Here is a 96,334-nt window from a genome sequence, read left to right as displayed (position 1 = left end):
GCCGACAGATCGAAACCAAGACAACCCACAGGCGTCAGCGCGAAACCGAGTCAGACGCCCCGGACGATCACCACCCACATCATCACTGCGCGAAACCGGCGCGGCCACGCGTGCCGAACGCCGGTTTCGCGCGAAAACGCCGCCGGGGACGCGCTCCTGGGTGACGCGGGGCCGACGGCGCGGCGGGGCACACCGCGCCGCCGGCGGCTCTTACTCGGTCAGGCTTCCGCCGTCGGCGACCACACGGCCGTTGTGGATCACCGTGCGGTCGCGGCCGCGGTCCATCACGGTCGAGGTCACGGTTTCGCCGTCGACGAGCAGCAGATCGCCCTGGTCGCCGACGGCGAGGCCCGGGCGGTCGGCGACCGACGCGACGCGCGGCAGCGAGCGGTCGAGGATCGACGCACCGCCGCGGGAGGCCACCGCGTAGCAGTGCTCGATGAGCTCGTCGGCGCGGAACTGGTTGGTGAACGCGAGCTGCCACGTGCGGTCGAGCATGTCGGCGTTGCCGTACGGCGACCAGTAGTCGCGCTGGCCGTCCTCGCCGAGCCCGACGCGGACACCGGCGGCGGTGAGCTCGGCCAGCGGCAGCGAGTGGTGCCGCGCGGGCGCGACGGTGGCCATCGAGATGTCGAGCTCGGCGAACTCCGCGATCAGCCGCCGGGTGGTGGCCTCGGAAACGCTGCCGAGGCCGTAGGCGTGGGAGATCGTCACCTGCCCCGCCATGCCGAGCGCGCGGGTGCGCTCCAGGATCAGGTCGGTCGAGAACACCCCGAGCTCGCCGGGCTCGTGCAGGTGGACGTCGATCGGCGCCTGGTGCTTCTCCGCCAGCCCGAACAGGACGTCCAGGTGGCGCACCGGATCCCGGTCGAGCGTGCACGGGTCGATGCCGCCGACCACGGCGGCGCCCGACGAAAGCGCCTCGTCGATCAGCGGCGGCACGCCCTCCTCCCGCAGCAGGCCGGCCTGCGGGAACGCGATGATCTCGACGTCGCAGCGGTCGCGGTGCGCTTCCTTCGCGGCCAGCACGCCCTCGAACCGCTCCAGCTTGCAGTCCGCGTCGATCTGCGCGTAGCTGCGCACGCGGGTCGTGCCCTGCTCGATCATGCGGCGGAGCGTGTAGGTGGCGCGTTCGGCGACGCTCCACTCGGCGTCGCGCCAGTTCTCGCGGTCGTTCATGACCATCGGCCAGATGCCCGGGCCGGCGGTGTGCGGGCGGAACGGCAGGCCGATCCGGGTCGAGTCGAGGTGGCAGTGCACGTCGGAGAACGACGGCAGGGCGAGCCGTCCGCGGCCGTCGACCGCGTCGGCGCGGTCGGCGGCCGCGGCGTGCGGGGTGATGGCGGTGATCCGCCCGTCCTGGATCTCGATGTCCGAGGGTTCGCCGCCCCACGGACGCACGTTGGTGATCAGCATTGGCTCTCCGTCGGTCACGTCTCGGGCAGTACGTCGGCGAGGCTGGCCAGCGAGGGCGCCCGGCCCAGCTCGATGTGCGAGAACGCGAGTGCCGCCGCCAGATCGGCGTTGCCCGCGTAGATGGCTTGGCAGATGTCCTTGTGCTCGGCGCACTGGACGCGCATGTCGCGATCCGAGGTCATGGTGAACAGCCACTGCATCAGCCCGAGCGAGGGCTTGAGCGCGTTCTCCAGCATCCGGTTCCCGGTCATCGCGACGATCTCGGCGTGCAACGCGGTGTTGGCGGCCGGGATCTCGTCGGCGTCGCCGCGTCGCGTCGCGTCCTCGGCGGCGTCCATGAGCTCCCGCAGCCGCGTTCCGCCGCCGCCCGCCGCAACGGCTTCGGCGGCCCGGCGCGCCGCCATCACCTCCAGGCTCAGCCGCAGGTCGAAGAGCTCGTCGACGTCCTTGAGCGTGAGGGCGCGGACGGTGGCGCCGCGGCGGGGCGACGCCACGACGAAGCCGTCGGCTTCGAGCCGCGCCAGCGCCTCGCGCACCGGGATGCGGGAGATGCTGAGGGCCTCGGAGAGATCGCGCTCGCGAAGCCGGTCGCCGGGCGCGTACTCACCCGCGAAGATCCGGCGGCGGATCTCGTCCGCGGCGCGGACCGCGGTGGACGGCCCGAGGTCCGGACCTTGGCGGCGATCGGTGGCAGCTGGACCGGTCATGGGCCGACCCTACGCGCGGTGACGCGGACCCGGCCCCGACACGTACCGGGGCGAAACGCCACCCCGGTGGTCGGCGGTTTCAATTGAAACCTCCGCCGGGAGCGCCAGGTGACCGCAGTTTCAATTGAAACTGTCATCCCACCGGATCCCCGGTCGGTTCGGGCGTGAACGCCGGGTACGTCGGCGGGAACAGCTCCGCGGCCGGCCGCCGCCGCACATCGCGCTCGGAGTAGGCCTCGCGCATCTTCTCGAACAGCAGTTGCGCGCGTTTCCGCAGGTCTTCGAGGTCGACGCCGGGGATGCGGGAGTCCGCCAGGACGGTCCGGCCCGCGACGACCGAGTGCGTCGCCTGCCGCGCGGTTCCGTTGAGCAGGAAGGTGCGCACCGGGTCGTCCAGCACGCCGTCGCGGATGTCGTCGATGCGGAACGCCACCACGTCGGCCTGCGCGCCCGGCTCCAGCCGGCCGAGGTCGCCGCGACCCAGCGCCCGGGCGCCGCCGAGGGTGGCGGCGTCGAGGTAGTCCTCGGCAGGCGCGGCGTCGAGCCGGTCTTCCAGGACCTTCGCCAGGTGGATGCCGACGTCCATGCCCCGGATCAGGTCCGGCGGGAAGGAGTCGGTGCCCAGGCACAGGTTGATGCCCGCGTCCCGGTACGTGCCGAAGGTGTGCAGCACCTTCCCGTAGCGCAGGGACGTCTGCGGGCAGTGCACGATCGACACGTCCGCCGCCGCGAGCTTCGCGAGGTCGCCCCGGTCTTCGCCGTGGACGTCGGGGTGCCGGTCGGTGACCAGGCCGTGCGGCACGAGCAGGTGGGTGTCGAGGAGCCCGGTGCGTTCGAGCATCTCCAGCGGCGTGACGCCGTGCTGGCGCTCGACGAGGTCGCGTTCGAGCAGGCCCTGCAGGCAGTGCAGCCGCACGATCGCGTCGCGCTGCCGGGCGGTGGCGGCGGTCTCGCGCATGAGCTCTTCGGTGATCGTTTCGATGCGGCAGGGCAGGAGCACGCCGGTCACCAGCGGGTCGGCGAGCCCGGCGGCGTGGTCGAGGAACCGCACCGCGTCCTGCAGCCCGGCGCGCCCGCGTTCCTCGTCGAACGCCACGTCTCGACCGCCCTCGGGCAGCGCGACGTTCACGCCCGAGCGGTAGGCGGGCCCGAGGTAGGCGCGCAGGCCCAGCTTGCGCGAGGTCTCGGTCATGGTGACGAGCTCGTCGTAGGGCTCGGCCCACGAGCTGTGGATCTCCGAGGCGATCGGCATGTACGTGGTGATGCCGTGCAGGGCGAGCTGCACCAGAGCGTACTCGCGGATCGTCGCGCGTTCTTCGGGGGTGAACACGTCGCGGCGGCGGTGCTGGAAGTAGTCCAGCGACCACTGGAGCCCGTCGGCCCGCTCCGGCGTCGGCCAGGCGTCGAGCACCAGGTGGTCGATGTCGGTGAGGGCGTCCAGGTCGATGAGGCCGGGCAGCACCAGCGATTCGCCGAGGTCGAGTTCGGCGTCGACGGGCCCGTCGACGCCGTGGCCGACGTGGACGATCACGTCGTCCTCCCAGACCACTTCGCCGTCGCGCAGGAGCGCGTGGTGTCCGTCCTGGTGGGCGAGGATGTGGCTGGCCCGCCAACGCGTGCGCATGGGATCTCCTCGGGCTCGGTTCTCGGTGGCCTGGAAGTGCCCCGACACTAGCATTTGGCATACCAAGTGCGAACGGTCTTTTTAGATGGAGCTGACCGAACGGGGCGGCCACGGGGCGTTCCGTAGCGATAAAGGCCTAGCTAGATCGGTTAATGTTAAGCCGAGGTAACTCTTCGCTCGTCCGATCTGGCCATTCCGGGAACAGCTCTCTACCCTCCCGTCGGTATACCAGCTAGGCCCGACCGGTCCAATTCACGGACCGTGCCCTGGAGGCAGCCATGGACCAAAGCACCGGCACGACGTCCGCGACGGAGCAACCGATCACCCGTGCGAACTGGATAACCGCGATCGTGCTGTCCACCGTGATCTCGGTGGTCTCGGTGCTGATCGGCGAGTACAAGTTCCAGGTCGGGCCGGCCGCGATCGCGCTGTTCCCGATCATCTGGGCGGTGCTGATCGGCGCGATCATCGGCGTCCAGCGCTGGCGACCGGTCTCCGGCGCCACGCGCTCGGTGGCGACCGTGATGCTGGAGATCAGCATCCTGCTGTTCCTGGCGAAGCTCGGCACCGAGATCGGCCCCTCGCTGGCGAAGTTCCAGAACCTGGGCCCGGCCATCCTGCTGCAGGAGGTCGGCCACATCTTCGGGACGGTCCTGCTCGCGCTGCCGGTCGCGGTGGCGCTGGGTCTCGGGCGGGCGGCCATCGGGGCCACCTGGTCGATCGACCGCGAGTCCTACCTGGCGTTCGCGATCGAGCGCTTCGGCGTCCGGTCGCCGGAATACCGGGGCGTGTTCTCTGTCTGGCTGATCGGATCGGTCTTCGGCGCCCTGTACGTCTCGCTGCTCTCGGGCTTCATGGGCGGCCTGGGCATCTTCCACCCGCTCGCGCTCGCCCTGGGGCTCGGCCTGGGCTCGGGCTCGATGATGCTGGGCGGCGTCGGCGCGCTGTCGCTGATCTACCCGGAGCAGGCCGCGGAGATCGCCGCCCTGGCGGCGCTGTCCAACCTGGTCACCAACATCGTCGGCTTCTACTCGGGCGTCTTCCTGGCGCTGCCGTTGTGCCGCCGGCTCTACGCCTTCTGGAGCCGCGTGTTCGGCCGCGACGACGAGGGCAACTCGCGCCGCGCCGCCGCCAAGCCGAAGAAGCAGAAGAAGCAGCAGGTGCTTGAGGTCGTGCAGGACCCCGAGGTCAAGCTCACCCCGAGCCTGACGCTGCTGTCCTACGTCGTCGTCGGGGCCGGCGGGCTGCTGGCCAGCGCGATCGGCACGCGTTCCTTCGAGATCAAGGACGCGGTGGGCATCGTCGTGCTGCTCGTCCTCACGTGGGTGTGCGTCCGGCTGGCGAAGCTGGTGCCGATGGTCCCGGCCAGCGTCTTCGTGCTCGGCATCGGCACGCTGCTGTCGGCGAACTTCCTCCCGACCGGCCCGCTGGTGGCGGACCTGATGGAGAACATGAAGGTGATGCTGATCGGCCTCCCGGGCCTGGCCCTGATCGGCCTGACACTGGGCCGCGACATCCAGGCGCTGCGCCAGCTGAGCTGGAAGGTCGTCCTGGTCGCACTGCTGACCTACTCGTCCTCGTTCCTCGCGGCGGCGGCGCTGGGCCAGACGGTCCTCCACCTCTGACCACAGAGGACAGAGCAAGTCGCCCCCGGGGTCGTGGGCGTTTTGGACTGCTATGGCGGACCAAAGCACTCACGACCCCGGCGTCTTTGTGCCGGCGGGTCCCGTATGGCGATCGGGACCGCCGGGCATCTGTCCGTGGCGACCATCCCCACTCCGGGCGACGGCGTGGACGTCATCAGCGCATTGGCCGCCGCGGTCGCGTGCGTCGGCGTGGGGACGTTGTTCGCGATGCTCGTCGTCGTCATGCGAAGCCTCCTGCGCAAGGCGACGGATCTGCAGTCGGAGATCGCCGAGGTGATCTGATGGCGATCATCGTCGACCTCGACGTCCAGCTCGCCAAGCGCGGCATGTCGGTCGGCGAATTCGCCGCCGCCGTCGGCATCACGCCCGCCAACATCGCGGTGCTGAAGAACGGCCGCGCGAAGGCGGTCCGGTTCACGACGCTCGACGCGATCTGCCGCACGCTCGAATGCCAGCCCGGCGACGTGCTCCGCTGGGTTCCCGACGGCAGCTAGAAGCGGAATCCACCGGGAATCGTAGTTCCGCCGAACCAGGCCGCCGGCCGACCGGTCGCTAGCCGCTGGTTTCGTGCCGGAGGATCGCGACGTATTCGTGCTCTTCCCGCAGCAGCGCGTGCAAGCCCGGGCTCGGCGAGAGGGGCAGCTCGCGATCCCCCGCGACGATTCCGCTCAGCGCCAGGCCGGTTCCGGTCAGCAGCAGCGCGAGATCCGCGGGCGTGTAGCAGCGCAGGTGCTGGCTGATCTTGCGGTCGGGACGGGCGGCTTCCCACCAGGTATCGGTGGCGGTGCAGGTGACCGGGTCGAAACTCGTCCGCTCGCGGAGTTCGTAGTGGTAGCCCGCCGCGGGATCGGGCATCCGGTGTTCCTCGTCGCCGTCCCAGCCGGCCCAGACGAAGGGGTTGAACACGTCGATCATCGCGGTGCCGCCCGGCCGCAGCCACTCCGACGCGATCCGCGTCAGGAGGCGGTGCTGATCGGCGTCGGAGCCGACGCCGAAGCCGTTCCAGTAGCTGATCACGTCGAACCGCTCGTCCAGCCGCACCTGGAAGAAGTCGGCCTTGTGCACGGTCAGCGAACCCGGCGCGACGTCCGCGACCAGCGCGTCGGCGGAGTCCGCGCGATCGCTGATCTCGACCGCGGTCACCGCGTACCCGGCCCGGGCGGTCGCCGCGGCCGTCGTTCCGTAGCCCGACCCGAGTTCCAGGACCCGCTCCGCCGGGCCGCCGTGGCGGCGCAGCAGGCGAACGCGGCGATGGTCCCGCTCGGTGACCTTCGCGTCGGCCTTCGCCCACCAGGATCCGGTCCTGGAATAGAACTCCCGCACCCAGTCCACGCGCTCAGCCAAGCACGGAACCCCCGGTCGGGCCAGGGACTTTGCGGCCGCCGGTCACGGCCGGGGGCGGATTTCCCTTCACCGGGCCGAAAGCAGCAGCGACATCCCGACACCGCCGGCGGCGGGGCTGGTCAGTGGTCGGTCGTTGGCTCGGTGTGGGCGGTGCGCTGGTAGGTCAGGCCGGTGATGGTCTCGCCGCTGGGTGCGCGTTGCGGGCTCGGGCCGTCGACCAGCCGGAATCCGGCTCGCGCCAGCGTGCGCTGGGAGGCGGTGTTGTCCTGTTCGGTGCGGGCGCGCAGCGTGGTGATGCCCCGGGTTGGCGCCCAGGTGGCGATGAGGCCCACCGTTCGCTGGACGACGCCGAGGCCGCGGGCGTGCGGAGCGAGCCAGAAGCCGACTTCGGCGCTCTGGCCCTGGACGTCGAACAGGGTGATCGAGCCGAGGAAGCGGTCGTCGGCGGCGTTGGCGATGGCCAGCACGGCGAGGTTCCCGCTGCTGAGGCCGTCGGCGATGACGCCGCGGATCTGCTCGCGCACCAGTTGCGGGGTGTAGTGCGGGCTGGGCAGGTGCGCGAATCGGCGCACAGCCGTGTCGGCGGTGGCGGCGGCGAAGTCCTCGGCGTCGCCGTCGGTGAGGTGCCGGACGGTCACGGTGCCGTCGGTCAGTCCGGACTCGGGAAGGGCCAGGGACACGCTTACCTCCGATTCGGGAACGATGTGCACAACTCTAGAACATTGTTCGAGTACTGGTTCGACGTACTAGTGTGGGCGGTGAGGAGCGGGGGGTGTCGATGGGCGAGCAGGTCGCCAGTGTGTGGTTCCGGGAGTCGCGCCCGGCGCGGGAGGCGCCGCTGACGCGGTCGCGGATCGTGGCCGAGGCGGTGGCGTTGCTGGATGCCGAGGGGGCCGACCGGTTGACGATGCGGCGGCTGGCGGGTCGTCTCGGCAGTGGGGCGACCACCCTGTACTGGCACGTCGACACCAAGGACGACGTGCTGGACCTGGCGTTGGACGCGGTGTTCGCCGAGGTCGACCTGGCCCCGGGCGCGGCGGGGTGGCGGGGCGAGCTGGTGCGGCTGCTCACCGACTGGCGTGCGATGCTGCTGCGCCATCCGTGGTCGGCCGTGCTGCTGGGGCGGCGACCGCTGATGGGTCCCAACGCGCTGGCCTGCACCGAATACCTGCACGCGCTGCTCGTGGACGCGGGATTGCGCGCGCCGGAGCTGATGGCTTCGGCTTATGCGCTGTCCAACTACGTCATCGGGTGCGCGACCAACCAGGTCGGCTGGCGCACGCAGGACGAGCCTGCGGTGCGACGGGCGGCCCACGAGCACCTGCGCGGCAACGCCGAGCGCTACCCCACCCTGGCAGCGCACATGGACGTGCTCGACGCGGACTGGGACAGCAGTTTCCGCCGCGGCCTGGAGTACCTGCTCGACGGGATAACAGCCCGCCTGGGGTGAGGCGCACCGGGTGGTCGAAGCACTTGCTGATGTGGTCGGTGGTGATCACCTGGTCGCCTCGGGTGCGACCCAGCGGCGCGACCGATCGCAAAGAGGTGTTTGCAAATGGTTCTTTGCGGTCGTACGTCGACGAAAGGACTTCCCCGGCCCGGGAACGGGCCAGGGAAGTCCTATGAGGACGATCAGCCGACGTAGTCCGCGAGGTGCTCGCCGGTGAGGGTGGCGCGAGCGGCGACCAGGTCGGCGGGCGTGCCCTCGAAGACGAGCCGGCCGCCGTCGTGGCCGGCACCGGGACCGAGGTCGATGATCCAGTCGGCGTGCGCCATGACCGCCTGGTGGTGCTCGATGACGATCACCGACTTGCCGGCGTCGACGAGCCGGTCGAGCAGGCCGAGCAGCTGCTCGACGTCGGCGAGGTGCAGGCCGGTGGTCGGCTCGTCGAGCACGTAGACGCCGCCCTTCTCCGCCATGTGCGTGGCCAGCTTGAGCCGCTGCCGCTCGCCGCCGGAGAGCGTGGTGAGCGGCTGGCCGAGGCGGAGGTAGCCGAGCCCGACGTCGACCAGCCGGTCGAGGATCTTGTGCGCGGCCGGGAGGCGCGCCTCGCCTTCGGCGAAGAACTCCTCGGCCTCCGCCACCGACATCGCGAGCACCTCGCTGATGTCCTTACCGCCGAAGTGGTGCTCCAGCACCGATGCCTGGAACCGCTTCCCCTCGCACTCCTCGCAGGGGGTCTCGATGCCGGCCATCATCGCCAGGTCGGTGTAGATGACACCGGCGCCGTTGCAGTTGGGGCAGGCGCCCTCGGAGTTGGCGCTGAACAGCGTCGGCTTCACGCCGTTGGCCTTCGCGAACGCCTTGCGGATCGGTTCGAGCAGCCCGGTGTAGGTCGCCGGGTTGCTCCGCCGCGAACCGCGGATCGGGGTCTGGTCGACCGCCACCACGCCGTCGCGCCCGGACACCGAGCCGTGGATCAGCGAGCTCTTGCCCGAGCCCGCGACCCCGGTGACGGCGACCAGCACGCCGAGCGGGATGTCGACGTCGATGCCCTGCAGGTTGTGGGTGCCGGCGCCGCGCACCTCGAGCGCCCCCGACGGCTTCCGGACCGACGGTTTCAGCGACGCGCGGTCGTCCAGGTGCTGCCCGGTGAGCGTGCCGCCTGCCCGTAGTCCCTCGACGGTGCCCTCGAACACCACCTCGCCGCCCTTGGTGCCCGCCCCCGGGCCGAGGTCGACGACGTGGTCGGCGATCGCGATCGCCTCCGGCTTGTGCTCCACGACCAGCACGGTGTTGCCCTTGTCGCGCAGCCGCTGCAGCAGGGTGTTCATCCGCTGGATGTCGTGGGGGTGCAGCCCGATCGTCGGCTCGTCGAAGACGTAGGTGACGTCGGTGAGCGACGACCCGAGGTGCCGGATCATCTTGGTGCGCTGCGCCTCGCCGCCCGAGAGCGTGCCGGTCGGGCGGTCGAGGCTGAGGTAGCCGAGCCCGATCTCGACGAACGAGTCGAGGGTGTCCTGGAGCGCCTTCAGCAGCGGCGCCACGGACGGCTCGGCCAGCTCCCGCACCCACTCGGTGAGGTCGCTGATCTGCATCGCGCAGGCGTCGGCGATGTTCATCCGCCCGATCTTCGACGACCGGGCCGTCTCGCTGAGCCGGGTGCCGTCGCAGTCGGGGCAGGTGGTGAAGGTGACCGCCCGCTCCACGAACGCGCGGATGTGCGGCTGCATCGACTCCTTGTCCTTGGACAGGAACGACTTCTGGATCTTCGGGATCAGCCCCTCGTAGGTGAGGTTCACGCCCTCGACCTTCACCTTGGTCGGCTCCCGGTAGAGGAAGTCCTGCATCTCCTTCTTGGTGAACTTGCGGATCGGCTTGTGCGGGTCGAGGAAGCCCGACTCGGCGTAGGTCCGCACGGTCCACCAGCTGTCCGACTTCCAGCCGGGGATGGTGAACGCGCCCTCGGCGATCGACTTGGAGTCGTCGTAGAGCTGGGTGAGGTCGATGTCGTTGATCGTGCCCCGGCCTTCGCAGCGCGGGCACATGCCGCCGGTGACGCTGAAGCTGCGGCGTTCCTTGATGGTCCGTCCGGCGCGTTCCATCGTGACCGCGCCCGCGCCGCTGATCGAGGCGACGTTGAAGGAGAACGCCTGGGGCGAGCCGATGTGCGGCTTCCCGAGCCGGCTGAAGAGGATGCGCAGCATCGCGTTGACGTCGGTGGCGGTGCCGACGGTGGAGCGCGGGTCGGAGCCCATCCGCTGCTGGTCGACGATGATCGCGGTCGTCAGGCCTTCGAGCACGTCGACCTCGGGGCGGGCCAGCGTCGGCATGAAGCCCTGCAGGAAGGCGCTGTAGGTCTCGTTGATCAGCCGCTGCGACTCGGCGGCGATCGTGTTGAACACCAGCGAGCTCTTGCCCGAGCCGGAGACGCCGGTGAACACCGTCAGCCGGCGCTTCGGGATCTCGATGCTGACGTCCTTGAGGTTGTTCACGCGCGCTCCGTGCACGCGGATCAGCTCGTGGCTGTCGGCGGCGTGCGGCGCAGGCGACTGCGCGTCCTTCCTCGTGGCCTTGCTCATCGTGTCTCCATCTCGTCGGGCGGGGGCCGCGTTCGCGGTCTCCCTCGGCGTCGCCTGGCTCGATCCGATCAGCGTCGAGTCCGGAAGTGGGTGCGGTCCGACCTGCGGTGTCGTTCGGGGTGGCGCGGCCCGGCCGCGCTCGGCGCGAGGTCCGGTGCCGGCGTCTCAGGCCGGGTGCGGCGCGGCGCCGGTGGCCACCGGGAGGTCGCCGCCGGCGCCGCGCGCGGGCTCCTCCACGGTATCGTCCGCGCAGGTCATGGCCGGAGGCTCAGCGCTGTTCCTGGATGCGGACCATGTTGCCGGCGGGGTCGCGGAAGGCGCAGTCGCGGACGCCGTAGGGCTGCTCGGTCGGCTCCTGGACGACCTCGGCGTCGCCGGCCTGCAGCCGCTCGAAGGTGCCGTCGAGGTCCTTGGTGGCCAGCACGATGATCCCGTACGTGCCCTTGGCCATCATCTCGGAGATGGTGCGGCGCTCGTCGTCGGTGATGCCGGGGCTGGCGGCCGGCGGGAACAGCACGATGGAGGTGCCGGGCTGGCCGGGAGGACCGACGGTGATCCAGTGCATCCCGCCGTATTCGACGTCGTTGCGGACCTCGAAGCCGAGGGCGTCGCGGTAGAAGGCCAGCGACGCGTTCGGGTCCTCGTGCGGGAGGAAGGTCGAGTGAATGCTGATGTCCATGCCGGTCAGGCTATGTGCGGCCAGGTGACCGCGCTTCTCGATTCCTGATCGGTCTGGTCACCTGCTTCGCCACGCACGACGGCATCCCGGCGGTGGCGCGCGCGGCCTCGTTCCGGTAGGCGCTGGGCGGCATGCCGACCAGCTCGGTGAAGCGGGTGCTGAAGGTGCCCAGCGACGAGCAGCCGACCGCGAAGCAGACCTCGGTGACGCTGAGATCGCCGCGCCGCAGCAGCGCCATGGCGCGCTCGATGCGCCGTGTCATCAGGTAGCCGTAGGGCGACTCCCCGTAGGCGAGCCGGAACTGGCGGCTGAGGTGCCCGGCGGACATGTGCGCGTCGCGGGCGAGCGCCTCGACGTCCAGCGGCTGCGCGTACTCCCGGTCGATCCGGTCGCGAACGCGACGGAGCCGGGCGAGGTCGCTCAAGCGCTGAGCCTCGGATGGTCTGCTGGTCACCTGCGGAATCGTGCCACACGCGACGCCGGGCGGAGCAACGCGAACGCGGTGCGTCAGCGGTCCTCGAACCACGGGTTGGCAGCGGTGCCCTTGGCTTCGACGAGCTTGGTGCGCCCATTGCGGCAGAAGGAGAAGTCCCTGCTCCTGAACGGGCTTCCGAACGCGGCGACCGCTTGGACGTGGACCGGGGTGTACTCGCCGACCCCCACGCCATCGGCGTCGAGAGTTCTCGCTTCCGACCGGCCGAAGTAGGACGTCCATTCGGTCGAGAACTCTTCGCTGTTCTCGGCACGAACGGTGAACGCGACGGCGAAAGCACCATCGTTGCGGACCGTGACCGACTGGTAGCACGGTTCGAGCAGAGCGCTGGGGTCATCGAGTTTCACCGCCGCCTGAGCGGAAACGCCCGTAGCCATCGGCACAGCGGCGGCCAAGGCGGTGGTGGCACCTATCAACCCGCGATGCAGAGCATGCATGACAAAGCTCCTTAAGCCTGGGGAATGCTCGGGAACACGGCGGAGTCAACTGATCCCCGAAGGCCGCGACAACGAAGACGAGGTGCTTTCACCCAATAGTCCAACGTCGTCACCTGTCCGAGCAGCCCACGAGGCCGGCACCGGCCGGATGTTCCCATGATCGTGTTGCCGGAGTCGTCGGATCGAGGTGCGAGGACGCCGCCGCCCCGAAGGACGAGCCTGCGTCGTCTACCTGGCGAACCTGAAGGCCGGCGAAGCCGAGGGGCACGTGAATCACCACAGCTCGGGCTCTCGCCCGGAATCCCACATGGCGAAGAACTCTTGCGGCCCGGCAGCTACGACGAGCTGGACGAGAACAGGCCCCTACCCGGTGAGATCCCGGGTAGGGGCCTGTTCGTTGTGCGCGGGCTTAGTGCTGCAACTGCGGTCAGCGGTGACACCAACGACGCATCAGCGATTACAAGCGCCGGGGCCGGCCACCCGCCCGCGGGGTGGTCACGGCGTTGCGCCCTCCCAACTGCGGTGCTTGTTACTCGGGGACCCGCAATTCGGTATTGCCGTTGTAGAACATGCATTCCCCGTTGGGGAAGAAGGTCGCCCTGAACACCTCGCAATTGTGGGCTTGTTCATCTCCGGTTCCGGGCCATGTCGCAACAACGGTGTAGGACGCCTGCGCGGCGGCCTTGGGCGCGACGGCCTCGGTGACCGGACTGGCCGAGGCCGGTCCCGCCATGAAAACCGCAGCGCCGAATGCGACCAGGGCAACGCCGAAACCGGCGGCACGCCTACGAAACATCAAGAGTCTCCACTAGCACCAGGGGTCAACCTTCGCTTTCACCGAAACCGTAGCAATTTCGATGCGGAACATGCCGACGGAAAGCGTTCTCGGGCAACGGGTTCGCCCGAAGTGCTCTCCCGGACGGGCTGACGACCGGCGACGACAACACCATGCTCGCCCAAGCCATTCCAAACGGCGCGACTACCCGCCCACCTGATTGCCGCGGCCGAAAACCCCGGCTGGCCAACAAAGGCGGCGCTCGTCCTCAGCCGCGCCAGACCGGACGGGCTGAATTCCGATGCGATCGCCGAGGCGGTACAGGCACTGGCCGAGGCGGAACCCGAGCGGTGCCGTGGCCTGGTGTTCTACCAGGGGACGGGTTGTCCATGGCGTGCCGTCGACCGTCCCGCCGGATGCGTACACGGCCACGTCAGTGTTTCCGTTGCCGTTACAGACCCGAGCCTCTGCCGAAGGGGCGGGAATGGGCTAGGCGATGGCGGTGCGGCGCTTGCAGGCGTCCAGGGCCCACTGCTGGGGGCCGTAGTTGTCGCGGAAGATCCGGTAGCAGCCTGTGAGGGTGTCCTCGTGGCAGGCGAACGTCGCGAGGTGTTCGTTGGCGCCATGTTCGACGGCATAGTCGATGCAGCCATCGACGCTGGCCCGGGCAGCGGGTGCGACCCCCAACGTGGTGGCCAGTACGGCCAGTGCCGGCATGAACCGGACAAGAATGCGAACCACGGTTAGTGTTCTCCCTCCTGGATCCTGTGTTCTTGCAGGAAACGAGATAACCGGCGGAGCACCGAATCGGCACCTAACAGCCACCCCTATCCCGCCGCCAGGTCGAGATATTCACCGTAGGGACGGTCACCCGGACCGCACCCCAAGACACACCGTGATCAGGCCGTGGGCGCCGCAGCCCACGTGGCTCGGCGGATCCTGCAAGGACGTGGGGACAGTGGGGTTCGAGGCGCAGGTGCTCGGCCTTGAACGCGATGTCGCGGCGGGCGACTCGGCCGTGGGGTGCTGTGTTCACGACACGACCAGAAGCGGAGACAGATTCACAATTTTGCTACCGCCTTCTCCGTTCAGACGCCCTAGTGTGTTCTACCGGGTGAACCTCGGTTCGTTGCGCTGATCCGCCGGCGTGGAACTGACCTTGATCGCATAATCTTGCCGACGTCACGCACGGAGTGGCAATTCACGCACGGCCGATAACTGGTTGCGCCAGGTTGCGGCCAGCCTTATCCGAGAAGGGGATCAAACGAAGTGAGTTCGTTCAGTCCTTTCATTTCCCGCATGGCAGTCGTCGGAACCGCCGCTGTTTCGTTGGCCGCGACGGTGGCACTGCCTGCTGTTGCTGCGACGTCCGCGGAACAGAACACTGCCACCCCGGCCCCGAACGCGATGTGCCTGGATTCCACGGGTAGCCGCACCAACGGCGTCAATCCGCACCTCTGGGGATGCCGTGACAACCACGCCAACCAGATGTTCGTGATCGACGGCGCCCAGATCAAGCTTGCCAACACCATCGGCACGAGCAACGAGCTGTGCCTGGACACCACGCACAGCCGCAGCAACGGCGCCAAGCCGCACATGTGGCGATGCGTCAACAACCACAAGAATCAGAAATGGGTCGTGCGCAACGGCCAACTCGTCGTCGAGGACACCATGGGCACGAGCAACGAGATGTGCCTGGACACCACACACGGCCGCGCCAACGGCACCAAGCCGCATCTTTGGCGATGCAACGACAATCACCCCAACCAGAAGTGGGTTGTTCAGAGCGGCCAGATCAAGGTCAAGGACACACTCTGACAAGAGGAAACTCAAGAACCGCGCCGGCGTTCACCTTGCCGGGGTTCATTAATTGAGCTCCCGGGTGGCGAGAGGATTGGTGACAGAGCGGTTCGGGTCGGAGATCGCTACCCGAGCCGAACCGCTCGTCACTGCGAGGGTGCTGGGAGTGGAGGGTAGGGCCTCCAACAGGACACGGCCCGAGATAACCCGCTCGATGAACCCCATCAAGTCATCCGCGTTGAATGCCCACAACATCTCCAACTGCGCCGAATTCTTCGTTAATTGGGCAGGTGAGACCCCGCGGATGCCCGTTGGGCACAGGTGCGGGACATCATCGGCGGCCCGGAACCGATTTCGGATGGGCTGAGTTCCGATGCGATCGCCGCGGCGGTGCGCGCACTGGCCGAGGCGGAACCCGAGCGGTGGGCGGCGGTCGCCGCAGCCCGCGACGGGGAGCATGCTCCCATTTTGCTCCCTTCGGGGGGATCCGAAGGGAGCGCCAAGATCATCGATTTGGCGTCCCGCCGCAGGTCAGCAGGCTGACCGTGCTTGCGCCCCCGGCAGGATTCGAACCTGCGACACCCGCTTTAGGAGAGCGGTGCTCTATCCCCTGAGCTACGAGGGCTTGGTCTTCGACCTCACTCGGAGCGTACCTGGCTCGCCGGGGTCGTCTGACACCCGGTTGGCGTCCCCTGCGTCCCGCCTGTCGCAGGCTTCCGTCGCGTATCGTCGGGTGATCGTTACCGTTCGGCGCCACTGGGGTGGGTATGGGCAACGAGAACAGCGGTCCGGTGCGCAACCTCGTGCAGGCCGGGGCCATCCACGGCGACGTGCACTTCCACGAGCAGCAAGCGCCGGAGGCGCCCGGGCAGCTGTTGCCGGAGCCGGTCAACTTCGTCGACCGGGAGCCGGAGCGCGAGGCGCTCGACGCGCTGCTCGCCGAGGCGCGCGGGGCTCGGGCCGGGTGCGCCGTGATCAGCGGGATCCGCGGGGTCGGCAAGAGCGCCCTGGGTACTTACTGGTCGCACCGGGTGATCGACTCGTTCGAGCACGGCCAGGTTCGGTTCGACTTCGGGCTCGGCCAGCGGTCGCTCGGTGAGGCCGCCGAGCACTGCTTGCGTTCCCTCGGCGTGGCCGGGGACCGGATTCCGCTGTCGGACGACGACAAGATCGCCCTGCTGCGCACCAAGACCAAAGGCCGGAAGCTGCTGTTCTTCTTCGACAACGTGGGCGATCTCGCGCACGTTGCGAAGCTGCTGCCCGCCTCGGCGGAGAGCGTGGTGCTCTGCACGAGCCACCACGACGCCGCAGACCTGGTGCTGGACGGCGTTCGGCCCATTCGCCTGACCGCGCTCGAACCCGGGCATGCCCTCGACTACCTGCGGCGCAGTGGTCTGGGAGAGCGGATCGACGCCGATCCGGTCGCTGCCGCGGAGCTCGTGGACCGGTGCGGCAAGCTGCCTCACGTCCTCCGCCTGGTGGCCGGGATGCTCCGGCGCCGGACGTCCTGGAGCATCGCCCGGGCGGTGCGGGAACTGTCCGACAAGCGGAGGCGGCGCGATCACCTCCACGAGGCGTTCGCGGCGCTCGACCTGGCGGTCGAGCAGCTCTCGAGGGCCGAAGCGGAGCTTTATGCGTGGCTGGGGGTGTTCCCCGGGGCGGTGTTCTCGGCGGGGGCGGTGGCGGCGTTAGCCGATCTCGCCGAGTTCGATGCCGAATCCCGTCTCGCCGAGCTGCACAGGACTTGTCTGGTGGAAGAGAACGACCAAGAGCAGTTCCTCCTTCACGATCTCGTGGGAGAACACGCCTCCGAAGCCGCTCGGGCGCTTGGCGCCGCGAAGCGCGACGACGCGTTGCGGCGCCTCGTCGGGTGGTACCGGCGGCAGGGCGCGTTCGCCGATCGGATGGTGATGGAACCCAGCCGGCTCCGCGTCGTGGACGACGAGGTCGACGGGGAGAACCCGTTCGGCACGCGGGAAGAAGCGCTGGAATGGTTGGAGCGCGAGCGCGTCAACATCCTCGGCATGGTGCGACTGGCCGGCGAAAGCGATTTGCACGTCGACGTGATCGCGCTCTGCGACGGTCCGCTGTGGGCGTTGCACAACCAGCACAAGCACTACTCCGACACGTTGCCTGCGCTGGCATCGGCCATCGAGTCCGCGGCGGCGATCGAGGACCCCGTTGCGGAAGCGCGGATGCGGAGCCTGCGCGGTCAGCTGCTGATGGAGTGCGGCGAACTCGACGAGGCGCACGAGGAGTGCGCGAAGGCGGTCGCCGCTGCCGAGCAGGCCGGGCACCGGCGAATCCTTGCCTCCGCGCTGGAGTTCCAGGGCAAGGTGCTGCATGCGCGCGACGAATTCGCCGAGGCCATCGGGAACTTCGAGCGGGCGCGGCGGCTCAACGAGGAGCTGGGGCGGCGTCGCGGCATGGCGCTGCAGGAATACCTGACGGGCAAGTCGCTGTCCGGGCTCGGTCGGCACGATGAGGCCCTGGCCTTGCTGCGGACCGCCCTGGACCGGCTCGCGGAATTCCCCGAGGACAAGCGGACTCCCGGCCGGATCGGGGTCGCGACGGCTCGGGCGCACCAGGCGCTCGGGCAGCACGAGCAGGCCGTTTCGGTGCTGCGCGAGGTCATCGCAGCGACGCGGGAACGGCAGGCCTCCTTCGACCTCGCCGAGCCGTTGGAGCTGCTCGCCGACTCGCTCGCCGCGACCGGGCAGCCGGGTTCGCGGGAATGCCTGGCGGAAGCACTGGAGATCTACGATCGGGCGGAGAGCCCGAAGGCGGAGCGGGTGGCCCACAAGCTCGGTCGTGAGTGATCGTTCCGGTTCTTGCCGGAACAGCTCACGAGTGGAACAGGTCGACCGGTGCCGGCCGGGCGGGCCACGGCGGCTCCGGGAGGTCCAGCTGCCGGTAGATCAGGCCGCGCAGCCGTTCGCAGGCGCGGTCTTGGAAGGCCAGGTCCGCGAGCTGCTGGTGGTCGGGGACCGGTCGCGCCGCGTCGATCTGCGCCCGCAAATCTCCGGTCGTGTCGAGGCGCTTCGCCCGCTCGCCCAGCAGCGCCATCGGGGAGCCGGGCACCACCTCGTCGGTGCCGAAAGCCGCTAGCAGCAGCGGTTTTCCCAGCGCTGCGGCGTAGCACGACAGCGAGCCGTGATCCGCGATCACCACGTCCGCGGCGATCAGCGCGGCCTGCCACTTGCGCAGCCTGGGCACCAGGACGAGCCCGTCGCTCAGGGCGGTCTGCAACCAGGTCCGGATCTGCAGGCCCTCGTGCCTGCTCCAAATGTTCGGGTGCAGCACCAGGGCGACCTGGTAATCGGCGGGCAACGCGGCGACCAATTCCCGGGCCAGCCCGCCCTGCCTGCCGAACAGCGAATGCGGGCCCCAGGTCGAGGCGAGGACCACGAGTTTTCGCCGGCCGGTGCCGAGGGCCGCGCGGTAGTGCTCGCGCATCGGCAGGCTGACCTGCAGCCGTGCGAAGCAGGGATCGCCGATCACCTCGGCGCGCGCGACCGCCTCCGGGCAGTCGCGCCGCAGCGCGACCAGCTGGCTCGGGTGGGAGAGGCCGACGACCGCCGGAACCACCCGGCCACCGTGCATCAGCTGCGCTGCGGACAAGCCCGAAACTTCCTCCGCCACACCGGATTCCGTGGCGCGGAGCTTGTGGTGCCCGGCGCCGTGCGGCAGCGTCAGCACCGGCATCTCCAGCTCGTGCAGCCGGCCATTGCCGCTCGGCGAGATCGCGAGGTCGAAGTCCTTGCCGACGACCTGGTCCCAATCCGCGACCCGGGCCTGCGAGCGGTGCAGCTGGTCGGTGAGGTTCGCGGCGAACTCCGAACCCGCCGCCACCGCGAAGCGCGTCTCCACCCGCATGTCGTCGGCGAGCACCGGGAGCACGTCCAGCAGGCGGTCCAGCGTCGTCAGGGTTCGCACGACGCCGAGCACTCGGCGCTCCACCGGCGCGGTGTCCCAGCGCTCCGCCCGCTGCGGCTCAGCGGGCGACATGGCCCACCACCGGGCTTCCGGGCTTCCGGGCTTCCGGGCTTCCGGGCTTCCGGGCTTCCGGGCTTCCGGGCTTCCGGGCTTCCGGTGTTGATTCTACTTTGCTGCGCAGGGGAAAACCGTCGATCGGAGATCGCAGCGCGGTGGACATGGCGATCGATCCTAATCGAGCCGGGTGCGCCTCAGCTCGTGGTCGAGCTGTCCGCGGTCGGCCGGTCCCCATCGATCTCCCACCGGTTGCGCCCGGCCCGCTTCGCCCGGTACAGCGCGATGTCGGCGGCGGCGAACAGGTGCTCCAGGTTCGCCGGGCCCGCGGCGACGCCGATGCTCACCGTCGGCGCCTTGGTGAGCCGCCCGAGCACCAGCCGCCAGTCGTGCCGTTGCACCGCGGCTCGGATCCGCTCGGCGACGATCGGCCCGGCGTCGCGGGACTCCTCCGAGGCGTCGACGAGCAGCACCACGAACTCGTCGCCCGCCCAGCGGCAGATGAGGTCGTCGCCGCGGCATTCGCGGCGCAGCAGGTTCGCGACCTCTTGGAGCACCACGTCGCCCGCGGTGTGCCCGGCGAGGTCGTTGACGTCCTTGAACCAGTCCACGTCCAGCAACAACAGCCACGGCACCCGGCCGGCGGCCGCGGTGCTCTCCAGCAGCACGGGTGCGCGCCGCTCCAGGCCGAGGCGGTTGGTGAGGCCGGTCAGCGGGTCGCGCAGCGCGGCTTCGCGGGCGGCCACCGCCATGCGCTGCGCCTGCACCGCCACCCGGCGCTGCTCCAACGCCTGCCCCAGCCCCTCCTGCAGCACGTCCACCGCCGTGCTGCTCGCGGCGACCGTTCGCCGCAGCGCGGCGGACTCGCCGACCGGGTCGGACAGCTCCTCGCAGATCGCCGCGAGGTCGAGGGAGAACTGCATCATCAGCATGGTGTCGCGGATCGTTTCGGCGCCTTCCAGGGCACGGCTGGCGAACGTGCGGGCCTCCTCCAGCCGGTTCTGCTCGCGGCGCACCGCCGCAAGCACCCAGTTCGCCAACGCCGTGGTGAACCAGTCGTCGGCGCCGCGCCCTAGCGCGAGCGCCTCCAGGGCGGTCCGCTCGGCGGCGTCCGTCTCTCCGACCCCGGCCAGCGCCCGCGCGAACCCGGCCAGCGAGGAGCGCTTCACCTGCCCTGGCTTGGCCAGCTCCTGCGACTCGTCGAACAGGTCGCGGGCCAGCTCGAACTGCGCCCTGCTGGTCTCGTCGGGGTGGGTCACGGCGCGGAACACCCGCGCGTTGCCCTCCCGGCTCAGGCAGTGCGCCAGCGCCGCCTGGTCGTCGGAGTCGCGCGCGATCTGCACCGACAGCGTCATCAGCTCCAGCGCCGGGCCGCGGTGGCCGATGGTCTCCAGCAGGTAGCCGAGCATGCTGATGGTGTGCGCGGCCGCGGGGCCTTCCGGGCGGTCGACGTCGAGATCGGTCCAGCCCTCGGCGATCAGTTCCAGGGCGAGCGGGATGCGTCCCAGCCGCCATGCCAGCGACGCCCGGTGCACCAGCACGGTCGGGCGGTTCCAGTGCTCGCCGACGTCGCTGGTCCCGGCTTTGATCAGCTCGTCGAACGCCGCATTCGCCTCGGCGAAGCGGCCGGAGTCCAGCAACAGCCGCACGTGGCGGTCGTGGGCCGGCAGGTGGCCGACCATCAGCGGATCATCCTGCAGCACCGCGTCCTCGCAGGAGCGCAACTTGTAGTGGAACCGCGTGCCGGAGCGGTTTCGTGCCGTCCAGGCTACCGGCTGCGACCTTGTCCGTACTTGTCGTAGTGCACGACCTGTTCCAGCGGCAACCGCTGTCGCCAGCCGTGCCGCTCCAGGTCCGGCGTGTCGGCCAGGGAGCGCACCGGCCCTACGCACAACCATGCCACCGGACGCACTCCCTGCGGAATGCCCAGCAGCCGGCGGAGGAACTCCTCGCGGTAGAAGCTGACCCAGCCGACGCCCAGGCCCTCGGCGGTGGCGGCCAGCCACAGGTTCTGGATGGCCAGGCACACGGAGTACAGCCCGGCGTCGGCGATCGCGTGGCGGCCGAGCACCTGCGGTGCGCCGCGGTTCGGGTCGTAGGTGACGGCGATGCCCAGCGACGATTCCACGATGCCCTCGACCTTGATCTTGCCGAAGGTCTCGGCGCGTTCCCCGTCGAGCTGGGCGGCGAAGACGCTGCGCTCGGCCAGCACGTGTTCGCGGAAGGCGCGGCGGGTGGCGTCGTCGCGGACCAGGACGAAGTCCCACGGTTGGGACAGTCCGACGCTGGGCGCGCTGTGCGCGGCGGTCAGGACGCGGCGCAGCACCGGTTCGGGGAGCTCGCCGCCGGTGAACTCCCGGCGCACGTCGCGGCGGCGGTTGATCACGTCGTAGAGGTCGGCGGCGGGGGCGGTGTCGGTCAACTTGGAAGCTCGTCCGGCGATCGTCATCGCCGACCATCCTGCCGCTGGCGCCGAGGGTCGCGGGGCGAGGGGCACCGGCGGAGGGTTTTGCCTGCTCAGGTGTCGTGAGCGTTGTGGAGCGCTCTGGCGATCCACAACGCTCACGAGCATCTACCTGGGCAAATGGTTCATTTCCGGCCGTTCGCGGGGTAAGGCAGCAGGGCCATCTCGCGGGCGTTCTTGATCGCCCGCGCCACCTCGCGCTGCTCCTGCGTGGTCAGGCCGGTGACGCGACGGGAGCGGATCTTGCCCCGGTCGGAGATGAACTTCCGCAGCAGCGCGGTGTCCTTCCAGTCCACCTGGACGACGCCTTCGCGCTGGAGCAGGTTCGGCTTGCGGCGCACGCTGCGCCGGTCGTTGTGCACCACGGCTCACCAACTCGACTTCGTCACGCCGGGCAGCTCGCCCGAGTGCGCCAGCTCGCGCAGTCGCACCCGGGAGACGCCGAACTTGCGGAAGTAGCCGCGCGGACGCCCGTCGACGGCGTCCCGGTTGCGTAGGCGAACCGGGCTCGCATCGCGCGGCTGGCGCTGCAGCTCGCGCTGAGCGGCAACGCGTTCCCCGGGGCTGCTGCCGGGCGCGATGATGATCTGCTTCAGCTCGGCCCGCCGCTGCGCGTACCGGGCGACGATCTCGCGACGCTGCTCGTTGCGCGCGATCTTGGACTTCTTGGCCATTCGGCCGTTCCTTTCACTGCTCGAAGCTCGTGAGCGGCAGTTCCGGCAAGAACCGGAACCAACGCTCACGAGCAGGTGCATGGACACGAAGATCGGCAGCGGGGCGTGCTCGACCGCGACTCTCGCCAAGCAAGCGGCGAAGCCGCTTCCCGCACCGCGACGCAAATGGAGCCTCGAAACCCGAATTCAGCGTTCTTCGCGGAATTCGACGTGCTTGCGGGCCACCGGGTCGTACTTGCGCAGGACCAGGCGGTCCGGGTTGTTCCGGCGGTTCTTGGTGGTCACGTACGTGAAGCCGGTGCCTGCGGTGGATCGCAGCTTGACCACCGGGCGGACGTCGGTGCTCTTGGCCATCAGACGCGTTCCCCTCGCGCTCGCATCGCGGCCACCACGGCCTCGATGCCCTGCTTCTCGATCGTCTTCATCCCCTTCGTCGACACCCGCAGCCGGATCCAGCGGCCTTCGGATGGCAGCCAGTAGCGCTTCCGCTGCACGTTGGGCAGCCAGCGGCGGCGGGTGCGGTGGTGGGAGTGGGAGACCTGGTTGCCGTAGCCGGGTTTCTTCCCGGTCACCTGGCAGCGGACGGACATGACCTTCCTCTCGATAATGACATCCATTTTCATTTTGCTGCCGTCGAGGGTAGCGTGTGTCCGCGTCAGATGAAAACCGTTGTCGATTGAGGTGGGGATGGGAACCGAGTCGTCCGCGAACCGGCGGACTCCGCTGATCATGGTGGCCGGTATCCGCGCGGAACAGGTCGCGGCGGCGGCCGGAGCGGCGTGGCGGGAAGACCCGGCGGGCTCCGCGCTCGTGCACCACGACCTGCGCGAAGTCACCCAGGGCGTGGTCCGGCGCCTGGTCCGGCACGGAGACGCCGAGACCACCGAGGTGCTGGAGCTGGCGCACGGCTGCGTGTCCTGCACCCTGCGCCTCGACATGCTGCCGCTGCTGCGCAGGCTGTCCGCCGCGCCTGACGTGACCCGGATCGTCGTGCGGCTCGATCCGGCGCTGGAACCCGAAACGATCTGCTGGGCGCTGCAGAACGTCCTGGTGGACGACCGCCCGCTGGTCGACGACGTCGAGGTCCGGGCCGTCGTCACCACCGTCGACCTGGCCACCTGGCTGGCCGACGCGACCGGTGAGGAGGAGCTCGTCGAGCGCGGCCTCGGCGGCAGCGCGGACGACGAGCGCACCGTCGCCCAGGTCGCGGTGGGGCAGGTCGAGTTCGCCGACGCCATCGTGCTCGCCGGCCGCTCCGGCGACCGGTGGAACCGGGTGCGCACCGAGGAGGTGATCGCCCGGCTCACGCCCAACGCCCCCGCCGCGCACCTGGACGACCTGGACGTTTCCGTGCTCCTGGCGAAGGTGCCCGCCGACGCGCGCCGTGGTGCGGTCGACGGGCCGCAGGGCCGGTTGCTGCGCGGCCAGCCGTCGCTGGACACCGACGCGGGAGTGTCGGTGGTGCTGTTCGAGGAGCGGCGGCCGTTCCACCCGGAGCGGCTGCACGAGGCGATCGACGTGCTGCTGGACGGCGTGGTGCGCACCCGCGGCCGGGTCTGGGTGGCCAGCCGGCCGGACGTCGCGCTGTGGCTGGAGTCGGCCGGCGGCGGACTCGGCGTCGCGCACGCCGGGCCGTGGCTGGCCGCGCTGGAGCCCGGCGACTGGGCGGACGTCTCGGCCGAGCGGCAGGTCAGGGCCTCGCTGACCTGGGACGACTACTACGGCGACCGGATGCAGGAGCTGGTCGTGATCGTCCACGAGGCCGATCCGCGGGACATCGTCCACGCACTGCGCCGCGCCCTGCTCACCGACGACGAGCTCGCCGCGGGAGAGCGGGCTTGGGCGAGCTACGACGACCCGTTCGGCGAGTGGCACACGGATCCGTGCGGGGACGACCCGGCGGAGACCACCGCCGACGCCACCGGCGAGACCGGCAGCCGCTAGCGGCCTCGGGAGCGAGGGCGATTTCGCGCGAAATCGCCACTCCCCACGCGGGCCGGATGTCGATTTCGCGCGAAATCGCCCGCACCCCGCATGGGGCTCGTGCCGCGGGGGACCAGTTTCGAACGACCTTGGAGGAGAAGTCGTGAAACCCGGGATCCATCCCGAATACCGGCCGGTCGTGTTCCAGGACCGCACCACCGGGGACCGCTTCCTGACCCGCTCCACCGCCACGTCCGACGTTCGGACGGAGTGGGCGGACGGCAACACGTACCCGCTGATCGTGATCGACGTGACCGCCTACTCGCACCCGTTCTGGACCGGCAACCAGCGGGTGCTCGACACCCAGGGCCGGGTCGAGAAGTTCCGCCGCCGCTACGGCGACCGAATCCGCTGATCACAGCCGTGCATGTTTTGTGTCGCCATGGCAACACAAAACATGCACGGCCCATGAGCAGTGGAAACATCAGAAACACGAGAGGACCGACATGGCCGTTCCCAAGCGGAAGATGTCCCGGAGCAACACCCGCCACCGCCGATCGCAGTGGAAGGCGACCGCGCCCGACCTGGTGCCGATCGTCGTCGACGGGGAGCGCAAGCTGGTGCCGCGCGCGCTCATCCGGCACTTCCAGCAGCGGTGACCGAACCGGCGCGCGCGATCACCCAGGGTGATGGTGCGCGCCGGAATGGCACTCGGGTGGAGATGGATGTCACGCGGTGCCGCGACGCACGGCGGGTTCTCAGCTGCTTCTCAGGGCCAGGGGTAACACTGTGGCCATGCGCATCCTCGTCGTCGACGACGATCGTGCCGTGCGGGAATCCCTGCGAAGGTCGTTGCAGTTCAACGGGTACCAGGTCGAGCTCGCTGCGGACGGTCAACAGGCACTGGACTTCCTGGCGGGCAATCGCCCGGACGCCATGGTGCTCGATGTGATGATGCCCCGCCTGGACGGCCTGGAGGTCGCGCGCCGCCTCCGCAGCGCCGGCGACGATCTGCCGATCCTGGTGCTCACCGCGCGCGACGCCGTGTCCGACCGGGTCGCCGGGCTCGACGCGGGCGCCGACGACTACCTGCCCAAGCCGTTCGCGCTCGAAGAGCTGCTGGCCCGGCTCCGCGCCCTGCTGCGTCGCGCCAGCCCGCCGGATGCGGGACTGGACGAGCTGCCGCCCGCGCTGCGCTTCGCCGACCTGGAGCTGGACCCGGGCACCCGCGAGGTCCGCCGCGGCGAGCGCCCGATCAGCCTGACCCGCACCGAGTTCGCCCTGCTGGAACTGCTGATGGCGCACCCGAAGCAGGTGCTGACCCGCAGCCGCCTGCTGGAGGACGTGTGGGGCTACGACTTCCCGACCTCGGGCAACGCCCTGGAGGTCTACATCGGGTACCTGCGTCGCAAGACCGAGGCCGAGGGTGAGCCGCGGCTGATCCACACCGTCCGCGGCGTCGGCTACGTGCTCCGCGAGACGCCGCCGTGACGGTTCCCGCACCACCCCCGCCGGACCTGGAGCCGCACGAGCGCCCGAAAGGCCGGTTCCAGCGCGTCTCGCTGCGCAACCGCGTCACCTGGCTGGCGGCGGTCTGCGTCGCCGGTGCGGTGGCGCTGGTGTCCGTCGCGGCCTTCGTCACCGTGCGGGACAGCCTCTACCAGCAGCTGGACGACAGCCTCGTCGAGCGCGCGGTGGAGGCCGCGGAGGGCCCGCTGGTGCGCACCGCCGACCTGCAGCAGGTGCCGGTGGCGTTCTTCGTCGCCCAGAACTTCAAGATCAGCGTGCTGTCCGCGGACGGCGTCGTGGTCGGCCCGGCCGACCGGCCGCCGATGAGCATCGCCGAGCTCGCGGTCGCCAAGGGCGAGACCCGGGAGTCGCTGCGCACCGATCCGCGCACCAACAGCCGGGTGGTGGCGGTGCCGACCGGGCAGAACGCCGCGCTGGTGATGTCCACGTCGATGGACCCGACGCAGCAGACGCTCGCGCAGCTGAGCGTGGTGCTGGTGGTGATGGGCGGCGCCGGGATCCTGCTCGCGGCGGCCGCCGGGACGGCGGTGGCCCGGGCCGGGCTGAGGCCGGTGCAGCGGCTCACGGCGGCCACCGAGCGCGTCGCGCTCACCGGCGACCTGCGGCCGATCCCGGTCGGCGGCGACGACGAGCTGGCCCGGTTGACCACCAGCTTCAACCGGATGCTCGGCGCCCTGGCCGAATCGCAGGAGCGGCAGCGGCGCCTGGTGGCCGACGCCGGGCACGAGCTGCGCACCCCGCTGACCTCGCTGCGCACCAACCTGGAGCTGCTGCTGATGGCCTCGGCCCGGCCGGACGCGCCGGAGCTGTCCGAGCAGGACCGGGCGGAGATGTTCGCCGACGTCCAGGCCCAGGTGATGGAGCTGTCCGCGCTGGTCGGCGACCTCGTCGAGCTGGCCAGGGAGGACACCCCGCAGGCAGTGCACGAGCCGGTGGACCTGGTCGACGTCGTGGAGCGCGCGTTGAGCCGCGCGCGGCGCCGTGCCCCGCGCATCGAGTTCGACGTCCGCCTGGAGCCGTGGGTGATGATGGGCGACGCGACGGCGCTGGAGCGCGCGGTACTGAACCTGCTGGACAACGCCGCGAAGTGGAGCCCGGACGGCGGCCGGGTGCGGGTGGACCTGCATCCCGAGCCGACCGGCGGCACCACCGTGCTGGAGGTCGCCGACAGCGGGCCCGGCATCGCGGCCGGGGACCGGCCGTACGTGTTCGAGCGCTTCTACCGGTCCTCCGACGCCCGGACCCTGCCTGGCTCCGGGCTGGGCCTGTCGATCGTCAAGCAGGTCGCGGAGCGGCACGGCGGCACGGTCTGGGCCGGCGAGGCCCCCGAGGGCGGCGCGCTGCTGCGCATGACGCTGCCGGGCAGCCCCCAGTACATCGAACAGCAATGAACAGCAACGCTCCGGGCGCTGCCAAGGAGTAAGCGCCATCCGTCGGTAGCCCGGTCGGGTAGTGTTGGTTCTTGTTTGCTTGGGCCGCGCAGGTGGGCTCTGTGTGATCGTTCCGGTCCTTGCCGGAACGATCACTCACGAGCCCCGCGCGGCCGTTCGACGGTCTGAGGGGACGGTGCTGTGCTCGCGCGGCAACGCCAGGAAGTGATCCTCGACGAGGTGCGGCGCACCGGTGCGGTGCAGGTCGGCGAGCTGGTGCTGCGGCTCGGCGTGTCGGACATGACGATCCGCCGCGATCTCGACGCGCTCGCCCGGCGCGGTCTGGTGGAGAAGGTCTACGGCGGCGCCACCTCGACGATCGGCCGCAGCACCGATGAGCCGGGCTTCGAGGCCAAGTCGGTGCGCCAGCTCGCCGAGAAGGAGGCGATCGCGCGGCTGGCCGCCGAGCAGGTCCGGCCGGGCACCGCGATCGGCCTGTCCGCGGGCACGACCACCTGGACGCTCGCGCGCCACCTCGACGACGTCGCCGACCTGACGGTGGTGACCAACTCGGTGCGGGTCGCCGACGCCCTGCAGCAGCGCGGCCGCACCGACCGCACCGTGGTGCTCACCGGCGGCGTCCGCACCCCGTCGGATGCGCTGGTCGGGCCGGTCGCCGTGCAGGCGCTGCGCTCCCTGCACCTGGACCTGGTGTTCCTCGGGGTGCACGGGATGGCGCCGCGGGCCGGCTTCACCACCCCGAACCTCAACGAGAGCGAGACCAACCGGGCGCTGGCCGAGGCGGCCGGGCGGCTGATCGTGGTCGCCGACAGCGCCAAGTGGTCGACCGTCGGGATCTCCACGATCGTCGACTTCGACGAGGTCGATCTGCTGATCAGCGACCAGGGGCTGCCGGCCGACGCGCGCGAGCTGCTGGCCGAGCACGTCGAACTCCTGCTGGCCGATCAGCGGGGTGTGGAGGAGGAGCGGTGAAGCGGACGGCGCGGCGCCTGGCCGACGGGCGGGAGATCATCTACTTCGACGCCGACCCGGCGCGGGAGCGGCTGGCCGAGGACACCAGGGCACTGCCGCCGCAGGCCCCGGCTTCGGAGATGCGGCGCGACCCGCTGACCGGCGAGTGGGTGGCGATCGCGGCGCACCGGCAGGCGCGGACCTACAAGCCGCCGGCCGAGCTCTGCCCGCTGTGCCCGAGCGTGCCCGGACGGCCCACCGAGATCCCGGAACCGGACTACGACGTCGTCGTCTTCGAGAACCAGTTCCCGTCGTTCGCGCAAGGCATTCCCGGCGACGAGTCCACTGTGGATGGCATGCCGATGGTGCCGGTCGCGCCCGCGCGGGGCCGCTGCGAGGTGGTGTGCTTCACCGCCGACCACGACTCGTCGTTCGGCGCGCTCAGCCCGGACCGGGTGCGCACCGTGGTGGACGTCTGGGCGGACCGCACCGCCGCGCTGGCCGAAACGCCCGGCGTGGAGCAGGTGTTCTGCTTCGAGAACCGCGGCGAGGAGATCGGCGTCACGCTGCACCACCCGCACGGCCAGATCTACGGCTATCCGTTCGTGACGCCCAAGACGGAGAAGATGCTGCAGGTCGCGGAGAAGTACCTGGCGCAGCACGGGCGGCACGTGCAGGGCGACGTGCTCGCCGCCGAGCGCGCCGCGGGCGACCGGGTGGTCGTCGACTCCGAGCACTGGACCGCGTTCGTGCCCGCGGCCGCGCGGTGGCCGGTCGAGGTGCACCTCGTGCCGCACCGCCAGGTGCCGGACATCACCGCGCTCTCCGACGCCGAGCGCGACGACTTCGCCGTGACGTACCTGGACATCCTGCGCCGCCTCGACGGTCTCTACGGCCGCCCGCTGCCCTACATCGCGGCCTGGCACCAGGCGCCGGTGCGCACCGGGCGGGAGCTTTCGTGGCTGCACCTGGAGGTCTTCTCGGTGCTGCGCTCGGCGGACAAGCTGAAGTACCTCGCGGGCTCGGAATCCGGCATGGGCGTGTGGATCAACGACGTCACGCCGGAGCAGATCGCCGCCCGGCTGCGGTGAGCGCGGGGCCCCCTCGATCAGTCGCAGATCACAGTTCCCCGACCGGTTTTCAGGCTGTCGCACAGCCTAGTCTCAGGCACTTCTCAGCCGTCTGGAGCAGAGTGGAGTCATGACCGATCACCCCCCGGGCTACTCCGGCGATCAGCCGGACGAACCGAAGCCGCAGGCGGACGGGCCTGTCGCAGGCACCGGCGACACGCCACCTGCCGGGGTTCCGCAGCAGCCCTACCAGCAGCCCCAGCAAGTGCACGCCCAGGCCGCGCAGCAGCCCCAGCACGCCGCGCAGCCGCCGCATGCGACGCAGCAGTTCCCGCACGCGCAGCCCTGGCCGTCCGGCGGCTACACCGCCGCCGCCCCGGTGCCGCAGCAGCGGAACCGGCACGTCGGGCTGGTCGCGGGCGCAGCGGTCCTCGCGCTGGTGGCGGGCCTCGTCGGCGGTGGCATCGGCGGGTTCGTCGGGTACCAGCTCGGCGGTGACAAGGGCGCCGTGACGTCGCTGGACCAGTCGCGTCCGGCGCGCAGCGCCAGCACCGCGCCGGCGGGCTCGGTGCAGCAGGTCGCGGAGAAGGTGCTGCCCAGCGTCGTCCAGCTGCAGCTGGTGACCGCGCGCGGCGGCGGCGAGGGCTCCGGAATCGTGATCAGCAGCGACGGCTACATCCTCACCAACAACCACGTCGTCGAGGGTGCCCAGAACGGCCGGCTCACGGCGCTGTTCCACGACAACCGCTCGGCGCCGGTGCGGATCGTCGGCACCGACCCGAAGTCGGACCTCGCGGTGGTGAAGGCCGACATCACCGGCCTCACGGCGGCCGACCTCGGCCGCAGCGACGACCTGCCGGTCGGCGCGCCGGTCGTGGCCATCGGCTCGCCGTTCGGCCTCTCCGGCACCGTGACCAGCGGAATCGTCAGCGCCAAGGACCGCCCGGTGCGGGCCGGTGGCGAGTCGGGCAGCCAGGACACCGTGCTCAACGCGCTGCAGACCGACGCCGCGATCAACCCCGGGAACTCCGGCGGCCCGCTGGTGGACATGGACGGCAACGTGGTGGGCATCAACTCCGCGATCTACAGCCCGGGGTCGAGCCAGGAGAAGGCCGGCTCGGTCGGGCTGGGCTTCGCGATCCCGATCGACCAGGCCAAGCGGATCTCCACCGAGCTGAAGGACACCGGCTCGGCCACCCAGACCACGCTGGGCGTGGTGATCACCAACTCGCCGCAGCAGCCGGGCGCGCAGGTCCGCGACGTCACGCCCGGCGGGCCTGCCGAGCAGGCCGGAATCCGGTCCGGCGACGTCATCACGAGGATCGGCGACCGGGCGGTCCTGGACACCGACTCGCTGATCGCCGCGGTCCGCTCGCACGCGCCCGGTGATCGGCTGCCGATCACCGTCACCGGCCCGGGCGGGGACCGGACCGTGGACGCCACCCTGGCCGGCCAGAAGGGATGATCCGAACGCGCGGCCGTTCGCCGGCCGCGTTCCGCGTCGACCGTGCCGGGTCCGCTCCGCCCCCTCCGAGCGGCTCGGCGCGGTCGGCGGCGCAGGCTTCGCAAAACGGTCGAAAACCGCTCGGGGGCATTGCAGAACTGGGAGGAACATGTCCGACGAAACAGGCACCGTGGTTCCGCGGCGGGCCGTGCGAATGGTCGATCTCACCGGCTCGTTGGATCTGAACGGGGCACTCCTTGGCACTACGGTTACCGGCATGGAACGCAGCGCGCAGCGGTTGGGCCGGGCCCTCGTCGTCGTGGTGGACGACCGGGTCGCCCAGGGCGAGCAGGAAGACAACATCGGTCCGCTGGTGACCGAGTTGCTGGAGGAGGCCGGTTTCATCGTCGACGGCACCGTCGCGGTGGCCGGGGAAACAGTGGACATCCGCAACGCGCTGAACACCGCGGTGATCGGCGGGGTCGACGTGGTGATCACGGTCGGCGGCACCGGGGTGTCGCCGCGGGACGTCACGCCGGATGCGACGGCGGGCGTGCTGGACCGCCCGGTCCCGGGCATCGCGGAGGCCCTGCGGGCCTCCGGCCTGGCGGCGGGCGCGGTCGAGGCGGGCGTGTCGCGCGGCCTGGTCGGGGTCTCCGGCAGCACGCTGGTGGTGAACCTGGCGGGTTCCCGGGCCTCGGTCCGGGACGGCATGGCCACCCTGACGCCCCTGGTGACCCACGTGATCGAACAACTCTCGGGCCTGGAAACGGCCTGAGCTGGGTGAGAACGGCGGTGGCGGCTCCCGTTGGGGGCCGCCACCGTCGTGTTGTCGGTGGTACCGGGCACGCTCGCGACCATGCGACGACACCAGCGCACTCGTGCGGGTCAGGGCTGATCTGTGTCGGCCTTGGAGAGGGTGCTTGCTGACGTCGATGTCGCCCTCGAGGGGATCAGCGCTGGGCAACAGGGCGTCGTGCGTGCCCAGGAATGTCTGGACGAGGCCGGCCAGCCGGACGGGTTGGGCCTGTTGCTCGGTTCCCGGGATGAAGACGCACTGCACGCCTTGGAATGTGCCGATCGGGCGGCCAACGAGCTCGTTCGGCTCGACCAGATGCTGAGCAAGATCCACGATGCAGTACTCCAGTGGCGCCAGTCGATCGCTGGTGCGGGAGGCGCTAGGCCCGGGCTCGGCCACGAGGCGACCAGTCCTTCCACTCGTCCGTCGGAGTCCGTCGGAGCCCCGGGCTCGGCCACGTTCAACACCGTCGAATGGTCGGACGCCGTACGCGACGAGATTCGGCATCTCAAGCCCACTGTCGGCCTTGCATTCGACGACGAGGGAAATCCGGCGCTGATCGACCGAGATCTGCGGAGCCAACAGGATGAAGTCTCGCGGGAGATCGACGGGTTTCTGAAGGCCAGCCTCCATTTTCCGAAGCAGCGCCGGGCCGATGTTCCGGTTGCTGCCGCGACGCATGTCGAGACCAAGGTCGCCATGGAAATGCGGAAGCAGGGCATCCGGCACCTGACCGTGGTGATCAACAACCCCCGGGGGATCTGTCGCGGCGATTGGGGATGCGGCCCAGCAGTGCGGGCTATATTGCCGCGTGGGCACTCGATCACGGTGTGGATACCCGGAGCCGCCGTACCATACGTGCTGCAAGGAGGGAGTCCGCCATCATGACGACGCTCAGCACTGATCTGCCCGCCTACGCTGATCCTGGATGGCGCCACGTCAGCTCGTGGGTGGGAATGGAGCAGGCGATCAGCGACGCGCTGGACAAGGGCGATTGCAACACCGCGGGGTGGTTGCAGTTCGGCCGGGACGTCGCGGCGGACCAGCCCGGTGATCACCAGCTTCGGGTTGTTGCGGATCCAGGTTCCGGCTACGCGGCGTTGCTGTGGTTCCTCAACGTCGATCCCGAAGATCATCTAGACGACCCACTCGCTCAGCACCTGTGGGTCACGTTCAACCCTGCGCCTCCGCTCGAGGCTCCCCGCTTGGCGAGTGACTACGACACAGACCACTACCACGACAGGTTCACGGTCATCCCGATCGAACAGGCGCGTGAAGCGCTGCGGGAGTTCTGCCGGACCGGCGGGCAGCGGCCGCCGTCGGTCCAATGGGTCGCCGGTGACTACTACGGCCGGATCATCCAGCGGCTCGCGGTGGCGGGCGCGGCCTAGCGCGCAGGTGGCAGGGGCCTGGAAACGGCCTGAGCTGGGTGAGAACGGCGGTGGCGGCTCCCGTTGGGGGCCGCCACCGTCGTGTTTCACGGGCTTTTCGTTCGGGTCAGGGGGTTTTCGGCGGTTCCGCGCCGCCTTCCGGGCCCTTCTCATCGGGGTCCTTCGGGGGCTGGCCGTCCGGGTGGTGGTCCCGCTTGATCATGCCCTCGACCTTGTGGCTGACGTTCTCGATCTTGTCGTGGTACTTCCCGCCGGTCGCCTTGTCCAGGCTCGACTTGGCCGCGTCGAGCCCCTTCGCCGCGCTCGGACCCGCCTTCTCGGCCAGTTCCTCGGCCTTGCCCTTGGCCTGGTTGGCCAGTTCCTTGGCCTTGTCCAGGAAACTCATCTCTCGCCTCCCGTGGCTTCGACACCCGGTGAGCCACGCCTGGCGCCGCTCCCGCAGCCTCGACGTCTAGCAGTCTTAACTGTAACCGACTTCACACCTGCGTCCGGAGGTCCGCACGCGCACTCGCGGCGATGGGGGACGATGGAGGCGTGACCGCGAACGATTCCGGCAAGACCTCCGATCCCGACGAGCGGGAACGGCGGCGCAAGCTCGCCGAGATCTTCGGCGACGTCCTCCCCGAGACCACCTCCGACGACCGCCCGGACCGGGCCCCCGCGGGCGACGAGGAGCGCTGGTACCGGGAGAACCGGCCGCCGCACCACGACGCGCGCTGAGCCCGGCCGCAGGCTCACTTCTGCTGGCCGTCGCCCGAGACGCTCGTCTTCTCGTTCACGGCGAGGCCCTCGATCTTCGGCAGGCCCTGTTCGCGGCGCAGCAGGTCGCGGATCTCCTGCAGCAGTTCGACGTCGGTCGGGTCGGCCGGGTCTTCCTCCTGGCCCTTCTTGCGGCGCTCCGTGAGCTTCTTCATCGGCAGCACGAACAGGAAGTACACGACGGCCGCGGTGATGAAGAACGTGATCACCGCGTTGATCACCGCGGCGAAGTCGATGATCGACGCCTCGTTGCCGACGCGCAGCTGGATGCTCAGGCCGGTGACGTTGCCGCCCCCGGTGGCGGCGATGACCGGCTTGATGATGCTGGTGGTGAACGACGTGACCAGCGCGGTGAACGCGCTACCGACGACCACGGCCACGGCCAGTTCGATCACGTTGCCGCGCATCAGGAAGTCCTTGAAGCCCTTGAGCACGCTGGGAGCTCCTCTCCAGATCATGGGTGTGTCCGGGCGAACGCCGGTTCGAGGGATGCGACGTCCGCGGCACGGATGGATGACGCGCCGAATCGATGGGGATCGGGCGCGTGACGCGTACTCAGCGGAGGGTAACGGTGACCGATTGGCTCAGGGCGGCTGCGGCGACCGTCGCAGCCGCCTGCTCCGGTAGTCCCACGAAGATGAGTCTGCCCTGGTCCCTGTCGCCCTGCGGGGCCTGCACGGCGACGACTCGGACGTCCTCTGCGAGCACCGAATCCGCACCTGATCGAGTGAGGGTTGTGACGAGGTCCACTCGTCTGCCCGGCACCAGGAAGTCCGCCACCTCGGGGTCGGCGAGGCGGATCGGCGCGGCCGCCGTCCCGCCTCCGCCGGAGGCCACCGCGGGACCGTTGAACCGGGCGTCGGTCAGCGGCTCGCCGCTGCGCACGGCGCTGCTGAGCACCCGGCCCTCGGCGGTGGTGGTGTCGCGCAACGCGCCATCCGGCACCAGGTCGGCGGGCAGCTCGCGGCGCCCCACGTCCGTCTTCGACAGGACCCGGCCGGGCGGCAGATCGCGGGCGGCGACGACAACCGCGACGCGTGACTCCGGCGGTCCGTGACGTGGCTGCACGGTCAGCCCGGCGGCGAGCAGCAGCAGGGCCACGGCGGCCGCCCTGCGCAAGGCGTGCAGGCGAAAGCCCGGTCGGCCGAGGAAAAGCGCGCCGATGCGGTGCAGCACTGTCGAGTTGAGACGGTCCTTCGGTGCCATGATCCACTCCTCGCTCTCGGCGGTCGACGAACTCCGAAGTTAGGGAGTCGCCGGCCCGGGCGGGAGGGGGAAGCGGAAATCTGTGGACAAACCAGTCCTCTGTGGACAACTCGGCTCACCCGGACGGATTGCCCTCGCGGCTGAGGGGATCACCCTGCGCGCACACGAAAATCGCCGACCGCGGTGACTGCGGTCGGCGAACCGGAGGCGGGGATCAGGAAGCGGCGGCCGTGGTGGTCGAGGAGCTGCTGCTCGAAGACGACGAGCTCGACTCGGAGGACTTGCTGCTGCTCGACGACGACGACGAGGAGGACGACGACGAGCCGTTGCTCGTGGTCGAGGACGACGAGTTCGACGACCGGTTGTCGGTGCGGTAGAAGCCCGAGCCCTTGAACACGATGCCCACGGCGTTGAACAGCTTGCGGAGCCGGCCGGTGCACTTCGGGCACTCGCTGAGGGAGTCCTCGCTGAACGACTGCACCGCCTCGAACCGGTGATCACATTCGGTGCAGGCGTACTGGTAAGTGGGCACGGCCGTGAACCTCCGACATCTCGTCCTGGCACTCGAACTGCAGGAGTGCTAATACGATAATGCGTCACGTTGGGTGCCCAGCGCAAACACTCCTATGTCACATGGGTAGCGCCACGATCCCACGACCGGGTGTCAGCACGCCCGTCATCCGCACGTCGTGCGGTTCCCCGGGCAGCTCGGCGACGAACTCCTCGTCCCGGACGACGCCGATCCGCGGCGCGTCCGGCGCGGCCAACGGCAGCGACCGGTCGTAGTGACCGGCGCCACGCCCCAGCCGAACGCCCTGGTGGTCCACGCCCAGCGCGGGCACCAGCAGCGCGTCGGCCTCGCCGATCGCGGCCGGGCCCAACCGCTCGCCTGCCGGTTCCAGCAGGCCGAAACCCGCGGGTCGCAGCGAATCCGGGCCGGTGAACTCCGCCCACTCCAGCGGCCCGTTGCGGACCACGACCGGCAGCAGGACCCGCAGCCCGGCGTCGCGCAGCGCGTCGAGCGTGCCGGGCGCCCCCGGCTCGCCGCCCACCGGGACGTACGCCGTGACGGTCCGCACCTGCTGTCCGTCCAGCCAGCGCAGCAGCGCCTCCTGCAGTGCCGTGGCCTCGGACGATCGAGCGTCCTCGGCGACGTTCCGGCGTGCTTGGAGCAACGCGCGGCGCCACTCGGACTTGGTAGTAAGCGATTCGTCCAGTGAGCTCACAAGTCCACTCTAGGGCTGCCCGATAGGCTCCCTGGCCATGAGCAGCCCGACGAGCACGCCCAAAGCGTTCCGGACCGCCATCGTGCCCGCAGCCGGCCTGGGAACCCGGTTCCTGCCGACGACGAAGGCGGTGCCGAAGGAGTTGCTCCCGGTCGTCGACACCCCCGGGATCGAGCTGGTGGCTGCCGAGGCCGCCGAAGCCGGTGCGCAACGCCTGGTCGTCGTGACCTCGCCGGAGAAGCGGGCGGTCGCCGAGTACTTCCGGCCGCAACCCGAGCTGGAGCAGACCCTCGAGGACCGCGGCAAGGACGAGTTGCTGGCGAAGGTCCGCCGCGGGCCGGCGCTGATCGCTGCGGAGACCGCGGTGCAGGAGCGGGCCCTCGGCCTCGGCCACGCCGTGGGCTGCGCGGAGCCGAACCTGACCGATGACGACGACGCGGTCGCGGTGCTGCTGCCCGACGACCTCGTGCTGCCGCGCGGCGTGCTCACGCGGATGGCCGAGGTGCGCGCCCGCTTCGGCGGCAGCGTGCTGTGCGCGTTCGACGTGCCGCGCGAGCGGATCTCCGCCTACGGCATCTTCGACGTCACCGACACCGATGACGACGATGTCAAGCAGGTCCGCGGCATGGTCGAGAAGCCGGCGCCCGACGAGGCCCCGTCCACCTTCGCCGCCGCCGGTCGCTACCTGCTGGACCGCGCGGTCTTCGACGCGCTCAAGCGCATCGAGCCAGGTGCCGGAGGTGAGCTGCAGCTCACCGATGCCGTAGCGTTGTTGATCTCCGAAGGTCACCCGGTGCACGTGGTGGTTCATCGCGGTGGGCGACACGACTTGGGAAATCCTGGCGGTTTCCTCAAAGCTGCGGTGGACTTCGCGCTGGAGGATCCCGAGTACGGGCCGGACTTGCGAGACTGGCTCGTCCAACGGATGAGCAGGAGCTAACACGCTGCGCCAGGCCACGGCTCGGGCACGCGGGAAGAGGTCAGCCATGAGGTCAGTGGACGAGCAGCTCGCACGCGTACTCACGGCGGCCGTCCGGCCCGCGCCCGTCCGGGTCGCGATCTCCGAGGCGCAGGGCCTGCTGTGCGCCGAAGAGGTCGTCGCCGAGCAGGCGCTGCCCGGATTCGACCAGGCTGCGGTCGACGGTTACGCGGTGCGCAGCGTCGACGTGCAGACGGCCGCCGACGAGTCGACCGTGCTGCCGGTCGTCGGGGAGATCCCGGTCGGGTCGCGGCAGCCGCGCCGGTTGCAGCCGGGGCAGGCGGTGCGGGTGGTCACCGGTGCGCCGCTGCCGACGCTGGCCGACGCGGTGGTGCCGCTGGAGTACACCGACGAGCACCCGGCGAAGGTCACGGTGCGGCAGGCGGTGCCATCGGCGGCGTTCGTCCGCCGCACCGGCGAGGACGTGCAGACCGGCGACGTGGCGGTGCGCCGCGGCGCACCGATCGGCGCGGCGCAGGTCGGGCTGCTGGCGGCGGTGGGCCGCAACAAGGTGCTGGTGCACCCGCGGCCGCGGGTGTCGGTGATCTCGGTCGGCGACGAGCTGGTGGACGTCGACCGCACGCCCGGGCAGGGCCAGGTCTACGACGTCAACTCCTACGCGCTGGCCGCCGCCGCGCGCGACGCCGGCGCCGAGGTGACCCGCGTCGGCATCGTCAACAGCGACCCGCGCCGGCTGCGCGAGGTCGTCGAAGGGCGGCTGCTGCTGTCCGAGATCGTGGTGATCGCCGGCGGCGCGGGCGGCGCGATGGGCAACGAGGTCCGGGCGGCCCTGGCCGACCTGGGCGAGCTCGACGCGAGCCGGGTGGCCATGCAGCCCGGCTCGGTGCAGGGCTTCGGCCGGCTCGGCCCGGACGAGATCCCGACCTTCGTGCTGCCCAGCAACCCGGTGAGCGCGCTGGTCGTCTTCGAGGTGCTCGTGCGGCCGTTGATCCGCGCCGCGCTCGGCAAGATCAACCCGCACCGCCGCACCGTGTCCGCCGAGCTGCTCACCCCGATCAGCTCCGCGAAGGGGCGCCGCGGCTTCCTCCGCGGCCAGCTGCTGCGCGACCCGAAGAACGGCTCCTACCTGGTGCAACCGCTGGGCACCTCGGGCTCGCACCTGCTGGCGTCGCTGGCCGAGGCGAACTGCCTGGTGGTGGTCGACGAGGACACCACCGAAGTCGCGGCCGGCGAAGACGTGCAGGTCCGGTTCCTCTCGCAGCGCGCGTGAGCCACCGATGCAGCCCGCCGACGCCGATGGGTTCCCGATCGGCCGCCACCCCGGCTGGCCGGCGCGCCTCGGCCCGCTGATCACCGCACGGGGCGCCGTCGCGCTGCGCCCGCCCCGGCTGCGTGACGGCTCCGCCTGGAGCCGGATCAGGCTGCAGGATCGCGCCTACCTGCAGGAATGGGAGCCGACCGCGGTCGGCGGCTGGCAGGAGCGGAACGCGCGGATGGCCTGGCCCGCGCAGTGGAGCGCGCTGCGCGGCATGGCCCGACGCGGCCAGGCGCTGCCGTTCAGCATCACCGTCGACGGCGATTTCGCCGGCCAGCTGACCGTCGGCAACATCGTCCGCGGCGCGCTGCGCTCCGGGTGGATCGGCTACTGGGTGGCCGCGCGGCTGGCCGGCGGCGGGATCGCCACGGCTGCCGTCGCGCTGGCGGTGGACCACTGCTTCGGCGCGGTCGGACTGCACCGGCTGGAGGCCACGGTGCGGCCCGAGAACCAGCCGAGCGTGCGGGTCCTGGAGAAGTCCGGTTTCCGCCGCGAAGGGCTGTTCCACCGGTACCTGGACGTGGCGGGCGCCTGGCGGGACCACTACGTGTACGCCCTGACCATCGAGGAGATCCCCGGCGGCGCGGTGCACCGGCTGATCGAGTCCGGCGGCGCGAGACGGCCCTGAACGCCGAGATCTTGATCACGCACCGTCACCGTAAAACCCGCGATCATCGGCCGAAATTGGTCCGAACGGACGCAAGATCGTAGTCATTCGGCGGTGCGGAAGCCGACACGCCGGTGTCGATGTTGCCGCTGGCTGCTCTGAACGTGCGGTTTTCTTGTCCCTGGGGAACCACTGTGACTCGGCGTGGCTCCGAGACAGAAGTGGCTGATGTGATTAGCGTGGCGATCGCAGACTTGTGTGCTGCCGGTGGCCAGGGGGAGGTGGCGAGGCATGCCCAGCTCGTTGATCTTCGCTGCACTGGCGGCGGCGTGGCTGGTGGTACTGGTTCCGATGTTCGCTCGCCGCCGCCAAGAAGTGTCCAAGACCACCGACTCCGCGCTGGCCGCACGAGTTGTGCGGCGAGGCAGCGGACGGCGACCGGCGACGCCCGGAGCCGTGATAACCGACGAGGTGGAGGAGGCTTTCGGAATGCCTGACACCGACCGGGACGAGGCCCTCGAAGAGATCGAAGAGCACGAGGCCGACGGCTCGTGGCGACGCGTGCACAGCGATGACGTCCGGGCCGGGCGCCGGTACCGCCCCGGCCGCGGTGGCTTCGATCCGGAAGCCGCCGCGCTGGCCGCGCGCGTGAAGTACGCCCGTCGGCAGCGCATCGTGCTCGTCATGCTGCTGCTGGCCGTGACGACCGCGCTGCTGGCCGCCATGGTGTGGCCGGTCCTGTGGTGGGTGCACGGCATCACCGACCTGGCGACCATGGGCTACCTCACGTACCTGCGCCGCCAGGTCCGCATCGAAGAGGACGTCCGCAGTCGGCGGCTGGCCCGGATGAGCGGCGAGCACGACGAGTACGACGACGCCGAGATCGACGACGAGCTCGTCGACGAGTACGACGAGGACGACGACCGCGAAGACGGCCGCCCCGCGGACCGCCGACCGGACTCGAGCGCCGTGCGCGTGGAGATCGACGACGAGGACCCCATGTTCGATGAGCTGGACGAACGCACCTGGGAGCCTTACCGGCGAGCGTCCGGCGAGTAGGCCGCGACCCCTTGGAGGGGGGTGCTGCGAAGGCTGATTTCGGGCCTTGCTAAGCTTTCGTCAGCACTCAACAAGGGGCTGTAGCGCAGTTGGTAGCGCGTCTCGTTCGCATCGAGAAGGTCAGGGGTTCGATTCCCCTCAGCTCCACGCAATAGAAGGCTCGTGCTCGCGGAGAGCACGAGCCTTTTGCGTTCCGCGTATCTCTGGGGGCCGAGCCTCCCAAACCCCCCACGGTGCGGTGGATTCTTTGCGTCGGCTTCTTGCGGTGGGGAGCGTTCCCGGCCTGCTCACCTACCAGCCGTCCGATGTCGGCGCCGGAACTTGCTGGACTGCGGCCGATTGCTCTTCTCTTGGTCCCGCGCCCGCAGCTGGCGACGCCCCGCCGCCTGCCCTGGTTGCAGGCGACCCAGATGCTGGGCACCGGGAACCCGGCGCTGACGAACCCGAGCCTGCAGGCCAAGTACAAGTCGGCCTACCTGCGCGCGGCGCCGCTGCCGGAGCAGGTCGCCACGATCTACCGCCATCTGACCACATCGGACTACCGCAACCCGGACGCGTTGCTGCTGGTGGCCTCCTACGGCGCGCGGATCAACGACACGCATCCGCGGACGACCGCCGTCGCCCAGCGCGATTCGGTGCTGGAGCTGCTGTTCGAGAACTTCTGGTCGGACCCGGCCGAGGACGACCACCACCTCGGCTGGATCCGCGAGTTCTACCGCGACGTCCACGCCCGGACCGGCGGCGTGCCGGTGCACGACGAGCTGACCGACGGCTGCTACGTCGACTACCCGGACATCGACCTCAACGACGGCCGGTGGAACACCTCGGGCGTGGAGTGGGCGGAGCTGTACTACGGGGCGAACCACCCGCGGTTGCGGGAGATCAAGCGCCGCTGGGATCCGCGCGACGTCTTCCGCCACGGCCAGTCCGTGCGTCCCTGAGAACGAGGCCGTCCCAGAAGGTCTCCGGTCACCGCTCATGCCGAGGACGCCCGGAGCCTGGCGGGGCGGCGGTTTCGCGCGAAACCGCCACCCCGCCCTCACGAGGAGCGCCGGTTTCGCGCGAAAACGGCGCCTTCTGCGCTCCAGGCGGTGCCCCGGAACTTCACCTCCGGAGGGCGAGCAGGCTGAGCGCGATCGCCGCGACGTATGCGGCCGCGGCGATCGTGAAGGCGAACCCGTACCCGCCGGCCGTCGCGACGGCGGCGTCGGTTCCGCCGCCGGTCAGCCGGCTGGTGTGGGCGCCGGCGATCGAGACCAGCAGGGCGAACCCGATCGTCGGCCCGCCCTCCATGGCCGTGTTGAGCACCCCGCCGGCCAGCCCGGCCTGCTCGTCGGGCACGTCGTCCATCGCGGCCGCGGTCGCCGCCGAGAAGATCAGCGCGGCGCCCACGGGGAAGATGACGAGCCCGGCCAGGAGGGTGCCGACGTACGGCGAGGCGACGTCGAGCTGCCCCAGCAGGGCCAGCCCCGCCGCGCCGACCGCGAATCCGATGGCGGTCATGCGGGGCGCCCCCGCGGTCACCGCTAGCCATCCGGCGAACAGGCCCGTGGCGAACATCGCGATCCCGTAGGGCAGGAACGCGATGCTCGTCGTCAACGGCGGGAACGCCTGCTGCTGCTGGAAGTACAGCGGCAGGAAATAGGTCGTGGTGAACGTGCCCGAGGAAGCCAGCATCACCCCGAGCAGCCCCATCAACCGCTTGCGGGAGCGGAAGAACGACAGCGGAACCAGGGGATGCTCGGCGCGCGCCGCCCACAACGCGAACGAGCCGAGCGCGACCAGACCGGCCAGCAGCGGGACGAGCACGCCCGCGGCCGCCCACCCCTGCTCCGCTGCTTCGACGAGCCCGTAGCACACGCCGCACAATCCGGCCGTGACCAGCACCGCGCCTAGTACGTCCACCCGGATTCGGCGCGTTTCCGGAGCCGGCGGCATGACCCGCGGCAGCAGCACGAGCACGAGCGCGACCACCGCCGCGGGCACGACGAAGGCCCATCGCCAGGACACCCAGTTCGCCACGACGCCGGACAGCAGGATGCCGACCGTGGCCCCCACGACGGGCAATCCGCCCCAGATCGCGATCGCCCTCGCGCGGCGCTGCGGATCCCGGAACACGATGCCGGCCAGGGCCATCGCCGCGGGAGCCGTCAGCGCCGCGCCGATGCCCTGCCCGAAGCGGGTCAGCAGCATCACCGCGAAGCTCGTCGCCGCGGCGTTGGCCACCGACGCCAGCCCGAACACGACCATGCCGACGACGAGCGCACGCCGGAGCCCGAGCAGATCGCCCAGCCGGCCGCTGAGCAGCAGCAGCCCGCAGAACGACACCGCGTAGGCGTTGTTCACCAGCGCCAGTTCGGCCCGGTCGAGCCCCAGGTCGCGCTGGATCGCGGGCAGCAGCACCGAGATCAGCGTCATCGCGGCGATGAGGGTGATCTGCACGGTGCCGAACACGGCGAAGGACACCCCGGGGCGCCGCTGCCAGAGCGGGAGGTGCGCTGCCGCGGCGATGTCCTGCTGCACCAGGTTCTCCTTCGCGCTCGGGTCAGGCTTCCTTGAGCATTCCGCCGTCCAGGACGATGTCCGAGCCGTTCATGTTGGGCACCCGGCCGGAGGCGAGCAGGACGACGAGCGTGGCGATCTCCTCGGGCTCGGCCAACCGCCCGGTGTTCAGGCCGGTCGCCTGCGGCACCTGGGCCAGGAACTCCTCGTGGCTGACGCCCATGCTCTTGGCCCAGCCTGCGGCCATCTCGTCGTCGGCAGTCCAGACCGCGGTGCGGGTCGGCCCCGGCGAGATCGTGTTCACCCGCACGCCCCGCTCGCCGAACTCCTCGGACAGGGACTTGCCGAAGTTGACCAGCGCGGCCTTGGCGGCGGCGTAGTCGATCAGGCGCGGCAGCGCGAGCCGGGCGTTGACCGATCCGATGTTGACCACCGCGCCGCGGCGCTCGATCAGGCTCGGCAGCGCCGCGCGGGTGGTGCGGACGGCGCTGAAGAAGTTCAGCTCGAATGCCTGCTGCCAGTCCTCGTCGCTGATCGACAGGAATCCGTCGGGCCGCCCGGGCGATCCGCCGACGTTGTTCACCAGCAGGTCGACGCCGCCCAGCTCGGCTATCGCCCACTCCGCGAACTCGGCGTTCTGCTCCGCTGAGGTCAGGTCGGCCCGGCGGACGAGGGGCGTGGCCTCCAGCAGTGCGTCGCTGGTGGTGCGGGCGCCCGCCGCGACCCGCACCCCCTCCGCGGTCAGGGCTTGGACGACGGCCAGTCCGATTCCCCTGCTGGCGCCCGTGACCAGCGCTGTCTTACCCGCGAGCTTGAACTCCATGCCATTCCTTCCGAACGATGAATACACCAGTGAAAGGTTACACTAGTGCACACGAATTAGGGCTGTCCATCGCACAGGTGCGCGCCGCGACGGGCGCCTCTGCGGGGGAGGCCCGGCGGCTAGGATCGACCGACCAGCGGGAATGGAGGGATGCCGTGAGCACGCATGCGTTCGAGGACTGGTCCGTCCACCGCGGCGCTCCGGCCGAGGTCGCCCTCGCGGTGGACTTCGCGAACACCGTCGACCAGCGGGACTTCGGCCGGTTCGCCCCGCAGGAGTTCCTCGGCACCGCCGGCGACCTCGCCGACTGGCTGCGGGACCGCGGCTTCGCCGTGGACGCGTGCTCCCAGAAGGACTTCGCGCGGGCTTTGGCCCTGCGCTCGGCGATCCGCGAGATCGCCGCCTCCCACCAGCCCGGCGTTGCCGTCCGGGGTGACGGGCCGGACCTGTCGGCCGCGCTCGACTTCCCGCTGCGACCCCGCCTCGACGAGACCGGCGCGGTCCGGCTGCGGGCCGCCGAGGACGGCGTGCGCGGGGCGCTGGCGGACATCGCCTCGGCGATCGTGATCGCCGAGGCCGAAGGTTCCTGGTGCCGGGTCAAGATGTGCTCGGCGCCCGACTGCCGCATCGTGTTCTACGACGGTGCCAAGGCCCGCAACAGCAGGTGGTGCGCCACGGCGGGCTGCGGGAACCGCATCAAGACCCGGACCTACCGAGCCCGCCGCCGCGCCGACGGCGCTTGAGGAGCCGTCTCGCTGCGGGGGCCGCAGCGCCTCCTCGCCGCTGGCCACCAGGTACTTGGCGTCCAGGTCCGGCGCGTGCGCTGAGCGGCCGCCCCGCCGTCGCATCCCGGGCTCGATGGCGCCGGGTGTCGTCGCGGCGGGGCTAGGATCGAGGTGCTGCTTCCGGCCGGCGGGTTCAGCCGAGGGGAGGCTTCCGTGGGGACGCGCGAACGGGTTGCGGCGGCCGTCCGGTTCGGCGTCGCCGAGCTGATCCCCGATCGCCTCCGGGCCCGCGGGTGGACCGTTTCCGTCGACGGCGTCTCCCAGTCCTATGTGGATCTCGATGATCCGGCCCACTTGAAGATGCCCTACACGGACTGGATCGCCCAGGCGATGGACCGGCACTGGCCGCCGGGTGCCGTGTCGGCGCTGTTCGTGGGCGGCGGTGGTTTCGCGTTGCCCCGCTATCTCGCCGCGACGCGGCCCGGCTCGGAGCAACTCGTGTTCGAGCTCGACGGGAAGCTGGTCGAGCTGGTGCGCGAGCACCTCGGCCTCGACGAAGTGCCGGGCCTGGAGGTCCAGGTGCGGGACGGCCGGGCCGGTGTCGAAGGTGCGCTGGACGACAGTGCCGACCTCGTGGTGCTCGACGCCTTCCAAGGCGGGGACGTCGTCACCGGGCTGGCCACCGTCGAGTTCTTCAGCGAGGTCTCCCGGGTGCTGCGGCCCGGCGGGTTGTTCGCGGCGAACTTGTGGGATGCCGCCGAACTCGGTTTCGCCCTGCGCGCGATCGCCGCGGCCTGCGAGGTGTTCCCGCACGTGCTGGTCTTCGCCCATCCCCGCGTGCTGGCGCGGCGTCAGTCCGGCAACGTCGTCGTCGTCGCTTCGACGCGCCGCCTCCCGGTGGCGGAACTGGCCGACTGGGCGGTCTCGGCGCCGGAACGGGTCTACTGCTTGACGCCGGAACGGCTGGCCGACGTGTGCGGAACCGCCGCGCCGCTGACCGAGGCCGATCCGCTGCTCGACCCGGTGCCGCCCGTTCGCGGCTGGTGGTCCGGCTCCCGCCTCGCCTGACCGTTCGAGTTCACCCAGCAGTGGTGCGCGGCCCACGCATGCCGCAGCGAAAGAAAATCTTTCTCCGAAGCGCAGTCTTTACTGAAAGATGTTGCTTATCTGCGGAATCCTGATGTAATTCTTCTTGACAAGTGATGCTCGACACCGCACCACACGGCGCCGGGAGGCCGAACATGACCGCTCAGCACGAGACCGTTCGCGACGTCGTACCGACCGAAGTCCCGAGCCAGCGAGACGCGGCGACCGACGTCGTCGCGGCGCTGAAAGCGCACGTCACCGGCGACCTGATGGACATCGTCGTGGACCTCGACGCCGGCGACGGGTGCCGGCTCCGCGACGCCCGCGACGGCACCGAGTACCTCGACATGACGATGTTCTTCAGCTCCGCGCCGCTCGGGCACGGCCACCCCGGCCTGCGCACGTCCGAGTTCGAGGCGGACCTGGTGCGCGTCGGACGCGTCAAGCCGTCCAACCCGGACTTCGCCACCGCCGAACAGGCCCGTTTCGCCGAGACCTTCCGCCGCGTGGTCGGCGTCCCCGAGCTGCCGCTGCTGTTCTTCATCGACGGCGGCACCCTCGCGGTGGAGAACGCGCTGAAGGTCGCTTTCGACTGGAAGACCAAGGTCAACGCGCGCAACGGGATCGCGGTGCGCGGCAGCCGCGTGCTGCACCTGGAGCGGGCCTTCCACGGCCGCAGCGGCTACACGCTCTCGCTGACCAACACCGATCCGTCGAAGATCCGCGACTACCCGATGTTCGACTGGCCGCGCATCCCCAGCCCCGCGATCGAGCCGGGCGAGCGGTGGGACAGCGCCGAGCTGCTGCCGGAGGAGACGATCGCGCTCGACGCCGCCCGCGCCGCGCTGCGCCGGTACGGCAACGAGATCGCGTGCTTCGTGTACGAGCCGATCCAGGGCGAGGGCGGCGACCGGCACCTGCGGCCGCAGTTCCTGCACGCGGTGCAGGAGCTCTGCCGGGAGCACGACGTCCTCACCGTCGCCGACGAGGTGCAGACCGGCGCGCTGACCGGGCGGGCCTGGGCGCACGAGGCGCTCGGGCTGGAGCCGGACCTGGTCGCGTTCGGCAAGCGCCTGCAGGTGTGCGGGGTGATGGGCGGGCGCCGCGTGCTGGAGGTCGACGACAACGCCTTCCGCGAGGCCAGCAGGATCAGCTCCACCTGGGGCGGTTCGCTGGTCGACATGGTCCGCGCGACCAGGATCCTGGAGGTCGTCGAGCGCGAGGGCCTGTTCGAGCACAGCAGGCAGATGGGCGAGCTGCTGCTGGGCGAGCTCCGCGACCTGGCGGCGGAATTCCCGTCGGTGATCCGCGACCCGCGCGGCCGCGGCCTGATGTGCGCGATCACCTTCCGCGACCCGGCCAAGCGCGACCGCGCGCTGACGATCGCCCGCGACAGCTATCGCACGCTGTTCCTGCCGTCGGGTCCGGACGCGCTGCGCTGCCGTCCGCCGCTCTCGGTCCGGCCGGAAGAGATCGTCGACGCGGTGGCCGCGCTCCGAAAGACCCTGGCCGACCTGGCCTGAGGGGGCGGGACCCGCGAGCGGTCGTTCCCGGCCGGGGGTGACCGCTCGCGGCTTCCCCTGCTCCGCGCTGCCGTGCCTGGGCATGGGCGATTTCGCGCGAAATCGCCCATGCCAACGCGTGCCGAGTGGAGATTTCGCGCGAAATCGCCGTTCCCCACGCGTGCCGGGCGCCGTTTTCGCGCGAAACCGTCACCCGCCCCTCACGCCGGGCGCCGGTTTCGCGCGAAACCGGCGTCATCCCGACCTCAGATCCAGCCTTCCTCCCAGGCGCGGCGGGCCGCTTCGTGCCGGGTGGCGACGCCGAGCTTGGTCATCGCCGCCGACAGGTAGTTGCGGACCGTGCCGGGCGCCAGGTGCACCGCCGCCGCGATGGTGGCGATCGTGCCGCCCTGCAGGGTGTGCCCGAGCAGTTCGAGTTCCCGGTCGGTGAGCGGGCAGGCGCCGCCGGTCAGCGCGCTGGCCGCGATCTCCGGGTCGATGTAGCGGGCGCCGGCGTGCACGTCGCGCAGGATCACGGCCAGCCGGGATGCGGGCGTGGTCTTGGGCACGAAGCCGCGGATGCCCGCGGCGAGCGCCCGCTTCAGCACCCCGGGGCGGGCGTGCCGGGTGACCAGCACGATCGGGAGCTGCCCGTCGAGGCGCTGCGTGGCCTGCACGCCGTCGAGCTCCGGCATCTCCAGGTCGAAGACCGCGATGTCCGGCGCGTGCTCGCGGACCGCCCGGAGCGCTTCCGCCCCGTTGCTGCACTGGGCGACTACTTGCAGGTCCGGCTCCAGGTCGAGCAGCGCGGCGAGCGCGCCCCGGATCAGGTCCTCGTCGTCGGCCAGCACCACACGGATCACGAAGTCCTCCCGGGTTCGTCGGCGGAACCGCGCAGCTCGAACCGGTCCGCCATCCGGATCGCGTCGACCCGCCCGCCCAGTGTGCCGAACCGCTGGCGCAGCCCGTCGATGCCGGACCCGGCGTCGCCGTTCGGCGGGTTCGGGCGGTCGTTGCACAGCACGACCTGCGTGCGCGGGCCGTCGACGGCGATGACGAGCTCGCAGTTCTCGGCGCGCGAATGCCGCAGGATGTTGGTGGTGCCTTCGCGCACCAACGCGCCGAAGAGCGGTTGCAGCGGCGGCGGAACCATCGCCGAGTCACCGCGCACCGTGGTCCGGACGCCGGCGGCCTCCAGGATTTCGCGCGCGTTGTCGAGTTCCGTGATCAGGTTGCTGCGCCGGTAGCCCTGCACGACCTCGCGGGTGTCCTTCAGCGCGGTCCGCGCGAGCTCGGCCACCTCGGCGGCCTGGGCGCGCGCCCGGTCGTCGTCGGCGCCGACCAGGCGCTCGGCCAGCTCCGCCTTCAAGGCGATCGCCTGCAGGTGGTGGCCCTGGATGTCGTGCAGATCGGCGGCGAACCGGAGGCGTTCCTTGGCGACGGCGAGCTCGGCGCTGACGGTGCGCGCCCGGTCCAGCTCCAGCACGATGTCCCAGAACCAGACGGCGGCGAAGACCAGCGAGATCACCGCGGCCACGGCGACCACGGCGGGGACGGCGGTGACGACGGCGAGCATCGGGTGCGGCAGTCGCGGCAGGGCCGCGAGCCCGGCGACGGTGCTGATCAGCAATGTGGCCGCGACGGCCAGCTGCCACCGGAACCGGTGCGGGCCGGCCGCGATGTGCGCCGCGGCGAGCCCGCCGACCAGCACCGACCAGATCAGCCCGCCGCCGTCCTTGCTCAGCGCGTACGCCATGGCGGCGAGGGCGAGCACGAAGATCGCGACGTGCAGGACCGGACGCGACGTGCCCTGGCCGAGACCGCGCATCAGGCTGATCGACAGGATCGTGCCGTCCACCGCGATCACGACCAGGGCCAACGCCAGGACGACGATCTCGGGCGTGCCGTAGAAGCCCTCCCGCGCGCCGGTCACGAGGTTGAGCACCGGGAACAACGCGTACATCGGCATCAGCGGTACGAGCGACCACCACGTGTAGCGGCGCAGTCGCACTATGCGGCGCGGGTCGAACTGGGCGGGGTCGGGTTCGCTCACCGGTCCAGCATCCTGCATCCGTCCCGCCCCGCTCGCCGATTCCGGCATGACATCAGTCATCAATTTCCCTGACAGGACTCGCGATCGCGGCTGACGGAACGCTCTACCGGCGCGAATGCGATCCGGCGAACCTTGATGGCATGACGACACCAGTGATCAGCGTCAACGGACTGCGTTGCCGCTACGGCGATTTCGAGGCGGTCCGCGGGATCGACTTCGACGTGCACTCCGGTGAGCTGTTCGCGCTGCTCGGCACCAACGGGGCGGGCAAGACGACGACGCTGGAGACCATCGAGGGGCACCGGGCGCCCACCGCGGGCGCGGTGCGGGTCTTCGGCCAGGACCCCCGGCGGGATCGCTCGGTGCGCCGCCGGACCGGGATCATGTTGCAGGAGGGCGGTTTCGCCGGCGATCTGACGGTCCTCGAAACCGCCCGGCTCGGCGCCGCGCTGACCTCCCGCAAGTCCGATGTGGACGAATCGCTGGCGGCGGTGGGGCTGGCGGCCCGGCGCGCGACGCGGGTGAAGCAGCTCTCCGGCGGCGAGCGCCGCCGGCTGGACCTCGCGCTCGCCCTGCTCGGCGATCCGGACCTGCTGTTCCTGGACGAGCCGACCACCGGCATGGACCCGGAATCCCGCCGCGCCACCTGGGAAATGGTGCGCGCCCGCCTCGCGCGGGGCACCACGGTGCTGCTGACCACGCACTACCTGGAGGAGGCCGAACGGCTGGCGCACCGGCTGGCGATCATGCACCAGGGCCGCATCGCGGTGTCCGGCAGGCTGGTCGACGTGCTGGCCTCCCAGCAGGCGCGGATCAGCTTCGACCCCGGCGACCGCGTCGAGCTCCCGCCGCTGGCCGGGACGGCGACGTGGACGGGCACCCGCGTGGAGGTCCGGACCCCGGCCCTGCAGCGCGACCTGCACGCGCTGCTGTCCTGGGCCGACGGACGCCTGGACCTCGCGGGCCTGCGCGCGCACCAGGCGTCGCTCGAAGACATCTTCCAATCCGTCCGCCAGGAGGTGGCCGTCCCATGAGCACAGCCGTGCTCGCATTGAGCAGCGCCGAGTGGAAGCTGCTGATGCGCAACAAGACCGTGGCGCTCAGCGCGACCCTGATGCCGCTGCTGCTCGGCCTGCTCCTGGGCACCAGCGTGCCGGACAGCGCCGACCTGCAGGTCTGGTCCGCGACGCTGACCACGCAGCTGCTGGCGGTGCAGGGCCTCACCGTCTACTTCACGGTGACCACCGCGCTGACCAGCCGCCGCGAGGACCTGTACCTGAAGCGGCTGCGCAGCAGCGAGCAGTCGGCCGCGACGATCCTGACCGGGCTGCTGAGCCCGGCGGTCCTGCTCGGGTTCGGCCAGATGATCGTGCTGTTCGGGATTTCGGTGGGCCTGGGCGCGCCGCTGCCGGCGAGCCCGGTCGCGCTGGTGCTCGCGATGATCCCGGGAGTGGCGCTCGCCGTCGCGGCTGGGGCGGCGACGAGCGGCCGGACGTCCACCGCGGAGCAGGCGCAGATCACCACGATGCCGTGGCTCATCGCGCTGCTCGGCAGCGCGGTGTGGGCGTCGCTGAGCAGCTCGCCGGCCGTGGTGCTGCTGCCCGGCGGGGCCTTCGGGGACCTGGTGCACCGCGCGATGTCCGGGGTGGACCTGCTGGGCGGGCTTCCGGCGCTGGGCGTGCTGGTGGCCTGGACCGCGGTGCTGGGCCTGCTGGCCCGCGCCTGGTTCCGCTGGGAACCGCGCGCCTGAAGGTGACGTTTCCACTGGTCGCGGGCCGTGAGTGTTTTGTGTCGCTATGGCAGCACAAAACGCTCACGGCCTGGTAGCTGCGCTCAGCGCCAGGAGGGGAGCCAGAGCTCGGCCTGCCAGTGCTCCTGGGTGATCGGCTCGCCGTTGAGGATCGGCCACAGCCACACGAAGTTCGCCACCACGAGCCCCACGTACAGCGACACCGCGAGCAGCCCCGTCTGGCGCCGCTCCAGGTGGTCGCGCGCCGTGCCCAGCACCTCGCCCAGCACCAGCACGATGCCCAGCACCAGGAACGGGGCCAGCGGCGTCGCGTAGAAGAAGTACATCTGCCGGTCCAGGTTGGTGAACCACGGCAGGTAGCCCGCCCCGTAGCCGACCAGGACCGCGGCGTAGCGCCAGTCCATCCTGCTGGTCGCCCGCCAGACCGCCCAGCCCGCGACGGGCAGCGCCAGCCACCACATCGCCGGCGTGCCGATCAGCATCGTCGCCCCGACGCAGTTGGACCGGCCGCAGCCCGTGATCCCCGACTCGTAGTAGTAGAGCATCGGGCGCATGCCCATCGGCCACGCCCACGGCTTCGACTCCCACGGGTGCGGGTTCTTCGGCGTGACCAGGTGGGTGTGGAAGTCCAGCACGTTGAGCTGGTAGTACAGCATTGACCGCAGCGCGTCGGGCAGTGACCCGAAGCCGACGTCGTCGGCGGTGATCACGGCGTGCCGGTCCGTCGCCGTCTCGCTGGCGAACCAGCCCGCCCAGGTCGCGAAGTAGACCAGCAGCGGGATCGCCACCAGCGACCACAGCGCCGGGGCGGTGTCGCGCACCAGCGCCGCCCGCCACGGCCGCCGAACCCCCGCCGCGCGCCGCGCCAGCGCATCCCAGACGACGCTGAGCAGGCCGAACGCCATGATGTAGTAGATGGCGTTCCACTTCACGCCGCAGGCCAGCCCGAGCATCAGCCCGGTGCCGAACCGCCACCAGCGGAACCCCAGCCGCGGGCCCCAGCCGCTCGGGTCCAGCCGGCCCTCGACGCACACCTGCCACATCCGGCTGCGCACCTGGTCGCGGTCGGCCAGCAGGCAGGCGAACGCGGCGAGCAGGAACATCGCCTGGAACACGTCGAGCATCCCGACCCGGGACTGCACGTGGCTGAGCCCGTCGCAGATCAGCAGCACGCCGGCCACCGCGCCGAGCAGCGTGGACCGGGTCATGCGGCGCGCGATGCGCACGACGAGCAGCACCATCACCGTGCCGCAGAGCGCGGCCATGATCCGCCAGCCCCACGGGTTGTAGCCGAACAGCCACTCGCCGATCGCGATCAGCTGCTTGCCGACCGGCGGATGCGCGACCAGCTCGTAGCCGGGGTTGTCCTCGTAACCGCCGTTGCGCAGCATCTGCCACGCCTGCGGCACGTAGTGCTTCTCGTCGAAGACCGGGGTGCCCTCGTTGGTGGCGCGCCCGAGATCCCACAGCCGCACGAGGCCCGCGACGACCGTGACCGCGATCGTCACCAGCCAGCCGCGCAGCCGGTCGGTGGGCATCGTCACGTCGAGCAGCGGACGCGGATCGGTCTCGCCCGGCTGCCGGGCCGGTGGCCTGCGGCCGACGTTGACGAGTTCGTCGGCGCTGCGGCCACCGGGATTGGGGACGAGGACGCTCACAGCCCCCGATCGTAGGAGACCAGCCGCGAAGTCGGTGGCCCGCCGCCCCGGGCGGCGTGCCCGCGGAAATACGCTGTGCGGTTATGGACTCCGGCACGCTCCTGCTCGCCGCCACTCCGCTCGGCGACGCCCGCGACGCTTCGGCGCGCCTCATCGACGCGCTCGGCTCGGCCGACGTCATCGCCGCGGAAGACACCAGGCGGGTGCGCGCGCTCGCCAGCGCGCTGGGCGTCACGCCCGGCGGCAAGGTGGTCAGCTACTACGAGGGCGTGGAAGCGGCGCGGGCGCCGATGCTGCTGGACGCCCTGCGCGAGGGCCGCACGGTGCTGCTGGTCACCGACGCCGGGATGCCCAGCGTGTCCGACCCCGGGTACCGGCTGGTGGCGGCCTGCGTCGCCGAACAACTGCCGGTGACCTGCCTGCCAGGACCGTCCGCGGTGACCACCGCGCTCGCGGTGTCCGGGCTGCCGTCGGACCGGTTCTGCTTCGAGGGGTTCCCGCCCCGCAAGCAGGGCGAACGCCGCCGCTGGCTCGGCCGGCTGCTCGCCGAGGAACGCACCTGCGTGTTCTTCGAGGCGCCGCACCGGCTCGCCGACACCCTGGCCGACGCCGTCGAGGTGCTCGGCGGGTCGCGGCGAGCGGCGGTCTGCCGCGAGCTGACCAAGACCTACGAGGAGATCCGCCGCGACAGCCTCGCGGAGCTCGCCGCCTGGGCCGCCGAAGGCGTGCGCGGCGAGATCACGGTGGTGCTCGGCGGAGCCGAGCCGCCGGCGTCCACCGACCCGGCGGAGCTGGTGGCGCAGGTGGAGGAGCGCGCCGCCGAAGGCGTGCGGCTGAAGGACGCGGTTGCGGAGGTCGCGGAGCTCGCGGGCGTGCGGAAGAAGGAGCTGTACGACGCGGTCCTCGCCGCCCGGCGGTAGAGACCCGGCCGGGTTCTCGGGCAAGATCGAATGATGCGATGTGCGGTGCTGGGCCTGCATTGGCAGGTCAACGTGATCGAGCCCGAGGGATTCTTCGGCGGGATGCTGGCCGAACCGGTGGCCCGCAGCGGCGTGGTCGAGCGCGCCGCGCGGTTCCACCGGGCGGCCGGCGAGGCCGGGGCCGAGCTGGTGTTGACCCGGTTCACGGTGCCCGTCGGGGAGGGCGGATTGGTGCGCAACACGGCGTTCATGCGCGCCGTCGGCGATGCGCAGGAGGCGTTCCGGCCGGACGCGCCGGGCTCCGGGCTGATCGCGGCGATGGCGGACTCGGGCGCCCGGGTGGTGGACAACCAGCGGCTCTCCGGCCTGGCGGGCAACGACCTCGTGCCGTGGCTGCACGAGCAGGGCATCGACACCCTGCTGATCACCGGCGTGGCCACGAACCTGACGGTCGAGCAGACGGCCCGGCACGGCACCGATCTCGGCTTCACCGTGCACGTGGTGCGCGACTGCGTGGCGGCGGCCGACGAAGCGGTGCACGCCGCGTCCCTGGCGAACCTCGACCTGGCAACGGCGGGCGGCCTGACCGCCGAAGAGGGCCTGGCCCTCCTCGGCTGACGCGCCCGGGCGCGGCTTCGTCCGGGGTTGTTCTGCGCGCCGTTTTCGCGCGAAAACGGCGCTCGCCACGCCTGCGGGGTGACGGTTTCGCGCGAAAACGGCGCCCCGCCCCGCGCGGCTTGGGCTCTCCGAAGCCAGAAGGCCGCCCGCGCCACATGCCTGACCCGTAGCGCTCAAGACGGCCTGCGGCTAGCGGTCCAGCAGGGACAGGACCGGGGCGGCCTTGGTGAGCACTTCCTGCCATTCCCGGTCCGGGTCGGAGTCCGCCGTGATCCCGCCGCCGACGCCCAGGTGCAGCACGCCGTCGGCGAATTCCAGGGTGCGGATGGCGACGTTGAGCTCCATGCCCGCGACGGGCGAGACCATGCCGACCGCGCCGCAGTAGACGTCGCGCGGCTGCGACTCCAGCTCCGCGATCAGCTCCAGCGCCCGCGCCTTCGGCGCGCCGGTCACCGACGCGGGCGGGAACGCCGCCGACAGCAGCGCCGAATTCGGCAGCTCAGCAGGGATTTCCGCCCGCACGTCCGACACCAGGTGCCACACGCCGGGGTGCGGCTGCACGTCCAGCAGCCGGGGCACCGTCACGCGCCCGACCTCGGCGACCCGCCCGAGGTCGTTGCGCGCCATGTCCACGATCATCACGTTCTCCGCAACGTCCTTTGTGGACGCGCGGAGCAGTTCGGCGTTGCGGTCGTCCTGCGGTCCCCGCCGCGGCAGCGTGCCCTTGATCGGGCTGGAGCGCACCACCCTGCCGTGCCGGGCCAGGAACAGCTCGGGCGAGAACGACGCGACCGCGCCCCACGACCCGGCCACGTAAGCCGCCCGCGCGGGCTGCAACCGCGCGCTGCCGGCGGCGAACACCTCCAGCGGATCGCCCCGGAACGGCACCGCGAACCGGCTGCAGATGTTCGCCTGGAAGATCTCGCCTCCGGCGATCTCCTCCACGCATCCGCGCACGGCTTTGCCGTGCCGGTCGGCGTCCGGTCTGCCGACCGGCCCCGCCTCCCAGGCGGCCTGCGGCGGATCGCCTCCGGCGACCACCTCGGCGAGCTCCGCGACCAGGCCCGGTTCTGGGGCGCCGAGCGCCTCGAACCACCACTGCCCGTCCGGGTCGAGCCGCAGCACGTGATCGGCCCAGCCCCACGCGGCGAGGGGCAGCCGGCGGGGTTCGGCGTGCCGGCCCGGGTCGGTGAGGCCGTAGCCGAGGTAGCCGATCCAGCCGCCGCCGACCGGGCCGGGTCGGGCCTGGCACGTCGGCGTGTCGGTGGTGGTGAAGGCCCGGTCCGGTGTGGTGGCGTCGATCCGCACCGACGGGGCGAGGACGGCGGAGCCGCCGAACCAGTCGCCGGTCAGCGCGGCCGGCGGCGGCAGCCCGCGGCGGCGAGCGCGGGCCGCGAGGCGCCGCAGCACCTGGGCTGCGCTCGCCTCGCCGTCAATCGGACGGGTGAAGACCGGCACGCCGACAGTATGACCGCGCACCGAGCCGGGACCACAGCCCCGGTTACCGCTGTTTGCACTGGTCAATCAGGTGGGCGCGGCTCGGGGAGTGGTCGAGGTCATGCCCCGGCCAGGATCCCGGGCCGCCGGGCAGCGCCGCGAGCTCACCGCGGCTACCTGCGCGAACGCCTTTCCCACGCGACGTGTCCGCCGTGCGTACGGTGTCCGCATGGTGCGTGTGATCGGTGCGACCAGGATCACGAGGATCACCGGCGAGGACTCCTGCAACAGCACGGCCAGCCGGTTCGGCATCCGCGCGACGGACCTCGGGATCATGTGGGACGACGGCCGGGGAGGCGTGCTCGCGGCGTTCGGCGACACCTACGGCGATGGTTGGGGCGGGCACGGCGCGGGCCCCAAGAGCGCCGACTGGCGGTACAACGTGATCGCGCGGTCCACCAACACCGATCTGGACGCGGGCCTGAAGTTCGACTCGGTCCTGTCGCGCGAGGACGGCATGGCCGGTCAGGCGCTGCCCGGGGACCGGACCGGGGTGCGCGAGCACACCGTGATCCCGACCGCGGGGATCGCCATCGGCGGCCGCAACTACCTGCACTACATGTCCGTGCGGCGGTGGGGGATGCCGGGCGTGTGGCACACGAACTACGGCGCGCTCGCGTACTCCGACGACGGCGGGGCGACCTGGACGAAGTCGGAGACGGCGGTGTGGCGGAACTCGCGGCAGCCCTGGCTGAGCCGGTTCCGGCGCCGCGACCCCGGCGGTCACCCGTTCCAGATGATCGGTTTCGCCGGCGTCCTGGACGGCCGCGCCCACCTGCTCGGCACCCCGAGCGGCCGGTTCGGCGCCGGGCACCTCGCTCGCGTCGGCGCCGGCGACCTGCTCGACCCGGCGGCCTACGAGTACTGGACCGGCACCGGCTGGGGCGACGACCCGCTCGCCGCCGCGCCCGTGCTGCCCGCGCCGGTCGCCGAGCTGTCGGTGCAGTACAACCGGCACTTCGACCGGTGGTTCGCGGTGCACCTCGACGAGCGGCGCGCGGCGATCGTGCTGCGCACGGCGCCGGAGCTGACCGGTCCGTGGACCGGCGGCGAGGTCGTGGTGTCCGGCGCCGACTGCCCGGGGCTCTACGGCGGCTTCCTGCACCCGTGGGCCGCGGACCGGCCGGCGATCTACTTCACCCTGACCCAGTGGGGCCCGTACAACGTCGATTTCTTCCGCGCCGACCTGGCGTGATCCGGCGCCTCATCGAGCAACGCAGAACCCGTGCGCACTTCTTGTCGCTATAGAGACTGTTGTGAACCCGTTGGCACAGTGGTGAGTCGTCGTTGGCTGGTGTGGAGTCAACGGCCTGTTCGCCTCGGTAGGTGAGGTGAACGGTCCGTTCGCTGCGGTCGTCTGGTGTTGGTGGGCGTGGGCTGGTGTGGAGTGAACGGCCTGTTCGCCTCGGTAGGTGAGGTGAACAGGCCGTTCACCTCACCGCATCGAAGCCACCAGCCGACCTACCACGACCCCGCGCCGCCACATCCAAAACAGCCTCTGTAGCAGCACAAGGTGCGCACGGGTCTTGAAGTCGCGCGTTCTCTTGGCGGCTGGGCCGTCGGGATGATGTTGCGGTCGGCCGCGTCACTTCCTGGTTCCGAGCCCGTTGTGCATCGGAAAGCCGCACGACGAGGCGAGGTTGAAGATGCGCATCAGAGGTGTCCTGGCCGCCGTCGCGGCCCTGCTCGCGGTCACCGCCGCCGCGACGCCCGCGACGGCCCAGCCCGACGCGGTCGCCGCGCCGTCCGGCGTGAACGACTGGAGCTGCCGGCCCAGCGCCGAACACCCGACGCCGGTGGTCCTGGTGCACGGCCTCGGCGGTGCCGCCACCACGAACTGGGCGTACCTGGGGCCGGTGCTGGCCGACCAGGGCTACTGCGCCTTCGCCCTGACCTACGGCCTCCCGCCCGGGGTACCGCAGATCACCGGCGGATTCGCGCCGATGGAGGAGAGCGCGCCCGAGCTCGCCGACTTCGTCGACCGGGTGCTGGCCGCCACCAGCGCCGGGAAGGTCGACCTGGTCGGCCACTCCGAGGGCACCGTGATGCCGCAGTACTACCTGAAGTTCCTGGGCGGTGCCGAGAAGGTGCAGCGCTACGTCGCGATCACGCCGCTCTACGACGGCACCACGCTGCAGAACACCTCGGAGCTGCTGGACCGGCTGGCCGAGGAGCTGCCGGTCGTCGGCCAGGTCCCGGACGTGCTGTGCGGTTCGTGCCGCCAGTTCTTCAAGGACTCCGAGTTCATGACGAAGCTCAACGCGGACGGCGCCGCAGTGCCCGGCATCGAGTACACGACGATCATGACCAAGTACGACCAGCTGGTCACCCCGTACACCAGCGGCCACCTGGACGCGCCGAACGCGACCAACATCGTGCTCCAGGACGTCTGCCCGCAGGACTTCTCCGAGCACGTCGCGGTGGCGTTCAACCCGCACGTCGGGCGCATGGTGCTCAACGCCCTCGACCCGGCCGGGGCCCAGCCCGTGCGGTGCTGAACCCGGTCGTCGGCGGCCGCTTCCTCCCTCGCCACCCTCGTCACTCGCACCGCTACCGGCACTGCTGCGCGGGACGAGCCCGGAACACCTCCATTAACGAGAACCGGTTCGAGGTCACGACCCCTCGAACCGTAGGCTGAGCACCATGAGTGCCTCTGTGTTGACCGCTGTGGCCTGGCCCTATGCGAACGGTCCACGGCACATCGGCCACGTCTCCGGTTTCGGTGTGCCCTCGGACGTCTTCTCTCGCTACCAGCGAATGGCCGGCAACCGGGTGCTCATGGTGTCCGGGACCGATGAGCACGGCACGCCGATCTCGGTGCAGGCCGAGAACGAGGGGCTGACCACCCGCCAGCTCGCCGACAAGTACAACCGGGTGATCGCCGAGGACCTGCAGGGCCTCGGCCTGTCCTACGACCTGTTCACCCGCACCACCACGGGCAACCACTACGAGGTCGTCCAGCAGATCTTCCTCGCGCTGTACCGCAACGGCTACGTGCTGCCGAAGACCACCACCGGCGCGATCAGCCCGTCCACCGGCCGCACGCTGCCTGACCGCTACATCGAGGGCACCTGCCCCATCTGCGGCTACGACGGCGCGCGCGGCGACCAGTGCGACAACTGCGGCAACCAGCTCGACCCGGCCGACCTGATCAACCCGGTGTCCCGGATCAACGGCGAGAAGCCGGAGTTCGTCGAGACCGAGCACCTGTTCCTGGACCTGCCCGCGTTCACCGAGTCGCTGGGCAAGTGGCTGTCCACGCGCACCGGCTGGCGGCCCAACGTCCTCAAGTTCGCCCAGAACCTGGTCGACGACATGCGTCCCCGGGCGATCAGCCGGGACCTGGACTGGGGCGTGCCGATCCCGCTGGACGGCTGGCGCGACCAGCCGATGAAGCGGTTCTACGTCTGGTTCGACGCGGTGATCGGCTACCTGTCGGCCAGCGTCGAGTGGGCCCGCCGCACCGGTGACGCGGACGCCTGGAAGCAGTGGTGGACCGACCCGGCCGCCCAGGGCTACTACTTCATGGGCAAGGACAACATCACCTTCCACGCCCAGATCTGGCCGACGCTGCTGATGGGCCACAACGGTCAGGGCGACCGCGGCGGCGAGGTCGGTCCGTACGGCGAGCTGAACCTGCCGGACGAGATCGTCTCCAGCGAGTTCCTCACCATGAGCGGGTCGAAGTTCTCCACCTCCCGCGGCACGGTGATCTACGTGCGGGACTTCCTGCGCGAGTTCGGCCCGGACACCCTGCGGTACTTCATCTCGGTCGCCGGGCCGGAGAACCAGGACACCGACTTCACCTGGGACGAGTTCGTCCGGCGCACCAACTTCGAGCTGGCCAACGAGTGGGGCAACCTGGTCAACCGGTCCATCTCGATGGCCGCGAAGAACAACGGCGCGGTGCCCGCGCCGACCGCGCCCCAGGCCGCCGACGAGGAGCTGAAGGCGTTGTCCCGCAATGCCTTCGACACCGTCGGCGGGCACCTGCAGCGGTCCCGTTTCAAGGCCGCCTCGCAGGAGGCCATGCGGGTCGTGTCGGCGGCGAACAAGTACCTGTCCGACCAGGAGCCGTGGAAGCTCAAGGAGGACCCGGACCGGCGGGACGCCGTGCTGCACACGGCGCTGCAGGTGGTTTCCGACGCCAACACGCTGCTCACCCCGTTCCTGCCGCACTCGGCGCAGAAGGTGCACGAGCTGCTCGGCGGCACCGGGGTCTGGTCGGCCCAGCCGGAGATCCGCGAGGTGACCGACCTGGACGACCCGGGCATCGAGTACCCGGTGCTGATGGGCGACTACGCCGGCGAGCAGGCGGCGTGGCGGTCCACCGAGATCGAGGTCGGCCGGCCGCTGCAGAAGCCGACGCCGCTGTTCGCCAAGCTGGACCCGAAGCTCGGCGAGACCGGCCCGGAATGGGCCCCGATCGAAAGCTGATCACCCGAGGCGAGGGGCACCCGTGAAACCCGCGGGTGCCCCTCACCCGTGGAACCCCGGTTTCAATTGCAACCGGGGTCCCACCCGAGGTCCGGCCCCGGTTTCAGTTGAAACCGCGGCCGACCCACCCGAGTGCTGCCTGCGTTGGAGGGGTGCGATGAGCAAGCGGGACCGGAAGCGGGAGCTGCCGCCGGTGCCGGAGGCGCTGCCCGCCTCGGCGGTGGACGCGCACACCCACCTCGACGCCTGCGGCGCGAAGACGCCCGACGAGGTGCGCGCCATGGTGGACCGCGCGCAGGCCGCCGGGGTCGGCCGGGTGGTGACCGTCGCCGACGACATCACCTCCGCCGAGTGGGCCGTCGAGGCGTCCACTTGGGACGACCGGGTGTTCGCGGCGGTGGCCCTGCACCCCACCCGGACGAAGGACTTCGACGACGCCGACCGGCAGGTGCTGGAGCGGCTCGTCGCGCACCCCCGGGTGGTCGCGGTCGGCGAGACCGGCCTCGACTACTACTGGGACTACTCGCCGCCGGAGCCGCAGCAGGCGGCCTTCCGATGGCACATCGACCTGGCCAAGCGCGTCGGCAAGCCGCTGATGATCCACGACCGCGAGGCGCACCAGGACATCCTGCGGATCCTGTCCGAAGAGGGCGCCCCCGAAACCGTGGTGTTCCACTGCTTCTCCGGGGACGCCGAGTTCGCCCGGTCCTGCGTGGACGCCGGCTACGTGCTGTCCTTCGCCGGGACGGCGACCTTCCGCAACGCCAACGCCAAGGCGCTCCGGGAGGCCGCGCAGCTGGTGCCGCTGGACCAGTTCGTGGTGGAGACCGACGCCCCGTTCCTGACCCCGCACCCGTTCCGCGGACGCCCGAACGAGCCGTACTGCGTCAATTACACCCTTCAGGATCTTGCGGAACTCCGTGGCATGACGCTTGAAGAACTCGTGGTAGCGACCACGGCCACGGCCGAGCGAGTGTTCCGGCTCGATCAGGCGTAACCCCACCCGCACTCCTTTCACTCGCAGTTTTTTGATACTGGGCGCCGGATCGCGCCCGCTTGCAGTCCGCGACGCCGTCCCTACCGTCCACTTCGGAAGCCGGGATGGGGGCCAGCACCCCGAAACTCCGCCCCGCTGGGCGGAGCACCTCCTACCCGGAGGCACGGCAGTCAGGATTGCGATGAAGTTCGGTTTGTTCGCGAAGGCGACGGTAGTGGCGAGCATCGTGGTCTGCGGTGCGGCGCCGATGGCGGCGGCGTCTCCGAGCGCGCCGCCGGCCGCGCGGAGCGTCTGGGACCGGCTCGCGAGGTGCGAGTCGGGCGGCAACTGGGCCGCCAACACGGGCAACGGGTACTACGGCGGCCTGCAGTTCAACCGCCGGACCTGGGCCGCGCACGGTGGCAACCGGTTCCACAAGTACCCGCACCGGGCGTCGCGGGAGCAGCAGATCGTCATCGCGGAGGCGCTGCGCGTGGCACGCGGCGGCTTCGGCGCCTGGCCCGCGTGCGCGCGGAAGCTGGGCCTGCCGCGATGAGGTGATCAACTCGCTGCGGGGGCACAGATCCCTCGGGTGAGGGGAGGGAGGGCTCGGCCCGAGCGCGTTGAGTGCTCGGGCCGAGCCTGGTTTCCGGCCCGGAAACCGCGTGCCGAGCATGGAAACCGCAGGTGTCGGGGGCGTGTGATATGTCACCCAAGAGCCTGGTCGCCCAGTTAACAGGGCGCCGGCGGTACCTCCGAACGGACCAAATGCGGGCGATCTCGCTTACTGATCGTGCTCGGTTGCTCGGCAAGTCAGCGTAACGCAGATCACAAGCCGGATCGGGGTCCTTGGCTGTCTGCATTGATCACGCTAGAGTCTCGGCCTCGTAACCGATGACAACCAGTCATGGGGAACGCCCGTAAGTCTCGCCGGTGTACGTCGGGGAAGCGGGCCGTGGGCAACGGAGCTCTCGGTCGGCTAGGACGGCGCTTGGCTGCGGGAGTCGGATACAGACACGAAGCACGAAGGTTGTGTGCACGCGAGGAGCGAGGGAGTTGAGCGACGACATGGGTCTCGCCCGACACCGCCTCCGCTCCGCAGCACGCGAGCGCGACTTCCGCCTTCGGGAGGTAACGACCCTGTGAACGGACGCGGCGAGCCCAGCTATCCCGGCCATGCCTACCGGTCGGACGACGGCTACTGGGCCGAATCTTTCGAGCCTGCGACGGACTGGTTCACCCCGGTCCAGGCCGAGCAGCACACCGCTGTCGGACTCCTGGAACGCCCGGAGCCGCAGCGGTACCCGGCCGAGGACCACCCGAGCTTCCCGCCGGGCTCGCTCGAGATCACCCCGGCGGACATCTACGACGTTCTCGGCCCGGACGCCGAGGACATGCTCGCCACCGCCGAGATCGACGTCGACGAGGTCATCCGGCTGATCAACGCCGAGACCACGGTGCTGCCGCCGCTGGTCATCCCGGACGCGTTGCCGGAGGCGGAGGAGGACGACACCCCGCCGCAGGAGGTCGTCGACGCGATCGCCACCTGGAAGCGGCGCTTCCTCAAGGGCGCGGTGGCCGGCGTGCTGCTCACCCTCACCGGCACCGGCGGCGCGGCCGCCGCGATGGACAAGTCGGTGACCGTCGAGGTCGACGGGCACGAGCGCACCGTCAGCACCTACGAGGGCACCGTCGCCGACGTGCTCGAGGACGAGGGCATCGCCGTCGGCCAGCACGACGCGCTGAGCCCCTCGCCGCAGGCCAAGGTCAGCCACGGCGACACCATCACCCTCGACCGCGGGCGGCTGCTGAAGCTGACCGTCGACGGTGAGCCGCGCGAGGAATGGGTCCGCTCGGTCACGGTGGACCAGGCGCTGCGCCAGCTCGGCGTCCAGGCCGATGGGGCGTGGCTTTCCGCCGACCGCACCATGGCCGTGCCCGAGCAGGGCCTGGAGCTGATCGTCAAGACCAGCAAGAACATCACCGTCTTCGACGGTGGCAACGAGCCGCGGCAGCTGACCACGACCGCCGTCAACATCGACGAGCTGGTCAAGGAGCAGAAGCTCGAGCTCGGCCCCGAGGACACGATCACGCCCGGCGGCGACCAGCGGCTGGTCACCGGCGCCGAGATCCGCATCGACCGCACCGGCAGCACGGTCATCAACGTGACGATGCCGGTCGCGCCCCCGGTGCAGGAGATCGTCGACAACACGATGTTCAAGGGCGAGGAGCGGGTCGAGTTCCCCGGCGTGCCCGGCGAGAAGATCGTGTTCACCCGGGTCACCACGCGCAACGGCGAGGAGACCGGCCGGGAAGCCGTCGGCGAGAAGATCACCAAGGAAGCGCAGCCCAAGGTCGTGCGCGTCGGCGGGAAGCAGCCGCCGAACAGCGGGGTGTGGGACAAGCTGGCGAAGTGCGAGGCCGGCGGCAACTGGGCGATCAACACCGGCAACGGCTACTACGGCGGCCTGCAGTTCAACAAGTCCACCTGGGACGCCTACGGTGGCGACCAGTACGCGCCGTACCCGCACCAGGCCAGCCGCGAGCAGCAGATCGCGGTCGCCGAGAAGGTCCGCGCGGCCCGCGGCGGCGGCTACGGAGCCTGGCCGGGCTGCTCCTCCAAGCTCGGCCTGAACTGACGTATGGCTCGTGAGCGTTTTGGGGCGCTGTGGCACCCCAAAACGCTCACCGGCATTTGCCGGGCGAAACCGGGCTTCCCACCCTCTGGTCGGGGTGCGGGGACGGTGGCTTCGGCGCGCGGGTAGTTTTTCCGTGTGGACGACCAGCAGGCGAATCTGCTCGGCCCGGCCGACGTGCGCCGGTTGGCCGAGGAGCTCGACATCCGCCCGACGAAGAAGCTCGGCCAGAACTTCGTGCACGACCCGAACACGGTGCGCCGCATCGTGGCCTCGGCGTCGGTCACGGCGGACGACGTCGTGCTGGAGGTCGGCCCCGGCCTGGGCTCCCTGACGCTCGCCCTGCTCCCGGCCGCCGGTGCCGTGACGGCCGTCGAGATCGATCCGGTGCTCGCGGCGCGGCTGCCGCGCACCGCCACCGAGTTCGCCCCGGGGCTGGCCGACCGGCTCACCGTGATCGAGGCCGACGCCCTGCGGGTGACCGCCGCGGACTTCCCGGCGCCGCCGACCGCGCTGGTCGCGAACCTGCCGTACAACGTCGCCGTGCCGGTGGTGCTGCACCTGCTGGCCGAACTGCCGAGCCTGCGGCACGGCCTGGTCATGGTGCAGTCCGAGGTCGCCGACCGGATGGCCGCCAAGCCGGGCAGCCGGGTCTACGGCGTGCCCAGCGCGAAGGCCGCGTGGTACGCCGACGTGCGGCGCGCGGGTCCGGTGCCGCGCAAGGTGTTCTGGCCGGTGCCCAATGTGGACTCCGGGCTGGTGTCTTTCGAGCGCGTCGAACCGCCGTCGACCGCGCCGCGTGCGGAGGTATTCCGAGTGGTGGACGCGGCGTTCGCCCAGCGGCGCAAGACGTTGCGCGCCGCGCTGTCCGGCTGGGCCGGGTCCGCCGCGCGCGCGGAGGAAGTTCTCCGGGCCGCCGGGGTGGATCCGTCGATTCGCGGTGAGCAGTTGGAGATCGCCGACTTCGCGCGCATCGCGGAGGCCGCGGCTACCGAGAGCGGCCGCTGAACCACCCGTCCGGGCGCTTGCCAACCGAGGTCGATCCACTACTCGGAGTCACCGAGAACACCTGGGGTGCCAGGAAAATTCCCGCTCGTCCGGGTGTGTGATTTGGCAAACGATTTCGGAAAGTGACGACTATCAACTTGCGCTGGAATCCGCCAGTGGGTTCTACTATTCGGGAAATCCATCCCGAGCGGCCGAGAGACCTGGCTCCGCGACGCCGCAGCAACCACCCGATGGGCAGGTGCTAACGCCAGGACCGATGGAGTTGTTGTGGATTCCAACGCGCTGTTAGCCAGCCCGCCCGCGGGTCAGACCCGAGCTCAGCTGGCCCGATCCCGGCAGAACCACATCCGGAGGCTGCTGACGCAGCGTCGCGTCATCGACCACGGGCGTCGTACCACCACCGCCTGTCGTCGCGAGATGTGACCCAGCCCTTCCTCCCTTTCCGAAGTTCCTTGGCCTGCCGCCCTGTCGTGCGCGCGGCCGTCGCGAGCTGATGTGGAGCCGATCGTGATCACAGTCGAGAACCTGACCAAGTCCTTCCAGCACAACAATGGAACCGTCCGCGCCCTCGACGGCGTGTCGATGGAGGTTTCGGCCGGTGCGGTGTGCGGGGTGGTCGGTCCGAGCGGGGCCGGCAAGTCGACCCTGGCCCGGTGCATCGCGCTGCTGGAGAAGCCGGACGGCGGCGCCATCCGCGTCGACGGCACCGACCTCGTTTCCCTCGGCGGCAAGGCGCTTCGCGCAGCGCGTCGCCAGATCGGCGTTGTGCCGCAAGGCGATTCGCTGCTGCGCCAGCGCACCGCCGCGGGCAACGTCGCGTTGCCGCTGGAAGCGGCCGGTGTCAGCGGCCCGCAGCGGCGCACCCGCGTCGGCGAGCTGCTGGACCTCGTGGGCCTGACCGACAAGGCCTCCGTCTACCCCGACCAGCTCTCCGGCGGGCAGCGCCAGCGGATCGCGGTGGCGCGTGCGCTGGCCGCCAAGCCGTCGGTGCTGCTGGCCGACGAGCCGACCTCGGCGCTCGACCCGAGCACCACCGACTCGGTGCTCACGGTGCTGGACCGCGCCCGCGCCGAACTGGGCGTCACCGTGCTGGTGGTCACCCACGACATGGCCGTGGTGCGCAAGATCGCCGACGACGTCGCGGTGCTGGAGGACGGCCGGGTGGTCGAGCACGGCAAGGTCATCGACCTCGTCGCCGAGCCCGGCAGCCGGGTGGGCGACACGCTGCTGCCCGGCACCGACCAGGGCGATTCGCTGCGGCCCGGCGGGCGGCACGACGTCGTCGCCGAGGTCGTGCTGGTCGGATTCGCCGCGGTCGGCGCGTTGCTGCCGGAGGCCGCCGGCCGGTTCGGGGTCGAGCTCGCGATCCTGGGCGGCGGGTTGACCAGGCTGGGTGACACGCCCGTGGCGAAGTTCAAGGTCGGCCTGACCGGCGAGCGAGCCGAGGCGGCCCTGAAGTGGATGGTCGAGCGGGACGCGCATGTGCGACGCGCCCCGGTGTGCGTTGACGGAGCTGCTGCGTGAGTGATGTGACCCCCTGGTCGGAGGTCCTTGGAATTCTTGGTGAAGCGACGATCGACACGCTCTACATGGTGTTGGTGTCGACCCTGCTGGCGGTGCTGGGAGGCCTGCCGCTCGGGGTGCTGCTGCACCTGACCTCGCCGGTCGGCCTGAACCCGAAGCCCGTGCTGTACCGGGTGCTCGGCGTGGTCGTCGACGTGGTGCGTTCGGTGCCGTTCGTCGTTCTGCTGGTGGTGCTGGCGTCGTTCACCCGGCTGCTGATCGGCACGTCGATCGGCAGCACCGCGGTGATCGTGCCGCTGACCATCGGTGCCATCCCGTTCTTCGCGCGGTTGACGCAGAACGCGTTGCGCGAGGTCAGCTTCACCGTGGTCGAGGCTGCGATCACGACCGGATCGAGCAAGCTGCGGATCGTGTGGACGGTGCTGCTCGGCGAGGCCCGGGCCGCGCTGGTCGGCGCGGTCGGCGTCACCGCCGTGGCGCTGGTCGGCTACGCCGCGATGGCCGGCGCGATCGGCGGCGGCGGGCTGGGCACGACCGCGATCCAGGACGGCTACCAGGGCTACGACGACCGGATCCTGTGGGGATCGGTGGTCGTGCTCGGCGTGCTGGCCTTCGCGATGCAGCTGATCACCGACCGGACCGCGAAGCTCGTCGACCGGCGCCGGACCGCGACGAGCTGACCTCGTGGGCGACGCCCACCCGAACCTCTTCCTGCTTGGGACGACCTCCCAACCACTGTCCAGAAAGGACGAACTCTGATGCGTTTGCGTTTTGCCGCCCTGGTGGCCGCGGCCGGCGTGGTGCTGGCCGCGTGCGGGGGTGGCGGCGGCCAGGCCTCCTCGGACCCGAACGCCCCGCTGCGGGTCGCGGTCAGCCCGACGCCGCACGGCGAGATCCTGCAGTACGTCAAGGACGACCTGGCGAAGCAGGCCGGGCTCGACATCGAGATCGTCAAGTTCGACGACTACAACCGGCCGAACGAGGCCGTCGCGAACGGCGAGCTGGAGGCGAACTACTTCCAGCACCAGCCCTACCTGGACGAGTACCGCAAGCAGCGCGGCGGCGACTTCGTCTGGATCCAGGCCGTGCACCTGGAGCCGCTCGCGGTGTACTCCAACAAGGTCAAGTCGCTGCAGGAGGTCCAGGACGGCGCGACGGTCACGCTGTCCAACGACCCGGCGAACCAGTTCCGCGGCCTGAAGCTGCTGGAGCAGGGCGGCCTGATCAAGCTCAAGCCGGACGCCGCGGTGGGCACCCGGTTGGAGTCGGCGATCGCCGAGAACCCCAAGAACATCAAGTTCAAGGACCTGTCGCCGGACCAGCTGCCGCGCTCGGTGGATGACGCCGCCGCCGCGGTGGTCAACGGCAACTACGCGATCAAGGCGAACCTGCAGAACCCGGTCCTCGTGGAGAGCCCGGAGAACAACCCGTACGCCAACGGCCTGGTGACCAGCCCGGCGCTGGAGAAGGACCCGCGGATCCAGAAGCTCGCCGAGCTGCTGCGGTCCCAGCAGGTCAAGGACTTCATCAACCAGAAGTACGGCGGCGTCGCGGTCATCCCGGCGGCCTGACCCCAGCATCAGCGCTGAAGGGCGCTTCCCTGCGAGTTGATCGCGGGGAGGCGCCCTTCACCGCATTTTCCCGCTTTGTTCTTGAAGCGGCGTAGCCGCTTAGCCCACCTGCGCAGCTCGCACCGCCGCGGGTTCTCAGGCGTCGTCTGGCGAGGACAGCCCCGATGCCGCGTATTGGGTCATACGTAAGTCGGGGATCCCGGAGTCCAGGCGGCGACCGCAATTCCCGCAGGGGGGCCGCTACCCGCACCGCTCCGAAAGGTGGGCTGGATAGGTTCTTATACGCAGGGAAGTCGGCGGCGGGGTTTCCTCTACACGTACGCTCTAAGAGTGCTCTCCGTGGTTCCTACCCCCATCACCGTTCGCGTTCCCGCCAAGGTGAACCTGCACCTGTCGGTCGGGGACCCGCGCCCGGACGGCTACCACGAGCTGGTCACCGTCTTCCAGGCGCTGTCGATGACCGACGAGGTCACCGTGCTGGTCGCCGAGGAACCCGGCATCGACGTGCACGGCGATGGTGCGGATTCGGTGCCCACCGGCCCCAGCAACCTGGCTTGGAAGGCCGTGCAGCTGCTCGCCGAGCACAGCGGGCGCGATCCGGAAGAACCCGGGGTGCGGCTGTCGATCAACAAGGGCATCCCGGTCGCCGGCGGGATGGCCGGGGGCAGTGCCGACGCGGCGGCGACGCTGCTGGCGCTGAACCACCTCTGGCGGCTGGAGCTGGGCCGCGACGACCTCAGCGAGATCGCCGCGAAGCTGGGCAGCGACGTCCCGTTCTCGCTGCAGGGCGGCACGGCGCTGGGCACCGGCCGCGGCGAGCGGCTCGTGCCGGTGCTGGCGCGGCACACCTTCCACTGGGTCATCGCGCTCGATCGCCGCGGCCTGGGCACGCCCGGCGTCTACACCGAACTCGACCGGCTGCGGGCGGAGTCGAAGCCGAACCGCGTCGGGGAGGTCGAGCCGCTGCTGGAGGCGCTGGCCTCCGGCGACCCGCGGCAGCTCGCCCTGCTGCTGGGCAACGACCTGCAGGCGGCGGCCGTGTCGCTGCGCCCCGGGCTGCGGCGCACGCTGCGCGCGGGCGTGCAGGCGGGGGCGCTCGCCGGGATCGTCTCGGGCTCGGGCCCGACCTGTGCCTTCCTCTGCACCGACGCGGATTCGGCGGTCCGGGTGGCGGCCGAGCTCTCCGGCGCCGGCGTGTGCCGCACGGTCCGCGTCGCCCACGGCCCCGTCCCCGGAGCCCGAGTGGTCTCCGAAGAGCCCGCCCACCGGCCCACCCCGCCCCAGGTCCACGCCTGAAGTGCGGTTTCAATCGAAACTGCACGCCTAGGACTCCGGTCTGCAGTTTCAATTGAAACTTGGGCCGGGGCACCAGCCCGTGATCACGCAACGCAGTTGATGGAGTAGACGAACACCCGATGGTGAACCTGGTCAATCTGGAATCGGTCAGCAAGAGCTATGGCGTGCGCCCGCTGCTGGACGGCGTCTCGCTCGGGGTCTCGGCAGGGGAGCGCATCGGGGTCGTCGGCCTCAACGGCGGCGGCAAGACCACGCTGCTGGAGGTGCTCGCCGGCCTCGCGGAGCCCGACAGCGGCCGGGCCAGCCAGAGCCGCGACCTGCGGATGGCCGTCGTCACGCAGCGAACCGAGCTGCCCGCCGACTCCACGGTGCGCAACGCGGTGCTCGACCCGCACGGCTTCAGCGCCGAGCACGAATGGGCCGCCGACCCGCAGGTGCGCTCGGTGCTCAGCGGCCTCGGCATGACCCGCCTCGGCCTGGACACCCCGGTCACCGACTTCTCCGGCGGCGAGCGCCGCCGCGTCGCGCTGGCCGCCGCGCTGGTGCGCGATCTGGACCTGCTGGTGCTGGACGAGCCGACCAACCACCTGGACGTCGAGGGCGTGCACTGGCTGGCCGATCACCTGCTGGAGCGCAAGTGCGCGCTGGTGATCGTCACCCACGACCGCTGGTTCCTGGACACCGTCTGCAACCGCACCTGGGAGGTCGTCCAGGGCCGCGTGGAGCAGTACGAAGGCGGCTACGCCGACTGGGTCTTCGCCCGCGCCGAACGCGCCCGCATCGCCCAGCAGGCGGAGGAGAAGCGGCAGAACCTCGCGCGCAAGGAACTCGCGTGGCTGCAGCGCGGCGCGAAGGCCCGCACCTCCAAGCCCCGGTACCGGATGGAGGCGGCCGAGGCGCTGATCGCCGACGTGCCGCCGCCGCGCGACACCGTCGAGCTGGTGGCTTTCGCCAAGCGCCGCCTCGGGAAGACGGTGCTGGAGCTGGAGGACGTCGACCTCCGGATCGCCGACCGCACGCTGCTGGACGGCGTCACCTGGCGCATCGGCCCCGGCGACCGGATCGGCCTGGTCGGCGTCAACGGCTCCGGCAAGACGACGCTGCTGAAACTGCTCGCCGGCGAACGCGAAGCCGACGCGGGCAAGCGCATCGAGGGCAAGACGGTGCGGCTGGCGCACCTGACCCAGGAACTGCACGACCTGCCCGGGCACTGGCGGGTTTTGGAGGCGATCGAGAACGTCGCCGAGCGGGTCACCCTCGGCAAGTACGAGCTGTCCGCCTCGCAGCTCGGCGAGCGCTTCGGCTTCGGCAAGGGGCGGCAGTGGACGCCCGTCGAAGACCTCTCCGGCGGCGAGCGCCGCCGACTGCAGCTGGCCCGGTTGCTGATGGCCGAGCCGAACGTGCTGATCCTCGACGAGCCCACCAACGACCTCGACATCGACACCCTGCAGCAGCTCGAAGACCTGCTCGACACCTGGCCGGGCACGCTGGTGGTCGTCTCCCACGACCGCTACCTGGTGGAGCGCGTGTGCGACAGCGTGCACGCGCTGTTCGGCGACGGCGGCCTCACGCACCTGCCGGGCGGCATCGACGAGTACCTGCAGCGGCGTCAGTCGCTGCTGGAAGCGGCCGAAGGCAGCGTCGGCAAGCAGGCGACCGACGCGGCGAAGCCGCGAGGGCTCTCCGGAGCGGAGGAGCACGCGGCGCGCAAGGAGCTCGCGCGCTGCGAGCGTCAGCTCGACAAGCTCGCGGAGCGCGAAGCGCGGCTGCACGAGAAGCTCGCGGAGGCCGCGACAGCGCCGGAGCGGCTGGCGGAGCTGAACGCGGAGCTGCGCGGGCTTCAGCAGGAGAAGGACGAGGTCGAAACGCGCTGGATGGAGCTCGCCGACCAGCTCGGCTGACCCGGCGGCTTTCGATTTTGCCTAAAAATGGGCGTCCTCCTCGCGTCCGGGAGGCGCGGGGTGACTCCTGATTTTGCCTAAAATCGGGATCTTCGCCCTTGCGGGGGCGCTCGATGAGTGCGCGTTGTGGCGAAACCTGTGCGCGCGATCACCGTGCTCGTAAGCTGCGTCACATGAGTCGGTTCGTGGAGACATTGGTGGCGTCCGCGCGGGACAACTCCGGTCCGCAGGCGCGGGGGCTCACGACGGGCGAGCCCGAGCAGCCGTGGTTCCGGACGTGGGCGGAGGTGCACGCCGACGCGCTGCGGATGGCCGGGTCGCTGGGCGACGACCTCGGGCCCGGGCGGGTCGTCGCGATCCTCGCCGCCGACCCCGGCCTGATCGCTCCCGCCGTGCAGGCCGTGTGGCTCGGCGGCGGCAGCGTGACGATGCTGCACCAGCCGACGCCGCGCACCGACCTCGCGCACTGGGCCGAGGACACCGTCCGGGTGCTCAAGATGATCGGCGCCCGGCTGGTGCTGCTGGGCGCCCCGTTCGAGGACTTGGCCGGCGTGCTGGAGGAGAACGCGATCGGCTACCGGAACCTGGCCGGGCTCACCGACGGCGAACCGCTCGCCGAGCCGGTCGACGTCGACGAGGACGCGACCGCGCTGCTGCAGCTGACCAGCGGCTCCACCGCCGACCCCAAGGCCGTGCGGATCACCCACGGCAACCTCTACGCCAACCTGCGGGCGATGGTCACCGCCGCCCAGCTCGATCCCGCGCACGACGTCGCGGTGTCCTGGCTGCCGCTGTTCCACGACATGGGGATGGTCGGCTGCCTGACGGTGCCGATGGCGATCGGCATGTCGGCGGTCAAGGTCACCCCGGCCGACTTCCTGACCCGGCCGCTGCTCTGGCCCGAGCTGATCAGCCGCTACCGGGGGACCGTGACCGCCGCGCCGAACTTCGCCTACGCGATCGTCGGCCGCCGGATGGCCCGCGCCGACGACGGCGACTTCGACCTGTCGAGCCTGCGGTTCACGCTCAACGGCGCCGAACCGATCGATCCGGCGGCGGCGCAGGCGTTCACCGACGCGGGAGCCAGGTTCGGGCTGAGCCCGGACTGCATGGTGTGCGCGTTCGGGATGGCAGAGGCCACGCTCGCGGTGTCGTTCGCGCCGCTGGGGCGCGGGCTCGAGGTCGACATCGTCAACGCGGATGCGCTGGAGCAGCAGCGGCGTGCCGAACCCGCATCGCCGGACGCCGAGCGGGCGCGGCGGTTCGCGTTGCTGGGAAACCCGTTGCCGGGCTTGGAGGTCGACGTCGTCGACGACTCGGGCCGGCGGCTGGAGGAGCGGCAGGTGGGGCGGCTGCGGATCCGGGGCGAAGCGGTGACGCCCGGCTACCTGACGATGGACGGCCCGCTGTCCACGCAGGACGATGACGGCTGGCTGGACACCGGGGACGAGGGCTACCTGGTCGACGGCCAGGTGGTGATCTGCGGGCGCCGCAAGGACGTGATCATCATGGGCGGCCGCAACATCTACCCGGTGGACATCGAGCGGGCCGCCTGCCAGGTCGAGGGCGTGCGCGCGGGCAACGCCGCCGCGGTCCGGCAGGACGCCGGGAGCCGGCGCGAGCGGTTCGCGGTGGTGCTGGAGTCGCGCCTGGCGGGTGACGAGTCAGCGGAGAAGGCACTGCGCAAGGAGGTCGCGGCGCGCATCGTCGACGCGGTGGGCGTGCGCCCGTCGGCGGTCGTCGTGCTGCAGCCGGGCTCGCTGCCCAAGACTCCGTCGGGGAAGCTCAAGAGGGCCGCCACGGCGTCCCTGGTCCCCAACGACTGACCAACCTGGACGATCGCGCCGATCCGGTGGCCATGTGGGGCGGCGATTTCGCGCGAAATCGCCGCCTGTGGCGTCAGTGGAAGCGGTTCTGGGCGGCTTCGAGGCCGCCGGTGACCAGGGCCTCCACCGCGTCCGCGCAGACGTCGATGAAGTACGCGAGCTCCTTGCGCTCGGCACCGGAGAAGTCCTTGAGGACGTAGTCGGCCGGGTCCATCCGGCCGGGCGGACGGCCGATGCCGAAGCGGACCCGCAGGTAGTCGCGGGTGCCGATGGACTTGCTGATCGAACGCAGCCCGTTGTGGCCGTTCTCGCCGCCGCCGCGCTTGAGCCGGATGGTGCCGAACGGCAGGTCGAGCTCGTCGTGGATCACGATCACGGATTCCGGCGGCGCCTTGTAGAACTTCACCGCGCCGGCCACCGGCCCGCCGGAGAGGTTCATGAACGAGCGCGGCTTCACCAGCACGGCGCGCGCGCCGGCCAGCCGTCCCTCGACGACGTCGGCACCGGCCTTGTGCGCCTTGAACTTCCCGCCGATCCGGTCGGCGAGCTCGTCGGCGACCAGGAAACCGATGTTGTGCCGGTTCCCCTCGTAGCGCGGCCCGGGATTGCCGAGTCCGACGATCAGAGCGACCGAGTCCGGAGTGCTCACGGGAAGAAGTCTCCTGCTCTGAGGACTGTGTCGAAGGTGGCTTGGGCGGCCCCCCTGCGGGATCGCCGACGCCGATTCACCACGTCGGGGCGAGAAAACCCCTGAGAACTCGCGGCGGTGCAAGCTGGGGCCCACACCGCAAGCGGCCGACGCCGCTTGCGGAACAGACCCTGGATGGCACGCAGCGCGCCGCCCCGATCGGATGGATCGGGACGGCGCGCGGTGCGCCCGACGTCGGAGGCTCAGGCCTCTTCGGCGGTCTCGCCTTCGGTCGAGGCGGCGGCTTCCTCGGCCATCGAAGCCGCGGCCTCGCTGACGTTGACGACCAGCGCCTCGGGGTCGGCCTGCAGCGTGCTGCCCGCGGGCAGCTGGATGTCGGAGGCGTGGAGCTGGGTGCCGATCTCGGCACCGGCGATCGACAGCTCCAGCTGCTCGGGGATGTGCAGGGCCTCGGCCTCGATCTCGACCTCGGTGATCTCCTGGCTGACCAGGCCGCCGGGGCCGGCCTCGCCGACCAGCACGACCGGCACCGCGACGGTGACCTTCTCGCCGCGCTTGACCAGCAGCAGGTCGACGTGCTCGATGTAGTTCTTGATCGGGTGCGTGGTGATGGTCTTGGTGAGGGCGAGCTCGCTGTCGCCCCCGGACACATCAAGCGTCAGCACCGCGTTGTGCCCGTTCTCGCGGATCGCGCGGGCGAACTCCACGGAGGGCAGGGACAGGTGCTTCGGGTCGGAGCCATGACCGTAGAGCACCGCGGGGATCTTGCCGGCGCGGCGGGTGCGGCGGGCCGCTCCCTTGCCGAACTCGGTGCGCTGCTCGACGGCGATACGTACCTCGGACACGGTGGTGCACTCCTCATGACGTCGGGCGGAACGTGAATTGGTCGCTGGCCTGCGGCGGTGGGGCGCGCTACTGGCGTGATTACGACGCGGTGCCGAACGGGCACCCGGGGTGTGAGCGACATCAGTGCGCCAACCAAAGTGGTCGGCGGCCACCGTGCCACCGCGCCGATCACGCCGGGCGAACGTCCCGACCTCGCCGAGGCAACCCGAATAGTCTAAACGGTGCTTGCATAGTCGTTTTCGCACGGGTGACCCCACCCGGTTCCGGTCGTGCTCGCCCAATGGTCACCCGCAGGAACTCAGCGCACGTTGAAGTCACCGGTAACCAGTGGTTAGCGTCGGTGACCAGCACAGAAGGAGGATGCGATGCGACTGGTCCTGTTCGGCGCGACCGGCTACGCCGGCGGCGCGATCCGGCGGGAGGCGAAGCGGCGCGGCCACGAGGTGATCGGCGTGGCCCGGAGCGCCGAGTCGTCGGCCGAGCCCGGGAAAGCGGGTTCGCTGCACGACGAGCAGTTCGTGCTCGACGTGGCGGCGGGCGCGGACGCGCTGCTGGTGGCCATCCCGGCCCGGCCGATGCCCGACGGCACGAAGCTGCTCGACGCGGTGCCCACGCTGTTCGCGGCGGCAGAGCGGCACGGCCTGCGGATCGGCGTGGTCGGTGGCGCGGGAAGCCTCCGCGTGTCCGAGGACGGTCCGCGGGTGATCGACACGCCCGGGTTCCCGGACGAGTTCAAGCCGGAGGCCGGCGCGCACGCCGAGGTGCTCGCGGCGCTCCAGCAGGCGCCCGCCGGGGTGGACTGGTTCTACCTCAGCCCGGCGGGGACGTTCGGCGCCTACGCTCCGGGCGCGCGGACCGGCTCCTACCGGCTCGGCGGCGACCTGCTGGTGACCGACGCCGACGGCAACTCCGCGATCGGCGGCGAGGACTACGCGATCGCGTTCGTCGACGAGCTGGAGAAGCCCGCGCACCGGCGGCGGCGCTTCACGGTCGGCTACTGAGATCGAACGGGTGCGGAGACGACACGGTCCGGTCGCGGCGATCGATGAACCCCGGCGCGCCGGGTTAGCTTCCCAGTATGGCCGCAGACGCGAACAACCCGGACGCCGCCGTACCCAAGCCGACCTGGCGGGCCAGATTCAGGCAGGTCGGGCCCGGCATCATGGCCGCCGCGACCGGTGTGGGGGCCGGTGACCTGGTCGCCACCCTCGTTGCCGGTTCCCGCTACGGGTACGCGCTGTTCTGGGCGGTCGTGCTGGGAAGCGTCTTCAAGCTGTCGCTCGGCGAGGCAGTGGGCCGCTGGCACTTGGCTTCCAACCGCACGATGCTTTCCGGTTGGCGAACCCTGGGTCGTTGGGCGACCGGATACTTCGGCGTCTACGCCGTCATTTGGGGATTCATCTACGGCGCGACTGCGATGTCGGCTTCGGCGCTGCCGCTGAACGCACTGCTCCCGGCGCTGCCGGTGAGCGGCTGGGCGATCATCTGCGGGCTGCTCGGGCTGGTGCTGGTGTGGTTCGGCCGCTACGGGTTGCTGGAGAAGATCATGACCGCGCTCGTCGGGGTCATGTTCGTGACCGTGGTGGGCACCGCGGTCCTGGTCGGACCGAACCTGCCGGAGCTGGCCAAGGGCCTGGTGCCGACGCTGCCCGAGGGCTCGGTCGCCTACGTCCTCGGCCTGATGGGCGGCGTCGGTGGCACGATCACCATGGCCGCCTACGGCTATTGGACCTTCGCCAAGGGCTGGCGGGCGCCGCGCTGGATCCCGTTCATGCGCACCGACAATGCGGTCGGCTACATCACCACCGGAATCTTCGTGGTCGCGATGCTGGTGGTGGGTGCGGAGATCCTGCTCGGCCATGACCTGACCGAGGACGACAAGGGCTTGCTGACGCTCGGCGACACGCTGGCCGCCGACTACGGGCATTGGGCGCGGATCCCGTTCCTGATCGGCTTCTTCGCGGTCGCGTTCAGCTCGGTGATCGGGGTGTGGAACGGCGTGAGCCTGCTGTTCGCGGACTGGTGGCGGACCTGGCGGATGCCGAAGGAAGCGCCGCCGGAGACCTCGGTCGACTACGACCACAAGGCCGGGATGCACAGCACGCCATACCGGGTGTACCTGCTGTGGTTGACCTTCCCGCCGATGCTGCTGTTGTTCCTGGGCAAGCCGTTCCAGTTGACCGTCGTGTACGGGGTGCTGGGGGCGTTGTTCATGCCGTTCCTGGCGGGCACCCTGCTGGTGCTGCTGAATTCCAAGACGATGATGCCCGCGGCGTACCGTTCGCGGTGGCTTTCCAACTCGCTGTTGGTGCTGTGCCTGCTGCTGTTCGTCGGGGTCGCGGTCAACGAGTTGATCGGGATCTTCGAGTAGGCCGATCGCGTCGGGCCGCATGGCCGGGAGTGGTGCGGGTAACACTTTGCCGACTCGGGAATGCTTGAAGGTTCAATAATGTTGGGATGGGGGGGAGGATCGCCCGGCCCGGCGCGAGGGCGGTCGGACTCAGCGCACCGAACCCGATTCCAGGAGTGAGATCATGACCGCGATCGACCAGGCCGAGCAGCTGGTGCTCGGCGCGGACGCCCAGAACCTGCTGTTCCGCGAGGCCCGCACCGCCAACAGCTTCAGCGACGAGCCGGTCACCGACGAGCAGATCCAGGCCGTCTACGACCTGGTCAAGTGGGCCCCGACGTCGATGAACCAGCAGCCGCTGCGCATCGTGCTGGTGCGCTCCGACGAGGGCAGGCAGCGCCTGCTGCCGCACCTGATGGAGGGCAACCGGGCCAAGACCGAGAAGGCCCCGCTGGTGGCGATCCTGGCCGCCGACACCGACTTCCACGAGAACCTGCCGCGGGTGTTCCCGCACGCGGAGGGCGTCCGGGAGATGTTCGCCGGCAACGACGACCTCCGGCTGACCAACGCGAAGCTCAACGCGAGCCTGCAGGTCGCGTACTTCATCCTCGGCGTGCGCGCCGCCGGGCTGGTGGCCGGTCCGATGACCGGCTTCGACAAGGCGGGCCTCGACGCGGAGTTCTTCCCGGGCGGCAAGCAGCAGGCGCTGGTCGTGGTCAACATCGGCAAGCCGGGCGAGAACCCCTGGTTCGACCGCCTGCCCCGTCTCGACTACGACGAGGTCGTCACCACCGTCTGATCCCCCACCCAGTCCCCACGAGTGGTCCGCAATTTCCATTGAAATCGAAGATCCAATTTCAATGGAAATTGCGGACCATCGGCGTGTCGCACCCCGACACGCCGATGCCTGTGGACAACTTCCGCAATTTCAATGGAAATCAGAGGTTCGATTTCCATTGAAATTGCGGAACCTCGAACCTCGGGCCTCGAACCTCGAACCTCGAACCTCGGGCCTCGAACCTCGAACCTCGGGCCTCGAACCTCGAACCTCGGGCCTCGAACCTCGAACCTCGGGCCTCGAACCTCGAACGGCCCCGGTCCGAAGTGGACCGGGGCCGTTCGAGGTTCTTCGCCGCTGGACCGCGGGCGCCTCGGGAGGCGCCGCCGGATCAGGCGCGGCCGTCGAAGAGGCTGGTGACCGAGCCGTCCTCGAAGACCTGGTGGATCGCCTCCGCGACCAGCGGGGCGATCGACAGGACCGTCAGGTTCGGGAACCGGCGCTCTTCCGGGATCGGCAGCGTGTTGGTCAGCACGACCTCCTTCGCGCCGCAGGACGACAGCCGCTCCACCGCCGGGCCGGACAGCACCGCGTGGGTGGCCGCGATGATGACGTCCTTCGCGCCCGCCGCCAGCAGCTGCTCGGTGGCCTTGGTGATCGTGCCGCCGGTGTCGATCATGTCGTCGACCAGCACGCACAGCCGGCCCTCGACGTCACCGACGACGCGGTTGGCGACCACCTGGTTGGGCTTGCTGGGGTCGCGGGTCTTGTGGATGAACGCCAGCGGCGTGCCGCCGAGGTCGTCGGCCCACTTCTCCGCCACCCGGACCCGGCCCGAGTCGGGGGAGACCACGGTGATCTGCTCGCCCGCGTAGGTGTCGCGCATGTAGCTGGCCAGCAGCTTCTGGGCCATCAGGTGGTCCACCGGGCCGTCGAAGAAGCCCTGGATCTGGTCGGTGTGCAGGTCCACCGCCATGATCCGGTCCGCGCCGGCGGTCTTGAACAGGTCCGCCATCAGCCGCGCCGAGATCGGCTCGCGGCCCTTGTGCTTCTTGTCCTGGCGGGCGTAGCCGTAGAACGGCATGACCACGGTGATGCGCTTGGCGCTGGCGCGCTTGAGCGCGTCCACCATGATCAGCTGTTCCATGATCGCGTCGTTGAGCGGGTTGCAGTGCGACTGGATGACGAAGGCGTCGCACCCGCGAACCGACTCGTCGTAGCGCACGAAGATCTCGCCGTTGGCGAACTTGTAGGCAGCCTGGGGCGTGACCGTTACGTCGAGCTGCTTGGCCACCTCCTCGGCAAGTTCCGGGTGACTGCTGCCGGAGAAGAGCTTCAGGCTCTTCTTCGGAGTCGCAGACATCGCACTCACGGTCATCGTCCCTCCCCGTAAGACGCCCGTCATTGGGCGCCATTCGTCGGATTGGTGGTCGGTTCTTTCGACAAAGCCTGTTGTGCGGCCTGGTCTGCGGCGGTACCGGGGCGGCGTCTGGCGACCCAGCCTTCGATGTTGCTCTGCTTCCCGCGGGCGACCGCCATCGCGCCGGGCGGGACATCCTGGGTGATCACCGAGCCGGCGGCGGTGTAGGCGCCGTCGCCGATCTCCACCGGGGCGACGAACATGTTGTCCGCGCCGGTCCGGGCGTGTGATCCGATCACGGTGTGGTGTTTGGCCACCCCGTCGTAGTTGACGAAGACCGTGGCGGCGCCGATGTTGCTCTGCTCGCCGATCGTCGCGTCGCCGACGTAGCTCAGGTGCGGCACCTTGGTGCCGTCGCCGATCGCGGCGTTCTTGGTCTCGACGAAGGTGCCGATCTTGCCCTTGGTGCCGAGCCGGGTGCCGGGGCGCAGGAACGCGAACGGCCCGACCTTGGCGTCCGGCCCGATCTCGGCGCCCTCGCCGTGGGTGCGCACGACCGACGCGCCGGGGTGGATCACGCAGCCGGTGAGCGTGGTGTCCGGGCCGACGACCGCGCCCTCGCCGACCTTGGTGCCGCCGCGCAGCTGCACGCCCGGCTCCAGCAGGACGTCGCGGTCCAGCTCCACGTCGCAGTCCAGCCACACCGAGTTCGGGTCGATGATCGTGACGCCCGCGTGCATCCAGCGCAGCAGCAGCCGGCGGTTGAGCTCGGCGCCGAGGCGGGCCAGCTGCACCCGGTCGTTCACGCCCTCGACCAGCCACGGGTCGGTGCAGATCAGCGCGCCGACCGGGCGGCCGTCGCCGCGCGCGATCGACAGCACGTCGGTCAGGTAGAGCTCGCCCTGGGCGTTGTCGGTGGACAGCCGCTTGAGCGCGTCGGCGAGCACTTCCGCGTCGAAGGCGTAGACGCCGGAGTTGATCTCGGTGATCGCCGCCTGCTCGGGGGTGGCGTCCTTCTGCTCGACGATCCCGGTCACCTGGCCGTCGGAATCGCGCAGCATCCGGCCGTAGCCGGTCGGCTCGTCGACGACCGCGGTCAGCACTGTGACGGCGTTGCCGGCTTCGCGGTGTTCGGAGAGCAGGGCGTGCAGCGCTTCGCTGTCGAGCAGCGGCACGTCGCCGTAGCTGACCAGCACCGTGCCCGTGAGGCCGGACGGCAGCTCGGAAAGCCCGCAGGAGACAGCGTGTCCGGTGCCGAGCTGCTCCTCCTGCACCGCGGTGACGACCGTGCGGTCCAGGGCGTCGGCCAGGCCGGTCAGGTGCTCGGCCACGGCGTCGCGGCCGTGCCCCAGCACGACCACCAGCGAGTCGGGGTCGAGACCGGCCGCGGCGCGCACGGCGTGTTCGACCAGGGGCCTGCCCGCAAGCCGGTGCAGGACCTTCGGCGTCGCCGATCGCATCCGAGTGCCCTCGCCCGCGGCGAGCACGATCGTGCTGACGGTTTCCGAAGACGCATCGCTGCGGGAGGAGGGCTGGGCGGTGTCGCCCTGGAGCATCAGCGCTCTCCCTTGATCTCTAGATGCGGCTCGGCGGCGTGGTTCAGCCGTCGGGCCGACGGTGCCTGTTGCGTCCAAGCGGGTGAAGGGTAACCGGCCCGGTACCCCCACGGCTCCGGTGCCCCTGCGCGCCTGTCCAGCGGATGTGATGGTACCGCCGACCGGCCCTAATACGTGCTCGAAGCCAGCCTTCTAGCTGCGGTTATGTGATCTTCGATGCACTCGTGGCGGTCCGCGGCGGGCCTCGCTGTGGCCGATCACACGGGTGATTCCGCGCCGACCGAACGGCAGGTCCGGTCGGCGCGGCCCGGCGGGGGAGGCCGCCAGGCCGCACCTGATCGGGTTAGAGAGCGTCCGGGGGAATCCACACCGAGTGATCCGCCGGGCCCTCGGCCGGCGGGCTGCTCGGCGGCGTGGCGGTCACGCCGGAGAACGCCGAGACGCGGTTGCCGCCGCCGCGCTTGGCCTGGTACATCGCGGCATCCGCGCGAGCCAGCACCTGCGCGGCCGATTCCTGCGGGCGCATCGCGACGACGCCGATCGACAGGGTCACCCCGTACGAGACCTCGCTCGGCAGGCTGTCGACGGCCTCGGTGGTGCGCTGCAGCGCCGCCTCGGCGGCGCCGAGCGTCGCGCCCGGCAGCAGCACGACGAACTCGTCACCGCCGTAGCGGGCCACGAAGTCGTCGACGCGCAACGTGTCGCGCAAGGTCATCGCGACCGTGCGCAGCACGTCGTCGCCTTCCGCGTGCGAGCAGCGGTCGTTGACGCCCTTGAACCCGTCGAGGTCCACCAGCGCCACCGCCAGCGGCTGCGCGTCGGGCGCGTTGAGCATCGTCTCCAGCCGGTCGTCCAGCGCGCGGCGGTTGGAGAGGCCGGTGAGCGGATCCTGCAGCGCCTGCCGGGTGATCGCGTCGTGCTTGTGGGTCAGCCGCGAGTTCTCCAGCCTGATGACCAAAGTGGACAGCCGGGCCTGGCGCATCGCCCACAGCTCGGTCTCCAGCTCCAGCGCGTAGTCCCGCAGCGCGGCGGGGCGGCGGCCGCCGTGGTCGACCAGGTGCGCGTGCTCCCGGGCCAGCGAGATCCGCAGCGTCGGCTCCGAAGTGTCGGTCTCCAGGTCGGCGCGGGCATCGGACAGCACCTGCACCGCCTCCTCGCTGCGATCCGCGATGGTCAGGCACCGGGACAGCGCGATCGCGACGATGATCTCCTCCCGCGGGTGGATCGCCCGGTCCAGGCTGCGCAGCACCTCCAGCCGCTCGATGTACTCGATGTGCGGCTGGGCCAGCGCGTGGGCGGCACCGAGCACCGGGACCTGTTCGGCGGCGGGGCGGTCGGACACGCGGGGGAACAGCGACTCCCGCCACGGGCCCTCCACCGCGACGGCGATCTGCGAGGCGGTGTCGAACCGGGTGTTCGCCTCCTCGTACTGCCCGATGCGCTCCAGCCGCAGGCCCCAGCCGAGCAGCATCCGGCACCGGTTGATCATGTGCACCGCGATCTCGTGCGGGCCGCCGCTCTCCCGGATCCGCTGGTGGGCGCGGGTCATCACCTCGTCGGCCGTCTCGTAGACGCCGAGCTGGGTGAGCACCAGGCCGATGTCGATCAGCGAGGTGGCCAGCAGCCGCTCCCACGACCGGCGGCCCAGCGTGCGGTCCGGGACCAGCTCGTCGTCGAGCATCGCCAGGCCGTGCGCCACCTCGGTCAGCGCGCTGTCCTCGCTGCCGCCGATCAGCGCGCGCCGGCTGCGCAGCGCGTGCGCGTCGGCTTCCAGGACCCGCAGCCCGTGCCGGCGGGTGTGCATGAGGAGTTCGTCGAGCAGCGGATCGGCGCTGTCGACCAGGCCGGGTGTCGTCAGCCGCATCGAGGCGCAGTGCCGCAGGAGCTGGCCGACGATGCGCGGCTCGCCGCGCCGCTGGGCCTCGGCGAGCAGGTCGTCCGCCTCGCGGATGGTGCTTCGCTGGCCGGACGCATCGCTGTGCTGGCCGACTGCGTTGAGTTCGCGTGCGCGCCCCACCAGCCAGGCGTCGGACACCTCGCTCAGCGTGGTCATCGGGTCTTCGCGCACGGCGGTCGTGTCGTCGCGCAGCGGCGCACACCCCCTGTTCACCATCGCTCCCCGGCGGCCCGGGCGGCGCGCTGGGCCTCACGAGGGGCTGCGCGCCGCGCCGGGTCCGGGAGGACCGCTCGCTCCGCCGCCAGGATTCGAACCTGGACCATCGGAACCAAAATCCGAGGTGCTGCCTTTACACCACGGCGGATCGGGCGCTGTCTGCCCGCGATGCCGGTTTGTGATCCCCGGCACCGCGGCCCGAGCTTACCGGCCCGGGCCGACAGGCGGTGGTACCCGGCCGACATCGTGACATGACCCGGCCGCCGGGTCGGCGTCGGGCTTGCGGGTCCTCGGGTCTCCTCGCGCGCTGGCACGTGAATGGGACGTGCATCAGCGTCCACCGGTTGCGTACAAGATCACCGCTGTTCGGGTGAACGAGGGCGATTCGGACACGCCCGGAGGCGCGCGACACGCCGCAATGTGCCGTCCGGGGGTGACGATTCGGCATCGAATAACTTACGCTTGCGTAGGTTACGGTCCCGTAGGGTGGAGGTGTTGCGGGCCCGTGATTTCCCGGCGCTGACCGTAGTTTTCCCACCTCCCCAACGCCATTCGAGGTATGAGTATGACCGCAGCAACCGAGCGCGTGGCCACGTCAGAGGCCGGCGCGGAGTCCGGGCCGAAGCCCCTGACCGCGGGCACCCGACCGTGGGTGGCGCAGCTGTCGGTGTACGTGTTCGTACTGGTGCCGTTCGTCGCCCTCCTGCTGGCGGTGCCGGCCGCCTGGGGCTGGGGCCTGGGCTGGGTCGACATCGGCTTGGCGCTGGTCTTCTACTTCGCGTCGGGGCTGGGTGTGACGGTCGGCTTCCACCGGTACTTCACGCACGGCTCGTTCAAGGCCAAGCGCGGGGTCAAGATCGCGTTGGCCATCTTCGGCATGATGGCCGTGCAGGGACCGGCGATCACGTGGGTCGCCGACCACCGTCGGCACCACGCCTTCTCCGACCGCGAGGGCGACCCGCACTCGCCGTGGCGCTTCGGCAGCTCGCCCGCCGCGCTGGCGAAGGGCTTCTGGCACGCGCACATGGGCTGGCTGTTCGAGCGCGACCTGACCAACGAGGACCGCTTCGCGCCGGACCTGCTCAAGGACGCGGAACTGGTGAAGGTCAACCGGCTGTTCCCGCTGTGGACGGCCCTCAGCCTCGTGCTGCCCGCCGTGCTGGGCGGGCTGTTCACCTGGTCGCTGTGGGGCGCGTTCACCGCGTTCTTCTGGGCCGGGCTGGTCCGGGTGTCGTTCCTGCACCACGTGACCTGGTCGGTGAACTCGATCTGCCACATGATCGGCGAGCGGCCGTTCAAGAGCCGGGACAAGGCGGCGAACTTCTGGCCGCTGGCGATCCTGTCCTTCGGCGAGTCGTGGCACAACCTGCACCACGCCGACCCGACCTGCGCCCGGCACGGCGTGCTGCGCGGCCAGATCGACATCTCGGCGCGCGTCATCTGGATCTTCGAGAAGCTCGGCTGGGCCTGGAACGTCCGCTGGTCCAACGAGAAGCGGCTCGCCCGGATCTCGGTCACCGAGTACAAGGGCTGATCCCCAACCGGTTCGAGGTGCCCGCGCGGCGAAATCGCGCGGGCACTTTTTCATCAGGCCTGGACATGCGTGTCGGGCCAGCACCTTAGGGTTGTGCGAGTGGTATCACGGCGACGCGGGCGGACTGCGCCCGAACCCGAGGCGCGGCCGAAAGGGCGCACCGCACGGGTCAGGATGACGGGCAAGGAACGTCGGCAGCAGCTGCTGGACGTCGCTAGGGCGCTGTTCGCGGAGAAGGGCTTCGACGGCACGTCCATCGAGGAGATCGCGCACCGCGCCGGGGTGTCGAAGCCGGTCGTCTACGAGCACTTCGGCGGCAAGGAAGGCGTCTACGCGGTGGTGGTCGACCGCGAGATGCGCAACCTGCTGGACCTGGTCGTCTCCGCCCTGTCGGCGGGGCATCCGCGGGACCTCCTGGAGCAGGCGGCGCGGGCGCTGCTGGACTACATCGACAACAACACCGACGGTTTCCGGGTGCTGGTGCGCGATTCGCCGGTGGCCAGCAACAGCGGCACCTTCTCCAGCCTGCTCAACGACATCGCGAGCCAGGTCGAGCACATCCTCGCCCTGCAGTTCAGCGCGCGGGGCTACGACGCGAAGCTCGCCCCGCTGTACAGCCAGGCGCTGGTCGGCATGGTGGCGCTGACCGGGCAGTGGTGGCTGGAGGCGCGCAAGCCGAAGAAGGAAGAGGTGGCCGCGCACCTGGTCAACCTCGCCTGGAACGGCCTCTCCCACCTGGAGCACAAGCCCCGCCTGTCCACGAAGTGACGCAATTTCCATTGAAATCGAACCTTCGATTTCAATGGAAATTGCGGGTTGTCCACATCCTCCCGGCGAGTCGTCGTCCGACACGCTGGAGGATGTGGACAACTTCTTCGATTTCAATGGAAATCGGACCTCTGATTTCCATTTGAAATTGCGGGTCTCCGATCTCCGGGTGGGTCAGGTCGTGGTGATGCGGAGGACCTTGTCGTCGGTTCCGTTGGACGTCGTCACGTAGAGGGCCCCGCCGGGGCCTTGGCGGGCCGCTCGGAGCCGGCCGTGGGTGTCGTTCAGCTCCGGGGGGATCGACACCTCGTCGATCGCGCCGTCCGGTCGCACCTCGAAGAGCAGCAGCTTGCTGCCCTTCAGCGCGGTGACCGCGAGCATCCCGTCGAAGCGGCCCCACTGCGAGCCGGTCAGGAACGCCGCCGCGCTGATCGCTTCGGTGTGATCGCCGGACGACCAGACCGCCTTGGCCGCGTCCGGGAAGCGGTGCAGGTCGGTCATCGGCACCGACTCGTCGTAGCTGTGTTCGGCCCCGCCGCGCGACGGGTCCCAGCCGTAGTTCCCGCCCGGCCGCAGCAGGTTGATCTCGTCGTCGACGTCCGGCCCGTGCTCCGCGACGAACACCTGACCGCCCGGCCGCGGCGCGACGCCCTGCGGGTTGCGGTGCCCGTAGGTGTACAGCAGCCGCTCGCGCGGGTTCGGCGAAGCGATGAAAGGGTTGTCCGGCAGCGGAGCGCCGGTGTCGATGTTCATCCGCAGGACCTTCCCGCCGAGCGAGCCGCGGTCCTGCGCGATCGCGGGCCGCGCCGTGTCCCCGGTGCTCACCAGCAGCGCGCCGTCCTCGGCCACCGCCAGCCGGCAGCCGGAGTGCCGCCCGCTGGGATTCACCGGCAGCCCGGTGAGCAGGTCGCCGACCCGGTCCGCGCGCGAGCCGTCCGCGGCCAGCCGCCAGGTGATCAACCGGACGTCGACCGCGGCGCCGTTCTCTTGATGCGTCTGGCAGGTGATGAACCGCCGGTTGTCGGCGAACGACGGGTGCACCAGCAGGCCCATCAGCCCGCCTTCGCCCTGGGCGAGCACGTCCCCGAGGTCCGCTTGCACCGGCCGCACCAGCGCTCCCGGCCGGTGATCGGCGAGCAGCGCGAGCCGGCCGGGGCGCTGGCCGACCAGCGCGGTGCCGTCCGGCAGGAACCCGATGTCCCAGGGGTGTTCCAGCCCGGCCGCGACGACCTCGACGCGCAGCGCCGACGGCCCCGGGGCGGCCGTGCTGACCGGTGCGGGCCGATCGTCGCTGCTCGCGCTGCCGCAGCCGGCCAAGGCGCCGATCAGCGGGAGGAGCAGGATGATCGCGGCGAACCGGCGCATGGGCATGCGCACAGTGTGACACCGGCCATGCGGTGCGTTCGGGTCGTCGCGTTCGTGTCGCACCGGAGTCGTAGTCTGGAACCCGTCGCCCCTGCGGTCTCGGCGTTCGTCCCGGGCAGGGGTGTGCCCGCATTCGCCATGTCTTGCTGCGAGGTAGCTCCATGAGCCAGGCCGGTCCCCTGCGCGGACTGCTCGAAATCGTGCTGCGCGATCCCGCCATCCGGCAGGTCGTGGCGGCGGCCGGGCGTCCGCGCCTGGTGCTGGAAGGCCCTGTCGCGGCCCGGTCGCTGACCGCCGGCGCGCTGGCCGCCGAGGGTGGTGCCGGGCGGCCGGTGCTGCTGGTCACCGCCACCGGCCGGGAGGCGGAGGAGGCCGCGGCGGCGCTGTCGGACCTGCTCGGCCCGGCCGGCATCGAGGTGTTCCCGTCCTGGGAAACCCTGCCGCACGAACGACTTTCGCCACGCGCCGACACCGTGGGCCGGCGGCTGTCGGTGCTGCGCCGCCTCGCGCATCCCGAGGAGCACGCGCACGGCGCCGTCCAGGTGCTGGTGACCACGGTGCGCAGCCTGATCCAGCCGATCGCGCCCGGGCTCGGCGAGCTGGCGCCGGTGCGGCTCGCGGTCGGCGTCGAGCACGACTTCGAGGAACTCGTCGAGCGGCTCGCGTCGCTGGCCTACGACCGGGTCGACATGGTCGAGAAGCGCGGCGAGTTCGCGGTGCGCGGCGGCATCGTCGACGTGTTCCCGCCGACCGAGGAACACCCGCTGCGGGTGGAGTTCTGGGGCGACGAGGTCACCGAGATCCGCCCGTTCGCCGTCGCCGACCAGCGCTCGCTCGCGGACTCGCCGAGCACCGAGCTGTTCGCCCCGGCCTGCCGGGAGCTGCTGATCACCGAGCAGGTCGCCGAGCGCGCCGCGAAGCTCGCCGAGCAGCACCAGACCGACACGCACCTCGCCGAGATGCTGGAGAAGATCGCCGGCGGTGCCCCGGTGGAGGGCATGGAGGCGCTGATCCCGGCGCTGTGCGAAGGCGAGATGCGGCTGCTGACCGACCTGGTCCCGGCGGGCACGCACGTGCTGCTCGCCGACCCGGAGAAGATCCACGCCCGCGCCGCCGACCTGGTGCGCACCGGCCAGGAGTTCCTGGAGGCCTCCTGGATGGTCGCCGCCGACGGCGGCAAGGCGCCGATCGACCTGGGCGCCTCGGCCTACCGCAGCCTCGCGGAGGTCGCCGAGCACACCCGCTCGCTCGACCTGCCGTGGTGGCCGCTGACCCAGCTGACCAGCGAGGAGGGCGAGGACGATGACGAGGTCATCCGGCTCGTCCTCAAGCAGGTCGACGCCTACCGCGGCGAGATCGAGCGCGCCTTCGCCGACCTGCGGGCGCACACCGCCGCCGGCGGCGCGGCGGTGCTGGTGCTGGCCGGTGCGGGCACCGCCCAGCGCGCGGTGCAGCAGCTGCGCGAAGCGGAGCTGCCCGCGCGGCTGGCCGAGGACGGCCTGGCGGCGGAGCCGGAAGCCGGCGTGGTGACGGTGGTGCGCGGCGGGCTGGAGGACGGTTTCGCGGCGCCCGGGATCGCGCTGGTGGTGCTCACCGAGGCGGACCTGACCGGCGGCCGGGGCGGCACCTCCACGAAGGACATGCGCCGGATGCCGTCGCGGCGGCGCAACGCGGTCGATCCGCTGGCGCTCAAGAACGGCGACTTCGTGGTGCACGAGCAGCACGGCATCGGCAAGTACGTGGAGATGGTGCAGCGCACCGTCGCCGGTGCGACCCGCGAGTACCTGGTGCTGGAGTACGCGGCGAGCAAGCGCGGCCAGCCCGGTGACCGGCTGTTCGTGCCGACCGACCAGCTCGACGAAGTCACCCGATACGTCGGCGGCGAGGCGCCGGCGCTGAGCAGGCTCGGCGGCTCGGACTGGAAGAACACCAAGGCCAAGGCGCGCAAGGCGGTCAAGGAGATCGCCGCCGAGCTGGTGCAGCTCTACGCGGCCCGGCAGTCCTCGCCCGGGCACGCCTTCGGCGGGGACACGCCGTGGCAGCGGGAGCTGGAGGACGCCTTCCCCTACACCGAGACCGGCGACCAGCTGGCCGCCATCGACGAGGTGAAGGCCGACATGCAGCGCCCGGTGCCGATGGACCGGGTGATCTGCGGCGACGTCGGTTACGGCAAGACCGAGATCGCGGTGCGCGCGGCGTTCAAGGCGGCGCAGGACGGCAAGCAGGTCGCCGTGCTGGTGCCCACGACGCTGCTCGCCCAGCAGCACCTGAACACCTTCACCGACCGGATGCGGTCGTTCCCGGTGGCGGTCAAGGGCCTGTCCCGGTTCACCGACCCGATGGAGTCCGAGGAGACCATCAAGGGCCTGGCCGACGGCGCGGTCGACATCGTGATCGGCACGCACCGGCTGCTGCAGACCGGGATCCGCTACAAGGACCTGGGCCTGGTGATCGTCGACGAGGAGCAGCGCTTCGGCGTCGAGCACAAGGAGCACATCAAGGCACTGCGCACGCACGTGGACGTGCTGACCATGTCGGCTACGCCGATCCCGCGGACGCTGGAGATGAGCATGGCGGGCATCCGGGAGATGTCGACCATCCTCACCCCGCCGGAGGAGCGGCACCCGATCCTGACCTACGTCGGCGCGTACGACCAGAAGCAGGTCGCCGCCGCGATCCGGCGCGAGCTGCTGCGCGACGGCCAGGTGTTCTTCGTGCACAACCGGGTGCACGACATCGAGAAGGTCGCGCGCCAGCTGCGGGAACTGGTGCCGGAGGCGCGAATCGTCACGGCGCACGGGCAGATGAACGAGGACCGGCTGGAGAAGATCATCCAGGGGTTCTGGGAGCGCGAGCACGACGTGCTGGTGTGCACCACGATCGTCGAGACCGGCCTGGACATCTCCAACGCGAACACGCTGATCGTGGACCGCTCCGACCTGCTCGGCCTCGCCCAGCTGCACCAGCTGCGCGGCCGCGTCGGGCGGGCGCGGGAGCGCGGCTACGCCTACTTCCTGTACCCGCCGGAGAAGCCGCTGACCGACACGGCGCACGACCGGCTGGCGACCATCGCGCAGAACTCCGAGCTCGGCGCGGGCATGGCGGTCGCGATGAAGGACCTGGAGATCCGCGGCGCGGGCAACATCCTCGGCGCCGAGCAGTCCGGGCACATCGCGGGCGTCGGCTTCGACCTGTACGTGCGGCTGGTCGGCGAGGCCGTGGAGGCGTTCCGGCGGCACGCGGGGGCGGAGCCGGGCGAGGCGGAGGAGGAGCTCACCGAGGTCCGGGTCGACCTGCCCATCGACGCGCACATCCCGCACGACTACGTGCCGGGGGAGCGGCTGCGGCTGGAGGCGTACCGCAAGCTCGCGGCGGCGTTCGACGTCGAGGCGCTGGAGGCGGTGCGAGCGGAGCTCGTCGACCGGTACGGGCAGCTGCCCGAGCCGGTGGAGCGGCTGCTGAAGGTGGCGCGGTTCCGGCAGGCCTGCCGCGAGCACGGGGTCCGCGAGGTGACCCTGCAGGGCGCGTCGCTGCGGTTGGCGCCGCTGGAGCTGCCCGACTCGAAGCAGGTGCGGCTCAAGCGCCTCTACCCGAAGGCGGTGTACAAGCCGGCGGTCCGCACGGTGTCGGTGCCGAGGCCGACGGAGGGCGCGGCGGGCGGCCGGATCGGCGCGCCGCAGCTGCGCGACGAGGCGCTGCTGGACTGGTGCACCAAGTTCCTGGAGGACCTCACCACCGCCCCGGCCCCGGTCGCCTGAGCCGGGGAGCGCGAGTTTTCGCCTGGTCAAGCGCTCGTGAGTGCTTTGGGTCGCGATAGCACCCCAAAGCACTCGCGAGCGTTGCGCGCCCGGCCGCGGCCTCGCGAAGCTGCGATCTCCCGGGTGGGCGCACCCGTGCTTCTGAGTTGCCGGGATCCCGCCCTGGCGTGACGGTTGATCCGGCTTCGCAGGGCGTCACGAGGAGGCGCGGCATCATGACCAGGAAGTCCTCGGAACCGCAGAAGGCGGGCGACGGCATCCCGCGGTCCCCCGCCGCGTTCGCCGTCGAGCAGGCGCCCCGCACCGACTTCGTCGTCTTCGGGGTCACCGCCGCGATCACCGTCTTCTTCGTCTGCTGGGGCGTGTTCTCCACCGAATCGCTGGCGCGGATGTCGTCCGCCGCGCTGTCCTGGCTGGTCACCAACATCGGCTGGGGCTTCGTGCTCGCCGCCACCGGGTTCGTGGTGTTCGCGCTGTGGCTGGCGATCAGCCGCTACGGCGCGATCCCGCTCGGGCGGGACGACGAAGAGCCGGAATTCCGCACCGTGTCGTGGATCGCGATGATGTTCAGCGCCGGCATGGGCATCGGCCTGATGTTCTTCGGCGTCGCCGAGCCGCTGGCGCACTTCGTCAAGCCGCCGCCGGGCACGGTGCCGCCGCTGAGCGAGGCGGCGGTGGAGACCGCGATGGCGACGTCGCTGTTCCACTGGACGCTGCACCCGTGGTCGATCTACGCGGTCGTCGGGCTGGCCATCGCCTACGGCAGCTTCCGGCGCGGCCGCAAGCAGCTGATCAGCGCGGCGTTCACGCCGCTGCTCGGCAGGCGCAACGCGGAGGGGTGGGTCGGCAAGCTGATCGACATCCTCGCGCTGTTCGCGACGCTGTTCGGCTCCGCCGCGTCGCTGGGTCTGGGGACGCTGCAGATCCAGAGCGGCATGCAGTCGGCCGGCTGGATCGCCGGCGTCGGCAACACGGTTCTGGTGCTGATCATCGTGGTGCTGACGATCTGCTTCATCTTCTCGGCGGTGTCGGGCGTGGCCAAGGGCATCCAGTGGCTGTCCAACATCAACATGGTGCTGGCCGCGCTGCTCGCGCTCTTCGTGTTCGTGGTCGGCCCGACGGTGTTCATCCTCGACCTGCTGCCCACCACGATCGGTGTCTACCTGCGCGACTTCGGCGAGATGGCCTCCCGGTCCGGCGCCACCGGCGGCGCGGCGATGAACGACTGGCTGTCCAGCTGGACGGTCTTCTACTGGGCGTGGTGGATCTCGTGGACGCCCTTCGTGGGCATGTTCATCGCCCGCATCAGCCGCGGCCGCACCATCCGGCAGTTCGTCACCGGCGTGATCCTGGTGCCCAGCGCGGTGAGCCTGGTGTGGTTCGCGATCTTCGGCGGCAGCGGGATCCGGGTGCAGCAGAGCGGGGTCGACGTGTACCGCAGCGGCGGCGAGGAGGCGCAGACGTTCGCCGTGCTGGACACGCTGCCGCTGTCGGCGATCACCACGGTGCTGGTGATGGTCCTGGTGGCGATCTTCTTCGTCTCCGGCGCCGACGCGGCGTCGGTGGTGATGGGCACGCTGTCGCAGCGCGGTTCGATCGAGCCGAAGCGGTGGATGGTGGTCTTCTGGGGCGCGGCGACGGGCGCGGTGGCCGCGATCATGCTCATCGTCGGCGGCGAGAACGCGCTCAGCGGCATCCAGAACCTGACCTTCCTGGCGTCGGCGCCGTTCGCGGTGGTGATGGTGCTGCTGTGCGTCGCGCTGATGAAGGACCTGCGCGAGGACCCGATGATGCAGCGCGGCATGAAGGGCGCACAGGTGCTGGAGCAGGCGGTCATCCACGGAACGGAGCGCCACGGCGGGGACTTCCAGCTGGAAGTGGGCCCGGCCGAAGACGATTCGAAGCAGACCTGATCGTCCGCTGTGGATGGTCCACAGAGGATTTCGGACCCGCTGATCCCCGGTGCGGTGGATCGTGCGCCAGATGTCCGGGAGATCAGTTGCGGATATGCGGAACCTCCCGCGCCGGGCTGCGTCTATGGGAGAAAGGCTTTCCTGGCGAGAGGTTCTGACGATGTCGTTGCGCAGCAAGCTGGTTCTGGCGACCGGTTCGATCGCGCTGTCCGTGCTGGCGTTGACCGGATGCGCCGCGGGCGCCGAGACGCCGGCCCCCGCGCCCTCGGCCGGTGGTTCCGCGCCGATCGGTGGCGTGTCCAACCTGACGTCGTCGGCCACCAAGCCGGAGATCCGCGCAGGTGTGCACGGCGGCGAGGAGCGGGTCGTGTTCGACTTCAGCAAGCTCCCGAACGCTTCGGGCCTGAAGGTGATGAAGCACGAGATCAACTCGCAGTCGCCGGCCTGGGGCGGCTCCGGCGAGCCGGTCGAAGGCATGACCGGCAAGGCGTTCCTGCACATCTACGTGGAGATCGCCGACCAGGACCGCAGCACCGCCGGGCCCGAGCAGCTCGGCCAGAAGCTGGCGAAGAGCGCGGTCGTCAACGACAACTCGCACGGCACCGGCGAGCTGACCATCGGGCTTTCCCAGGGCGTCGACTACGAGGTGCTGGTCGAGGGCGAGAAGGTGATCGTCAACATGGCCGAGGGCTCGTTGGGCCGTTGAGTCGAACGGGTGTCACGAGCGTCGACTTCGGACTGTGTCGAGGCTTCACCGGAACGTGACTTCGTGAGAGGGTGCCCGCTGTGAGGTTCAGCATGCCGCGCCACGGGCGCCTTCTCGCATCGATCGCCGCAGCCGGCCTGCTGCTCGCCGGTTGCGGCTCCGGCCCCAGCCAGGTCGGCGCCGCCGCCATCGTCGGCGAAACCCGAATCCCGGTCTCCGCCGTCCAGTCCTGGTTCGGCGAGGTGCTCGCGAAGGAGCCGGACCTCAAACCGCAGCTGCAGCAGCAGGGGAACCTCGACGAGCTCGGCAGGCAGCTGGCCGCGCAGCTCGTCCGGCAGGAGCTGGTCGACCAGGCGGCCCGCGACGAGCGGCTGACCGTCACCGATCAGCAGATCGCCGACCGGATCAACCGGATGGGCGGCCCGCAGGCGGCGACCGAGGGCAAGATCTACACCCCGCAGAACCTCCGCGACGTGGTCCGGACCCAGCTGCTGACGACGGAACTCGGCCGCAAGTACTTCGATCGGCTGGAGATCACCTTCGACTACACCCAGGCGACCACGCGCGGCGAGGCGGAGGAGAAGGCGCGCCGCATGGCGCAGGGTCCGGCGGAGGCCGCCGCGGTCGTCAACGAGGCGGCCAGGGCGGGCGTCCCGGCCGCGCTCGACCAGAGGTTGCGCGCCACCGACAGCCCGCAGCTCGCGGCCTCGACGCCGCTGTTCGGCGCGCAGCCCGGCACGGTCCTGGCCTTCGAGCCGGAGCAGAACTCCGGCCAGTGGCTGATCGCGCGGATCAAGGAGCGCCGCACCGACGTGCCGCCGATGCCGGCTGCGGGCGGCGCGGACGAGCAGACGCTGCAAGGCCTCGGCGCGTACCTCCTCGGCATCACCGCGGACCGCGTCGGGGTGCAGCTCAGCCCGCGCTACGGCACGTGGGACCAGGTGGGCCTGACCGCGGTCCCGAGCGAGGGCGAAACCACCGGATTCCGCCTCACCGGCCGACCCGCGGCCGGCTGACCCCGGGGGTCCGCGGTTTCAATCGAAACCGCAGGCCATTTGAAATCGAAGAGCTCATCCACACCCTCCCGCGTGTCGTCGCCCGACACGCGGGCAGGGTGTGGGCGACCCGCAATTTCCATTGAAATCGAAGGTCCGATTTCAATGGAAATTGCGGGAGTTGGTCATGGTGACCAACGCCTCTGCACCTGCGTTCACGGCACGGGTTGCGGCTGGGACAATCGCAGCATGAGGGAGGTCCGAGTGGCGGAAGGTTCTGCGGTCGTTCTGGTCGACGACCGGCTTGGCGAGGTCCTACCGGCCGCGGCGTTGCCGCTGCTGCGCAGCGCGGCCGCCGTCTACGCCGAACCCGGTCTCGCGCCCGCTACGCGCGCGGCGCTCGACGCTCCCGCCCCGCCTCCGGTCGCGGACCTGCTGGCGCAGGCCGCGCGGGAACCGGTCGTGCTGGTCGCCGGCGAGCTCGGCTCCGCCGAGGCCGACGGCTTGCGCGCCGCTGGTGCGCGGGTGATCGCCGCCCCGGCGCCGGCCGGGATCGAGCTGCTGGACGCGGTGACGGTGATGGACCGGCTGCGCTCGCCCGGCGGCTGCCCGTGGGACGCCGAGCAGGACCACGACACGCTGCGCAAATACCTCGTCGAGGAGACCTACGAGCTGCTCGACGCGATCGACCTCCGCGATCGGGAGGCGCTGCGCGAGGAGCTGGGCGACGTGCTGCTGCAGGTCCTGTTCCACGCGCGGGTGGCGACCGAGGACGCGGCCGATCCGTTCGACATCGACGCCGTTGCCGCGGGCCTGGTCAGCAAGCTCGTGTCCCGGCACCCGCACGTCTTCGCCGACGACCCGGAGCTGCTGGACGCCGAGTCGCAGCACGCCCGCTGGGAAGAGCTGAAGCAGCGGGAGAAGCAGCGCGAATCCATTGTGGATGGTGTGGCGCTGGGGCAGCCCGCGGTGGCCCTGGCCGCCAAGCTGGTGCAGCGCGCGGACCGCGCCGGGATCCCGGCGGACGCGATGCCGCGCGGCGAAGCGCCCGGCGACGCGCTGTTCGGCATCGCCGCGCAGGCGAAGCTGGCCGGTCGCGATCCGGAGGACGAGCTGCGCGCGGTCGCGCTGGCCTTCGCCGAGCGCATCCGGGCGGCCGAGCGGCGGGCCCGCGAGTCCGGTCGGGAGCCGGTGGCCCTCTCGGTGGCCGACTGGCGGGAGCTTATGTCTGATTTGCCGGACCCTGCGGGTGTGCGCTCGGAGTGGTGACGCACACTGATCGCGGGCGCGTCGGCTGACGAAACGGCGACTCGCGGCGATATCTCTCGATGGGGCATGCCTGCTGGATCGGAGCCCCGTGCATCTGGGTGCGTTGAGGAGGTTGCTCTTGCCGCGTCGGTTATGGCTGCTGCTGGCTCCCGTGATCACGTTGTTGGCGTCTTGCGCGCCGCAGGTTCCGACGTCGTCGACGCGGAGCAGCGGCGAGTTCACGCTGCCGTCCGCGGTCGCGCCGCCCGACCCGGGCGTCGATCCGCCGTCGGTGCGGCTGCTCGCGCCGGGCGGGCCGCCGCTGCCGGTGAGCGCCCGGCCGCAGGGGCAGCTTTCCGGCTGGGCCGAGTCGATGGCCGACGAGCTCAACATCCCGCGCGCCGCGCTCCAGGCCTACGGCTACGCGCAGCAGCTCATCGGGGAGAACTCGCCGAACTGCGGCCTGAGCTGGTCGGTTCTCGCCGGGATCGGCGCGGTGGAATCCAGCCACGGCCGCTACGGCGGGGCGCGACTGGACGAGACCGGGCGGCCGAGCATCCCGGTCATCGGGCTGCCGCTGGACGGCAGCACCGGGGTCAAGCGCATCCCGGACACCGACGGCGGCGAGTTCGACGGCGACCGGGTGTGGGATCGCGCGGTGGGTCCGCTGCAGTTCATCCCGAGCACCTGGCGCGACTGGGAGTACGACGCGGACGGCGACGGAGTGGCGGATCCGCAGGACATCGACGACGCGGCCGTCGCGGCCGGCAACTACCTGTGCAGCGTGGGCGGCGACCTGCGCGATCCGGAGCGGTTCTGGAAGGCGCTGCTGACCTACAACGAGAGCCGCAGCTACGGCCAGGAAGTGCTGGACTACGCCGACTACTACGGCAAGGCGAGCCGCCGCATCCCGACCGAGGGCTGAGCACCGCGATGACCCCAGGCAACACACCCACCTGACGGTTTCCATTGAGGGTTTTCCAGCCTCGTTTTGCGTGGCGGTGCGGGTAGCGGAACCTCAGAGGCTTCCTGGTCTGTGGGTGCCCTGACTGATGTATGTCCAATACACGGCGTCAGGGCCGTCCTCGCCGGGAGAACCCCGGAGGGGTGGGCACAGTGAACCCGCGGCGGTGCCAGTTGCGGGGGTGGGCTATGCGCCTGCGGCGCATGCGACATCTCATCGAGGTGAGGCTTTGCGGCCCGCGGCTGCGGGCCGACCAGGATGAATAACGCTCATGAAACTGCGCGCCCCGGGTGCGGTCTGCGACGAGGCTTCGGGACGCGGAGCGAGGCGGCGATTTCGCGCGAAATCGCCATCCGGCAGGCGTGGCGAACGTCGATTTCGCGCGAAATCGCCGCGCGAACGAGTCCCGAACGGCCCGGTGCGGATGTGAGCGGGGCGAGCCGGGGTGGCGCGCGTCGTCCGGGGCGTAGAACGACTGATCGGACGCTGGAGGTCCGGGGCTACTAGCAAGTAGCCTGGGCGGCGTGATCAAGACCACCTCGCCGCTGTCGGCCGCCTCCGGGCGGCTCGCGGTCGCGGTTGGGCTGCTGGCCGCGATGGTCGGCGGGGTCGGGCTGGTCAGCGCGTTCGCCGAGCCGCAGGCCGCCCCGGTGGCCGCGCCGCCGCCCGAGCAGCAGGAGGTCGAGCCCGCGCAGGTGGCGCCCGGCTCGGTCGCGCCCCCGATCGAGGAACCCCTCCCGCAGCCCGGCCCCGACCTCGACCCGGTGCGCGCCGACCCGGTGCGGGAGTGGGCCGACGAGGTGTCGGCGGTGGTGGACATCCCGGCCCGCGCGATCGTCTCCTACGTCAACGCCGACCTGGCGATGCGCCGGTACCAGCCCGGCTGCCGGATCTCCTGGGCGAGTCTCGCGGGCATCGGGCGCATCGAATCCAACCACGGCCGCTTCGCCGGCCGGCAGCTGCGCGAGGACGGCCGCCCGTCGAACCCGATCATCGGGGTGCCGCTCGACGGCGGGCCGGGCATCCGGCTGATCCCGGACACCGACGGCGGCGCGTTCGACGGCGACACCGTGCACGACCGCGCGGTCGGCCCGATGCAGTTCATCCCGTCCACGTGGCGGAGGTGGGCGACCGACGGCAACGGCGACGGCCTCGGCGATCCGCAGAACCTCGACGACGCCGCGATGGCCGCGGCCCGCTACCTGTGCGCGGGCGGCCGGGACATGACCACCGGCTCGGGCTGGTGGGCCGGGGTCTTCTCGTACAACAACTCGGTGGAGTACGGCCAGAAGGTGTTCGCGCTGGCGGAGTCCTACGCCGAAGCGGGCAACCGCCGCCGCTGACCGGCGGTGGGGGGGGGGGGGGGGGGGGGGGGGGGGGAGGGGGTGGGGGGGGGGGGGGGGGGGGGGGGGAGGGGGGGGGGGGGGGGGGGGGAGCGT

The 96,334-nt window shown here is 70.7% G+C and carries 90 protein-coding genes, 3 tRNA genes and 1 riboswitch; of the genes, 56 read left to right on the top strand and 37 right to left on the bottom strand.

Annotated elements, in window-relative coordinates; genetic code table 11:
• Positions 1-210: 210 nt before the first annotated feature.
• From AC07EQ_RS35630 to AC07EQ_RS35620, 3 genes are all read right to left on the bottom strand, one after another.
• Positions 211-1,416: an amidohydrolase gene (locus tag AC07EQ_RS35630; RefSeq protein ID WP_478392207.1), complete on the bottom strand. Its 1,206-nt coding sequence runs from the start codon at positions 1,414-1,416 to the stop codon at positions 211-213.
• A 14-nt stretch (positions 1,417-1,430) separates the two neighbouring features.
• Entirely contained in the window at positions 1,431-2,123 is a 693-nt protein-coding gene (locus AC07EQ_RS35625; RefSeq protein ID WP_478392206.1) for a GntR family transcriptional regulator, read from the bottom strand.
• Positions 2,124-2,256: 133 nt separating this feature from the next.
• Positions 2,257-3,747, bottom strand: coding sequence for a chlorohydrolase family protein (locus AC07EQ_RS35620; protein ID WP_478392205.1), 1,491 nt, complete (start codon positions 3,745-3,747; stop codon positions 2,257-2,259).
• A gap of 278 nt (positions 3,748-4,025) precedes the next feature.
• Here AC07EQ_RS35620 and AC07EQ_RS35615 point away from each other — a divergent pair, with 278 nt between their 5' ends.
• The 3 genes from AC07EQ_RS35615 (at position 4,026) to AC07EQ_RS35605 (ending at position 5,887) form a co-directional block, all read left to right on the top strand.
• The gene (locus AC07EQ_RS35615; RefSeq protein ID WP_478392204.1) at positions 4,026-5,372 is read left to right on the top strand and encodes a DUF3100 domain-containing protein; all 1,347 of its coding nucleotides are present in this window, start codon (positions 4,026-4,028) and stop codon (positions 5,370-5,372) included.
• 105 nt (positions 5,373-5,477) lie between these two features.
• Complete coding sequence (locus tag AC07EQ_RS35610; protein WP_478392203.1) at positions 5,478-5,675, top strand: hypothetical protein; 198 nt, start codon at positions 5,478-5,480, stop codon at positions 5,673-5,675.
• Complete coding sequence (locus AC07EQ_RS35605; RefSeq protein WP_132488543.1) at positions 5,675-5,887, top strand: helix-turn-helix domain-containing protein; 213 nt, start codon at positions 5,675-5,677, stop codon at positions 5,885-5,887. Before AC07EQ_RS35610 ends, AC07EQ_RS35605 begins: the two co-directional genes overlap by 1 nt.
• A gap of 58 nt (positions 5,888-5,945) precedes the next feature.
• Here AC07EQ_RS35605 and AC07EQ_RS35600 read toward each other — a convergent pair whose 3' ends face one another.
• Positions 5,946-6,737 (bottom strand): methyltransferase domain-containing protein, encoded by a 792-nt coding sequence (locus tag AC07EQ_RS35600; RefSeq protein ID WP_478392202.1) that lies wholly within the window; start codon positions 6,735-6,737, stop codon positions 5,946-5,948.
• Between the two features lie 119 nt (positions 6,738-6,856).
• On the bottom strand, positions 6,857-7,417 hold the full coding sequence (locus AC07EQ_RS35595) for a GNAT family N-acetyltransferase (RefSeq protein WP_478392201.1): 561 nt from the start codon (positions 7,415-7,417) through the stop codon (positions 6,857-6,859).
• A 98-nt stretch (positions 7,418-7,515) separates the two neighbouring features.
• On the opposite strand from AC07EQ_RS35595, the gene AC07EQ_RS35590 reads away from it, so the two are divergent.
• Positions 7,516-8,187 (top strand): TetR/AcrR family transcriptional regulator, encoded by a 672-nt coding sequence (locus AC07EQ_RS35590; RefSeq protein ID WP_397526017.1) that lies wholly within the window; start codon positions 7,516-7,518, stop codon positions 8,185-8,187.
• Positions 8,188-8,369: 182 nt separating this feature from the next.
• Here AC07EQ_RS35590 and AC07EQ_RS35585 read toward each other — a convergent pair whose 3' ends face one another.
• The 6 genes from AC07EQ_RS35585 to AC07EQ_RS35560 form a co-directional block, all read right to left on the bottom strand.
• Complete coding sequence (locus AC07EQ_RS35585) at positions 8,370-10,760, bottom strand: ATP-binding cassette domain-containing protein (RefSeq protein ID WP_478392200.1); 2,391 nt, start codon at positions 10,758-10,760, stop codon at positions 8,370-8,372.
• A gap of 268 nt (positions 10,761-11,028) precedes the next feature.
• Positions 11,029-11,439: a VOC family protein gene (locus AC07EQ_RS35580; RefSeq protein WP_478392199.1), complete on the bottom strand. Its 411-nt coding sequence runs from the start codon at positions 11,437-11,439 to the stop codon at positions 11,029-11,031.
• A 10-nt stretch (positions 11,440-11,449) separates the two neighbouring features.
• Positions 11,450-11,893, bottom strand: coding sequence for a helix-turn-helix transcriptional regulator (locus AC07EQ_RS35575; RefSeq protein ID WP_132488557.1), 444 nt, complete (start codon positions 11,891-11,893; stop codon positions 11,450-11,452).
• 53 nt (positions 11,894-11,946) lie between these two features.
• Positions 11,947-12,369 (bottom strand): hypothetical protein, encoded by a 423-nt coding sequence (locus tag AC07EQ_RS35570; protein ID WP_478392198.1) that lies wholly within the window; start codon positions 12,367-12,369, stop codon positions 11,947-11,949.
• A gap of 529 nt (positions 12,370-12,898) precedes the next feature.
• Entirely contained in the window at positions 12,899-13,165 is a 267-nt protein-coding gene (locus tag AC07EQ_RS35565; RefSeq protein ID WP_478392197.1) for a hypothetical protein, read from the bottom strand.
• 468 nt (positions 13,166-13,633) lie between these two features.
• Positions 13,634-13,885, bottom strand: coding sequence for a hypothetical protein (locus AC07EQ_RS35560; protein ID WP_478392196.1), 252 nt, complete (start codon positions 13,883-13,885; stop codon positions 13,634-13,636).
• Positions 13,886-14,443: 558 nt separating this feature from the next.
• Between AC07EQ_RS35560 and AC07EQ_RS35555 the strand changes: the two genes are divergently transcribed.
• Complete coding sequence (locus AC07EQ_RS35555) at positions 14,444-14,962, top strand: RICIN domain-containing protein (RefSeq protein WP_478392195.1); 519 nt, start codon at positions 14,444-14,446, stop codon at positions 14,960-14,962.
• 534 nt (positions 14,963-15,496) lie between these two features.
• Here AC07EQ_RS35555 and AC07EQ_RS35550 read toward each other — a convergent pair.
• Positions 15,497-15,569, bottom strand: a tRNA-Arg gene (locus tag AC07EQ_RS35550).
• Positions 15,570-15,711: 142 nt separating this feature from the next.
• Between AC07EQ_RS35550 and AC07EQ_RS35545 the strand changes: the two genes are divergently transcribed.
• Entirely contained in the window at positions 15,712-17,763 is a 2,052-nt protein-coding gene (locus tag AC07EQ_RS35545) for a hypothetical protein (RefSeq protein ID WP_478392194.1), read from the top strand.
• A 25-nt stretch (positions 17,764-17,788) separates the two neighbouring features.
• Here the strand turns inward: AC07EQ_RS35545 and AC07EQ_RS35540 are convergent, their stop codons facing one another.
• From AC07EQ_RS35540 to rpmB, 7 genes are all read right to left on the bottom strand, one after another.
• Complete coding sequence (locus tag AC07EQ_RS35540) at positions 17,789-18,952, bottom strand: hypothetical protein (protein ID WP_478392193.1); 1,164 nt, start codon at positions 18,950-18,952, stop codon at positions 17,789-17,791.
• A gap of 179 nt (positions 18,953-19,131) precedes the next feature.
• The gene (locus tag AC07EQ_RS35535; RefSeq protein ID WP_478392212.1) at positions 19,132-20,616 is read right to left on the bottom strand and encodes a GGDEF domain-containing protein; all 1,485 of its coding nucleotides are present in this window, start codon (positions 20,614-20,616) and stop codon (positions 19,132-19,134) included.
• A gap of 86 nt (positions 20,617-20,702) precedes the next feature.
• Entirely contained in the window at positions 20,703-21,383 is a 681-nt protein-coding gene (bluB, locus tag AC07EQ_RS35530; RefSeq protein ID WP_478392192.1) for a 5,6-dimethylbenzimidazole synthase, read from the bottom strand.
• Between the two features lie 140 nt (positions 21,384-21,523).
• The gene (rpsR, locus tag AC07EQ_RS35525; RefSeq protein WP_132492930.1) at positions 21,524-21,763 is read right to left on the bottom strand and encodes a 30S ribosomal protein S18; all 240 of its coding nucleotides are present in this window, start codon (positions 21,761-21,763) and stop codon (positions 21,524-21,526) included.
• 3 nt (positions 21,764-21,766) lie between these two features.
• Positions 21,767-22,072, bottom strand: a complete 306-nt coding sequence (gene rpsN, locus AC07EQ_RS35520; protein WP_478392191.1) for a 30S ribosomal protein S14 — start codon at positions 22,070-22,072, stop codon at positions 21,767-21,769.
• Positions 22,073-22,258: 186 nt separating this feature from the next.
• Positions 22,259-22,426 carry a 50S ribosomal protein L33 gene (gene rpmG, locus AC07EQ_RS35515; protein WP_132492926.1) on the bottom strand — a complete coding sequence of 56 codons (168 nt, stop codon included), beginning with the start codon at positions 22,424-22,426 and terminating at the stop codon, positions 22,259-22,261.
• Positions 22,426-22,662 (bottom strand): 50S ribosomal protein L28, encoded by a 237-nt coding sequence (gene rpmB / locus AC07EQ_RS35510; RefSeq protein WP_358578807.1) that lies wholly within the window; start codon positions 22,660-22,662, stop codon positions 22,426-22,428. The genes rpmG and rpmB overlap by 1 nt, the downstream gene beginning before the upstream one ends.
• 97 nt (positions 22,663-22,759) lie before the next feature.
• Here rpmB and mrf point away from each other — a divergent pair, with 97 nt between their 5' ends.
• The 11 genes from mrf (at position 22,760) to AC07EQ_RS35455 (ending at position 32,571) form a co-directional block, all read left to right on the top strand.
• Positions 22,760-24,016: a ribosome hibernation factor-recruiting GTPase MRF gene (mrf, locus tag AC07EQ_RS35505; protein ID WP_478392190.1), complete on the top strand. Its 1,257-nt coding sequence runs from the start codon at positions 22,760-22,762 to the stop codon at positions 24,014-24,016.
• 142 nt (positions 24,017-24,158) lie between these two features.
• Positions 24,159-24,410 carry a type B 50S ribosomal protein L31 gene (locus AC07EQ_RS35500; RefSeq protein WP_132492920.1) on the top strand — a complete coding sequence of 84 codons (252 nt, stop codon included), beginning with the start codon at positions 24,159-24,161 and terminating at the stop codon, positions 24,408-24,410.
• A gap of 91 nt (positions 24,411-24,501) precedes the next feature.
• Positions 24,502-24,654: a 50S ribosomal protein L32 gene (gene rpmF / locus AC07EQ_RS35495; protein ID WP_132492918.1), complete on the top strand. Its 153-nt coding sequence runs from the start codon at positions 24,502-24,504 to the stop codon at positions 24,652-24,654.
• Positions 24,655-24,790: 136 nt separating this feature from the next.
• Positions 24,791-25,486 carry a response regulator transcription factor gene (locus AC07EQ_RS35490; protein ID WP_478392189.1) on the top strand — a complete coding sequence of 232 codons (696 nt, stop codon included), beginning with the start codon at positions 24,791-24,793 and terminating at the stop codon, positions 25,484-25,486.
• Complete coding sequence (locus AC07EQ_RS35485; protein WP_478392188.1) at positions 25,483-26,916, top strand: HAMP domain-containing sensor histidine kinase; 1,434 nt, start codon at positions 25,483-25,485, stop codon at positions 26,914-26,916. Before AC07EQ_RS35490 ends, AC07EQ_RS35485 begins: the two co-directional genes overlap by 4 nt.
• A gap of 180 nt (positions 26,917-27,096) precedes the next feature.
• Positions 27,097-27,888, top strand: a complete 792-nt coding sequence (locus AC07EQ_RS35480) for a DeoR/GlpR family DNA-binding transcription regulator (RefSeq protein WP_358578795.1) — start codon at positions 27,097-27,099, stop codon at positions 27,886-27,888.
• Entirely contained in the window at positions 27,885-28,958 is a 1,074-nt protein-coding gene (galT, locus tag AC07EQ_RS35475) for a galactose-1-phosphate uridylyltransferase (RefSeq protein WP_478392187.1), read from the top strand. The genes AC07EQ_RS35480 and galT overlap by 4 nt, the downstream gene beginning before the upstream one ends.
• Positions 28,959-29,067: 109 nt before the next feature.
• Positions 29,068-30,402 (top strand): S1C family serine protease, encoded by a 1,335-nt coding sequence (locus AC07EQ_RS35470; RefSeq protein WP_478392186.1) that lies wholly within the window; start codon positions 29,068-29,070, stop codon positions 30,400-30,402.
• A gap of 256 nt (positions 30,403-30,658) precedes the next feature.
• Positions 30,659-31,159: a MogA/MoaB family molybdenum cofactor biosynthesis protein gene (locus tag AC07EQ_RS35465; RefSeq protein ID WP_190824236.1), complete on the top strand. Its 501-nt coding sequence runs from the start codon at positions 30,659-30,661 to the stop codon at positions 31,157-31,159.
• A gap of 141 nt (positions 31,160-31,300) precedes the next feature.
• Positions 31,301-32,068 (top strand): DddA-like double-stranded DNA deaminase toxin, encoded by a 768-nt coding sequence (locus AC07EQ_RS35460; RefSeq protein ID WP_478392185.1) that lies wholly within the window; start codon positions 31,301-31,303, stop codon positions 32,066-32,068.
• Positions 32,065-32,571, top strand: coding sequence for an Imm1 family immunity protein (locus AC07EQ_RS35455; protein ID WP_478392184.1), 507 nt, complete (start codon positions 32,065-32,067; stop codon positions 32,569-32,571). The genes AC07EQ_RS35460 and AC07EQ_RS35455 overlap by 4 nt, the downstream gene beginning before the upstream one ends.
• A 106-nt stretch (positions 32,572-32,677) precedes the next feature.
• On the opposite strand, the gene AC07EQ_RS35450 is transcribed toward AC07EQ_RS35455, so the two are convergent.
• A complete protein-coding gene (locus AC07EQ_RS35450; protein ID WP_478392183.1) occupies positions 32,678-32,956 on the bottom strand; it encodes an antitoxin in 279 nt (92 codons plus the stop codon).
• A 149-nt stretch (positions 32,957-33,105) separates the two neighbouring features.
• Here AC07EQ_RS35450 and AC07EQ_RS35445 point away from each other — a divergent pair, with 149 nt between their 5' ends.
• Positions 33,106-33,291 (top strand): hypothetical protein, encoded by a 186-nt coding sequence (locus AC07EQ_RS35445; RefSeq protein ID WP_478392182.1) that lies wholly within the window; start codon positions 33,106-33,108, stop codon positions 33,289-33,291.
• A 14-nt stretch (positions 33,292-33,305) separates the two neighbouring features.
• On the opposite strand, the gene mscL is transcribed toward AC07EQ_RS35445, so the two are convergent.
• From mscL to AC07EQ_RS35425, 4 genes are all read right to left on the bottom strand, one after another.
• Positions 33,306-33,764, bottom strand: a complete 459-nt coding sequence (mscL, locus tag AC07EQ_RS35440) for a large conductance mechanosensitive channel protein MscL (protein WP_478392211.1) — start codon at positions 33,762-33,764, stop codon at positions 33,306-33,308.
• A gap of 121 nt (positions 33,765-33,885) precedes the next feature.
• Positions 33,886-34,536, bottom strand: coding sequence for an SAF domain-containing protein (locus tag AC07EQ_RS35435; protein WP_478392181.1), 651 nt, complete (start codon positions 34,534-34,536; stop codon positions 33,886-33,888).
• 214 nt (positions 34,537-34,750) lie between these two features.
• Positions 34,751-35,068: an FmdB family zinc ribbon protein gene (locus AC07EQ_RS35430; protein WP_478392180.1), complete on the bottom strand. Its 318-nt coding sequence runs from the start codon at positions 35,066-35,068 to the stop codon at positions 34,751-34,753.
• A gap of 97 nt (positions 35,069-35,165) precedes the next feature.
• Positions 35,166-35,762 (bottom strand): 5-formyltetrahydrofolate cyclo-ligase, encoded by a 597-nt coding sequence (locus AC07EQ_RS35425; RefSeq protein WP_478392179.1) that lies wholly within the window; start codon positions 35,760-35,762, stop codon positions 35,166-35,168.
• 37 nt (positions 35,763-35,799) lie between these two features.
• On the opposite strand from AC07EQ_RS35425, the gene AC07EQ_RS35420 reads away from it, so the two are divergent.
• The 6 genes from AC07EQ_RS35420 to AC07EQ_RS35395 all read left to right on the top strand — a co-directional run bounded on the left by AC07EQ_RS35420 (position 35,800) and on the right by AC07EQ_RS35395 (position 40,624).
• Positions 35,800-36,702: a UTP--glucose-1-phosphate uridylyltransferase gene (locus AC07EQ_RS35420; protein WP_478392178.1), complete on the top strand. Its 903-nt coding sequence runs from the start codon at positions 35,800-35,802 to the stop codon at positions 36,700-36,702.
• 46 nt (positions 36,703-36,748) lie between these two features.
• Positions 36,749-37,972, top strand: coding sequence for a molybdotransferase-like divisome protein Glp (gene glp, locus AC07EQ_RS35415; RefSeq protein WP_478392177.1), 1,224 nt, complete (start codon positions 36,749-36,751; stop codon positions 37,970-37,972).
• 7 nt (positions 37,973-37,979) lie between these two features.
• A complete protein-coding gene (locus AC07EQ_RS35410; RefSeq protein ID WP_478392176.1) occupies positions 37,980-38,645 on the top strand; it encodes a GNAT family N-acetyltransferase in 666 nt (221 codons plus the stop codon).
• A 270-nt stretch (positions 38,646-38,915) separates the two neighbouring features.
• Positions 38,916-39,683, top strand: a complete 768-nt coding sequence (gene sepX, locus AC07EQ_RS35405; RefSeq protein WP_478392175.1) for a divisome protein SepX/GlpR — start codon at positions 38,916-38,918, stop codon at positions 39,681-39,683.
• 74 nt (positions 39,684-39,757) lie between these two features.
• Positions 39,758-39,830 (top strand) — tRNA-Ala (locus AC07EQ_RS35400).
• 203 nt (positions 39,831-40,033) lie between these two features.
• Positions 40,034-40,624, top strand: coding sequence for a BBE domain-containing protein (locus AC07EQ_RS35395; protein ID WP_478392174.1), 591 nt, complete (start codon positions 40,034-40,036; stop codon positions 40,622-40,624).
• A 163-nt stretch (positions 40,625-40,787) separates the two neighbouring features.
• Here the strand turns inward: AC07EQ_RS35395 and AC07EQ_RS35390 are convergent, their stop codons facing one another.
• Together AC07EQ_RS35390 and AC07EQ_RS35385 are read right to left on the bottom strand one after the other, a co-directional pair.
• On the bottom strand, positions 40,788-42,206 hold the full coding sequence (locus tag AC07EQ_RS35390; RefSeq protein WP_478392173.1) for an MFS transporter: 1,419 nt from the start codon (positions 42,204-42,206) through the stop codon (positions 40,788-40,790).
• Positions 42,207-42,228: 22 nt separating this feature from the next.
• A complete protein-coding gene (locus AC07EQ_RS35385; RefSeq protein WP_478392172.1) occupies positions 42,229-43,008 on the bottom strand; it encodes an oxidoreductase in 780 nt (259 codons plus the stop codon).
• Positions 43,009-43,163: 155 nt separating this feature from the next.
• On the opposite strand from AC07EQ_RS35385, the gene AC07EQ_RS35380 reads away from it, so the two are divergent.
• From AC07EQ_RS35380 to lat, 3 genes are all read left to right on the top strand, one after another.
• On the top strand, positions 43,164-43,751 hold the full coding sequence (locus tag AC07EQ_RS35380) for a CGNR zinc finger domain-containing protein (protein ID WP_478392171.1): 588 nt from the start codon (positions 43,164-43,166) through the stop codon (positions 43,749-43,751).
• Positions 43,752-43,946: 195 nt separating this feature from the next.
• Positions 43,947-44,801, top strand: coding sequence for a spermidine synthase (locus AC07EQ_RS35375; protein WP_478392170.1), 855 nt, complete (start codon positions 43,947-43,949; stop codon positions 44,799-44,801).
• Positions 44,802-44,974: 173 nt separating this feature from the next.
• Positions 44,975-46,342, top strand: a complete 1,368-nt coding sequence (gene lat / locus AC07EQ_RS35370; RefSeq protein ID WP_478392169.1) for an L-lysine 6-transaminase — start codon at positions 44,975-44,977, stop codon at positions 46,340-46,342.
• Positions 46,343-46,587: 245 nt separating this feature from the next.
• Here the strand turns inward: lat and AC07EQ_RS35365 are convergent, their stop codons facing one another.
• Positions 46,588-47,184: a response regulator transcription factor gene (locus tag AC07EQ_RS35365; protein WP_478392168.1), complete on the bottom strand. Its 597-nt coding sequence runs from the start codon at positions 47,182-47,184 to the stop codon at positions 46,588-46,590.
• Complete coding sequence (locus AC07EQ_RS35360; RefSeq protein ID WP_478392167.1) at positions 47,181-48,374, bottom strand: sensor histidine kinase; 1,194 nt, start codon at positions 48,372-48,374, stop codon at positions 47,181-47,183. The genes AC07EQ_RS35365 and AC07EQ_RS35360 overlap by 4 nt, the downstream gene beginning before the upstream one ends.
• A gap of 140 nt (positions 48,375-48,514) precedes the next feature.
• On the opposite strand from AC07EQ_RS35360, the gene AC07EQ_RS35355 reads away from it, so the two are divergent.
• Positions 48,515-49,408 (top strand): ABC transporter ATP-binding protein, encoded by an 894-nt coding sequence (locus AC07EQ_RS35355; protein ID WP_452637146.1) that lies wholly within the window; start codon positions 48,515-48,517, stop codon positions 49,406-49,408.
• On the top strand, positions 49,405-50,124 hold the full coding sequence (locus AC07EQ_RS35350) for an ABC transporter permease (RefSeq protein WP_478392166.1): 720 nt from the start codon (positions 49,405-49,407) through the stop codon (positions 50,122-50,124). The genes AC07EQ_RS35355 and AC07EQ_RS35350 overlap by 4 nt, the downstream gene beginning before the upstream one ends.
• Positions 50,125-50,207: 83 nt before the next feature.
• On the opposite strand, the gene AC07EQ_RS35345 is transcribed toward AC07EQ_RS35350, so the two are convergent.
• Positions 50,208-51,782 (bottom strand): dolichyl-phosphate-mannose--protein mannosyltransferase, encoded by a 1,575-nt coding sequence (locus AC07EQ_RS35345; RefSeq protein WP_478392165.1) that lies wholly within the window; start codon positions 51,780-51,782, stop codon positions 50,208-50,210.
• Between the two features lie 83 nt (positions 51,783-51,865).
• Here AC07EQ_RS35345 and rsmI point away from each other — a divergent pair, with 83 nt between their 5' ends.
• The gene (gene rsmI / locus AC07EQ_RS35340) at positions 51,866-52,702 is read left to right on the top strand and encodes a 16S rRNA (cytidine(1402)-2'-O)-methyltransferase (protein WP_132492870.1); all 837 of its coding nucleotides are present in this window, start codon (positions 51,866-51,868) and stop codon (positions 52,700-52,702) included.
• A gap of 33 nt (positions 52,703-52,735) precedes the next feature.
• The gene (locus tag AC07EQ_RS35335) at positions 52,736-53,320 is read left to right on the top strand and encodes a cysteine hydrolase family protein (RefSeq protein WP_478392164.1); all 585 of its coding nucleotides are present in this window, start codon (positions 52,736-52,738) and stop codon (positions 53,318-53,320) included.
• A gap of 189 nt (positions 53,321-53,509) precedes the next feature.
• Here the strand turns inward: AC07EQ_RS35335 and AC07EQ_RS35330 are convergent, their stop codons facing one another.
• Positions 53,510-54,778 carry an aminodeoxychorismate synthase component I gene (locus tag AC07EQ_RS35330; RefSeq protein WP_478392163.1) on the bottom strand — a complete coding sequence of 423 codons (1,269 nt, stop codon included), beginning with the start codon at positions 54,776-54,778 and terminating at the stop codon, positions 53,510-53,512.
• A gap of 208 nt (positions 54,779-54,986) precedes the next feature.
• Between AC07EQ_RS35330 and AC07EQ_RS35325 the strand changes: the two genes are divergently transcribed.
• From AC07EQ_RS35325 to AC07EQ_RS35265, 13 genes are all read left to right on the top strand, one after another.
• Positions 54,987-56,012, top strand: coding sequence for a DUF4185 domain-containing protein (locus tag AC07EQ_RS35325; RefSeq protein ID WP_478392162.1), 1,026 nt, complete (start codon positions 54,987-54,989; stop codon positions 56,010-56,012).
• 451 nt (positions 56,013-56,463) lie between these two features.
• Positions 56,464-57,315: an esterase/lipase family protein gene (locus AC07EQ_RS35320; RefSeq protein WP_478392161.1), complete on the top strand. Its 852-nt coding sequence runs from the start codon at positions 56,464-56,466 to the stop codon at positions 57,313-57,315.
• 145 nt (positions 57,316-57,460) lie between these two features.
• Positions 57,461-59,254 (top strand): methionine--tRNA ligase, encoded by a 1,794-nt coding sequence (metG, locus tag AC07EQ_RS35315; protein ID WP_478392160.1) that lies wholly within the window; start codon positions 57,461-57,463, stop codon positions 59,252-59,254.
• 157 nt (positions 59,255-59,411) lie between these two features.
• Complete coding sequence (locus AC07EQ_RS35310) at positions 59,412-60,251, top strand: TatD family hydrolase (protein ID WP_478392159.1); 840 nt, start codon at positions 59,412-59,414, stop codon at positions 60,249-60,251.
• A 181-nt stretch (positions 60,252-60,432) separates the two neighbouring features.
• Entirely contained in the window at positions 60,433-60,786 is a 354-nt protein-coding gene (locus AC07EQ_RS35305) for a transglycosylase family protein (protein WP_478392158.1), read from the top strand.
• A 586-nt stretch (positions 60,787-61,372) separates the two neighbouring features.
• Entirely contained in the window at positions 61,373-62,869 is a 1,497-nt protein-coding gene (locus AC07EQ_RS35300; RefSeq protein ID WP_478392157.1) for a transglycosylase family protein, read from the top strand.
• A gap of 135 nt (positions 62,870-63,004) precedes the next feature.
• A complete protein-coding gene (rsmA, locus tag AC07EQ_RS35295; protein WP_478392156.1) occupies positions 63,005-63,874 on the top strand; it encodes a 16S rRNA (adenine(1518)-N(6)/adenine(1519)-N(6))-dimethyltransferase RsmA in 870 nt (289 codons plus the stop codon).
• A 175-nt stretch (positions 63,875-64,049) separates the two neighbouring features.
• A riboswitch (SAM riboswitch) is annotated at positions 64,050-64,137 on the top strand.
• Positions 64,138-64,381: 244 nt separating this feature from the next.
• Complete coding sequence (locus AC07EQ_RS35290; protein WP_132492852.1) at positions 64,382-65,398, top strand: methionine ABC transporter ATP-binding protein; 1,017 nt, start codon at positions 64,382-64,384, stop codon at positions 65,396-65,398.
• A complete protein-coding gene (locus AC07EQ_RS35285) occupies positions 65,395-66,078 on the top strand; it encodes an ABC transporter permease subunit (RefSeq protein WP_165968414.1) in 684 nt (227 codons plus the stop codon). The genes AC07EQ_RS35290 and AC07EQ_RS35285 overlap by 4 nt, the downstream gene beginning before the upstream one ends.
• Before the next feature lie 78 nt (positions 66,079-66,156).
• Entirely contained in the window at positions 66,157-66,969 is an 813-nt protein-coding gene (locus AC07EQ_RS35280) for a MetQ/NlpA family ABC transporter substrate-binding protein (protein ID WP_478392155.1), read from the top strand.
• Between the two features lie 339 nt (positions 66,970-67,308).
• Positions 67,309-68,265: a 4-(cytidine 5'-diphospho)-2-C-methyl-D-erythritol kinase gene (locus AC07EQ_RS35275; RefSeq protein ID WP_397526056.1), complete on the top strand. Its 957-nt coding sequence runs from the start codon at positions 67,309-67,311 to the stop codon at positions 68,263-68,265.
• A gap of 119 nt (positions 68,266-68,384) precedes the next feature.
• Positions 68,385-70,166, top strand: coding sequence for an ABC-F family ATP-binding cassette domain-containing protein (locus tag AC07EQ_RS35270; protein WP_478392154.1), 1,782 nt, complete (start codon positions 68,385-68,387; stop codon positions 70,164-70,166).
• A gap of 173 nt (positions 70,167-70,339) precedes the next feature.
• Positions 70,340-71,992, top strand: coding sequence for a fatty acyl-AMP ligase (locus AC07EQ_RS35265; protein ID WP_478392153.1), 1,653 nt, complete (start codon positions 70,340-70,342; stop codon positions 71,990-71,992).
• Between the two features lie 73 nt (positions 71,993-72,065).
• Here AC07EQ_RS35265 and pth read toward each other — a convergent pair whose 3' ends face one another.
• Together pth and AC07EQ_RS35255 are read right to left on the bottom strand one after the other, a co-directional pair.
• Complete coding sequence (pth, locus tag AC07EQ_RS35260) at positions 72,066-72,641, bottom strand: aminoacyl-tRNA hydrolase (RefSeq protein WP_478392152.1); 576 nt, start codon at positions 72,639-72,641, stop codon at positions 72,066-72,068.
• A 242-nt stretch (positions 72,642-72,883) separates the two neighbouring features.
• Complete coding sequence (locus AC07EQ_RS35255) at positions 72,884-73,486, bottom strand: 50S ribosomal protein L25/general stress protein Ctc (RefSeq protein WP_478392151.1); 603 nt, start codon at positions 73,484-73,486, stop codon at positions 72,884-72,886.
• Positions 73,487-73,852: 366 nt separating this feature from the next.
• Here AC07EQ_RS35255 and AC07EQ_RS35250 point away from each other — a divergent pair, with 366 nt between their 5' ends.
• From AC07EQ_RS35250 to AC07EQ_RS35240, 3 genes are all read left to right on the top strand, one after another.
• Positions 73,853-74,488: an NAD(P)-dependent oxidoreductase gene (locus AC07EQ_RS35250; RefSeq protein WP_478392150.1), complete on the top strand. Its 636-nt coding sequence runs from the start codon at positions 73,853-73,855 to the stop codon at positions 74,486-74,488.
• Positions 74,489-74,565: 77 nt separating this feature from the next.
• On the top strand, positions 74,566-75,858 hold the full coding sequence (locus AC07EQ_RS35245; protein WP_478392149.1) for an Nramp family divalent metal transporter: 1,293 nt from the start codon (positions 74,566-74,568) through the stop codon (positions 75,856-75,858).
• A 160-nt stretch (positions 75,859-76,018) separates the two neighbouring features.
• Positions 76,019-76,636 carry a malonic semialdehyde reductase gene (locus AC07EQ_RS35240; RefSeq protein WP_478392210.1) on the top strand — a complete coding sequence of 206 codons (618 nt, stop codon included), beginning with the start codon at positions 76,019-76,021 and terminating at the stop codon, positions 76,634-76,636.
• Positions 76,637-77,006: 370 nt separating this feature from the next.
• Here the strand turns inward: AC07EQ_RS35240 and AC07EQ_RS35235 are convergent, their stop codons facing one another.
• The 4 genes from AC07EQ_RS35235 to AC07EQ_RS35220 form a co-directional block, all read right to left on the bottom strand.
• Complete coding sequence (locus AC07EQ_RS35235; RefSeq protein WP_218157324.1) at positions 77,007-77,978, bottom strand: ribose-phosphate diphosphokinase; 972 nt, start codon at positions 77,976-77,978, stop codon at positions 77,007-77,009.
• A gap of 38 nt (positions 77,979-78,016) precedes the next feature.
• Entirely contained in the window at positions 78,017-79,531 is a 1,515-nt protein-coding gene (gene glmU, locus AC07EQ_RS35230; RefSeq protein WP_478392148.1) for a bifunctional UDP-N-acetylglucosamine diphosphorylase/glucosamine-1-phosphate N-acetyltransferase GlmU, read from the bottom strand.
• Between the two features lie 343 nt (positions 79,532-79,874).
• On the bottom strand, positions 79,875-81,644 hold the full coding sequence (locus AC07EQ_RS35225) for a tetratricopeptide repeat-containing diguanylate cyclase (RefSeq protein WP_478392147.1): 1,770 nt from the start codon (positions 81,642-81,644) through the stop codon (positions 79,875-79,877).
• A gap of 77 nt (positions 81,645-81,721) precedes the next feature.
• Positions 81,722-81,792 (bottom strand) — tRNA-Gln (locus tag AC07EQ_RS35220).
• A gap of 417 nt (positions 81,793-82,209) precedes the next feature.
• Between AC07EQ_RS35220 and AC07EQ_RS35215 the strand changes: the two genes are divergently transcribed.
• Together AC07EQ_RS35215 and AC07EQ_RS35210 are read left to right on the top strand one after the other, a co-directional pair.
• The gene (locus tag AC07EQ_RS35215) at positions 82,210-83,178 is read left to right on the top strand and encodes an acyl-CoA desaturase (RefSeq protein ID WP_478392146.1); all 969 of its coding nucleotides are present in this window, start codon (positions 82,210-82,212) and stop codon (positions 83,176-83,178) included.
• 174 nt (positions 83,179-83,352) lie between these two features.
• Positions 83,353-83,946, top strand: coding sequence for a TetR/AcrR family transcriptional regulator (locus tag AC07EQ_RS35210; protein WP_093265895.1), 594 nt, complete (start codon positions 83,353-83,355; stop codon positions 83,944-83,946).
• Positions 83,947-84,120: 174 nt separating this feature from the next.
• On the opposite strand, the gene AC07EQ_RS35205 is transcribed toward AC07EQ_RS35210, so the two are convergent.
• The gene (locus AC07EQ_RS35205; RefSeq protein ID WP_478392209.1) at positions 84,121-85,311 is read right to left on the bottom strand and encodes a PQQ-dependent sugar dehydrogenase; all 1,191 of its coding nucleotides are present in this window, start codon (positions 85,309-85,311) and stop codon (positions 84,121-84,123) included.
• A gap of 161 nt (positions 85,312-85,472) precedes the next feature.
• On the opposite strand from AC07EQ_RS35205, the gene mfd reads away from it, so the two are divergent.
• From mfd to AC07EQ_RS35170, 7 genes are all read left to right on the top strand, one after another.
• Positions 85,473-89,069: a transcription-repair coupling factor gene (mfd, locus tag AC07EQ_RS35200; protein WP_478392145.1), complete on the top strand. Its 3,597-nt coding sequence runs from the start codon at positions 85,473-85,475 to the stop codon at positions 89,067-89,069.
• Between the two features lie 215 nt (positions 89,070-89,284).
• Positions 89,285-90,982 carry a BCCT family transporter gene (locus tag AC07EQ_RS35195; protein WP_478392144.1) on the top strand — a complete coding sequence of 566 codons (1,698 nt, stop codon included), beginning with the start codon at positions 89,285-89,287 and terminating at the stop codon, positions 90,980-90,982.
• Positions 90,983-91,142: 160 nt separating this feature from the next.
• On the top strand, positions 91,143-91,688 hold the full coding sequence (locus AC07EQ_RS35190) for an AMIN-like domain-containing (lipo)protein (RefSeq protein ID WP_478392143.1): 546 nt from the start codon (positions 91,143-91,145) through the stop codon (positions 91,686-91,688).
• Between the two features lie 92 nt (positions 91,689-91,780).
• Positions 91,781-92,704 (top strand): SurA N-terminal domain-containing protein, encoded by a 924-nt coding sequence (locus AC07EQ_RS35185; RefSeq protein WP_478392142.1) that lies wholly within the window; start codon positions 91,781-91,783, stop codon positions 92,702-92,704.
• Positions 92,705-92,932: 228 nt separating this feature from the next.
• Entirely contained in the window at positions 92,933-93,952 is a 1,020-nt protein-coding gene (locus AC07EQ_RS35180) for a nucleoside triphosphate pyrophosphohydrolase (protein WP_478392141.1), read from the top strand.
• 118 nt (positions 93,953-94,070) lie between these two features.
• Complete coding sequence (locus AC07EQ_RS35175; protein ID WP_478392140.1) at positions 94,071-94,856, top strand: lytic transglycosylase domain-containing protein; 786 nt, start codon at positions 94,071-94,073, stop codon at positions 94,854-94,856.
• Positions 94,857-95,419: 563 nt separating this feature from the next.
• The gene (locus tag AC07EQ_RS35170) at positions 95,420-96,238 is read left to right on the top strand and encodes a lytic transglycosylase domain-containing protein (protein ID WP_478392139.1); all 819 of its coding nucleotides are present in this window, start codon (positions 95,420-95,422) and stop codon (positions 96,236-96,238) included.
• Positions 96,239-96,334: the final 96 nt, after the last annotated feature.

It is taken from the genome of Saccharopolyspora sp. NPDC045839 (assembly GCF_056431645.1).
This window is presented reverse-complemented; position numbering and strand designations above follow the sequence as displayed.

What these genes read in the sequence shown, in the direction of transcription:
- AC07EQ_RS35630 (WP_478392207.1), bottom strand. Translation starts at nt 1,416, where the DNA reads ATGCTGATCACCAACGTGCGTCCGTGGGGCGGCGAACCCTCGGACATC.
- AC07EQ_RS35625 (WP_478392206.1), bottom strand. Translation starts at nt 2,123, where the DNA reads ATGACCGGTCCAGCTGCCACCGATCGCCGCCAAGGTCCGGACCTCGGG.
- AC07EQ_RS35620 (WP_478392205.1), bottom strand. Translation starts at nt 3,747, where the DNA reads ATGCGCACGCGTTGGCGGGCCAGCCACATCCTCGCCCACCAGGACGGA.
- AC07EQ_RS35615 (WP_478392204.1), top strand. Translation starts at nt 4,026, where the DNA reads ATGGACCAAAGCACCGGCACGACGTCCGCGACGGAGCAACCGATCACC.
- AC07EQ_RS35610 (WP_478392203.1), top strand. Translation starts at nt 5,478, where the DNA reads ATGGCGATCGGGACCGCCGGGCATCTGTCCGTGGCGACCATCCCCACT.
- AC07EQ_RS35605 (WP_132488543.1), top strand. Translation starts at nt 5,675, where the DNA reads ATGGCGATCATCGTCGACCTCGACGTCCAGCTCGCCAAGCGCGGCATG.
- AC07EQ_RS35590 (WP_397526017.1), top strand. Translation starts at nt 7,516, where the DNA reads ATGGGCGAGCAGGTCGCCAGTGTGTGGTTCCGGGAGTCGCGCCCGGCG.
- AC07EQ_RS35585 (WP_478392200.1), bottom strand. Translation starts at nt 10,760, where the DNA reads ATGAGCAAGGCCACGAGGAAGGACGCGCAGTCGCCTGCGCCGCACGCC.
- AC07EQ_RS35580 (WP_478392199.1), bottom strand. Translation starts at nt 11,439, where the DNA reads ATGGACATCAGCATTCACTCGACCTTCCTCCCGCACGAGGACCCGAAC.
- AC07EQ_RS35570 (WP_478392198.1), bottom strand. Translation starts at nt 12,369, where the DNA reads ATGCATGCTCTGCATCGCGGGTTGATAGGTGCCACCACCGCCTTGGCC.
- AC07EQ_RS35565 (WP_478392197.1), bottom strand. Translation starts at nt 13,165, where the DNA reads ATGTTTCGTAGGCGTGCCGCCGGTTTCGGCGTTGCCCTGGTCGCATTC.
- AC07EQ_RS35555 (WP_478392195.1), top strand. Translation starts at nt 14,444, where the DNA reads ATGGCAGTCGTCGGAACCGCCGCTGTTTCGTTGGCCGCGACGGTGGCA.
- AC07EQ_RS35545 (WP_478392194.1), top strand. Translation starts at nt 15,712, where the DNA reads ATGGGCAACGAGAACAGCGGTCCGGTGCGCAACCTCGTGCAGGCCGGG.
- AC07EQ_RS35540 (WP_478392193.1), bottom strand. Translation starts at nt 18,952, where the DNA reads ATGTCGCCCGCTGAGCCGCAGCGGGCGGAGCGCTGGGACACCGCGCCG.
- AC07EQ_RS35535 (WP_478392212.1), bottom strand. Translation starts at nt 20,616, where the DNA reads ATGGTCGGCCACCTGCCGGCCCACGACCGCCACGTGCGGCTGTTGCTG.
- bluB (WP_478392192.1), bottom strand. Translation starts at nt 21,383, where the DNA reads ATGACGATCGCCGGACGAGCTTCCAAGTTGACCGACACCGCCCCCGCC.
- rpsN (WP_478392191.1), bottom strand. Translation starts at nt 22,072, where the DNA reads ATGGCCAAGAAGTCCAAGATCGCGCGCAACGAGCAGCGTCGCGAGATC.
- rpmG (WP_132492926.1), bottom strand. Translation starts at nt 22,426, where the DNA reads ATGGCCAAGAGCACCGACGTCCGCCCGGTGGTCAAGCTGCGATCCACC.
- rpmB (WP_358578807.1), bottom strand. Translation starts at nt 22,662, where the DNA reads ATGTCCGTCCGCTGCCAGGTGACCGGGAAGAAACCCGGCTACGGCAAC.
- mrf (WP_478392190.1), top strand. Translation starts at nt 22,760, where the DNA reads ATGGGAACCGAGTCGTCCGCGAACCGGCGGACTCCGCTGATCATGGTG.
- rpmF (WP_132492918.1), top strand. Translation starts at nt 24,502, where the DNA reads ATGGCCGTTCCCAAGCGGAAGATGTCCCGGAGCAACACCCGCCACCGC.
- AC07EQ_RS35490 (WP_478392189.1), top strand. Translation starts at nt 24,791, where the DNA reads ATGCGCATCCTCGTCGTCGACGACGATCGTGCCGTGCGGGAATCCCTG.
- AC07EQ_RS35470 (WP_478392186.1), top strand. Translation starts at nt 29,068, where the DNA reads ATGACCGATCACCCCCCGGGCTACTCCGGCGATCAGCCGGACGAACCG.
- AC07EQ_RS35465 (WP_190824236.1), top strand. Translation starts at nt 30,659, where the DNA reads ATGGAACGCAGCGCGCAGCGGTTGGGCCGGGCCCTCGTCGTCGTGGTG.
- AC07EQ_RS35455 (WP_478392184.1), top strand. Translation starts at nt 32,065, where the DNA reads ATGACGACGCTCAGCACTGATCTGCCCGCCTACGCTGATCCTGGATGG.
- AC07EQ_RS35450 (WP_478392183.1), bottom strand. Translation starts at nt 32,956, where the DNA reads ATGAGTTTCCTGGACAAGGCCAAGGAACTGGCCAACCAGGCCAAGGGC.
- AC07EQ_RS35435 (WP_478392181.1), bottom strand. Translation starts at nt 34,536, where the DNA reads ATGGCACCGAAGGACCGTCTCAACTCGACAGTGCTGCACCGCATCGGC.
- AC07EQ_RS35420 (WP_478392178.1), top strand. Translation starts at nt 35,800, where the DNA reads ATGAGCAGCCCGACGAGCACGCCCAAAGCGTTCCGGACCGCCATCGTG.
- glp (WP_478392177.1), top strand. Translation starts at nt 36,749, where the DNA reads ATGAGGTCAGTGGACGAGCAGCTCGCACGCGTACTCACGGCGGCCGTC.
- AC07EQ_RS35410 (WP_478392176.1), top strand. Translation starts at nt 37,980, where the DNA reads ATGCAGCCCGCCGACGCCGATGGGTTCCCGATCGGCCGCCACCCCGGC.
- sepX (WP_478392175.1), top strand. Translation starts at nt 38,916, where the DNA reads ATGCCCAGCTCGTTGATCTTCGCTGCACTGGCGGCGGCGTGGCTGGTG.
- AC07EQ_RS35385 (WP_478392172.1), bottom strand. Translation starts at nt 43,008, where the DNA reads ATGGAGTTCAAGCTCGCGGGTAAGACAGCGCTGGTCACGGGCGCCAGC.
- lat (WP_478392169.1), top strand. Translation starts at nt 44,975, where the DNA reads ATGACCGCTCAGCACGAGACCGTTCGCGACGTCGTACCGACCGAAGTC.
- AC07EQ_RS35355 (WP_452637146.1), top strand. Translation starts at nt 48,515, where the DNA reads ATGACGACACCAGTGATCAGCGTCAACGGACTGCGTTGCCGCTACGGC.
- AC07EQ_RS35350 (WP_478392166.1), top strand. Translation starts at nt 49,405, where the DNA reads ATGAGCACAGCCGTGCTCGCATTGAGCAGCGCCGAGTGGAAGCTGCTG.
- rsmI (WP_132492870.1), top strand. Translation starts at nt 51,866, where the DNA reads ATGGACTCCGGCACGCTCCTGCTCGCCGCCACTCCGCTCGGCGACGCC.
- AC07EQ_RS35335 (WP_478392164.1), top strand. Translation starts at nt 52,736, where the DNA reads ATGCGATGTGCGGTGCTGGGCCTGCATTGGCAGGTCAACGTGATCGAG.
- AC07EQ_RS35325 (WP_478392162.1), top strand. Translation starts at nt 54,987, where the DNA reads ATGGTGCGTGTGATCGGTGCGACCAGGATCACGAGGATCACCGGCGAG.
- AC07EQ_RS35320 (WP_478392161.1), top strand. Translation starts at nt 56,464, where the DNA reads ATGCGCATCAGAGGTGTCCTGGCCGCCGTCGCGGCCCTGCTCGCGGTC.
- metG (WP_478392160.1), top strand. Translation starts at nt 57,461, where the DNA reads ATGAGTGCCTCTGTGTTGACCGCTGTGGCCTGGCCCTATGCGAACGGT.
- AC07EQ_RS35310 (WP_478392159.1), top strand. Translation starts at nt 59,412, where the DNA reads ATGAGCAAGCGGGACCGGAAGCGGGAGCTGCCGCCGGTGCCGGAGGCG.
- AC07EQ_RS35305 (WP_478392158.1), top strand. Translation starts at nt 60,433, where the DNA reads ATGAAGTTCGGTTTGTTCGCGAAGGCGACGGTAGTGGCGAGCATCGTG.
- AC07EQ_RS35280 (WP_478392155.1), top strand. Translation starts at nt 66,157, where the DNA reads ATGCGTTTGCGTTTTGCCGCCCTGGTGGCCGCGGCCGGCGTGGTGCTG.
- AC07EQ_RS35270 (WP_478392154.1), top strand. Translation starts at nt 68,385, where the DNA reads ATGGTGAACCTGGTCAATCTGGAATCGGTCAGCAAGAGCTATGGCGTG.
- AC07EQ_RS35265 (WP_478392153.1), top strand. Translation starts at nt 70,340, where the DNA reads ATGAGTCGGTTCGTGGAGACATTGGTGGCGTCCGCGCGGGACAACTCC.
- AC07EQ_RS35250 (WP_478392150.1), top strand. Translation starts at nt 73,853, where the DNA reads ATGCGACTGGTCCTGTTCGGCGCGACCGGCTACGCCGGCGGCGCGATC.
- AC07EQ_RS35245 (WP_478392149.1), top strand. Translation starts at nt 74,566, where the DNA reads ATGGCCGCAGACGCGAACAACCCGGACGCCGCCGTACCCAAGCCGACC.
- AC07EQ_RS35235 (WP_218157324.1), bottom strand. Translation starts at nt 77,978, where the DNA reads ATGTCTGCGACTCCGAAGAAGAGCCTGAAGCTCTTCTCCGGCAGCAGT.
- glmU (WP_478392148.1), bottom strand. Translation starts at nt 79,531, where the DNA reads ATGCTCCAGGGCGACACCGCCCAGCCCTCCTCCCGCAGCGATGCGTCT.
- AC07EQ_RS35225 (WP_478392147.1), bottom strand. Translation starts at nt 81,644, where the DNA reads ATGGTGAACAGGGGGTGTGCGCCGCTGCGCGACGACACGACCGCCGTG.
- AC07EQ_RS35215 (WP_478392146.1), top strand. Translation starts at nt 82,210, where the DNA reads ATGACCGCAGCAACCGAGCGCGTGGCCACGTCAGAGGCCGGCGCGGAG.
- AC07EQ_RS35210 (WP_093265895.1), top strand. Translation starts at nt 83,353, where the DNA reads ATGACGGGCAAGGAACGTCGGCAGCAGCTGCTGGACGTCGCTAGGGCG.
- AC07EQ_RS35205 (WP_478392209.1), bottom strand. Translation starts at nt 85,311, where the DNA reads ATGCGCCGGTTCGCCGCGATCATCCTGCTCCTCCCGCTGATCGGCGCC.
- mfd (WP_478392145.1), top strand. Translation starts at nt 85,473, where the DNA reads ATGAGCCAGGCCGGTCCCCTGCGCGGACTGCTCGAAATCGTGCTGCGC.
- AC07EQ_RS35195 (WP_478392144.1), top strand. Translation starts at nt 89,285, where the DNA reads ATGACCAGGAAGTCCTCGGAACCGCAGAAGGCGGGCGACGGCATCCCG.
- AC07EQ_RS35190 (WP_478392143.1), top strand. Translation starts at nt 91,143, where the DNA reads ATGTCGTTGCGCAGCAAGCTGGTTCTGGCGACCGGTTCGATCGCGCTG.
- AC07EQ_RS35185 (WP_478392142.1), top strand. Translation starts at nt 91,781, where the DNA reads ATGCCGCGCCACGGGCGCCTTCTCGCATCGATCGCCGCAGCCGGCCTG.
- AC07EQ_RS35180 (WP_478392141.1), top strand. Translation starts at nt 92,933, where the DNA reads ATGAGGGAGGTCCGAGTGGCGGAAGGTTCTGCGGTCGTTCTGGTCGAC.